At 72.5% G+C, this 113,689-nt stretch carries 95 protein-coding genes and 4 pseudogenes (1 of these 99 cut by a window edge); 50 read left to right on the top strand and 49 right to left on the bottom strand.

Going from position 1 to position 113,689, the window contains the following annotated elements:
* A protein-coding gene (locus GTY47_RS14435) for a universal stress protein (protein ID WP_010033208.1) crosses the window boundary here: on the bottom strand, positions 1-4 show its 5' portion. It extends 878 nt beyond the left edge of the window; 4 of the gene's 882 nt are visible here — the first part of the coding sequence; the start codon lies at positions 2-4; its stop codon lies off the left edge, out of view.
* Between the two features lie 175 nt (positions 5-179).
* On the opposite strand from GTY47_RS14435, the gene GTY47_RS14430 reads away from it, so the two are divergent.
* The 4 genes from GTY47_RS14430 (at position 180) to GTY47_RS41615 (ending at position 6,700) form a co-directional block, all read left to right on the top strand.
* Complete coding sequence (locus GTY47_RS14430; RefSeq protein WP_010033203.1) at positions 180-1,856, top strand: FAD-dependent oxidoreductase; 1,677 nt, start codon at positions 180-182, stop codon at positions 1,854-1,856.
* Positions 1,853-3,298: an ATP-binding protein gene (locus tag GTY47_RS14425; protein WP_029180717.1), complete on the top strand. Its 1,446-nt coding sequence runs from the start codon at positions 1,853-1,855 to the stop codon at positions 3,296-3,298. Before GTY47_RS14430 ends, GTY47_RS14425 begins: the two co-directional genes overlap by 4 nt.
* Positions 3,295-3,648: a UBP-type zinc finger domain-containing protein gene (locus GTY47_RS14420; protein WP_010033196.1), complete on the top strand. Its 354-nt coding sequence runs from the start codon at positions 3,295-3,297 to the stop codon at positions 3,646-3,648. The genes GTY47_RS14425 and GTY47_RS14420 overlap by 4 nt, the downstream gene beginning before the upstream one ends.
* A gap of 115 nt (positions 3,649-3,763) precedes the next feature.
* The gene (locus GTY47_RS41615) at positions 3,764-6,700 is read left to right on the top strand and encodes a helix-turn-helix transcriptional regulator (RefSeq protein WP_029180716.1); all 2,937 of its coding nucleotides are present in this window, start codon (positions 3,764-3,766) and stop codon (positions 6,698-6,700) included.
* 22 nt (positions 6,701-6,722) lie between these two features.
* Here the strand turns inward: GTY47_RS41615 and GTY47_RS14410 are convergent, their stop codons facing one another.
* Complete coding sequence (locus tag GTY47_RS14410; RefSeq protein WP_010033186.1) at positions 6,723-7,967, bottom strand: SGNH/GDSL hydrolase family protein; 1,245 nt, start codon at positions 7,965-7,967, stop codon at positions 6,723-6,725.
* A 270-nt stretch (positions 7,968-8,237) separates the two neighbouring features.
* Here GTY47_RS14410 and GTY47_RS14405 point away from each other — a divergent pair, with 270 nt between their 5' ends.
* From GTY47_RS14405 to GTY47_RS14385, 5 genes are all read left to right on the top strand, one after another.
* Positions 8,238-9,569 (top strand): CAP domain-containing protein, encoded by a 1,332-nt coding sequence (locus GTY47_RS14405; RefSeq protein ID WP_010033184.1) that lies wholly within the window; start codon positions 8,238-8,240, stop codon positions 9,567-9,569.
* A gap of 77 nt (positions 9,570-9,646) precedes the next feature.
* Positions 9,647-10,324 carry an AIM24 family protein gene (locus tag GTY47_RS14400; RefSeq protein WP_010033180.1) on the top strand — a complete coding sequence of 226 codons (678 nt, stop codon included), beginning with the start codon at positions 9,647-9,649 and terminating at the stop codon, positions 10,322-10,324.
* 172 nt (positions 10,325-10,496) lie between these two features.
* A complete protein-coding gene (locus GTY47_RS41610; RefSeq protein WP_010033178.1) occupies positions 10,497-11,564 on the top strand; it encodes a tetratricopeptide repeat protein in 1,068 nt (355 codons plus the stop codon).
* A gap of 56 nt (positions 11,565-11,620) precedes the next feature.
* Positions 11,621-12,652: a polyprenyl synthetase family protein gene (locus GTY47_RS14390; RefSeq protein WP_040902476.1), complete on the top strand. Its 1,032-nt coding sequence runs from the start codon at positions 11,621-11,623 to the stop codon at positions 12,650-12,652.
* Positions 12,653-12,996: 344 nt separating this feature from the next.
* The gene (locus GTY47_RS14385) at positions 12,997-14,661 is read left to right on the top strand and encodes a serine/threonine-protein kinase (RefSeq protein ID WP_029180715.1); all 1,665 of its coding nucleotides are present in this window, start codon (positions 12,997-12,999) and stop codon (positions 14,659-14,661) included.
* On the opposite strand, the gene GTY47_RS14380 is transcribed toward GTY47_RS14385, so the two are convergent.
* Positions 14,653-16,086, bottom strand: a complete 1,434-nt coding sequence (locus GTY47_RS14380; protein ID WP_010033164.1) for a serine hydrolase domain-containing protein — start codon at positions 16,084-16,086, stop codon at positions 14,653-14,655. The two genes, GTY47_RS14385 and GTY47_RS14380, sit on opposite strands and share 9 nt — an antisense overlap.
* Before the next feature lie 72 nt (positions 16,087-16,158).
* Here GTY47_RS14380 and GTY47_RS14375 point away from each other — a divergent pair, with 72 nt between their 5' ends.
* The 3 genes from GTY47_RS14375 to GTY47_RS14365 all read left to right on the top strand — a co-directional run bounded on the left by GTY47_RS14375 (position 16,159) and on the right by GTY47_RS14365 (position 18,770).
* Positions 16,159-17,130: an LLM class F420-dependent oxidoreductase gene (locus GTY47_RS14375; protein ID WP_010033163.1), complete on the top strand. Its 972-nt coding sequence runs from the start codon at positions 16,159-16,161 to the stop codon at positions 17,128-17,130.
* Positions 17,131-17,237: 107 nt separating this feature from the next.
* Positions 17,238-18,278, top strand: a complete 1,041-nt coding sequence (locus GTY47_RS14370) for a hypothetical protein (protein WP_010033162.1) — start codon at positions 17,238-17,240, stop codon at positions 18,276-18,278.
* Between the two features lie 66 nt (positions 18,279-18,344).
* Positions 18,345-18,770, top strand: a complete 426-nt coding sequence (locus GTY47_RS14365; protein WP_010033161.1) for an SsgA family sporulation/cell division regulator — start codon at positions 18,345-18,347, stop codon at positions 18,768-18,770.
* A gap of 40 nt (positions 18,771-18,810) precedes the next feature.
* Here GTY47_RS14365 and GTY47_RS14360 read toward each other — a convergent pair whose 3' ends face one another.
* Complete coding sequence (locus tag GTY47_RS14360; protein ID WP_010033160.1) at positions 18,811-19,236, bottom strand: DUF6328 family protein; 426 nt, start codon at positions 19,234-19,236, stop codon at positions 18,811-18,813.
* A gap of 219 nt (positions 19,237-19,455) precedes the next feature.
* On the opposite strand from GTY47_RS14360, the gene GTY47_RS14355 reads away from it, so the two are divergent.
* Positions 19,456-19,803 (top strand): hypothetical protein, encoded by a 348-nt coding sequence (locus tag GTY47_RS14355; RefSeq protein WP_010033159.1) that lies wholly within the window; start codon positions 19,456-19,458, stop codon positions 19,801-19,803.
* A gap of 18 nt (positions 19,804-19,821) precedes the next feature.
* Here GTY47_RS14355 and GTY47_RS14350 read toward each other — a convergent pair whose 3' ends face one another.
* Complete coding sequence (locus GTY47_RS14350; RefSeq protein ID WP_010033158.1) at positions 19,822-20,805, bottom strand: aldo/keto reductase; 984 nt, start codon at positions 20,803-20,805, stop codon at positions 19,822-19,824.
* Between the two features lie 139 nt (positions 20,806-20,944).
* On the opposite strand from GTY47_RS14350, the gene GTY47_RS14345 reads away from it, so the two are divergent.
* The 3 genes and pseudogenes from GTY47_RS14345 to GTY47_RS14335 all read left to right on the top strand — a co-directional run bounded on the left by GTY47_RS14345 (position 20,945) and on the right by GTY47_RS14335 (position 24,254).
* Positions 20,945-22,687 (top strand): cholesterol oxidase substrate-binding domain-containing protein, encoded by a 1,743-nt coding sequence (locus tag GTY47_RS14345; RefSeq protein ID WP_029180713.1) that lies wholly within the window; start codon positions 20,945-20,947, stop codon positions 22,685-22,687.
* A gap of 348 nt (positions 22,688-23,035) precedes the next feature.
* Positions 23,036-23,401 carry a tyrosinase cofactor gene (locus tag GTY47_RS14340; RefSeq protein ID WP_010033152.1) on the top strand — a complete coding sequence of 122 codons (366 nt, stop codon included), beginning with the start codon at positions 23,036-23,038 and terminating at the stop codon, positions 23,399-23,401.
* Positions 23,402-23,432: 31 nt separating this feature from the next.
* A pseudogene (locus GTY47_RS14335) lies at positions 23,433-24,254 on the top strand (tyrosinase family protein).
* 36 nt (positions 24,255-24,290) lie between these two features.
* Here GTY47_RS14335 and GTY47_RS14330 read toward each other — a convergent pair.
* Positions 24,291-25,004, bottom strand: coding sequence for a ribonuclease H (locus GTY47_RS14330; RefSeq protein ID WP_029180712.1), 714 nt, complete (start codon positions 25,002-25,004; stop codon positions 24,291-24,293).
* A 33-nt stretch (positions 25,005-25,037) separates the two neighbouring features.
* A complete protein-coding gene (locus GTY47_RS14325) occupies positions 25,038-25,835 on the bottom strand; it encodes a VOC family protein (RefSeq protein WP_029180711.1) in 798 nt (265 codons plus the stop codon).
* Positions 25,836-25,981: 146 nt separating this feature from the next.
* On the opposite strand from GTY47_RS14325, the gene GTY47_RS14320 reads away from it, so the two are divergent.
* Together GTY47_RS14320 and GTY47_RS14315 are read left to right on the top strand one after the other, a co-directional pair.
* Entirely contained in the window at positions 25,982-26,989 is a 1,008-nt protein-coding gene (locus GTY47_RS14320) for a zinc-binding alcohol dehydrogenase family protein (RefSeq protein ID WP_029180710.1), read from the top strand.
* A 73-nt stretch (positions 26,990-27,062) separates the two neighbouring features.
* Positions 27,063-27,965, top strand: a complete 903-nt coding sequence (locus tag GTY47_RS14315; RefSeq protein ID WP_029180709.1) for a hypothetical protein — start codon at positions 27,063-27,065, stop codon at positions 27,963-27,965.
* A 123-nt stretch (positions 27,966-28,088) separates the two neighbouring features.
* Here GTY47_RS14315 and GTY47_RS14310 read toward each other — a convergent pair whose 3' ends face one another.
* Positions 28,089-28,571, bottom strand: a complete 483-nt coding sequence (locus GTY47_RS14310) for a VOC family protein (protein WP_010033139.1) — start codon at positions 28,569-28,571, stop codon at positions 28,089-28,091.
* A gap of 123 nt (positions 28,572-28,694) precedes the next feature.
* Here GTY47_RS14310 and GTY47_RS14305 point away from each other — a divergent pair, with 123 nt between their 5' ends.
* From GTY47_RS14305 to GTY47_RS14295, 3 genes are all read left to right on the top strand, one after another.
* Positions 28,695-29,900, top strand: coding sequence for an epoxide hydrolase family protein (locus tag GTY47_RS14305; RefSeq protein ID WP_010033136.1), 1,206 nt, complete (start codon positions 28,695-28,697; stop codon positions 29,898-29,900).
* A 145-nt stretch (positions 29,901-30,045) separates the two neighbouring features.
* On the top strand, positions 30,046-30,687 hold the full coding sequence (locus GTY47_RS14300) for an ATP-dependent Clp protease proteolytic subunit (protein WP_010033132.1): 642 nt from the start codon (positions 30,046-30,048) through the stop codon (positions 30,685-30,687).
* Positions 30,687-31,289, top strand: coding sequence for an ATP-dependent Clp protease proteolytic subunit (locus tag GTY47_RS14295; protein ID WP_010033129.1), 603 nt, complete (start codon positions 30,687-30,689; stop codon positions 31,287-31,289). The genes GTY47_RS14300 and GTY47_RS14295 overlap by 1 nt, the downstream gene beginning before the upstream one ends.
* 22 nt (positions 31,290-31,311) lie before the next feature.
* On the opposite strand, the gene GTY47_RS14290 is transcribed toward GTY47_RS14295, so the two are convergent.
* Entirely contained in the window at positions 31,312-31,740 is a 429-nt protein-coding gene (locus tag GTY47_RS14290) for a helix-turn-helix transcriptional regulator (RefSeq protein ID WP_029180708.1), read from the bottom strand.
* Between the two features lie 250 nt (positions 31,741-31,990).
* On the opposite strand from GTY47_RS14290, the gene GTY47_RS14285 reads away from it, so the two are divergent.
* Entirely contained in the window at positions 31,991-32,878 is an 888-nt protein-coding gene (locus tag GTY47_RS14285; protein ID WP_010033125.1) for an RNA polymerase sigma factor SigF, read from the top strand.
* A gap of 114 nt (positions 32,879-32,992) precedes the next feature.
* Here GTY47_RS14285 and GTY47_RS14280 read toward each other — a convergent pair whose 3' ends face one another.
* Complete coding sequence (locus GTY47_RS14280) at positions 32,993-33,457, bottom strand: ATP-binding protein (RefSeq protein WP_010033123.1); 465 nt, start codon at positions 33,455-33,457, stop codon at positions 32,993-32,995.
* Positions 33,458-33,663: 206 nt separating this feature from the next.
* Between GTY47_RS14280 and GTY47_RS14275 the strand changes: the two genes are divergently transcribed.
* Together GTY47_RS14275 and GTY47_RS14270 are read left to right on the top strand one after the other, a co-directional pair.
* Complete coding sequence (locus GTY47_RS14275) at positions 33,664-34,248, top strand: PRC-barrel domain-containing protein (RefSeq protein WP_010033120.1); 585 nt, start codon at positions 33,664-33,666, stop codon at positions 34,246-34,248.
* The gene (locus GTY47_RS14270) at positions 34,248-34,667 is read left to right on the top strand and encodes a PRC-barrel domain-containing protein (protein WP_202458269.1); all 420 of its coding nucleotides are present in this window, start codon (positions 34,248-34,250) and stop codon (positions 34,665-34,667) included. The genes GTY47_RS14275 and GTY47_RS14270 overlap by 1 nt, the downstream gene beginning before the upstream one ends.
* Positions 34,668-34,678: 11 nt before the next feature.
* Here the strand turns inward: GTY47_RS14270 and GTY47_RS14265 are convergent, their stop codons facing one another.
* Positions 34,679-35,821 (bottom strand): DUF6777 domain-containing protein, encoded by a 1,143-nt coding sequence (locus GTY47_RS14265; RefSeq protein ID WP_078602721.1) that lies wholly within the window; start codon positions 35,819-35,821, stop codon positions 34,679-34,681.
* 178 nt (positions 35,822-35,999) lie between these two features.
* Between GTY47_RS14265 and GTY47_RS14260 the strand changes: the two genes are divergently transcribed.
* Complete coding sequence (locus tag GTY47_RS14260) at positions 36,000-37,298, top strand: streptophobe family protein (protein ID WP_010033109.1); 1,299 nt, start codon at positions 36,000-36,002, stop codon at positions 37,296-37,298.
* Positions 37,299-37,331: 33 nt separating this feature from the next.
* Here GTY47_RS14260 and GTY47_RS14255 read toward each other — a convergent pair whose 3' ends face one another.
* The 4 genes and pseudogenes from GTY47_RS14255 to GTY47_RS14240 all read right to left on the bottom strand — a co-directional run bounded on the left by GTY47_RS14255 (position 37,332) and on the right by GTY47_RS14240 (position 42,035).
* Entirely contained in the window at positions 37,332-38,318 is a 987-nt protein-coding gene (locus tag GTY47_RS14255) for a serine/threonine-protein kinase (protein WP_010033102.1), read from the bottom strand.
* A gap of 437 nt (positions 38,319-38,755) precedes the next feature.
* A pseudogene (locus GTY47_RS41845) lies at positions 38,756-39,238 on the bottom strand (hypothetical protein); the annotation flags it as partial.
* A 9-nt stretch (positions 39,239-39,247) separates the two neighbouring features.
* Positions 39,248-41,578 carry an FHA domain-containing protein gene (locus tag GTY47_RS14245; protein ID WP_010033097.1) on the bottom strand — a complete coding sequence of 777 codons (2,331 nt, stop codon included), beginning with the start codon at positions 41,576-41,578 and terminating at the stop codon, positions 39,248-39,250.
* 46 nt (positions 41,579-41,624) lie between these two features.
* Entirely contained in the window at positions 41,625-42,035 is a 411-nt protein-coding gene (locus GTY47_RS14240) for a hypothetical protein (RefSeq protein ID WP_010033094.1), read from the bottom strand.
* 336 nt (positions 42,036-42,371) lie between these two features.
* Between GTY47_RS14240 and GTY47_RS14235 the strand changes: the two genes are divergently transcribed.
* Positions 42,372-42,755 carry a nuclear transport factor 2 family protein gene (locus GTY47_RS14235; RefSeq protein ID WP_010033091.1) on the top strand — a complete coding sequence of 128 codons (384 nt, stop codon included), beginning with the start codon at positions 42,372-42,374 and terminating at the stop codon, positions 42,753-42,755.
* Positions 42,756-42,831: 76 nt separating this feature from the next.
* Positions 42,832-43,119, top strand: coding sequence for a DUF1905 domain-containing protein (locus GTY47_RS14230; protein ID WP_010033089.1), 288 nt, complete (start codon positions 42,832-42,834; stop codon positions 43,117-43,119).
* Positions 43,120-43,170: 51 nt separating this feature from the next.
* On the opposite strand, the gene mgrA is transcribed toward GTY47_RS14230, so the two are convergent.
* Positions 43,171-44,163 (bottom strand): L-glyceraldehyde 3-phosphate reductase, encoded by a 993-nt coding sequence (mgrA, locus tag GTY47_RS14225; protein WP_010033087.1) that lies wholly within the window; start codon positions 44,161-44,163, stop codon positions 43,171-43,173.
* Between the two features lie 117 nt (positions 44,164-44,280).
* Between mgrA and GTY47_RS14220 the strand changes: the two genes are divergently transcribed.
* Together GTY47_RS14220 and GTY47_RS14215 are read left to right on the top strand one after the other, a co-directional pair.
* On the top strand, positions 44,281-45,291 hold the full coding sequence (locus tag GTY47_RS14220) for a LysR substrate-binding domain-containing protein (RefSeq protein ID WP_010033085.1): 1,011 nt from the start codon (positions 44,281-44,283) through the stop codon (positions 45,289-45,291).
* Positions 45,292-45,418: 127 nt separating this feature from the next.
* Positions 45,419-45,934 (top strand): DUF664 domain-containing protein, encoded by a 516-nt coding sequence (locus tag GTY47_RS14215; protein WP_010033084.1) that lies wholly within the window; start codon positions 45,419-45,421, stop codon positions 45,932-45,934.
* On the opposite strand, the gene GTY47_RS14210 is transcribed toward GTY47_RS14215, so the two are convergent.
* On the bottom strand, positions 45,916-47,001 hold the full coding sequence (locus GTY47_RS14210) for an adenosine deaminase (RefSeq protein ID WP_010033082.1): 1,086 nt from the start codon (positions 46,999-47,001) through the stop codon (positions 45,916-45,918). The genes GTY47_RS14215 and GTY47_RS14210 overlap by 19 nt on opposite strands.
* Positions 47,002-47,047: 46 nt before the next feature.
* A complete protein-coding gene (locus GTY47_RS14205; protein ID WP_010033080.1) occupies positions 47,048-47,443 on the bottom strand; it encodes a VOC family protein in 396 nt (131 codons plus the stop codon).
* Positions 47,444-47,593: 150 nt separating this feature from the next.
* Between GTY47_RS14205 and GTY47_RS14200 the strand changes: the two genes are divergently transcribed.
* Entirely contained in the window at positions 47,594-48,052 is a 459-nt protein-coding gene (locus GTY47_RS14200; RefSeq protein WP_010033079.1) for a pyridoxamine 5'-phosphate oxidase family protein, read from the top strand.
* A gap of 4 nt (positions 48,053-48,056) precedes the next feature.
* Here GTY47_RS14200 and GTY47_RS14195 read toward each other — a convergent pair whose 3' ends face one another.
* From GTY47_RS14195 to GTY47_RS14185, 3 genes are all read right to left on the bottom strand, one after another.
* A complete protein-coding gene (locus tag GTY47_RS14195; RefSeq protein WP_010033078.1) occupies positions 48,057-48,965 on the bottom strand; it encodes an oxidoreductase in 909 nt (302 codons plus the stop codon).
* A gap of 27 nt (positions 48,966-48,992) precedes the next feature.
* A complete protein-coding gene (locus tag GTY47_RS14190) occupies positions 48,993-49,883 on the bottom strand; it encodes a glycoside hydrolase family 19 protein (protein ID WP_010033076.1) in 891 nt (296 codons plus the stop codon).
* A gap of 174 nt (positions 49,884-50,057) precedes the next feature.
* Positions 50,058-50,495 (bottom strand): MarR family transcriptional regulator, encoded by a 438-nt coding sequence (locus GTY47_RS14185; RefSeq protein WP_010033074.1) that lies wholly within the window; start codon positions 50,493-50,495, stop codon positions 50,058-50,060.
* Positions 50,496-50,576: 81 nt separating this feature from the next.
* Here GTY47_RS14185 and GTY47_RS14180 point away from each other — a divergent pair, with 81 nt between their 5' ends.
* Positions 50,577-51,689 (top strand): substrate-binding domain-containing protein, encoded by a 1,113-nt coding sequence (locus GTY47_RS14180; RefSeq protein WP_010033073.1) that lies wholly within the window; start codon positions 50,577-50,579, stop codon positions 51,687-51,689.
* A 67-nt stretch (positions 51,690-51,756) separates the two neighbouring features.
* A pseudogene (locus GTY47_RS14175) lies at positions 51,757-52,819 on the top strand (acyl-CoA dehydrogenase family protein).
* On the opposite strand, the gene GTY47_RS14170 reads toward GTY47_RS14175, so the two are convergent.
* From GTY47_RS14170 to GTY47_RS40230, 4 genes are all read right to left on the bottom strand, one after another.
* The gene (locus tag GTY47_RS14170; protein WP_010033071.1) at positions 52,816-54,018 is read right to left on the bottom strand and encodes a serine hydrolase domain-containing protein; all 1,203 of its coding nucleotides are present in this window, start codon (positions 54,016-54,018) and stop codon (positions 52,816-52,818) included. The pseudogene GTY47_RS14175 and the gene GTY47_RS14170 overlap by 4 nt on opposite strands.
* 104 nt (positions 54,019-54,122) lie before the next feature.
* Positions 54,123-55,301, bottom strand: coding sequence for an LLM class flavin-dependent oxidoreductase (locus GTY47_RS14165; protein ID WP_010033068.1), 1,179 nt, complete (start codon positions 55,299-55,301; stop codon positions 54,123-54,125).
* 50 nt (positions 55,302-55,351) lie between these two features.
* Positions 55,352-55,906, bottom strand: a complete 555-nt coding sequence (gene ssuE / locus GTY47_RS14160) for an NADPH-dependent FMN reductase (RefSeq protein WP_010033066.1) — start codon at positions 55,904-55,906, stop codon at positions 55,352-55,354.
* Positions 55,907-56,338: 432 nt separating this feature from the next.
* Positions 56,339-56,515, bottom strand: a complete 177-nt coding sequence (locus GTY47_RS40230) for a hypothetical protein (RefSeq protein WP_010033064.1) — start codon at positions 56,513-56,515, stop codon at positions 56,339-56,341.
* A gap of 226 nt (positions 56,516-56,741) precedes the next feature.
* Between GTY47_RS40230 and GTY47_RS14155 the strand changes: the two genes are divergently transcribed.
* Together GTY47_RS14155 and GTY47_RS14150 are read left to right on the top strand one after the other, a co-directional pair.
* Positions 56,742-57,182: an SPW repeat protein gene (locus tag GTY47_RS14155; RefSeq protein ID WP_010033062.1), complete on the top strand. Its 441-nt coding sequence runs from the start codon at positions 56,742-56,744 to the stop codon at positions 57,180-57,182.
* A 127-nt stretch (positions 57,183-57,309) separates the two neighbouring features.
* Positions 57,310-57,573 carry a GlsB/YeaQ/YmgE family stress response membrane protein gene (locus GTY47_RS14150; RefSeq protein ID WP_010033061.1) on the top strand — a complete coding sequence of 88 codons (264 nt, stop codon included), beginning with the start codon at positions 57,310-57,312 and terminating at the stop codon, positions 57,571-57,573.
* Positions 57,574-57,661: 88 nt separating this feature from the next.
* Here GTY47_RS14150 and GTY47_RS14145 read toward each other — a convergent pair whose 3' ends face one another.
* Both GTY47_RS14145 and GTY47_RS14140 read right to left on the bottom strand, forming a co-directional pair.
* On the bottom strand, positions 57,662-58,585 hold the full coding sequence (locus GTY47_RS14145; protein ID WP_010033060.1) for an NAD(P)-dependent oxidoreductase: 924 nt from the start codon (positions 58,583-58,585) through the stop codon (positions 57,662-57,664).
* 54 nt (positions 58,586-58,639) lie between these two features.
* Positions 58,640-59,425: a GNAT family N-acetyltransferase gene (locus GTY47_RS14140; protein ID WP_010033058.1), complete on the bottom strand. Its 786-nt coding sequence runs from the start codon at positions 59,423-59,425 to the stop codon at positions 58,640-58,642.
* Between the two features lie 116 nt (positions 59,426-59,541).
* On the opposite strand from GTY47_RS14140, the gene GTY47_RS14135 reads away from it, so the two are divergent.
* The 3 genes from GTY47_RS14135 (at position 59,542) to GTY47_RS14125 (ending at position 65,221) form a co-directional block, all read left to right on the top strand.
* Positions 59,542-60,027 (top strand): nucleoside deaminase, encoded by a 486-nt coding sequence (locus tag GTY47_RS14135; RefSeq protein ID WP_010033057.1) that lies wholly within the window; start codon positions 59,542-59,544, stop codon positions 60,025-60,027.
* A 175-nt stretch (positions 60,028-60,202) separates the two neighbouring features.
* Positions 60,203-64,480, top strand: a complete 4,278-nt coding sequence (locus GTY47_RS14130) for an aminotransferase class I/II-fold pyridoxal phosphate-dependent enzyme (RefSeq protein ID WP_010033055.1) — start codon at positions 60,203-60,205, stop codon at positions 64,478-64,480.
* Positions 64,481-64,486: 6 nt separating this feature from the next.
* On the top strand, positions 64,487-65,221 hold the full coding sequence (locus GTY47_RS14125; protein ID WP_010033053.1) for an N-methyltransferase: 735 nt from the start codon (positions 64,487-64,489) through the stop codon (positions 65,219-65,221).
* 52 nt (positions 65,222-65,273) lie between these two features.
* Here GTY47_RS14125 and GTY47_RS14120 read toward each other — a convergent pair whose 3' ends face one another.
* Positions 65,274-65,936, bottom strand: a complete 663-nt coding sequence (locus tag GTY47_RS14120) for a chaplin (protein WP_086012456.1) — start codon at positions 65,934-65,936, stop codon at positions 65,274-65,276.
* A gap of 272 nt (positions 65,937-66,208) precedes the next feature.
* Between GTY47_RS14120 and GTY47_RS14115 the strand changes: the two genes are divergently transcribed.
* A complete protein-coding gene (locus GTY47_RS14115; protein ID WP_010033050.1) occupies positions 66,209-67,780 on the top strand; it encodes an alpha/beta hydrolase in 1,572 nt (523 codons plus the stop codon).
* A gap of 24 nt (positions 67,781-67,804) precedes the next feature.
* Here GTY47_RS14115 and asnB read toward each other — a convergent pair whose 3' ends face one another.
* A complete protein-coding gene (asnB, locus tag GTY47_RS14110; RefSeq protein ID WP_010033048.1) occupies positions 67,805-69,646 on the bottom strand; it encodes an asparagine synthase (glutamine-hydrolyzing) in 1,842 nt (613 codons plus the stop codon).
* 283 nt (positions 69,647-69,929) lie between these two features.
* Here asnB and GTY47_RS14105 point away from each other — a divergent pair, with 283 nt between their 5' ends.
* Positions 69,930-71,024, top strand: a complete 1,095-nt coding sequence (locus tag GTY47_RS14105) for a hypothetical protein (RefSeq protein ID WP_010033047.1) — start codon at positions 69,930-69,932, stop codon at positions 71,022-71,024.
* 270 nt (positions 71,025-71,294) lie between these two features.
* Positions 71,295-72,698, top strand: a complete 1,404-nt coding sequence (locus tag GTY47_RS14100) for a PP2C family protein-serine/threonine phosphatase (RefSeq protein WP_010033046.1) — start codon at positions 71,295-71,297, stop codon at positions 72,696-72,698.
* A gap of 5 nt (positions 72,699-72,703) precedes the next feature.
* On the opposite strand, the gene GTY47_RS14095 is transcribed toward GTY47_RS14100, so the two are convergent.
* A complete protein-coding gene (locus tag GTY47_RS14095) occupies positions 72,704-74,197 on the bottom strand; it encodes a hypothetical protein (protein WP_010033045.1) in 1,494 nt (497 codons plus the stop codon).
* Between the two features lie 234 nt (positions 74,198-74,431).
* Here GTY47_RS14095 and GTY47_RS14090 point away from each other — a divergent pair, with 234 nt between their 5' ends.
* Complete coding sequence (locus GTY47_RS14090; RefSeq protein WP_010033044.1) at positions 74,432-75,571, top strand: aminoglycoside phosphotransferase family protein; 1,140 nt, start codon at positions 74,432-74,434, stop codon at positions 75,569-75,571.
* A gap of 77 nt (positions 75,572-75,648) precedes the next feature.
* On the opposite strand, the gene GTY47_RS14085 is transcribed toward GTY47_RS14090, so the two are convergent.
* The 8 genes from GTY47_RS14085 to GTY47_RS14050 form a co-directional block, all read right to left on the bottom strand.
* Positions 75,649-76,146, bottom strand: coding sequence for a hypothetical protein (locus tag GTY47_RS14085; protein ID WP_010033043.1), 498 nt, complete (start codon positions 76,144-76,146; stop codon positions 75,649-75,651).
* Positions 76,147-76,205: 59 nt separating this feature from the next.
* Positions 76,206-76,805, bottom strand: coding sequence for an ABATE domain-containing protein (locus tag GTY47_RS14080; RefSeq protein ID WP_010033041.1), 600 nt, complete (start codon positions 76,803-76,805; stop codon positions 76,206-76,208).
* Between the two features lie 40 nt (positions 76,806-76,845).
* Positions 76,846-77,748: a universal stress protein gene (locus tag GTY47_RS14075; RefSeq protein ID WP_010033040.1), complete on the bottom strand. Its 903-nt coding sequence runs from the start codon at positions 77,746-77,748 to the stop codon at positions 76,846-76,848.
* Positions 77,749-77,936: 188 nt separating this feature from the next.
* Positions 77,937-78,179 (bottom strand): DUF397 domain-containing protein, encoded by a 243-nt coding sequence (locus GTY47_RS14070; protein WP_010033039.1) that lies wholly within the window; start codon positions 78,177-78,179, stop codon positions 77,937-77,939.
* 83 nt (positions 78,180-78,262) lie between these two features.
* Positions 78,263-79,429 carry a thiolase domain-containing protein gene (locus GTY47_RS14065; protein WP_010033038.1) on the bottom strand — a complete coding sequence of 389 codons (1,167 nt, stop codon included), beginning with the start codon at positions 79,427-79,429 and terminating at the stop codon, positions 78,263-78,265.
* A complete protein-coding gene (locus tag GTY47_RS14060) occupies positions 79,426-80,490 on the bottom strand; it encodes a thiolase domain-containing protein (RefSeq protein WP_010033033.1) in 1,065 nt (354 codons plus the stop codon). Before GTY47_RS14060 ends, GTY47_RS14065 begins: the two co-directional genes overlap by 4 nt.
* Positions 80,487-81,437, bottom strand: a complete 951-nt coding sequence (locus GTY47_RS14055; RefSeq protein ID WP_010033030.1) for an OB-fold domain-containing protein — start codon at positions 81,435-81,437, stop codon at positions 80,487-80,489. The genes GTY47_RS14060 and GTY47_RS14055 overlap by 4 nt, the downstream gene beginning before the upstream one ends.
* Positions 81,438-81,469: 32 nt before the next feature.
* Complete coding sequence (locus GTY47_RS14050; protein WP_010033028.1) at positions 81,470-82,270, bottom strand: crotonase/enoyl-CoA hydratase family protein; 801 nt, start codon at positions 82,268-82,270, stop codon at positions 81,470-81,472.
* Between the two features lie 175 nt (positions 82,271-82,445).
* Between GTY47_RS14050 and GTY47_RS14045 the strand changes: the two genes are divergently transcribed.
* From GTY47_RS14045 to GTY47_RS14030, 5 genes and pseudogenes are all read left to right on the top strand, one after another.
* The gene (locus GTY47_RS14045) at positions 82,446-84,065 is read left to right on the top strand and encodes an acyl-CoA synthetase (protein WP_010033026.1); all 1,620 of its coding nucleotides are present in this window, start codon (positions 82,446-82,448) and stop codon (positions 84,063-84,065) included.
* Between the two features lie 8 nt (positions 84,066-84,073).
* Positions 84,074-84,315: pseudogene (locus GTY47_RS40835) on the top strand (IS5/IS1182 family transposase); the annotation flags it as partial.
* Between the two features lie 213 nt (positions 84,316-84,528).
* The gene (locus GTY47_RS14040; RefSeq protein WP_158688378.1) at positions 84,529-85,056 is read left to right on the top strand and encodes a hypothetical protein; all 528 of its coding nucleotides are present in this window, start codon (positions 84,529-84,531) and stop codon (positions 85,054-85,056) included.
* Positions 85,053-89,822, top strand: coding sequence for an NACHT and WD repeat domain-containing protein (locus GTY47_RS14035; protein WP_010033022.1), 4,770 nt, complete (start codon positions 85,053-85,055; stop codon positions 89,820-89,822). Before GTY47_RS14040 ends, GTY47_RS14035 begins: the two co-directional genes overlap by 4 nt.
* A 510-nt stretch (positions 89,823-90,332) precedes the next feature.
* On the top strand, positions 90,333-92,174 hold the full coding sequence (locus GTY47_RS14030) for a hypothetical protein (protein WP_010033020.1): 1,842 nt from the start codon (positions 90,333-90,335) through the stop codon (positions 92,172-92,174).
* Here GTY47_RS14030 and GTY47_RS14025 read toward each other — a convergent pair.
* From GTY47_RS14025 to GTY47_RS14015, 3 genes are all read right to left on the bottom strand, one after another.
* A complete protein-coding gene (locus tag GTY47_RS14025) occupies positions 92,146-92,859 on the bottom strand; it encodes an alpha/beta hydrolase (RefSeq protein ID WP_010033019.1) in 714 nt (237 codons plus the stop codon). The two genes, GTY47_RS14030 and GTY47_RS14025, sit on opposite strands and share 29 nt — an antisense overlap.
* Before the next feature lie 62 nt (positions 92,860-92,921).
* On the bottom strand, positions 92,922-93,764 hold the full coding sequence (locus tag GTY47_RS14020) for an alpha/beta hydrolase (RefSeq protein ID WP_010033018.1): 843 nt from the start codon (positions 93,762-93,764) through the stop codon (positions 92,922-92,924).
* 64 nt (positions 93,765-93,828) lie between these two features.
* The gene (locus GTY47_RS14015) at positions 93,829-95,355 is read right to left on the bottom strand and encodes a fatty acyl-CoA synthetase (RefSeq protein WP_010033017.1); all 1,527 of its coding nucleotides are present in this window, start codon (positions 95,353-95,355) and stop codon (positions 93,829-93,831) included.
* A gap of 155 nt (positions 95,356-95,510) precedes the next feature.
* Between GTY47_RS14015 and GTY47_RS14010 the strand changes: the two genes are divergently transcribed.
* A complete protein-coding gene (locus GTY47_RS14010) occupies positions 95,511-97,949 on the top strand; it encodes a penicillin acylase family protein (protein ID WP_010033016.1) in 2,439 nt (812 codons plus the stop codon).
* A gap of 51 nt (positions 97,950-98,000) precedes the next feature.
* On the opposite strand, the gene GTY47_RS14005 is transcribed toward GTY47_RS14010, so the two are convergent.
* From GTY47_RS14005 to GTY47_RS13995, 3 genes are all read right to left on the bottom strand, one after another.
* Positions 98,001-99,266 (bottom strand): DUF418 domain-containing protein, encoded by a 1,266-nt coding sequence (locus GTY47_RS14005; protein ID WP_010033014.1) that lies wholly within the window; start codon positions 99,264-99,266, stop codon positions 98,001-98,003.
* 112 nt (positions 99,267-99,378) lie between these two features.
* Complete coding sequence (locus GTY47_RS14000; RefSeq protein WP_010033013.1) at positions 99,379-100,932, bottom strand: acyl-CoA synthetase; 1,554 nt, start codon at positions 100,930-100,932, stop codon at positions 99,379-99,381.
* Positions 100,929-102,038 carry a nitronate monooxygenase family protein gene (locus GTY47_RS13995; protein ID WP_010033011.1) on the bottom strand — a complete coding sequence of 370 codons (1,110 nt, stop codon included), beginning with the start codon at positions 102,036-102,038 and terminating at the stop codon, positions 100,929-100,931. Before GTY47_RS13995 ends, GTY47_RS14000 begins: the two co-directional genes overlap by 4 nt.
* Positions 102,039-102,163: 125 nt before the next feature.
* Here GTY47_RS13995 and GTY47_RS13990 point away from each other — a divergent pair, with 125 nt between their 5' ends.
* The gene (locus GTY47_RS13990) at positions 102,164-103,933 is read left to right on the top strand and encodes a serine hydrolase domain-containing protein (RefSeq protein ID WP_010033010.1); all 1,770 of its coding nucleotides are present in this window, start codon (positions 102,164-102,166) and stop codon (positions 103,931-103,933) included.
* Positions 103,934-103,943: 10 nt separating this feature from the next.
* Here GTY47_RS13990 and GTY47_RS13985 read toward each other — a convergent pair whose 3' ends face one another.
* The 4 genes from GTY47_RS13985 to GTY47_RS13970 form a co-directional block, all read right to left on the bottom strand.
* Positions 103,944-104,135, bottom strand: coding sequence for a DUF2795 domain-containing protein (locus GTY47_RS13985; protein WP_010033009.1), 192 nt, complete (start codon positions 104,133-104,135; stop codon positions 103,944-103,946).
* 97 nt (positions 104,136-104,232) lie between these two features.
* A complete protein-coding gene (locus tag GTY47_RS13980; RefSeq protein ID WP_010033007.1) occupies positions 104,233-105,810 on the bottom strand; it encodes an NAD(P)/FAD-dependent oxidoreductase in 1,578 nt (525 codons plus the stop codon).
* 145 nt (positions 105,811-105,955) lie between these two features.
* Positions 105,956-108,184, bottom strand: coding sequence for a serine/threonine-protein kinase (locus tag GTY47_RS13975; protein WP_010033005.1), 2,229 nt, complete (start codon positions 108,182-108,184; stop codon positions 105,956-105,958).
* 65 nt (positions 108,185-108,249) lie between these two features.
* The gene (locus GTY47_RS13970) at positions 108,250-109,098 is read right to left on the bottom strand and encodes an oxygenase MpaB family protein (protein WP_010033004.1); all 849 of its coding nucleotides are present in this window, start codon (positions 109,096-109,098) and stop codon (positions 108,250-108,252) included.
* A 207-nt stretch (positions 109,099-109,305) separates the two neighbouring features.
* Between GTY47_RS13970 and GTY47_RS13965 the strand changes: the two genes are divergently transcribed.
* Together GTY47_RS13965 and GTY47_RS13960 are read left to right on the top strand one after the other, a co-directional pair.
* Positions 109,306-110,829 carry an ABC transporter substrate-binding protein gene (locus GTY47_RS13965; RefSeq protein WP_010033003.1) on the top strand — a complete coding sequence of 508 codons (1,524 nt, stop codon included), beginning with the start codon at positions 109,306-109,308 and terminating at the stop codon, positions 110,827-110,829.
* Positions 110,830-110,832: 3 nt separating this feature from the next.
* Positions 110,833-112,587 (top strand): ABC transporter permease subunit, encoded by a 1,755-nt coding sequence (locus GTY47_RS13960; RefSeq protein WP_010033002.1) that lies wholly within the window; start codon positions 110,833-110,835, stop codon positions 112,585-112,587.
* A 52-nt stretch (positions 112,588-112,639) separates the two neighbouring features.
* Here GTY47_RS13960 and GTY47_RS13955 read toward each other — a convergent pair whose 3' ends face one another.
* A complete protein-coding gene (locus GTY47_RS13955; protein ID WP_010033000.1) occupies positions 112,640-113,623 on the bottom strand; it encodes a D-2-hydroxyacid dehydrogenase in 984 nt (327 codons plus the stop codon).
* Positions 113,624-113,689 lie beyond the last annotated feature (66 nt).

Here is a 113,689-nt window from a genome sequence, read left to right as displayed (position 1 = left end):
TCATGCAGCTGCCTCCTTGTTCCAAGGTCACTGACGTGCTGCTCAGTCTTCACTACCCGGTCCGTACGGCTGATCTCCGGATCGGAGCGCGCCGCGGCGATCGAACATACGATGGGCGGAGGTCGGCGCGATGCCCCGGGGCACCGTGCCGTGAGTCGACCGCCCGGTGTGGGGGACGTATGGCACAGGCCGCCGATGCGGCGCGGACCGTCATCATGACCGTGGACGACGACCCGGGGGTCTCCAGGGCCGTGGCCCGGGACCTGAGGCGGCGGTACGGCGCGTCGTACCGGATCGTGCGCGCGGAGTCCGGCGAGTCCGCGCTCGACGCGCTGCGGGAGCTGAAGCTGCGCGGCGATCTCGTGGCCGTGATCCTGGCCGACTACCGGATGCCCCAGATGAACGGCATCGAGTTCCTCGAACAGGCCCTGGACGTCTACCCGGGTGCGCGGCGGGTGCTGCTGACGGCGTACGCGGACACGAACGCGGCGATCGACGCGATCAACGTCGTCGACCTCGACCACTACCTGCTCAAGCCGTGGGACCCGCCAGAGGAGAAGCTCTACCCGGTCCTCGACGATCTGCTCCAGGCGTGGCGCTCCAGCGACTACCGGCCCGTGCCGAGTACCAAGGTCGTCGGGCACCGCTGGTCGGCACGCTCCTCGGACGTGCGGGAGTTCCTGGCCCGCAACCAGGTGCCGTACCGCTGGTACTCCTCCGACGAGCCGGAGGGCCGCCGACTGCTGGCCGCGGCCGGCGAGGACGGCATGCGGCTGCCCGTGGTGGTCACGCCGGACGGGACGCCGCTGGTCGAGCCGGAGGCCGTCGACCTCGCCGCCCGGGTCGGGCTGGCGACGACCCCGACGGCCGACTTCTACGACCTGGTCGTGATCGGCGGCGGTCCGGCCGGGCTCGGCGCGGCGGTCTACGGCGCTTCCGAAGGGCTGCGGACCGTGCTGGTGGAGCGGTCGGCGACCGGCGGACAGGCGGGCCAGAGCTCCCGGATCGAGAACTACCTCGGCTTCCCCGACGGCGTGTCGGGGGCCCAGCTCACCGACCGGGCCCGGCGGCAGGCGGCGAAGTTCGGCGCCGAGATCCTCACCGCGCGCGAGGTGACGGCGCTGGAGGTCAACGGCGCCGCCCGGATCGTACGGTTCTCGGACGGCTCGGCGGTCGCCGCGCACAGCGTGATCCTGGCGACCGGCGTCTCCTACCGGCAGCTGTCGGCGCCCGGCTGCGAGGACCTGACCGGGTGCGGGGTGTTCTACGGGTCGGCCCTGACGGAGGCACCCTCCTGCCAGGGGCAGGACGTGTACATCGTCGGCGGCGCCAACTCCGCCGGACAGGCTGCGATGTATCTGTCGCGGGGCGCCAAGTCGGTGACCCTGCTGGTGCGCGGCCCGTCGCTGTCGGCGTCGATGTCGCACTACCTCATCCAGCAGATCGAGGAGTCCCCCAACATCCGGGTGCGCGCCCGCACGGTCGTCGAGGAGGCGCACGGTGACGGCCACCTGGAGCGGCTGACCCTGCGGGAGGTGGACACCGGCGAGACCGAAGAGGTCGACGCGCAGTGGGTGTTCGTGTTCATCGGCGCGGCCCCGCTGACCGACTGGCTGGACGGCACGGTGCTGCGGGACGAGCGCGGGTTCATCCTCGCCGGTCCCGACCTGACGGCCGACGGCCGGCCGCCGGAGGGCTGGGAGCTGGACCGGCCGCCGTACCACCTGGAGACCAATGTGCCCGGGGTGTTCGTGGCGGGCGACGCCCGCTCCGAGTCCGCCAAGCGGGTCGCGTCCGCCGTCGGAGAGGGAGCCATGGCCGTGATGCTCGTCCACCGGTATCTGGAGCAGTCATGAGCGGCCGGCCCATGCCGTGCGCCCCGCAGGAGATCGGTTCCCTGTTCCTGTTCGAGAAGCTGACCCCCGAGCAGCTCGGACGGTTGTGCGCCGAGGGACGCGTGGAGCAGTTCGAGCCCGGCCCCGTGTACACCGAGGGCGAACCCGCCACCTGCTTCTACGTGATGCTCGAGGGCACGGTCGTGCTGTACCGCCGGGTCGGCGGCGACGACGTGGAGGTGACCCGGACCTCCCAGCGCGGGGTGTACGCGGGGTCCATGCAGGCGTATCTGGGCGACCGGGTGCGGCAGGTCTACAACAACTCCATGCGCGTCACCGAGCCGACGCGGTTCTTCGTGCTGCCCGCCGACACGTTCGCGAGCATCATGCAGGAGTGGTTCCCGATGGCGGTGCATCTGCTGGAGGGGCTCTTCTTCGGTTCGAAGAACACCCAGCGGGCCATCGGGCAGCGCGAACGGCTGCTGGCGCTCGGCTCGTTGTCCGCCGGCCTCACCCACGAGCTCAACAACCCCGCGGCGGCGGCCGTACGGGCGACCGCGACGCTGCGGGAGCGGGTGGGCAAGATGCGGCACAAGCTGGCGATCATCGCGCAGGGTTCGTACTCCCCCGAGGTCATGGCGAACCTCATCGACATCCAGGAACGCACCGCCGAACGCGTCGCCAAGGCCCCCACGCTCAGTCCGCTGGAGGCCTCGGACCGGGAGGACGCGCTCACCGACTGGCTCGACGACCACGGCATCCCGGACGGCTGGCGGATCGCGCCCGTCTTCGTGCAGGCCGGTCTCGACGAGGACTGGCTGGACCAGGTCGCGGCGGCGGTGGACGAGGAGATCCTGCCGAGCGCGATCGGGTGGCTCAACTACACCGTCGAGACCGAGCTGCTGATGGACGAGATCAACGACTCGACCACGCGCATCTCGCATCTCGTCGACGCGGCCAAGCAGTACTCCCAGCTCGACCGTGCGCCCTTCCAACACGCCGATGTGCACGAACTCCTCGACAGCACGCTGCTGATGCTGTCGGGCAAGATCGGCCGGCAGATCAAGGTCGTCAAGGAGTACGACCGGACGCTGCCGAGGATCCCGGCGTACCCGGCGGAGCTCAACCAGGTGTGGACGAACCTGATCGACAACGCGGTCTCGGCGATGAACAGCGCGGGCGGGGAGGGGACCTTGACCGTGCGGACGGCCCGGGACCACGAACGGCTGCTGGTGGAGTTCCGGGACACGGGCGTCGGCATCCCGGCGGAGGACCGGGGGCGGATCTTCGATCCGTTCTTCACGACGAAGCCGGTGGGTGAGGGGACCGGGCTCGGACTCGACATCTCCTGGCGGATCGTGGTCAACAAGCACCACGGGACGATTCAGGTGGAGTCGGAGCCGGGGGACACACGGTTCCAGGTGCTGCTTCCGCTGACAGCGGTCGAGGAGGAGTCGGCATGAGTGGTGAGAACGGTATCGACCCGAGTGTCCCGCCGAGCGGCAGCGGGTGCGCGGAGTGCGAGGCGGCCGGGGGGTGGTGGTTCCACCTCCGGCGGTGTGCGCAGTGCGGGCACGTGGGGTGTTGTGACAGTTCGCCCGCGAAGCACGCGACGGCTCACTTCAGGGAGTCCGGACATCGCCTGGTGCAGAGCTTCGAGCCGGGTGAGGGCTGGTACTGGGACTACTCGACGAACGAGTTGTACGAGTCGGGGCCGGAGCTGGCTCCGCCGGTGAGTCATCCCGCGGATCAGCCGGCGCCGGGGCCTGCGGGGCGGGTGCCGGATGACTGGGCGAGGGTTTTGCGGGCCTGAGAGCTCGGGTCTCAGGGTTTCGTGGCGGCTGCGGGTTGTATGTGGTTGATCGCGCCCACGCGGCGGAGCCGCACAATGTCACAGCCCCGCGCCCCTCAAGAAGAAGGTTGGTCCTGTGCCGCACGCTTCATTTGTCACGCCGGTTGTCGGGCGGGAAGCCGAACTCGCCCGGCTCTCCGGGGTGCTGGAGCGTGCGCGTGGGGGTGAGGCACGGGCCGTGCTGGTCGCCGGGGACGCCGGGGTCGGTAAGACCCGGTTGCTGGCTGAGGTCGGGGGACGGGCCGCCGATTCGGGCATGACCGTGGCCGTCGGACACTGCGTGGATCTCGGTGACGTCGGGCTGCCCTATCTGCCGTTCACAGAGATCCTGGGTGTGCTCGCCGCCGACGCTCGGTTCGCCTCCGCCCTGGCCGCTCACCCGGTGGTCGAGCGACTGCTGGGGGCCGGGACCGGATCGGCGCGGGACGTCGACGGGCGGTTGCGGCTGTTCGAGGGGATGGCGGGGCTGCTGGCCGAGGTGGCGGACACCGCGCCTCTGCTGCTCGTGCTGGAGGATCTGCACTGGGCCGACCAGTCGTCGCGGGATCTGCTGCGGTTTCTGCTCGCCCGGGGTGTGCTGCGGCACCGGCTTGCGGTGTTCGCCTCGTACCGTGCCGACGATCTGCACCGCCGCCACCCGCTGCGGCCGCTGCTCGCGGAGCTGATACGGCTGCCCGCCGTGGAGCGGCTGGAGCTGCGGCCGCTGGGCGATTCCGATGTGGCCCGGCTGGTGCGTCACCTCGAACGGCGTCCGCTGGCGGACGCCACGGTGCGGCGGATCGTGGAACGGGCCGAGGGGAACGCGTTCTACGCCGAGGAGTTGCTCGCGGCCACGGACACGGAGTCCGGTGGGGTGCCGAGCGGGCTCGCCGAGGTGCTGCTGATCCGCTTCGAGCAGCTGTCCGACACCGCGCAGCAGGTGCTGCGGACCGCGGCCGTCGCCGGGCGCCGGGTGGAGCACGAGCTGCTGCGGCAGGCGGTCGGGCTTCCCGAGGAGGAGCTGGAGTCGGCGCTGCGGGAGGCGGTGGGGCGGCAGTTGCTCGTCGCCGGGGACGACGACACGTACTCGTTCCGGCACGCCCTCGCCCGTGAGGCCGTCTACGCCGATCTGCTCCCCGGGGAGCGGGCGCGGCTGCACGGCGCGTTCGCCCGGCTGCTAGCCGCGCAGGGCCGGACCGCCGAGAGCGCCGCCGAGCGTGCCCACCACTACCGGGAGAGCCACGATCTCGCCGAGGCGCTGGCCGCCTCCCTGGAAGCAGCCGATCACGCCCAGCGGGTCGGTGCGCCGGCCGAGGAGCACCGGCATCTGGAAGCGGCCCTCGATCTGTGGCCGGCGGTGGATGCCGAGGCGCGGCCCTCCGTCGGCGGCGTCGACCGTGTGACGCTGACGTTGCGGGCCTCGGCGGCGGCCGCGCACGCCGGGGAGCTGCACCGGGCGGTCTCCCTCACGCGCTCCGCACTGGCGGAGCTCGGCCAGGACGCCGACTCCGAACTCGCCGCCCGGGTCCGCTACACCCTCGCCGGGAACCTGCTCAGCGTGGACAGTCTGACGGCGGCGTTCGCCTACAGCAGCGAGGCCCTGGCGATGATCCCGGAGGATCCTCCGTCGCGTACGTGGGTGTGGGCGGCGTCCACGCATGCCATGGCCGCACGCCACGTCGGGGAGAACGAGACCGCGCTGCGGGTCGCCCGGCGGGCCCTGCGCGTTGCCGAGGAGCTGCGGGTGACCGACGCGCAGGCGGACCTGCTGATCTCCCTGGCCGTCTTCGACGGGGGCGGGCGGCGCGGCCCCGAGGGCCGGGAGCGGTTGCTGAAGGCCCGGGACCTGGCCCGGAGTTCGGGCAACGCGGCCGTGGAGCTGCGCGCCCTGTTCAACCTGGCCATGGGCTGCTACGAGTCGGGTGCGCTGGCGGAGTGCGTGCCCTGGCTGACGGAGGGACTGGACCGGGCCCGGCGCGCCGGGCTGCTGTCGTCCCCGTATCCGCTGGAGATGCGGTACCTGCGGCTGCTGGTGCTGCACGTGCTGGGCCGCTGGGACGAGTGTGTGCGGGCGGCGGCGGCCGATGCCGAGGTGCTGCCGGCCGCCGGCGGGTACACGGTCGGTCCCGCGCTGTACGTCGCCCTGGCACGGGGCGACCTGACGGCCGCCGACCGGGCGCGCGCCCTGCTGGAGGGGCCCTTCGACTGGATGGCCACCCTGGTCGCGGGCATCGTGCTCACCGATGCCGCGGCGCTGCGCCGTGATCCCGAGGACGCCGTGCGGTGGATGCGGTCCACGGTCGCGGCCCTCAGCAGCGAGGCGGGCGACCGCCCGGACGTCACGGTCCGGCTCGCCGCCCTGGCCCTGTCCGCGGTGGCCGACGCGGCCGCCGAGCTGCGGTCGGCCGGCGACGAGGCCGGGGCCCGGCGCTGGGCGGACACCGCCGGCGAACTGGTGGACCTGGCGCGGGCCACCGCCGCGCGCGGCGAGGGCGGCACCCCGCAGGGGCCCGAGGGACAGGCGTGGCTGGCCCGTGCCGAGGCGGAGTGGCTCCGGGCCGTCTCGGGGCCGGACGCCGCTGCCTGGTCGGCGGTGGTGACGGCGTTCGGCTACGGCGACGTCTACGAGCAGGCGCGCGGCCGGCTGCGGTACGCCGAGGCCCTGGTGGCGGCCGGGCGTCGTGACGAGGCGGCGGCCGAGGCCCGTGAGGTCCGGGAGACCGCCGGCCGCCTCGGCGCCACGCCGCTGGGGGAGCAGGTGGACGCCCTGGTCCGGCGCGGCCGCCTGGCGGACACGCCGGACCAGGGCGTCCGCGCCGGTGTGCTGACCGCACGCGAGCGGGAGGTGCTGCGGCTGCTCGCGCTCGGCCGCAGCAACCGGCAGATCGGCGAGGAGCTGTTCATCACCGGCAAGACGGCGAGTGTCCACGTCTCCAACATCCTCGCCAAGCTGGGCGCGTCGAGCCGTGGCGAGGCCGTGGCCATCGCCTACCGGGAGGGTCTGATCACGCCGGAGCCGTCGGCGTCCGGCTGACCGGCCGGTCCCCTGACCCGGGCTACCGGCTCCCGCAGTCGAGGCTCTGCAGATCGACGGCGTCGGCCATCGCCCGCATCCCCTTGTCGTTGGCGTGCAGATGGTCGCCGCCGTCGAAGGCGGGGAGGATCCGTTCGGGGTCGTCGGGGCTGCGCAGGACGCGGTCGAAGTCGGTGACCGCGTCGAACTCGCCGCTGGTGCGGATGAAGCTGTTGACCTTCCGGCGCACGGCTTCCCCGGCGGGGTCCCATTCCTGCCAGCCCTTGTAGGGGGCGATCGTGGCGGCGACGAGGCATTTCCCGGCCGCGTGCACCCGGTCGGCCAGCGTGCGGTACCCGGCGATGAGCTCGTCGGCCGTGGCGCCGGGCTCGACCTTGATGTCGTTGACGCCCTGGAAGAGGAAGACCGTGCGCAGGCCCGGCAGTGCGAGCACGTCCCGCGACAGGCGGTTCAGGGCGCTCTGTCCGGGGCCGTCGGCGAGGACCTTGTTACCGGCGATGCCCGCGTTGGCCACTCCCTTGACGCTCGTCGTGGGGGACGTGCGCAGCCGGCGGGCGAGGTAGTCCGGCCAGCGGCGGTCGAGGTCGGTCGTGGAGTGCCAGCCGTCGGTGATCGAGTCGCCGAGGGCGGCCACGGCGCCCGCCGCGGGCCGGGGCCGCACGGTGACGGCGTCGAGGTAGGACCAGGAGCCGGTCCGCTGTGCCCAGTTGGCGCCGCTCTCCTCCGCGGTGTGGTCGCCGTCGGTGGTGTACGACGTCTGCATCGCCATCCAGTGCCCGGTGAGCACGCCGCCCGCCCGGGGGACGTAGAGGCTGACGACGAGCGCGCTCGCGGCGGGGACGCGGACGGGCAGCGGGTCGCTGTAGACGATGCCGCCGGCGGGGACCGTGACGGAGCGGGCGCCGCGGAAGGTCATGCGCCGGTTGCTGCCGGGGACGAGTGCGGCCCCGTCGCGCCGGAGACCCGCGTGGACGTTGCCGAACGTCACCGGCTGGTCCCCGAAGGCGTTGGACAGCCGCACCCTGAGGCCGGTGCCGCCGACGCTGGTACGCACGACCAGCCGGTAGCCGCGGCCGTCGACCGCCGCGCCGATGCGGTCGGCGGAGGAGGCCCAGGTGACCACGTCGTGCCCGGTTCCCGTCGGCGCGCTGGACGGCGGGGCCGGCCCGTCCCCCCGGGGCGTCCCGCCGGAACCGCAACCCAGCGCGAGGCACAGGGAGAGGGCGGCCGGGGCGGTGCGGCTGCGGGGGCGTGCGGTGCGGGGCAACGTGGGCGCTCCTTCGGCCGGTGTGCACGGGCGGGGGTGTCAGGGGGCGGGTGCCCGCAGTGTCGCGGAGCCACCGGGAGCGAGCCGGGCACTCCGTGCCGTCCCGGCGTACGACACGGTAGTGGTGCGGCCTCCGCCGCCGTGGGGTGGCCTCGGTCGGGCTGCCCTGCCGCTGGGGGCTGGCGTGGGAACCCTCGTGCCGTCACGGCCGTTGTCGGGGCATCCGCGTCCCCTGCGGGGAGGCCGGTACGACGACAGCAGGGCGGCGTGATGAACGAGTTGGTCCCCGGTGGCAATCTGCCGCTTCCGGGCGGGGCGGTGACCGTCCGGGTGCCCGGCCCGTTCGACGTGTCCGCGCTCGTCACGGACGACGGCGGAAAAGTGCGGGGCGACGGCGACTTCGTCTTCTACAACCAGCCGGCCGCGCCGGGAGCGGCGCTGCGGGGCGACGCGCTCACCGTGGACCCGGCGAGGCTGCGTGCCGGGGCCACGCGGGTCACCCTCGCCGTCAGCCCCGCCGAGCCCGGAACCGCCCTCGGCCGCCTGCCCTCCCCCACGTTGCACGTCACCGACGCGGCAGGCCGCCCGCTCGCCCGGTTCACCCCGCCGCACCCCCGCCAGGAGACGGTCCTGCTCCTCGCGGAGCTCTACCGGCGCGGCGGCCTCTGGAAGCTGCGTGCCCTGGGACAGGGGTACGCCGACGGACTGGCGGGACTCGCCCGGGACTTCGGCGTCGACGTCGTGGATGTCCCGCCCGGGCCGGCTCCGGCCTCGGCGACCGCCGGTGCGCCGCGGACGCGGCCTGCCTCCGCGCCGCCCGCACCCGACCCGGACGGCTTCGCCGCCCTGGTCAACTCCGCCCGCAGCGCCGCCGGTTCACCACCGGTCTCGCTCGACCCTCGGCTCGTGTCCGCTGCGCGGGCCCACGCCGCCGCCATGGCCGCGTCCGGACGCCTCGGCGTCGAGAGCCGGGACGGCGTGTCCGTCTACCAGCGGGTCGTCGGCGCCGGGTACGCGTACCTCACCGTCGGCGAGCACCTGGTGTCCGGCCCGCGCACCACCGCCGAGTTCGTCGCGTACTGCCTGCGCACGGACGGGCCCCGCCGCACCCTGCACGACCCGGTGTTCACCCACACCGCAGTGGCCCACGTCCACGACGGTCCCACCGGCGACACCTACTGGACCGCGCTCTGGGCAAGGCCCTTCACACCGGACGGGCTGGCCGGCGCGGCGGCGGCCGTCAGGGACCTCACCAACCGGGAGCGCGCCCGGGCCGGGCTCCCGCCCCTGGCCGCCGATCCCCTGCTCACCGCCGCCGCCCAGGCGCACAGCGCGGACATGGTGGCCCGTGACTTCTACTCGCACACCGCGCCCGGCGGCAGCCAGCCCTGGGACCGGGCCGCCGCGGCGGGCTCCACCCTGCGTTCCGTCGGCGAGAACATAGCCTGCGGCCAGCGCTCCCCCGCCGAGGTGGTGGAGGGCTGGATGAACAGCCCCGGCCACCGGGCCAACATCCTCAAGCCCGGCTTCACGCACCTCGGGGTCGGCTTCGCGGGCGGCGGCCGCGCGGGCACGTACTGGACGCAACTGTTCGGCGGCTGACACCGCGCCACCGTGCGCCCTGTCCGTCACTCGCCCCGATCTTGGCGGAGGCGAGCGCTCCGGGTGAGGATGCGCGTATGAAGGGTGACCTCTTTTCCAGCAGGCACATGGCGCAGCCGGCCGTCGCACCGGGCATGACGGTCGAGAACGCCAAGTGCCTCCGCTACACGGTGAACGGCGAGATGCTCGCCCGGCAGGGCGCGATGATCGCCTACCGCGGCAATCTCCAGTTCGAGCGCAAGGGCCAGGGCGTGGGCGGCATGCTCAAGCGCGCGGTCACCGGGGAGGGACTGCCGCTGATGGCGGTGCGCGGTCAGGGCGAGGCGTGGTTCGCCCACGAAGCGCAGAACTGCTTCATCGTCGATGTGGAACCCGGCGACGAGTTCACGGTCAACGGCCGCAACGTCCTGTGCTTCGACGCCACGTTGTCCTACCGCATCGCGACCGTGAAGGGCGCCGGCATCACCGGCGGCGGCCTGTTCAACAGCGTCTTCACCGGGCACGGCGGACTGGGGCTGATCTGCGAGGGCAACCCGCTGGTCATCCCGGTCTCGCCGCAGTATCCGGTGTACGTCGACACCGACGCGATCGTGGGCTGGACGGCGGGCCTGAAGACCTCGCTGCACCGCTCCCAGTCCATCGGCTCGATGCTGCGGGGCGGCTCCGGCGAGGCCGTGCAACTGGTGCTCGAGGGCGAGGGATACGTCGTCGTGCGGCCGAGCGAGGCGACTCCGCAGAAGTCGGGGCAGCACTGAGTCCCTGTCAGGTGATCTGCGCCTCACAGGCAACCCCGTCCGTGCGGTCGACGTCTTGATCGGCAACAGGTGATGCCCTGGCCCTTGTGGCCAGGGCAGGTTTCCACCCTTCTATACACGCCATGTATACGCTCTGTGTATACATGGCGTGTATACGGACCGAAAGGCATCGATGTACGGCAAGGCATTCGCCCCGGAGTACCAGGGCGCGCTCACCACCCTGTCCGTCAACTCCGCACTGACCGACGTTCTGGCCGCCGGCACCGAGCAGTTGAGGGCGGCCGAGCGCGCCGGGAAGCCCGGGGAAGCGGCGCGTTCCGGACTCGCCGTGGCCGAGGCGCACCGCCGGCTGGGCCGGGTCGAGGACGCGGACCGGGCGTGGAAGGCGAGTTACCGGGCCGCCCGCCGGGCCGGGGACGTCGCGGCGATGGCCTGGGCGCTGTGGAGCGGCGGCACGCTGGCCCGGCAGCGCGGGGCGTTCCGGCTGGCCCGCCGGCTGCTCCAGCTCGCGGCCGATCTGGGCGAGCAGGGCGGGGACATCGTCGTGCGCGGCTACTCGCTGGCGGGCCTGGCCGAGACCGGCCGTATCCAGGGCGACTACGAGGCCGTCGGCCGGCTGCACGAGCAGCTGCTCGCCGAGGCCCGGCGGCGCGGGGAGGCGCGGCACACGGTGTGGGCGCTGGAGGGCATCGCGCAGATGCACCGCAACACCGGGGACTACGACACCGCGTACGCCCTGTTCGAGGAGTCCGCCGAGATCGCCGCGCGCGCCGACGACCGGCGCGGTCACGCCTGGGCGTTGCGCGGTCTGGCCGACGTCGTGTCCGTGCGTGACGGGGACACCGAGCGGGCCCTGGAACTGCTCAGCGAGGCCGAGGCGACGTGCCGCGAGATGCGGCTGTCCAGCGCGCTGGCCTACAACCACAAGATGCGCGGCAACGTCCTGTACCGGGCCGGGCGTTACGCGGAGGCGCGCGCCCTGTACGAGCAGGCCCTCGCGGAGTTCCGTTCGATGAGCGAGCCGCGCGGGGAGGCGCTGTCCCGGCTGGGCCTCGCCAAGTCCCTGGCCCGGCTGGGCCGCGACCGCGCCGAGACGGCGGCCGAACTGGCCGAGCTGGCCGGCACGCTGGAGCGGATCGGTCTCCGGCACGCCCGCGCGATGGTGGCGCGCGCGTACGACGAACTGGGCATACCGGATGCCGGAGTCGTCGAGGCGAGGGCGGCGGAGGTGACACGGTGACGGTCTCCCCCGCGGCGGCAGAGGCGGCACGCCGGGAAGCGGTCACGTACGACGAACTGCGGGATCACGCGGTCGGCCCCAACCCCCCGGCCGACGCCGACCGGATCCTCCACCGCTGCCGCACACTCGTACGGCCCGCCCTCACCGAAGCCGTCGGCCGACTGCATCCCTGGGTCGGTGAGATGGCCGCGTACTCCTTCGGCTGGTGCGAGGTCGGCGGCGCACCGGCCGTCGCCCCGGGCGGCAAGGGCGTACGGCAGGCGCTCGCCGTGCTCGGCGCCGAGGCGGCCGGTGCGTCCGGGCGGGACGGGGTGGCCGCGGCCGTGGCGGTGGAGCTGGTCCACGCCTTCTCCCTCCTGCACGACGACATCATGGACGGCGACGCGGACCGGCGCCGTCGCCCGGCCGTGTGGAAGGCCTACGGCACGGGCCCCGCGGTCCTCGCGGGCGACGCCCTGTTCGCGCTCGCCGTCGAGACGCTCGCCGCGCAGCCCGGCGGAGGCGCGGCCGTGCGGGCGCTGTCCGTCGCGCTGGGCGACCTGGTGCGCGGGCAGGCGGACGACCTGCTGTTCGCCGACCGCCCCTGGACGGGGCCGGAGCGGGTCCGGCCGGACGAGTACCGGGCGATGGCCGAGCGCAAGACGGGTTCCCTGCTGGGCTGCGCCGCCGCGCTGGGCGCCGTACTCGCCGGTGCCGCCCCCGAGACGGCCGCCGCGCTCGACCGGGCCGGCCGGCACCTCGGGATCGCCTTCCAGATCGTCGACGACGTGCTGGGCATCTGGGGTGACCCCCGGGTCACGGGCAAACCCGTCCACGGCGATCTGCGGGAGCGGAAGAAGACGCTCCCGGTGCTGGTCGCGCTCGGTTCCCCGCAGGGCGGCCGGCTCGCCGCGCTCCTGGAGACGGGCGACGATCCCGGTGCGGCGGCGGAGTTGATCGAGCGGGCGGACGGCCGTGCGGCGGCCATGGCGGAGGCCCGGCGGCACGTCGCCGCCGTCGAGACGGCGCTCGCCGGGGTGCCGCTGGAGGTGAGGGCCCTCGGTGAACTGCGGTCACTGCTCGGCTTCCTGCTGCGGCGTACCGGCTGAGCCGACCGCCGCCGGATAATCCGTCACCGAATTCATCGGAGGGGCGTCGAGTTCAGCCGTCGGACACCTTCGTATTTACCGTCGGTTACCAGCAGGCCGGCCGGGGATTCGGGAATCCGCGGGCCGCGGGGTTAATTCTCCGCACCCGCGGCGAGCCCTCGGCGGCCCCGGGGTGACCGAGGTGAGCCGCTCCTGAGCCCGCGAAAGACCGTTTTCTCTCGCACACTTGATCCCCCACTCTTGAATAAAAGACAAGAAGAACGCCGAGTTGCGATCCGGTTGAACGCAGCACGGCTCATCCGCCGTACTTCTGGAAAAGGTGAGAGCCAGGTTTCCAGCGAGGGATGGCCATGGGCAGGGCGCACGTCTCCACACACCAGTTGGTCGCCGGCCGGTACCGGCTGCTCGAGATCATCCAGCGCGAGACCAACCGCATCTGCTGGTACGCGGAGGACCTCGGGGCCGGCGAGGTCTCCCGTCCGTGTCTCGTCACGCAGATCGGGCTTCCGGACGACGCGTACGAGACCGAACGCCGGGCCGCCGGCCGCCTGCTGCGCACGTCGGAACGCATGGCGCTGCTGTGCCCCGGCCGGATCGCCACCGTCGTCGACGCCGTCGAGGAGGCCGGCACCCTGTGGACCGTCAACGAGTGGATCGACGGCAGCCCGCTCGGCGAACTCCTTTCGGAGCAGGGCACGTTCAACTACGTGCGGGCCGCCCGTGTCGGCCTCGAGCTGCTCGACGTGCTGGACGCCGCGCACGCCGAGGGCATCACACACGGCGAGCTCAGCCCCGGCCAGGTGTTCGTACGCGAGGACCATTCGGTGGTCGTCACCGGCTACGGCCTGGTCGGCGCGACTCTCGCGCCCCGGCTCACGGCGCCCGCGTTCGCCTCCCCGGAACAGGCCCGCGACGAGCACATCGGGCCCACGGCCGATCTGTGGGCGCTCGGCGCGATCCTCTACACGATGGTCGAGGGCCGCCCGCCCTTCCGCGACCGGGGCCGGCCGGAGAACACCCTGAAGGGCGTCGACCGGCTGCCGCTGCGTACACCGGTGCGCGCCGGGCCGCTCACCCAGGTCGTGCAGGGGCTGCTCCGCAAGGACGCGCGGGAGCGGCTGAACCGCCCGGTGGTCCGGGAGGCGCTGACCCGCGCGCTCAGCGAGAACCCGGAGGCGGCCGTGGGGTCGGTGCCCGTGCCGCGGCTGCGCGGCGCGTACGCCGCGATGCGGCCGGGGGGTCCGGCGTGGAGCAGACGGACCATGGTCGCCGGGACCACCCTGGCCGTGGTCACGGTCGCGGTCGCCGTGCTCGCCGCGACCCAGGGGCTGCCCGGCAGCGACTCCGGCAGCGACGCGGCGGAGTCCCCGGCCCGGCCACCGGCCTCCGCCGCCTCGCCGGGCGAGGGCACCGGCGGCGGCAGCCCCGAGCCGTCCGGACCGCCCAGGACCGGCTCCCCCTCCCCCACGCCCTCTCCGTCGTCCCCCGGTCCCACGCCCACGCCCACGCCTACGCCGACGCCGTCCGCACCGGCCACGGCCCTGCCGCCCGGTTTCCACACCTACCACGCGCCGGAGGGCTTCTCCGTCGCGCTCCCCGAGGGCTGGGAGCGGCTGGACACCGATCGCCAGGGCGATCTGAGGTACCGCGTGGTCTTCGGTGCCGAAGGTGACGACCGCACGCTGGCCGTCACCTACAGCGAACGCGTGGGCCCCGACCCCGTGGCCGTGTGGCGGGACGACGTGGAACCCCACCTGGAGCGGTCCGGCGGCTACCGGCGGATCGGCGAGATCCGCGCGACGACGTACCAGGGGCGCGAGGCCGCCGACATGGAGTGGACGGCGGACGTCGACGGCACCCGGGTGCACACCTTCGGCCGGGGCTTCCTGCTGGGCGGGGGCCGGAGCTTCTCGCTGCGCTGGACGACCCCGGACGCCGACTGGGAGGACGAGGCGAACCAGGAGGCGTTGCGGGCGTTCCTGAAGACGTTCCGGCCGGGCTCAGACTGAGCCGCGCGGGGCGCGCAGAGAGGTGAGCGGGCTGGGTTTGAAGGGCTGCGTGCGCCAGCTCGCGGTGAGCGTACGGTCCGCGAGGGAGCAGGCCAGCTCGAGGCGGTGCGGGGTCTCCAGGAACGCCACCTCCACGGCCAGCGTGCCGGAGTCCGTCCAGCCGCCGCTCACGGCGGTCGGGAGCGGCTCCTCCGCCACCGCCCAGCGCCCCGCTCCGATCCGCATGTCCAGCCGGTTCTCGCCCTCGGTGAGCCCGAGCGTCCAGCCGTCCGCGTCCGGTACGAGCCCGGCCGACAGGGCGGGACCGTCCTCTTCGGAGGACCTGAACTCGGCTGCCGCCCATTCCTCCGCCCGTTCCGGCGGCGCCGCCCTGCCCGGGGCGGGCGGCAGCGCGAGCCCGGCGAGGCGCTCCCGCAGGGCCTCGTCCGCGGACTCGCGGCCGGGCAGCGGCTCGGGGCCGAAGGCGGGCAGCAGGTGCTGCCAGACCAGGTTCAGGACGTCCTGCATCCGTTCCGTCGCCGCGGTCATCGCGATCACCGCGTCCTGCTCGGGCAGCACCAGGCAGAACTGGCCGTACGCACCGTCACCCCGGTAGCCGTGCCGGGACATCCAGAACTGGTAGCCGTACCCCTGGTCCCAGTCCTGCCGGTCGGCGTCTCCCATGGCTCCGGCGGTGGGTATGTGCGGACGCGTGGCCCGGGCCACCCACCCTTCGGGCAGCAGCCGCTCGCCCTCCCAGACCCCGTCGCGCAGGTACAGCTCGCCGAGCCGGGCGACGGCGTCGGTGGTGGCGTGCAGACCGCTGAAGCCGATCTCGCGGCCGGTCCGGCCCCGCTGCCAGAACACCTCGCCGATGCCCAGCGGATCCAGCAGCCGCGGGCGCAGATACGCGGTGAGCGACTGCCCGGTCACGCGCTGGACGATCGCGGCGAGGGTGTAGGTGGTGGGCTGGTTGTAGGCGAAGACGGTGCCGGGGTCGCGATCCGGCGGCAGCAGCAGGAACCCGCGCACGGGCTCCTCCCGGTCCAGAGCGAAGACCTCATCGACGGTCTCCCGCTCGTGGCCGCTCGACATGGACGCCACGTGCCGGACGAGCATGGCCCGGCTGCGCGGGTCGGTGATATCGGCTTCGAACTCCGGGAAGTACGAGATCACCGGAGCGTCGAAGTCGAGCAGCCCCTCGGCTTCGGCCAGTGCGGCGGCGGTCCCGGTGAAGCTCTTGCTGAGCGAGTACAGCAGATGGGGGCGGTCGGGGGTGTACGGTGCCCACCAGCCGGAGGCCACCAGCCGGCCGTGCCGCATGATCATCAGGCTGTGCGGCTCGATCTCCGGGGCCGCTTCGAGGGCGTCGAGGAAGGCGTGGACGCCGGAGGCGTCGACGCCCTGGGAGGCGGGGCTGCCCGCGGGCAGGGCGGAGGCACTCATGGGGGCATCCTGCCCCGTCGCCGGACCTTGATCGAGCAGTTTTCCCGCCCCCTGTCAGGGGACTCGGCGGTTATGGTGCAAATCGGATACACGATGATGACCGAGCAGGCCGGCCCCCGAGAGCTCGTCGACCATGTGGTGCGGGCCGAGGAGGCGGGCTTCGACTTCTCGGTGACCTCCGACCACTACTTCCCGTGGCTGCGCTCGCAGGGTCACTCGCCCTACGCGTGGGCGGTGCTCGGTGCGGCCGCCCAGGCCACGTCACGTATCCCGCTGATGACGTACGTGACGTGCCCGACGTTCCGCTACCACCCGGCGGTGGTGGCGCAGAAGGCGGCGACGGTCCAGTTGCTGTCCGAGGGGCGGTTCCGGCTGGGACTCGGCTCCGGCGAGAACCTCAACGAGCACGTGGTGGGCGGCGGCTGGCCGTCCGTCGACGTGCGGCACGAGATGTTCGAGGAGGCCGTGGAGATCATCCGCGCCCTCTTCAAGGGCGGCCACGTCAACCGTCGCGGCACGCACTTCGACGTGGAGTCGGCCCGGCTGTGGGACCTGCCGGACGAGGCGCCGCCCATCGGCATCGCCGTCTCCGGGGAGCAGTCGTGCGAGCTGGCGGGCCGGCTGGGCGATCTGGTGATCGCCACGGAGCCCAAGGCGGGGCTGCTGGAGGCGTTCGACCGGCACGGCGGCGAGGGCAAGCCCCGCGTGGGCCAGCTGCCGGTCTGCTACGACCCCGACCGGGACACGGCTGTCAAGCGCGCCCACTCCCAGTTCCGCTGGTTCGGCAGCGGCTGGAAGGTCAACTCGGAACTGCCGCACCCGGATTCCTTCGAGGCGGCGACCCAGTTCGTCACGCCCGACGACGTCGCCGACGCGATCCCGTGCGGTGACGACCCGGACGCCTTCGTCGAGGCCGTGCGCCCGTACGCCGAGGCCGGTTTCACCGAGGTCGCCCTGGTCCAGATCGGTGGCGAGTCGCAGCCGGCGTATCTGGACTGGTCGGAGAAGACCCTGCTGCCCGCCCTGCGCGACGCGTTCGGCTGAGCCCCCGGGCCTGCGCAGACCGTGAACGGCGAGGCCGGCGGGTGCCGATAGGCTGCCGTCCGCACAGCGTGCAGTCAGATCCGCCCCGCCTCGCCCCAAGGAGAGTCGTGACCGTCGCCCTCACCCCGCCCGAGACGTCCCCCGCGCCGTCGGCGCCCGTCTCCGAGCCGATCGCGCGGGACGCGCGGGAGTTCGGGGCGTACGCCCGGACCGGAGGGTGGGCCTTCGGGCTGAAGGTGGCGCGCAGCGTGCGGCCCGGCGGGCAGGGAGCGGACGAGACGCCGAAGGTGTCGGCGAAGGAGTTCGCGGAACTCGCCGGGTGCTCCCCGGAGCGGGTCATGCGCTACTACAAGGCGTGGGACCGGGCGGCCGACGACGGGCTGGTCCCGCACTTCGAGGCGCTGACGCCGGGTCAGGACGTGGAACTGCCGGACGCCGACGTGTGGCTGGGCTACTACGTCTCCCGCTCCGGCGCCACGTCCGAGCGCGGCACCGCCATCGCCGAGGCCGCCCAGGCGGAGGGCATCCGGCCCACGAAGGCGCTGGAGGTCGCGGAGAACCCGACCGCTCTGCGCGCCGCGATCCTCGCCGACCCGGCAACCGCCCGCGCGGCCCGCCAGGCCCTGCTGGACCGGGTCCGGGAGGACCCGGGCCTCCAGTCCGAGCTGGCCCGTGACGTCGTGCGCACCGACGAGCTGAAGAAGGCCGTCGCCGACGAGAGCAGGGCGGCCGACCGGATCGGATACGTGCGCCAGATCGCCGAGTCGGGGCAGATCAGAACGCCCGCGGGGCAGACCGTGGACGCGCCGGCCGACCTCCGCCAGGAGGCCGAGCGGCACCTGTCGCTCATCGACGAACTGGACGAGGGCGAGGACGCCGGCGAGTGGGCCGCCGAGGCGTACGACACCATGAAGTCCCTGGTCGTCGAGACCGTCGAGACCGACCCGGGCCTGCGGGTGCGGGAGCGGCGCACGAAGTTCTACAGCAGCCTCCAGAGGGCGACCAAGGTGTTCGAGGAGCTGACCTTCGACGACGCCGGGGAGTTCTACGAGGACGACATGGTCCAGCGTCTGGAGGAGCTCCAGCGGGCCGTGGCCGTGTGCATCGAGTCCCTGCGCGGTGCCCGCGGGAATCACCCGGAGAGCTGAGCATCTTGTGCGTGTGGGGGGTACTAGAGGGCTCTACGTCGGTTGGTTCCTCCCGGAGGCCCTTTCGTGAACTCCTTCGTGCACAAGACCCTGGTGGTGCAGCTCCAGGCGGGTGACACGGACCGTTTCTCCGTGCTCGCCCACCTGAGCTACGACGCCGCGGACCCGTTCGCCGTCACCGTCGTCTTCAGCCACGACGGCCGTGTCCTCGCCCGCTGGCAGCTGGACCGCGAGATGCTCGGTGAGGCGCTGCGGCGTCCGGTCGGAGTGGGGGACGTGCGGATGCGTCCCGAGTCGCACGGCATGTGGCAGGAGCTGCGCCTGGAGTTCCTCGGTGACGCCCGTCCGGACGGGGGCCGGCACCACGCGGTGGTGTTCGCCTGGGCCCCGGCGTTCGCGGCGTTCCTGCGGGAGACGCACGAGGTGGTCCCGCCGGGCCGCGAGGACGTCCGCGTCGACGACTTCCTGGCGGACGTCATCGCGGGGGGCTGACCCGGGGACGAGCCGAGCAGCCGTACTCATGCCGCGGCCGTCACTTCGACGTGTGGCGGTGCCGGGTCCACAGAGGCAGGGCGAACCAGCACAGCAGGTACCAGCCGACGACGCCGGCGACGAGGTAGGGCACGAAGCCGTCGTGCGTCGCCACGCGCAGGATCAGCAGCAGTGAGGCGGTTGTCGTGGCGAGCAGCAGCACGAGGCCGAGCAGCGTCAGCCGGGAGGCAAGCCGCACCGCCTGGGGCTTGACGCGCCGCCCGGAGACCAGGCGGTGCAGGGACACCGGCCCGATGAGCGCCCCGGTCGCGCACGCGCCGAGGACGACCGTCACGAGGTAGATCAGCTGGTCCGTGTCGGTCAGGTCGTCGTACTTGTCGGTGAACACCACGGTGAGCAGAAAGCCGAACAGGATCTGTACGCCCATCTGGGCCACCCGGACCTCCTGGATGAGCTCCTGCCACATCCGGTCCGCTCTCTCCTCCTCCGTCTCGTTGCGCCCCCGGCGCCTGGGCGCGCCGTCTGCCGTGTCCGCCACTGTTCCTCCCCGGTGTGAGACGTGGTCCTTCTCTCACGCGGGTTCCCCGTAAGCGGCCGTCGTCCCGGCCCCGTACGGCGGTTTGAGCGATCAGCGGACGGTTACACGGACGGCGACTGACGCACAGCCCGAGGAGGTCGTGGACGCATGTCCGGTACGCAGCTCACCGTCACGCTCAGCGGCGGGGGTGCCGACGACGCACGAGCGGTCGTCCGGGCCCTGGAAGGCACGTTCGGGGCACCGGACGAGCTGCCCGCCGACGAGAACGCGACGGTGCACATGGCGACCTTCGACGGCGGCGCGGACGCGGGTCCCGCCGGGAGCACCGGGGCGGGCGCCGAGCGCCTTTCCGCCCCGGTGACCGTCACGGTGCAGGGCGCCCCGGAGGCGGTGCGGCGGGCGAGCGACACGCTCACCCGGGCCTTCACGACCCGCGACGACGGTGCCGCCTCCGGCGACCAGGAGCAGGAGAGGCAGCTGCTCCTGGTGCCGTGACGGGTCGGGGGACCTCTCCTACCAGCGGGATTCCACCTGGTCCTTGATCCGCCGGTCGTAGAGGTCGCGGATGGCCGACAGCGTCCGGCCGGACAGCTCCGGCAGGCGGGCGGCGGCCGCGTTGGCACGGGCCTGCTCGGGTGAGCGGGCGCCGGGGATCACGGTCGTGACACCGGGCTGGTCGATGATCCAGCGCAGGGCCAGCTGGGCCGGGGTGTACCCCTCGGGGGCGAGCGCGGAGAACTCGGCGGCCGCCTCGACGCCGGTGACGTAGTCGACGCCGGAGAAGGTCTCGCCCACGTCGAAGGACTCCCCGTGCCGGTTGTAGGTGCGGTGGTCGTTCTCGGGGAAGACGGTGTCCCGTGTGTACTTGCCCGACAGCAGGCCGGAGGCCAGCGGCACGCGGGCGATGATGCCGACACCCGCCTCGCGGGCGGCCGGGAGCACCTCGCGCAGGGGCTTCATGCGGAACGGGTTGAGGATGATCTGCACGCTGGCCACGTTCGGCCGGGCGATCGCGGTCAGTGCCTCCGCGCAGGTCTCGACGCTGACGCCGTACGCGGCGACGCGCTCCTCCTCGACCAAGGTGTCCAGGGCGTCGAACACCTCGTCCGTGGAGTAGACGGGCGTCGGCGGGCAGTGCAGCTGCACCAGGTCGATACGGTCGACGCCGAGGTTGCGCCGGGAGCGGTCGTTCCAGGCGCGGAAGTTGTCGAGCACGTAGTTCTCGGGGATCTGGTCGACCCGGCGGCCCATCTTGGTGGCGACCAGGACGTGCAGGTCCGGCCTGCCGCTGAGGAACGCGGCGATGGTCTGCTCGCTGCGGCCGTCGCCGTACACGTCGGCGGTGTCGAAGAAGGTCACCCCGGCCTCGGCCGCCGCCTCCAGTACCGCGAGGGCTTCCTTGTCGTCGACGTCTCCCCAGTCGGCACCCAGCTGCCACGTACCGAGACCGACGACGGAAGCGTGCTGGCCCGACCTGTCGAATGTGCGCTCGTCCATGGGCGTCAGTCTGTCATCCCTCACGGCCACGCGCGGAACATCTCGCTCCGGGCCGCCGACCCCGCCCCATTCACTCACACGAGTGAATAGAGTCGTCAGGGATACGTCACGTGTCAACGCGCCCCTAGCGTGGCTTCCCGTGACAACTGGTTCAGCGAGCAACTTCCCGTCGGACGAGGCGCGTTGGTCGCGCCGGGGCTTCCTCCTCACCGCGGCCGCGCTGGCCGCCGTGCCGGGACTGCCGGCGGATCCGGCCGCCGCTGCGGCGGAGTTGCCGGACTTCCCTGCGGACGTCGCGCTGTACCGCTCGGCGTACCGGAACTGGGTCGGCGAGATCACCGCCGACGGGATGTGGGCCTGCGCGCCGGGACGCCCCGACCAGGTGGCCGACGTCGTCAACTGGGCCTGGCGGCACGGGTGGCGGGTGCGTGCCCGGGGCGCCTCGCACGGCTGGTCACCCTTGACGGTGACGGAGGGGACGCCGCCGGGCGCACCCGTCCTCCTCGTCGACACCGCGCCCCACCTCACCGGCCTCGCCCTGGACTCGCCGACCGCCGTGCGGGCCGGCACCGGCGTGACCTTGGAGGCCCTGCTCACCTTCCTGGAGGAGAACGGCCTCGGGGTCACGGCGACTCCCGCCCCCGGTGTCCTCACCCTGGGCGGCGCCCTGGCGATCGACGCGCACGGCACCGCCGTGCCCGCACGGGGCGAGCGACGCCCGCCGGGGCACACGTACGGCTCGCTGAGCAACCTGATCCTGTCCCTGACGGCCGTGGTGTGGGACTCCCGGGCCGGCGCGTACGCGCTGCGCACGTTCCACCGGGACGAGGCGGACTGTGCCGCGCTGCTGACCCATCTCGGGCGGTCCCTGGTGACCGAGGTGGTCCTGCGGGTGGGTGCCGACACCGGCCTGCGGTGCGTGAGCCGTACGGACATCCCGGCCGGCGAGCTGTTCGCCGCGCCCGGCACCGGGGACGGGCGCCGCACGTTCGCGAGCTTCCTGGAGGAGGCCGGGCGGGTCGAGGCGATCTGGTTCGCCTTCACCGAGCACCCGTGGCTGAAGGTGTGGAGCGTCTCCCCCACCCGGCCGCTGACCTCGCGGCACGTGAGGCGGCCGTACAACTACCCGTTCTCCGACAACGTCCCGGCCCCGGTGGCGGAACTGGTGGGCCGGATGACGTCGGAGGCGGCCTGGTATCTGGCGCCGGTGCTCGGCACCGCGCAGTACGACGCGGCCGCGCTCGGGCTGGTGGCGACGCTGTCCGGCGACATCTGGGGGCCGTCCAAGAACACACTGCTGTATCTGAAGCCGACCACGCTGCGGGTCCACGCGAACGGCTATGCCGTGCTCACGTCCAGGGACCGGGTGCAGCGGGTCGTGGCCGAGTTCGCCGCGTTCTACCGGGAGCGGCTGACGGCGTACGCGGCCCGGGGCAGCTTCCCCGTCAACGGGTCGGTGGAGATCAGGGTGACCGGACTGGACGACCCCCGCGACTCCGGTGTGGCCGGGGCCCGTCCGCCGCTGCTGTCCGCGCTCCGGCCACGCGCGGACCACCCCGAGTGGGACACGGCGGTGTGGCTGGACATCCTGACGCTGCCGGGCACGCCGGGCGCGGAGGCGTTCCTGCGCGAGATCGAGCGGTTCCTGCTGCGCGCGTACGACGGCGGGTCCGCCCTGACCCGGGTGGAGTGGTCAAAGGGGTGGGCGTACACGGACGACGGGGTGTGGAGCGACCAGGAGGTACTGGGCACGGTGGTGCCGGCCGCGGTCGGCACGGCCGAGTGGGCCGAGGCGGACGCGGCACTGGACCGGCTGGACCCGCACCACGTCTACGGCAACACCTTCCTGGACCGGCTGTTCGGGCAGGACGCCAAGGCGTGAGCCACGCCTGAGGTTCGCCGGCCGCGGAGACGGCGGGCCAACCGCCGACACACCCGGCCCTCACGCATCGGCCGGACCGCCGAATCGCGTCAGTTTCGCGGCGTGACGCGCACCACGGGCAGCGGACGGCACGGGGAGAAACATCCGCCACAGCACGTCTCGCGGGCGGAACTTTCCCTTCCGCAGTGGCCCGGGCACCTCTCACGGCAAGATCACCTTCGTTCAACCTTGCATGACATAAGGGGAATTGCCCGAATCGCAGCCAACCCGCTCGCGGGGATTTCTCCCGGTACGGGACGGGCCGATAGGCATGCGGGGTCATCACCCGAACGAACTCAGGAGGTCCGGATGCCGGAACTCAGCCGTCGCCGTGCGCTCACCGCCGCGGCCGTCGTCGCCACGACCGCGGGGACGGGGACATGGTCGGCAAGCGCCCCGGCCACGGCCGCCGGGCACCACGACTCCCCCGAGACCTTCGACGAGGTCTACAAGGGCCGCCGGATACAGGGCCGGCCCGCCGCCGGTCACCACCACCACGGTGCTGGATACGCGGTGTTCGTCGACGGTGTGGAACTGCACGTGATGCGCAACGCCGACGGCACCTGGATCAGCGTCGTCAGCCACTACGACCCGGTGGCCACCCCGCGCGCCGCCGCCCGCGCCGCCGTGGACGAGCTCCAGGGCGCGCCACTGCTGCCCTTCCCCGCCAACTGATCCGCCCCGGAAAGCACTGGAGCACCCGCACATGACCGTCCGCAAGAACCAGTCCGCCCTGACCCCCGACGAGAAGCGGCGTTTCGTCGCCGCCCTCCTGGAATTGAAGCGCAGCGGCCGCTACGACGAATTCGTCACGACGCACAACGCGTTCATCGTCTCCGACACCGACGACGGCGAGCGGACGGGACACCGCTCACCGTCCTTCCTGCCCTGGCACCGAAGATTCCTGCTGGAGTTCGAGCGGGCGTTGCAGTCGGTGGACCCGTCGGTGGCCCTGCCGTACTGGGACTGGAGCGTCGACCGTTCGCCGCGCGCCTCGCTGTAGGCGCCGGACTTCCTCGGCGGCACCGGGCGCGAGCGGGACGGCCGGGTGACGGACGGTCCGTTCTCCGCGTCCGCCGGGAACTGGCCGATCAACGTGCGGGTCGACGGCCGTACGTTCCTGCGGCGCTCCCTCGGCGCCGGGGGACGCGGACTGCCGACGCCGTCCGAGGTCGAGTCGGTGCTGTCGATGCCCACGTACGACATGGCGCCCTGGAACAGCGCCTCGGACGGTTTCCGCAACCACCTCGAAGGGTGGCGGGGCGTCAATCTGCACAACCGCGTCCACGTCTGGGTCGGCGGGCAGATGGCCACCGGGGTCTCCCCCAACGACCCGGTGTTCTGGCTGCACCACGCGTTCATCGACAAGCTGTGGGCCGAGTGGCAGCGGCGGCACCCCGACTCCGGCTATCTGCCGGCCTCGGGCACGCCGAACGTGATCGACCTGCGCGAGACGATGCGGCCGTGGCACGACACGAGCCCGGCGGACCTGCTGGACCACACGGCGCACTACACGTTCGACGCCTGACCCTGCGGCCTGGACCGTCCGGCCGCCACCGTCCGGTCAGACGGTCTCGGCCGCGCGGCACTCCGGGTGGCCCCAGCCGCTGTCGTTCTTGGCGATGGACTCACCGGCCGCGTAGGAGCGGCCGCACTGGCAGCGGCCGGGGAACTTGGCCTTGATGGTGCGCGAGGACCCCTTCGACGGCGAGGCCTTCGCGGTGCGGGCCGAGCCGCCGCGCGACCGGGAGCGCGGGGCCTTGGCCGGCGCGTCCGGCGCGGGCGGCGGCTCGGGGGAGCCCAGGCCGCTGCCCGCGGGCTCCTGGACGGTGGCGGCCTGGCTGGCGGCGCGGTCGGCGAAGTCGTTGAGCCGGTCGCCGTCGACCTGGTGGGCGGGCACGTAGCGGAACTCGACCGAGCGGCCGTCCAGAAGCTCGTCGATGCGCACGACGAGGTCCTGGTTGGCGATCGGCTTCCCGCCGGACGTCTTCCAGCCGTTGCGCTTCCAGCCGGGCAGCCAGGTGGTGACGGCCTTCATCGCGTACTGCGAGTCCATCCGGATCTCGAGCGGCACACCAGGGTCGGTCGCGGCCAGCAGGCGCTCCAGCGCGGTGAGTTCCGCGACGTTGTTGGTGGCCCTGCCGAGCGGACCCGCCTCCCAGCGCACCGGGCTCTCGGAAGCGTCGGCGACGACCCAGGCCCAGCCCGCGGGCCCGGGATTTCCTTTCGAAGCCCCGTCACACGCGGCCACAACACGTTCACGCATGGCCCCGATCATGCCATGGCCGCGTGGGCCGTCCGGCCGGAGGTCTCAGCTCACGTCGGTCATCTTCGGCATCTCACCCTCGGTCCTGGTGATGTCGATGACCGAGAAATTGGCGCCCTGCGGGTCGCTGAGGGCCGCGAACCGGCCGAACGGGGTGTCCATGGGCCCGAACCGCAGGACGCCGCCGAGCTTGGTGGCCTTGGCGACGGCGTCGTCGCAGTCCTCGACGGCGAAGTAGACGTTGATGTACGGCGGCACCTCGGGCGGGAAGTCGTCCGTCATCTTCATCCGCCCCAGCACGCTGCGGTCGCCGAGGTCGTAGATCCGGAAGTCCATCGCCTCGTCCCCCATCTCCTTCTGCTTGTAGGAGAAGACGGCGGGGAAGAACGCGTCGGACTTGGCGGGCTCGCGGGTGAAGACCTCCGCCCAGGTGTAGGCACCCGGTTCGGCCGTCGTGTCGAAGCCCTCGTGGGTGCCCGCCTGCCAGACGCCGAAGACGACACCGCCGGGGTCGCGGGCCAGGCACATCGTGCCGAAGTCACCGACCTGCATCGGCTCCATCAGCACCTCGCCGCCGTTGTCACGGATCCGGGCGGCCGTGGCGGCGGCGTCCCGGGCCGCGAAGTACAGGCACCACTGCGACTGGCCCTCCTGGCCGGGCATGGGCGGGACGACGGCGGCGACCGCCTTGCCGTTCGAGTAAGCCTCGGTGTAGTTGCCGAACTCCGTCGACGCCTCGGCGAAGGTCCAGCCGAGGACGTCTCCGTAGAAGCTCTTGGCCCCTTCGAGGTCGCTGAACATCGCGTCGGCCCAGCACGGGGTACCTTCAGGTTGCACGGCCATGACCACGGCCCTTCCGAATGAGCGGATAGTCCGTTTCCTCACGCTAGTCACCCGCGGACCGACCCGCGCGCCGAACGGGCGGTTCCGGCGCAGACTGGGCAGGGGCCTTCGTGAGGACCGGGAGCGGCGGGATGGCGGACGGGACGATGCGCGCGTGGTCGGTGGTGCGGCCGGGCCCGGTCGAGGAGGGGTCTCTGCGGCTGGTCGAGAAGCCGGTGCCGGTGCCCGCGCACGACGAGCTGCTGGTGCGGGTGCGCGCCTGCGGTGTGTGCCGCACCGACCTGCACGTGGCGGAGGGCGACCTGCCCGTGCACCGGATGGGTGTCACGCCCGGTCACGAGGTCGTCGGCGTGGTGGCCGGGGCGGGCGCGGCGGTGCGCGGCTTCGCGGTGGGTGACCGGGTCGGTGTGGCCTGGCTGCGCCGGACCGACGGCAGCTGCACGTACTGCGCGCGCGGCGCGGAGAACCTGTGTCCCCGCTCCGAGTACACGGGCTGGTACGCCGACGGCGGTTACGCGGAGTACACGACGGTGCCGGCGGCGTTCGCCCACCGGCTGCCGGACGGCGTGCCGGACGTGGCCCTGGCTCCCCTCCTGTGCGCGGGCATCATCGGCCACCGGGCGCTGCGCCGGGCCGGGCTGCCGCCCGGCGGACGGCTCGGGTTGTACGGCTTCGGGGGCAGCGCCCATCTGTGCGCGCAGGTGGCGCTCGCCGAGGGCGCCACCGTGCACGTCATGACGCGCGGTGCGGCCGCCCGGCGGCTGGCGCTGGAGCTGGGCGCGGCCTCCGCGCAGGACGCGTACGCCAGGCCGCCGGAGCCGCTGGACAGCGCGATCCTGTTCGCCCCCGCCGGCGAACTGGTCCCGGTCGCCCTGCGCGCCCTGGACCGCGGGGGCGTCCTGGCCGTCGCCGGCATCCACCTCACCGACACGCCTCCACTGCACTACGAGACCGAGCTCTTCTACGAGAAGGAGCTGCGCAGCGTCGCCTCCAGCACGCGCGAGGACGGCCGCGAGTTCCTGACCCTCGCGGCGAGGTACGGCGTGCGCGCGACCACGCATCCGTATCCGCTGTCGCGGGCCGTGGCGGCGCTCGCGGATCTCAAGGCCGGGCGGTTCGACGGGGCGGCGGTGCTGGTGAACGACTTGTCGTGAAGTGTCTTCCCCTCGGGGTCCGGCTGTGCTTGCCTGGTGAGCCGTTTCACCGGCCCGGGGCGGGGGTTGCCGTATGCGCAGACCGTGGATCGTGGGGGTGCTGGTGGCGGGGTTGCTGCTCGGCGCGTGCGGCGATCCGTCGTCCGGGCCCGGGACTCCCCCGCCGTCCGCCCCGGACGTGTCCGCGACCACACATCAGCGGGCCCCCGCCTCCCCCAGCGCACGGACCCCCGGGAGAGCGCCCACCGTGCTGTACCTCGGCGACTCGCTCGCCATGGAGAACCACGAGGTCCTCGGCCAGGAACTGCGCCGGGACCTGCGCGCCGAGTACACGAGCGCCCCCTACTCGGGCACCACCCTGTGCGACTACCTGGAGGGCACGGCCGAGCGGTCCCTCGTCCCGGCCCGGGACAAGGCGGCCGCCCTGGTGCGGTCGCTGCGTCCGGACTTCGTGGTGTTGCAGTTCTGGGGCAACGCCTGGGACTTCACCTGGTGCATGGACGGGATCACGTACGACGGTTCGCGGGAGCGGTACTTCGAGCGGTACGAGGCCGACGCGCGCAGGCTCGTCGAGCAGATCGCGACGGCCGGCGGCTCCCGCCGGCCGCGGATCGTGTGGGTGCTCCAGGGCCCGGATCCGATCACGCCCGACCGGGTGCGGCGGGTGAACGGACTGTACGAGCGGCTGGCCGCCACGTCGGGCGGCATCGTCGCCGACGCCGGGAGAACGGTGAGTCCGGGGTCGGACCGCTACGTCTGGACGCAGTACCTTCCGTGCACCGACTTCGAGCGTGCCCATCCCGACTACTGCACTCAGCCGTCCCGCGACCGGACGGCCCTGCACCGGGACGACGACTACCTGCACTTCTGCCTGGCGCCCACGACGTCCACGCCGAAGCCCTGCCCGGTCCGCTCCCCCGGCATCCTGCGCATCGCCCGGGAGATCACGAAAACCGTTCGCCAGTCGGCGAGTTGACCGCTCCTGGAGTCCTCCGAGACGGAGAAGCCGCCGAGGTGCGCGGCGTCTTCCACGATGCCGAGGATCCTGGCCGAGTCCCGGTAGGGGCGGAAGGGGTTTCCGCCCCTGTCCGGGGGCGCGTCACTCGCCGGCGTACGCCTTGTCCAGGGCCGCGATGTCGAACTTGCTCATGGCCATGAACGCCTGGGTCACGCGGGCCGCCTTCGCCGGGTCCGGGTCGGTGATCATGGCGTCGAGCCGGTCGGGGACGACCTGCCAGGACACGCCGTACCGGTCCTTGAGCCAGCCGCAGGGGCCGGGTTCGCCGCCGTTCTCGGTGAGCTTGGTCCAGTAGTGGTCGATCTCCTCCTGGTTCTCACAGAAGATCATGAAGGAGACCGCCTCGGTGAACTTGAACTCGGGGCCGCCGTTGAGTCCGAGGAACCTGTGGCCGTTGGCCGTGAACTCGACGGTCATCACGCTGCCCGCGGGCTGGGGCGCGCCCTCGGGGTAGCGGGCGATCTTTCCGATGCTGGAGTTCTTGAAGACCGAGACGTAGAAGTGGGCGGCCTCCTCGGCCTGGCCGTCGAACCAGAGACACGTGGTGAAACCGTCGGATGCCATGAGTACCTCCTGGGGCGTGGATCGCTGTCATCTGTGTCGACCGGTCCACGCCGGGAAACTCATCGGCCGGACGACCGGAATTCTCGGCGGGGCGGCGTCCCGGTCCCCCCTAGCATCGCGGTCATGACGACGTCCACGCACTCCGACAGCGGCATCCGGCCCTTCCGCCTCGCCGTACCGCAGAGCGACCTCGACGACCTCCACGACCGGCTCGACCGGACCCGCTGGCCGGACGAACTGCCCGGCACGGGATGGGCGTACGGCGTGCCGACGGCGTATCTGCGCGAGCTGGTCCGGTACTGGCGGCACGAGTACGACTGGCGGGCCGCCGAGGCGCGGCTGAACGAGTGGCCGCAGTTCACGACCACCGTCGACGGCGCGACCGTCCACTTCGCCCACGTCCGGTCCCCCGAGCCGGAGGCCACGCCACTGATCATCACCCACGGCTGGCCCGGCTCGATCGTGGAGTTCCTCGACGTGGTCGGCCCGCTGTCCGATCCCGTCGCGCACGGGGGTGATCCCGCCGACGCGTTCCACGTGGTGGTGCCGAGCATCCCGGGGTTCGGGCTGTCCGGGCCGACGCGGGAGACGGGCTGGGAGGGCGGCCGGGTCGCCGACGCGTGGGCCGAGCTGATGCGGCGGCTCGGCTACGAACGGTTCGGCGCGCAGGGCGGCGACTGGGGTGCGGCGATCACCCGCGAACTGGGGCGGGCCCATCCCGACCGCGTGCTCGGTGTACATCTCAACCTGCTGCCGGGCAGCCAGCAGGCCACCGAGCCGACGCCGGAGGAGCTGGACGCGCTCGGCCCCGAGGAGCGCGAGCGCGCCCTCACCTCGTGGCGGCGCTGGCGCGACCACACCAGCGAGGGCACGGGGTACGCCGTGCTCCAGTCGACCCGGCCGCAGACCCTGGCGTACGCGCTCACCGACTCACCCGTCGGCCAACTCGCCTGGATCGTCGAGAAGTTCCGGGAGTGGTCGGACTCGGACGAGCTGCCGGAGGAGGCGGTCGACCGGGATCGGCTGCTCACCAACGTGATGCTGTACTGGCTGACCGGGACGGCGGGTTCGTCCGCCCGGATCTACTACGAGCGGGCGCACGCCACGGGCCGCGCCGCCCGGCCCGCCGAGCCGTCGGTCGCGCCGACGGCACTCGCCCTCTTCCCGGCCGAACCGCAGCTCCCCCTGCGGCACAAGGCGGAGCGCACCGAGAACCTCGTGCGCTGGACGGAGTTCGACCGCGGCGGGCACTTCGCGGCGATGGAGGAACCCGACCTGCTGGTCGGCGACGTGCGGGCGTTCTTCCGGGAGTTGCGCGCGAAGGGCTGAGACGGCCGTACGGGCGCGGGCTCTGCCGGGAGCGGATCTGCCGAGGGCAGAGAATCCGTCCCCGGGCATCGTCCGAGGTCAAGAGTGGAGTCGACGGCACATCCGCGGCCCGTCCGCGGCCTTCCTGCCACGACGAGGAGAACCGATGACTCCACTCACGACACTCGCCCCGCGGGCGGAGGAGGGCGACACCCCTCCGACCCGGTTCGACGACCATCTGGCCGCCCAGCTGCTCGCACAGCGCATCGTGCTGCTGGGCACGCAGGTGGACGAGGTCTCCGCGAACCGGGTCTGCGCCCAGTTGCTGATCCTCTCCGCGGAGGACCCGCGCACCGACATCAGCCTGTACATCAACAGCCCCGGTGGGGGGGTGCACGCGGGGCTCGCCATCTACGACACGATGCGGCTCATCCCGAACGACGTCTCGACCCTGGCGATGGGCTTCGCGGCCAGCATGGGCCAGTTCCTGCTCAGCGTCGGCGCGCCGGGCAAGCGCTACGCCCTGCCGAACGCGCGGATCATGATGCACCAGCCGTCGGCGGGCATCGGCGGCACCACCGCCGACATCGAGATCCAGGCGGAGAACCTGGAGTTCACCAAGCGGACCATCGAGCGGATCACCGCCGAGCACACCGGCCAGAGCCCGGAGACGATCTCCCGGGACGGCGACCGGGACCGGTGGTTCACGGCCGAGGAGGCCAGGGAGTACGGGATGGTGGACCGGGTCGTGGAATCCCTCGCGGACGTCCGCCCGGCCACGACGCGACGCAAGATGGGGCTGCAGTGATGGGGAGCTACACGATTCCGAACGTCATCGAGCGGACCCCGCAGGGCGAGCGGTCCTTCGACGTCTTCAGCCGGCTGCTCAACGAGCGGATCATCTTCCTCGGCACCGAGATCGACGACGGCGTCGCCAACGTCGTCATCGCACAGCTCCTGCATCTGGAGTCGTCGGCGCCGGAGAGCGAGATCTCGGTCTACATCAACTCCCCCGGCGGCTCGTTCACCTCCCTGATGGCCATCTACGACACGATGTCCTACGTGAGGACGCCGATCTCGACGTGCTGCGTCGGACAGGCGGCCTCCACCGCGGCCGTGCTGCTGGCCGGCGGGGACCCCGGGCGGCGGTTCGTGCTGGAGCACGCGCGGGTGCTGCTCGGCCAGCCGGCGACGGGCGGGCAGCGCGGCATGGTCTCCGACCTGGCGCTCCAGGCCAAGGAGATGGTGCGGATCCGCTCCCAGGTGGAGGAGGTGCTGTCCCGGCACACCCACCACGACGTGGCGACCCTGCGAGCCGACATGGACCGCGACAAGGTGTTCACCGCGCAGGAGGCGGTGGGCTACGGGCTCGCCGACGAGGTGCTCAGCCGGCGTCTCGTGCGGGTCTGAGGCGCCGGCCGGCCCACCGGGCTCAGGCTGCCATGCACAGTCCGTCGTACGACGAGGTGGACGCCCCGCGGCGACTGCCGCCCGTGTACCGGGAGGTGACGCGGGTCAGTTCGCCCTGCGCCCTCGACAGCAGGTCGCCGAGGCTCAGTCCGAGGGCGTGGGCGGCGGCCGCGAGGACCTCCGAGGAGGCCTCCTTGCGGCCGCGCTCCACCTCCGACAGGTACGGCATGGAGATCCGTGCCTCGTCGGCGACGTCCTTCAAGGTGCGCTCCTGCGCGAGGCGTTCGCGCCGCAGCACGTCACCGACCAGGTCGCGCCACAGGGGCTCCTTCGGGGCGGGGGCCGGCGGTCCGTGGCGTGGCGGAGCGGTGGCCGGACGGGCGGCCTGGGGGCGCGCGCCGGACGGGCGCAGGGGGATGACGCGGGCTTCGTTCGGCACGTGGTTGCTCACTTCTCCAGCCTAGGAGCCGTGGTCGCCAGGGGAAGGGGGCGGCGTTCCGCTCTGGGTGGAATCGCCGAACGGGCCGTACGCCGGGCGGCGTTGGGCGACCGTGGCTCCGCCCGCCGCTCGCGGGAAAAGCTCCCTCTCCGCGATTTTCCGCCGCTCGGCGGATCGCCGCGCATGTGTAGCACGGAACCGGGTACCCGCAACCCGGAAGCACCTAGGCAGATGTCCACCGTGACGCTCATGGGGAGAGGTAATGGAGACCGCCGTGATCCGGTCGCAGGCACAGGTCGTCGAAGAGAACGCGGAGGCCGGCACGGGTGACGGAGCGCTGCCGGGAGTCGTGGACCCGCGCTCCGTGGCTCCGCGGGACGCCAGGGAGCTGTCCCGTCAGTTCTTCCAGCGCCTGACGGAACTCGAAGAGGGCACGCACGAGTACCAGTACGCGCGCAACACGCTGATCGAGATGAACATGTCGCTCGTGCGGTTCGCGGCCGGCCGGTTCCGGGGCCGCGGCGACGACATGGAGGACATCGTCCAGACCGGCATGATCGGTCTGATCAAGGCCATCGACCGGTTCGAACTGTCGCGCGAGGTCGAGTTCACCTCCTTCGCACTGCCGTACATCGTCGGTGAGATCAAGCGGTTCTTCCGGGACACGACGTGGGCGGTGCACGTACCGCGGCGGCTTCAGGAACTGCGCGTGGAGCTGGCCAAGGCCCGCGAGGAACTCGCCAGCCGGCTGGACCGCGAGCCCACGGTCACCGAGCTGGCCACCCTGATGAACATCTCCGAGAAGGAGGTCGTCGAGGGACAGATCGCCGCCAACGGGTACAACTCGTCGTCGCTGGACGCCGCGCTCACCGGCGACGGTCCGGAGGGCGGCGAGGCGGTGCTGGCCGACTTCATCGGCGTGGAGGAGGACGGGCTGCGGCTCGTCGAGGACTTCCACTCGCTGGCCCCGCTGATGGCGGAGCTCAGCGAGCGCGACCGGCAGATCCTCCACATGCGGTTCGTGGAGGAGGCCACCCAGGCGGAGATCGGGGAGCGGCTGGGCTGCTCGCAGATGCACGTCTCCCGCCTGATCAAGCGGATCATCACGCGACTGCGCGAGGGCATGCTGGGCGAGCTCGGCTGCGCCTGACGCGGCCGGCGGACCAGCGGGTGCCGTCCCCACATGCGGGAGTGGGACGGCACCCGCCGCTGTCCCGGCTCCGTGGATCCGCGGCTCCGGACGGCTCATCCGCCGGTGGACGGCTCAGTCATCGGTGCCGTCGGTGAGCGGCAGCACGGCGCGTACCCGCTTGCCCACCGGCACCCGCTCCACGCTGACCTGCTCCGCGAGCGCGTGGACGATCTCCAGGCCGTGCCGCCCGACGCGCTCGGGGTTGCGCGGGAAGATGCGGGGCAGTGCGGAGCTGCTGTCGTAGACCGACACCGTCACCGCGGTGTCCGTGCCGACGAGCTCCAGGATGTACGGCCCGTTGCTGTGCCGGTCGGCGTTGGTGACCAGCTCGCTCACGACGAGCTGCACCGCCCCGCAGGCCCGGTCGTCGATGCGCGCGCACCACTCGGTCCTGAGCTGGTCGAGAAAGAGCGCGGCGAAGGACCGCGCCTCGGCGATGCAGCCCTGCTCGCCGGTGTAGTGTGCCGCCCGCCTCAGCGGTTCCACGGGCACGTCGAAACCAGTCGGTATCACTGCCCCGTCCAGGTGGTCGATCATTGGTTTCTCTCTGGGAAGCCGGACTGGCCGGACGCTCTGCACAGTGCTCGTACCCCGAGCCGGGCTTCGCAGTCCTGACAGGTCTTCGGCCCGTCCGGTGCCCCGGGCATTGTCCCCTGTCCGTGGGGCACCCGGTAGGAACCGGGTCCGGCGTCCGGCGCCGGGGACGGTCATCGCGGTACGGGCCCGCCCGGGGAGGTCGTGCGATGAACGAGCTGAGGGCGGCACGGAGCCTGACGACCCTGCCGGTGGTCACCCTGGGCGGCGACGTCGTGGCCCAGGTCAAGGACACCCTCTTCGACACTGCCGCCGGGCGGGTCACCGGCTTCACGCTCAGCGGCCGGGGACTGCTGTCGGGCCCGCTGAAGCAGAGCCTGCCCTGGACGGCCGTGCACTCGCTGGGCCACGACGCGGTCATGATCGTCGACGCCGGTGCCCTGGCGGAGACGACCGTCGCGGTGGCCCGCCGGGAGGCCCAGCAGGGCCGGGTGCTGCACGCGAAGGTGCTGACCGACGAGGGCGCCGAGGTGGGCACGGTCCTCGACGTGGTCGTCGAGGGCGGCACCAGCGGCCGGGTCGTGGGCTTCCGGATCGCCGCGGGCAAGGGGCTCGCCCAGGGCTCCGGGCGGCGCCGGCACCGGGTGTACGTGCCGCGGGGCGAGACGCTCACGGTCACCGGCCGGGCACTGGTGATCCCGGCGGACGCCACCCGCTACGTGGCCGACGACCTGCCGGCCTTCGCCGCCCGGGTCGGGGCCTTCCACGCTGGCCGGAAGGGGACGCCGCCGTGATGCTGTTCTCGCAGGCCCGGGGGCTGCCGGTCCTGACGCTGACCGAGTCGGACGAGATCGGAGTCCTGAAATCCCTGACGGTCGACGCCCCGGCCGGTGTGGTCACCCACGTCCGGGTGCGCCGCAGGCACTCCCGCAAGGAGTCCGTGCTGGCCTGGGGCGCCCTGCACGCCGTCGGCCCGGACGCCGTGCTCGTCCGCTCGGCCGCCGCCCCGTCCGAGGTGCCGCCGCACCACGAGCTGCCGGGCCTGAGGATCCTCACCGAGACGGGCGACGGGCTCGGTACGGTCCAGGACGTCGTGTTCGAACCGGAGACCGGCCGTATCGAGGCGATCCGCACCGCCCACGGCGACCTGCCGGCTGATCACCTGCTCGGTCTCGGCGACTACGCTCTGGTGGTCCGTGCCAGTGCCGGGTGAGCCGGGCCGCGTCAGGAGGACGGGGCCTGGTCCGTCGTGTCACCCCCGGTGCCGTCCCCGGGCGGAGGCGGAGGCGGCGGCTGCTGCGACGTCCCGGTGTCCGAGGTGGGCGGCTCCGACGACGTCCCGGTGTCCGAGGTGGGCGGTTCCTCACTCGTGGGCGGCTCCGTCGAGGTCGTGTCGGCGGGCGACGTCGGTGTGGTGACGCTCACGGACGGGGAGGGCTTGTCGGGCTTCTCGGTCTTGCGGTCCTTCTCGCCCGTGTCGCCCTTGTGGCGCTCGAACCACTCGCCGTCGGGCTCGCACATGACGAAGACGTCGACCGGCTTGGGGGCGGGCGTGACCGCGACGACGTTCGACTGCTTGTACCCCGGCCACGCGTCGCCCGTCGTCTTCGGCGCGCTCTGCTGGGCGACCGGCGCGGACAGCGGGTTGCCGCACGCGCAGCGCACGCGGGGCATGCCGCGGTCGTCGACGAGAACGGCCGTGCCGGCCTGGAGGACGGCCTGGTAACCGGTCGCGCGGCCGTTGCTGTAGCCGTGGTTGGTCACGCGCGTGTCGATGCGCAGCACCACGGGCGTGAGCGAGCGCAGGTAGGCGGGCACGTCGGGCGGGTCGACGCGGGCGACGGAGGCGAACGCCCGCTGCTTGTCCGGAGCCCCCTCGAAGTACGTGATCTGCTTCTCCACGTCACAGCTGGCGACGTTGCGGGTGCCGCCGTACAGGCCGGGCGCTCCGCCCTGGACGCCCCGGACGGCGTTCTGCGTGGCCAGTTCAGTGGGCGAGGGCGAGACCGGTGAGGCCGAGCTCTCCTTCGCCGTGGACTCGGTGAACGGGTCCGGCCCGGTGTCGGCCGCGGGCTGCAGGAAGACCTCGCCCTCGGACGTGCCGGTACCGCCGTCGGACGCGCCGGTGCCGCCGCCGTCGGGCCGGGTGAGCACCACGGCCAGGATCACGGCGGCCACGACGGCGGTGGCGATCAGCGCCACGCGAGGTACCGACCCCCACCAGGGGCGGCGCGGCTCCGGTGCCTGTCCTCCCCCGCTCGGCGGCTCGGAGGGCGGCCCGCCTCCCGACGGTGGCTGGGAGGGGCCCGACAGCGGGCCCGAGGGAGGTCCTGTGGGGCGGCCGGACGACGGCGGTTCGACGCTCACGAACTCTTCTTCCCGCGTGGGTTCTCTGCGGCCTTCTCACACCCGGGGCGATTAGTCCCGGTGTATGCCGCTTTTTCACGACGGATTCATTGTGTGCCCCGGCCCCGTACGGCTCGCAAGCCGACGCGGACGGACCTCCCGGCGGGCGTCCGGCGCGGGTGCTGCTTAGCGTGGCAGCGTGAGTTCGCGCACCTCCTCCGGCCAGGCACGTACCTCCGGCGAGCGGACCGTGGCCCGCCACGGCTGGGCGCATGCCCTCGTCACGGTGGTCGGCGGGCTGCTCGCCATGGCGGTGGTGTCCGCGCTGGGCCTGTGGGCGGCCGGGGCGGCGGACCTCCCGGACGGCGCGTTCGCACCGGTCGTCGCGGCGACCGTGGTCACCGCCGTCGGGGGCACCGTGAAGCTCTCCGGAAGCGCAGGGGACCTCGCCGACACGCAGGCGGGCCTTACCGTCATCCCGCTGTCCGTCACGCTCACCGGGGCGCTGGTGATCGCCTGGGGCTTCCTGCGGCCCCTGCGGCACCGCGCGGTCGCCGGTACGGCGGAGCTGGCCGGCTGGGCCGCCAGGATCGCGGCGCTGTGGCTGCTCGCGCTGATCGGTCTGACCCTCGCCGCCCGCCACACCTTCGCCATCTCCCTCGGGAACGACGCGCTGGGCGAACTGGGCGAACTGTTCGGCGCCTCTCCGAAGATCGGTTTCACCACCGACGTTCCACTGTCCGTGTTCGTCGGCATGGTGTGGCTGGCCGGTGTGCTGGTGCTGGCCCTGCTGGTATCGCGCGGCGCCCCGTTGCCGGCCGGGCTGCTGCGCTTCCAGACGTCGGTGCGACCGGCCGGCTACGCGATGGTCGCGCTGCTGCTCGCCTACGTCGTCATCGGCGTCGTCGTCGCCCTGGTGGTCGCGGCGACGCGCGGGCACGCGGCGGAGACCTTCGCCGTGATCCTGCTCGGCATGCCCAACCTCGTGTGGCTCGCGCTGACGATCGGACTCGGCGCCACCTGGAACGGCCGGGTGGAGGGGCCGTTCGGGCTGCCGATGCCGCATGTGCTCGACGAGGTGCTGCGCACCCCGGACATCTCCGAGCTGAACCTGCGCACGCTCTCCGAGCACGACGGCAGGGTGTGGTGGCTGCTGGTCGTCGACGTGGTGCTGCTGCTCGCGGCCGCGTTCGTGATGGCGGCCCGGTCGCCGGCCCGGATACGGGCCTGGCAGCACGCCGTGCACATGGCGGTGGCGCTCCTGCTCACGGTGTTCATGATCTGCCTGGTCGGGCGCATCTCCGCGCACTACGGCCTGTCCGTGCTCGGCATCGGCGACCTGGGCGGCGGCCTCGCGGGCGAGCTGTTCCTCAGACCCCGGCTGTGGGGAGCCGTGGGCCTGGCGATCCCGTGGGGGCTGGTGACCGGGTTCGCCGGGGCGCTGCTGGCGCGGCACGTGCGGCGGCGGGGTGAGGTGCGCGCCGAGTCGGCGGGCTGACGCCGGGCACACCGGCCGCCCCGCGGCGCTGTTCTACGTCCGTTCCACGAAGACCGGTTCGGCCCAGCGTGGGGGCGGCTTCGGCGCCTCCTCCCCCGGCGGCCGGCCCATCCGGGCGGGGGCGGGCCCGGCGCCGGCTCCGCCACCGGCCGTGGCGGCGCGCAGCGCGGCGACGAAGGTGAGGCAGGAGGGGTAGCGGTCGTCGGGGTTCTTGGCGAGGGCCTTGGCGAACACCGGGTCCATCCGGGGTGGGAGGCCGGGGCGGGACTCGGTCAGCGGCGGCGGGTCGTCGTACTGGTGAGCCCACAGCAGGGCCATGTCGTCGTCCCGGAGGAAGGGCGGGTGGCCGGCGAGGATCTCGAAGACGACACAGGCGAAGCCGTACACGTCGCAGCGGGCGTCGACGGGCTTGCCGGAGATCTGCTCGGGGGCGACGTAGTCGAGCGTGCCGACGAACTGGCCGACCGTGGTGAAGCCGGTCAGCGACAGCGACTTCTTGGTCAGGCCGAAGTCGGTGAGGTAGACGTGCTCGGGGTGGTCGCTGTCGGTGCCGCGGGAGACCAGGATGTTGCCGGGCTTGACGTCCCGGTGCACCAGGCCGTGCTCGTGGGCGGCGTCGAGCGCGGAGGCGACCTGGGCGGCGACGCGTACGGCGGTGGCGGGCGGCAACGGGCCCTCCCGGTCCAGGAGATGACGCAGGTCACTGCCGGCGACGAACCGCATCGCGATGTACAGCACACCATCCGTCTCGCCCGCCTCGAAGACCGGCACGATGTGCGGGTGGTCGATCGCGGCGGCGGCCCGGGACTCGTGGGTGAAGCGGCGCCGGAACGTGTCGTTGCGGGCGAGCTCCGGGGCGAGCAGCTTGAGCGCGACGGTGCGCTCCAGACGCAGGTCCCTGGCCCGGTAGACCACGGCCATGCCGCCGCGCCCGATCTCCTGCTCGATCCGGTACCCGGCGATCTGCTGCCCGACCAGCTCGGAGGGCCGCCCCGAGAACAGACTCGTCTCGCGGCTCAACGGACGTCACCCTCGGGCGACACGATCCGGGTGGGCTCTGACTCCACGACCCGTGTGGGCGGCGCCTCGCCGGGCCCGGCGGCCTCCTCCGAAGCCGACTCGCGGTCCCCCTCGGGGGACACGACCCCTGTGCGCTCGGGCGCCTCAGGTGACACCACCCGTGTGGGCTCGGGAACCTCAGGAGACACGAACCGCGTCGGCTCGGTCGCCTCACGAGGTGGCTCGGTAACCTCCGGTGACACCACCCGCGTCGGCTCCGGCGCCTCACGAGGCGCGGGCCGCGGTGGTGCGGCCCGGGTGGGCGGTGTCTCGGTCGGCGGGGTCGGCCGGCCCGGCTGCTGCTCCCGGGGCGTCTCCTCGATGGCGTCCGCCGGCACGACCCGCGTCGGCGTGCGCGCCGGGGCCGGGGGCTCGGCCGGGCGGGGTTCCGGGTCGGACCGCGGCGTCTCGTCCGTCGCGTACGTGGTCGCCCGGGTGCCTTCGGCGTACACCCAGTGCCCGTGCGCGGCGTCGTAGAGCCACACGGACTCGCCGTCGACGACGACGCCGATCCGCAGCCCGCGGGTGCGGACGTGGAAGGACTCCCGGTCCGCACCGGCCGCGAGGTCCTCGACCGCGGACCGGTAGCGCGCCAGGGCCTCCTGCGCCCGGCCCAGCAGCGGACGCGGATCGGCGCTGCGGGTGAGCGGTCCGTCCGCGGCGGGCGGATCCTGCGGTACGGGGACCAGGCGGCGGCCGTCGACCCACGCCGACCAGCCGTTGAAGCACAGCACGTGCCCCCAGTCGCCCTGCCGCTCCAGCAGCTGCACCGGCAGCAGGGGGTCCAGGTCCACCGTGGGCCGGGACGGGTCGGGGGCCTCCCAGGCCGGCATCCCGTTCTGCGGGACGACGTGCGTGGGGCGGAATCCAGGAGTCGTCACAGGCGCTGCCTACTTCCGCATCACGGCCGGTTCGTGCCGGCGCAGCAGCCGGGAGACCAGGAAGCCGAAGAGCGCCGACAGCACGAGCAGCATCCCGACGTCCAGCAGCCACGTGCCCGCCGAATGCTCGAAGAGCGGGTCCTTCGTCAGGTCGTCCGGCACGATCCGGGCCAGCCCGACGGTGCCGGCCATCGCGGCCAGCGCCCAGCGCGCCGGGACCAGCCAGCCGAGTTGTTCGAGCCCGGGCACTCCGTCCAGCTTCAGCAGGGCACCGCAGAAGACGACCTGGACGATGGCGATGAGCACGAGCAGCGGCATCGTCACCTCCTCCTTGCGCACCAGCGCGGAGATGAACAGGCCGAGCATCATGGCCGTGAACGCCAGCAGGGCGACGGCGACCGCGATTTCCACCAGGGGCGGCATCAGCACGCCTTCGCCGCCGGGTGCGTTGAGGTCCACGCCGAGCAGGGCGACCAGGGTCAGCACCACCGCCTGGAGCACGGTGATGACGCCCAGGACGACGACCTTGGACATCAGGTACGCCGATCTGGACAGGCCCACCGCCCGCTCCCGCTGGTAGATCACCCGTTCCTTGACGAGTTCCCGCACGGCGTTGGCGGCCCCGGTGAGCACCGCGCCGACACACAGGATGAGCAGGGCGTTCATCGCCGTGTCGAGCGTGAGTCTGCCGCCCGCCAGGGCGCGCGCCATCACGCCCATCACGAACGGCAGGGCGATCATGATGATCAGGAAGGTGCGGTCGGCGCTGAGCGCGGCCGCGTACCGCCGCACCAGCGTGCCGAGCTGGGCGGCCCGGCTGCGCGGCCGGGGCGGCGCGGTGATGACGACGGGTCCGGACCGGGGCTGCCGGGGCTGGGCGGTGGCGTCGGCGACGTACCGGCCGTGGAAGGGCGAGGCTGTGTAGTCCCCGGCCCAGTCCCGGTCCGCGTCCCGGTCGAAGGCCTCGAAGGCCTCCGGCCACTGCTCGAAACCGAAGTACGGCAGGGCGTCCTCGGGAGGCCCGTAGTAGGCGATCCTCCCGCCGGGTGCGAGCACGAGGAGCCGGTCGCACACGTCGAGGCTGAGCACGCTGTGGGTGACCACGATGACGGTCCGGCCGTCGTCGGCGAGGCCGCGCAGCATGTGCATCACCGAGCGGTCCATGCCGGGATCGAGTCCGGAGGTGGGCTCGTCGAGGAACAGCAGCGACGGCTTCGTCAGCAGCTCCAGAGCCACGCTGACGCGCTTGCGCTGGCCCCCGGACAGGCTGTGCACGGGCTGCTCGGCGCGCTGTTCCAGGCCCAGTTCGCGGATCACCTCGTCGACCCGGGCGCGCCGTTCGGCCTTGGCGGTGTCCTGCGGGAAGCGCAGTTCGGCGGCGTAGGAGAGGGCTTTGCGGACGGTCAGCTGGGCGTGCAGGATGTCGTCCTGCGGGACGAGGCCGATGCGCTGGCGCAGCTCGGCGTAGTCGCGGTAGAGGTCGCGGCCGTCGTAGAGGACGGTGCCGTGGCCGGCGGGCCGCTGGCCGGTGAGGGCGTTGAGGAGCGTGGACTTCCCGGCGCCGCTCGGGCCGACGACGGCGAGCAGGCACTTCTCCCCCACCGGGAACGACACGTGGTCGAGCAGCGCCTTGCGGCCCCGGTCGACGGTCACCACGAGGTCCTGCACGTCGAGCGAGACCTCACCGGTGTCGACGTACTCCTGGAGCTGGTCGCCGACGAGGCAGAACGCCGAGTGGCCTATGCCGACGATGTCACCCTGCCCGACCGGGGCGCTGGTGACGCGGCTGCCGTTGAGGTACGTGCCGTTGTGGCTGCCGAGGTCGGTGATCTCGTACGTGCCGTCGGGCAGGGCGCGCAGCTCGGCGTGCCGGCGGGAGACCACCAGGTCGTCGATGACCAGGTCGTTGTCGGTCGCGCGGCCGATGCGGACGGTGCGGGCGGGCAGCGGCCGTACGGTCGTGGGCTGCCGGTAGGTGCTCGTCATGGCCGGCATGGAGACGGCGGAGGGGCGTTCCGGGGCCGGTGCGGGGTGGCCCTTCACGACCACGCGCGGTCCGTCGGCCGGGTTGCCGAAGCGGATGACACTGCCGGGGCCGACGTCCCACTCGTGGATGCGGCGGCCGTCCGCGTAGGTGCCGTTGGTGCTGTTCTCGTCCTCGATGGTCCAGTGCCCGTGGTCGGGTCTGAGTACCGCGTGGTGCCAGGAGACCCGGTCGTCGTCGATGACGATGTCGCTCGACGGGTCGCGCCCGACGTGGTAATCGCGGCCCGGAACCATCACGGTAAAGCCCGTCTCGGTCTCCAGGACGAGCTCGGGTGTCACCGACGACCGCGCCATGACCAAGATTCTACCGATTTGCCTGATGTATGACTCGGCGAGCCGCTCAAGCCACGGGTACATCCAGGGAGGGGGCCGTCCGCTGCATCCGCAGGGCGTCCACGGACTCCGCGAGCAGTTCGTACTCGGTGGTGTCGTCGCTGGTGGCGATGCGTACCAGCCGTCCGGCCGCCAACTCCTCGGCGACCCGCTCCTGCCGGTCGGGGTCGGCGCACCAGGCGCGCAGTTGGGTGGGCACGTCGGGCACGGTCTCGGCGACCGGCACGAGCGCGCCCGGCGGTAAGTGCTCGGCGTCGGGCTGGGGGTCGAGACGCTGGGCGATCCAGGAGGCGCGGTCGCGCAGCCACCACAGGGCGAGGGCGAGGGTGGGCGCCCGGTAGGTGCCCAGCGGGACCCCGATGCGGCGGCCGTCGCAGACCCCGTACGCCGTGACATGGCACAGAAACTCGTCGTGCACGTGCCCCTCCCCCGTTGCCCTGCCCGCCTGCCGGCCCGGCCTCGCCTGTCGTGCGGCTCGCGTGCTGTGCGTGAGGGCGCCGTCGCTGGATGTGAAAGCGCTCTCGCTGGTCAGTATGTTCACTACTGAAACACTGTCACCATGTCTTTCCGGCCAGTCTCTTGGCATATTCACACCCCGAGTTGGCCGAAACGCGGCGGGCGGTCGCCGGGGGGCATGACTCCGGAGGTAATCGACGGTCCCGCCGGGCGCGGGCAGGGTGGTCCGTGCCGGTTCGCCGCGAGCGGTGATCCGGGGTCTGACCAGCAGACACGACCTTTCGGAGGCCGATCGCCCATGTCCGCACCCGCCCACCGTTACGAGGACGCCGTCGCCCGCTACTTCGAGGCCTGGAACGCCGAGGACCCGGCGGCCCGGGCGAAGGCGGTCGCCGCCGCCTGGACCGAGGACGGCGGCTACACCGACCCGCTGGCCGACGTGCAGGGCCACGATCAGATCGCCGCGTTGATCGCGGCGGCCCGCGAGCAGTTCCCGGGGTTCGTGTTCCGGCTCGCCGGCGCCGTCGACGGGCACCACCACACCGCGCGCTTCTCGTGGGAGCTGGTGAGCGAGACCGACGGCTCGGCGCCGGTGGCCGGGTCGGATGTGATCACGCTGGACGGGCAGGGCCGGATCAGGACCGTGCTCGGCTTCCTCGACCGGGTGCCCGCCGGGGCGTGAGACCGGCTCCGGCGATGAGTTCTCCGGTGTCCGGCGGTCTGTGTGAGGGAGAGGCCGCCGAGCACCGGAGGACATCATGGCCACGACCGGAGAACTGGACGCGGAGTTCACCGCGGTCCTGCGCAAGAGCCCGGCCGAGGGCGGCTGGACCTACCTGGTCTGGCCGCGGTCGGCCGAGTTCTTCGGCACCCGCGGCCTGGTCAAGGTCCGCGGGACGATCGACGGGCACCCGTTCCGCAGCTCGTTCATGGCACTGGGCGACGGCACGCACAAGCTGCCCGTGAAGGCCGACGTCCGCAAGGCCATCGGCAAGAAGGAGGGCGACACGGTGACGGTGCGCCTGGAGGAGCGGATCGGCTCCTAGGACCCAGGGCCTTCCCGGGGGGCCGCCGCCCCCTCGGGAAGGCGGGGGCGGCTACTGCTTGACGACCGCGTCGATACGGGCCAGCTCGTCCGCGTCGAAGTCCAGGTTGCCAATGGCTCCGACGCTGTCCTCCAGCTGCTGCGGGCTGCTCGCGCCGACCAGCGCGGAGGTCACCCGGCCACCGCGCAGCACCCAGGCCAGTGCCATCTGGGCCAGCGTCTGGCCACGCGACTTGGCGATGTCGTTCAGGTCGCGCAGCCGGCCCACCAGCTCCTCGGTGACCGCGTCGGAGTTCAGGAAGGGGCTGTCGCTCGCGGCCCGGGAGCCCTCGGGGATGCCGTCGAGGTAGCGGGCGGAGAGCAGGCCCTGCTCCAGCGGGGAGAAGACGATGGAGCCGACCTGGAGCTCGTCGAGGGCGTCCAGCAGGCCCTCGTCCTCGGGGCGGCGGTCCAGCATCGAGTAGCGCGGCTGGTGGATCAGGAGCGGGGTGCCCAGCTCGCCCAGGATGCGGGCGGCCTCGCGGGTCTGCTCCGCGGAGTAGTTGGAGATGCCGACGTACAGCGCCTTGCCCTGCTGCACCGCCGAGTGCAGCGCGCCCATCGTCTCCTCCAGCGGAGTCTCCGGGTCGGGGCGGTGCGAGTAGAAGATGTCGACGTAGTCCAGGCCCATCCGCGTAAGGCTCTGGTCCAGGGACGACAGCACGTACTTGCGCGAGCCCCACTCGCCGTACGGGCCCGGCCACATCAGATAGCCGGCCTTGGTGGAGATGACCAGCTCGTCGCGGTAGGCCGCGAAGTCCGACTTCAGGAACTCGCCCAGCGCGGACTCGGCGGCACCGGGCGGCGGGCCGTAGTTGTTGGCGAGGTCGAAGTGGGTGACGCCGAGGTCGAAGGCGCGGCGCAGGATGGCTCGCTGCGTCTCGACCGGCCGGTCCGGGCCGAAGTTGTGCCACAGGCCGAGCGAGAGCGCGGGGAGCTTCAGGCCGCTGCGTCCGGTGCGCCGGTAGGGCATGTCCGCGTAGCGGTCGGGGTGTGCGGTGTACAACGCGACTCCAGAGGGGTTGGCACGGTCGGGAAGAAACCGGTGTCCACTCTGTCGTGACCTGCGCCCATGCGTCCAACAGAAGAATCCGATGGAATTCAGCGGTTACGCTTCTCAGTCATGGAACTGCGCCACTTGCAGCACTTCGTCGCGGTCGCCGAGGACCAGCACTTCACGCGGGCGGCGGAACGACTCCTGGTGTCCCAGTCGGGCCTGTCCGCCTCGATCCGGGCGCTGGAGCGGGAGCTCCAGACGCCGCTGTTCGTGCGCACGACCCGCCGCGTGACGCTGACCCCGGCCGGGCGGGCGCTGCTCGGCGAGGCGGAGCGGATCCTGGCGCAGGTGCGCGCCGCCCACGAGGCGGTGGCGGCGGTGCAGGGCGTACTGCGCGGCATGCTCGCGCTCGGCAGTGAGCAGTGCATCGCCGGGGTGCATGTCGCGGGGCTGCTCGCCACCTTCCGGCACCGGCATCCGGACGTGGAGATCTGCCTGCGGCAGGCCGGGTCGGGCGCGCTGGCGGAGGAGGTCGCGGCCGGGCGGCTCGACCTGGCGTTCGCCGTGCGGACGCAGGCCGACAGCGACCAGCTGCGGTCGGTGCCGCTGAGCAGCGAGCCGATGACGCTGCTGTGCCATTCCAGCCACCGGCTCGCCGCCGCCGGTGCGGCCGTCACGCCGGAGGAACTGGGCGGGGAGGTGTTCGTCGACTTCCACCCGGACTGGGGTCCGCGCCGCACCACCGACACGGTGTTCGCCGCCGCCGGCGTACGGCGGACCGTGGCCCTGGAGGTGAACGACGTGCACACCCTGCTCGACCTGGTCGACGAGAACCTCGGCGTCGCCGTCGTGCCGCGGCACTTCGCGCACAAGCGCGCCTCCCTGACCGCACTGCCGGTGAAGGGAACGGGCGAGGCGGTCTACGAGACGGTGGCCCTGCTGCCGCCCCGGCAGGCCACCAGCCCGGCCGCCCGGGCGCTGATGGCGCTGCTGGAGGCCACGGGCACGTCGACGGGGAGCACGAGCACGTCGACGGGGGCCACGGGCGGGTCGCCCGGGGCCACACGAGCGACACCGGGGGCCGCGAGGACCTCGCCCGAGGCCACAGGCGTGACACCGGAGACCATGGGCGCGTAAGGCGCACAGCACAGGCCGTCACACCGGAGATCACGAGCGCGCAAGCGCAGACCACAGCCGCGACACCGGAGACCACCGGCGTGTGAACCGGGGCGCACGGGGCGCGGCGATGCGCGATGGTGGAGACATGCATGCGAAGGACATCCTCATCGACGGCTACAACCGCATCCGGGAAGAAGTCCACGCCACCGTCGAGGGCCTCGGGCCCGACGAACTGAGCGCCCGCCCCTCCCCCGACACCAACTCCATCGCCTGGCTGGTCTGGCACCTCACCCGTGTCCAGGACGACCACGTCGCCGACGCCTTCGACCTCGACCAGGTGTGGCTGTCCCAGGACTGGGAGAAGCGCTTCGGCCTCGGTCTGCCCCGGCACGACACGGGCTACGGCCACAGTCCGGCCAAGGTCGCCAAGGTCCGGGTCGACTCCGGCGAGCTGCTGACCGGCTACTACGACGCCGTGCACGACCAGACCCTCGAAGCCCTGCGCGGTCTGGCGGCCAAGGAGCTGGAGCGCGTCGTCGACGAGCGCTGGGACCCGCCGGTCACCCTGGGCGTCCGGCTGGTCAGCGTCCTGTCCGACGATCTCCAGCACATCGGACAGGCCGCCTACCTCAGGGGACTGCTTCAGAGCGCGGCCTCGTAACCGGGCAGGACCACGTCCCGGATCAGCGCGTTCCGCTCGTCGAACGGGAGGAACGCGCTCTTCAGGGCGTTCACCGTGACCGTGCGCAGGTCCTCGACGGTCCAGCCCGCCTGCTCGACCAGCAGGGACATCTCGCGGGTCATCGTGGTGCCCGACACGAGCCGGTTGTCGGTGTTCAGGGTGACGCGGAAGCCGAGGTCCTTCAGGGCGGTGATCGGATGCTCGGCGATGGAGGTCGCGGCGCCGGTCTGGAGGTTGGAGGTCGGGCACATCTCCAGGGCGACACGCCGGTCGCGCACCCAGCCCGCGAGACGGCCGAGCTTGCCCGACGCGAGGTCGGGGATGTCGTCGGTGATGCGCACGCCGTGCCCGATGCGCTGGGCGCCGCACACCTGAAGGGCCTGGTGGATGCTGGGCAGGCCGTGCGCCTCCCCGGCGTGGATGGTGAACGGCACGTTCTCGCGGCGCAGGTGCTCGAAGGCCGCGAGGTGGTCGGCGGGCGGGAAGCCGTCCTCGGCGCCGGCGATGTCGAAGCCGACGACACCGGCGTCCCGGAACGCCACGACCAGATCCGCGATCTCCCGGCTGCGGTCGAACATCCGCATCCCGCACAGCAGCGTCCCGACCCGCACGGGCGTCCCGGCGGCCGCTGCCTTGGCCATACCGGCCGCGAGCCCCTCCTGCACCGTCTCGACGACCTCGGGCAGGGTCAGTCCGCCCCTGACCATCAGCTCCGGCGCGTAGCGCACCTCGCCGTAGACGACACCGTCCGCGGCGAGGTCGAGCACGTACTCCTCGGCGGTGCGCAACAGGCCCTCCCGGGTCTGCATGACGGCGAGGGTGTGCTCGAAGGTGGCTATGTAGCGCACCAGGTCGCCGGAGTTGGCGGCCTCGTAGTACCAGGCGGCGAGTTCGGCGGCGTCGGTGGTGGGCAGCGTGTGGCCGACCGCGTCCGCGAGCTCCACCACGGTCGAGGGGCGCAGGCCGCCGTCGAGGTGGTCGTGCAGCACGGCCTTGGGCAGCCGGCGGAGGGTGTCGGTGTCGGTGTCGATACGGGGCGCGGTCATGTGCGTGTTCCTCGGCAGTGCGTGTTGCGGTCGGCGGCGGGCGGTGTCAAAGGGCGGCGGGCTGGAGCAGGTCCCAGCGGTTGCCGTACAGGTCCTGGAAGACGGCGACGGTTCCGTACGGCTCGTGCCGCGGCTCCTCCAGGAACGTCACGCCGGCGGCGGTCATGCGGGCGTGGTCCCGGGCGAAGTCGTCGGTGTGCAAGAAGAACCCGACCCGGCCGCCGGTCTGGTCCCCGACCCGGTCGGCCTGCGCCGCCCCCTCGGCACGGGCGAGCAGCAGACCGCTGCCCGTTCCCGAGGTCCCGGGTTCGACGACGACCCAGCGCGACCCGTCGGGCCGGGGAGTGTCCTCGGCGAGCCGGAACCCGAGGGCCTCGGTGTAGAAGCGGATCGCCTCGTCGTAGTCGTCGACGACGAGGGTGACCAGGGCGATACGTCGCATCAGGACCTTCCGGAGCGTGTGGTTGACGGGAGAGGTTATACGTAACACCCATGGGATGCAAAACCCCCCTCGACGCTCGGAGGACCTAGGTCTCCGGCCTACGACGCCGGCCCGAGGTGGTCCGCTCTGCCACGCGCTAGCGTCCCGGCCATGAAGATCAGCGAGCCGCCCCGCACCCCCGCGCAGCGCAAGGCCGACCTCCTGAACCGTATGGAGCGGGAGATCGACATCTGGGTCGCCACGGCGGACACCGAGGGCGTGCCGTGCCTGGTCCCGCTCTGGTTCGTGTGGCACGACGAGGCGGTGTGGCTGTGCACACGGCTGACCAATCCCACGGGCCGCAATCTGCGGGATGGCCGGCGGGCCCGGCTGGCCCTCGGTGACACCCGGGACGTCGTGCTCGTCGACGGTGAGGTGGAGACCTTCACGATCCCCGAGGTGCCGTCGGCGGCGGCCGAGGCCTTCCGTGTGAAGACCGGCTGGGATCCGCGCGGGGACCACGCGTCCTACGCGTTCTTCCGGGTGCGGCCGCGCGCGGCGCAGGCGTGGTGCGAGCAGCACGAGCTGCCGCGCCGGCACCTCATGCGGGACGGGGCCTGGGTGGTCTGACCGGTCAACCGGCCGCCGGGCGCGGCGTGTTCAGCCGGTCCAGTTCCCCGTCGGTGAGGCGGATCGCGCCCGCCGCCACATTCTCCACGAGGTGGCCGGGGTTGCCGGTGCCGGGTATGGCGAGCACATGGGCGCCTTGGTGCAGGGTCCAGGCGATGCGGATCTGCGCGGGGCTCGCGCCATGGGCACGGGCCACGGCTCGCACCGCCTCGTCGTGGGCGGTGGTGGCGCCGTGCTCGCCGCCCTCGCCGGCGACGGCGTAGAACGGCACGAACGCGATGCCCTGTTCGCCGCAGGTCCGCAGCAGTTCGTCGGTGGCGGGGTCGGGGCGGTCGAGGGCGTACCGGTTCTGCACGCAGACCACGGGGGCGATGGCCTGCGCCTCGGCGAGGTGGCGGGGCGTGACGTTGGAGATGCCCAGGTGCCGGATCAGGCCTGCCTCGCGCAGTTCCGCGAGGGCCCCGAAGTGCTCGGCGATCGAGTCGTACTTCGGCATCCGGCGCAGATTGACCACGTCGAGGTGATCGCGGCCGAGCTGGCGCAGGTTCTCCTCCACGTGCCCGCGCAGGTCCTCGGGGCGGGCCGAGGTGCCCCACTGCCCGTCATAGGTCCGGTGGGGGCCCACCTTGGTGACGATGACCAGGTCGTCGGGGTACGGCGCCAGCGCGCTGTTGATGAGCTCGTTGGCGGAGCGCAGCGACGAGAAGTAGAAGGCGGCCGTGTCGATGTGGTTCACACCGAGGTCGATCGCCTTGCGCAGGACGGCGATCGACCGGTCGCGGTCACTCGGGGTGCCGAGATGGAAGGCGGCACTGCCCGTCAGCCGCATCGCGCCGAAGCCGAGGCGGTGGACGGGCAGGTCGCCGAGTTTCCAGGTGCCCGCGGCGTCCGCGGTGATCGTCTGTGAGCTCATCGACGGAGTCTCACACACGCCTCGCCGTCAGCAGTAGAGGTTCCCGCCGGGTGACGTGCCGAGGATCTGCGTGAACCGCTGGTAGTTGGTCACGCGGCTCTGCACCTGCGCCGGGTTCTTGCCGTCGCACTCCAGGGAGCCGTTGATGCTGCGGATCGTCTGGCCGAATCCGGCGCCGTTCACCATGGCGTTGTGCGGGGTCATGGTGCCGGGACCGGTCTGGGTGTTCCAGTACCACAGGGCCGTCTTCCAGGCGACGGCCGCGTCGTTCTGGACCAGCCAGGGGTTGTTCAGCAGATCGATGCCGAGCGCGTCGCCCGCGGCCTTGTAGTTGAAGTTCCAGCTCAGCTGGATCGGGCCGCGCCCGTAGTAGGCGGCCTGGCCGGCCGGGCAGCCGTAGGGGCGGCTCCAGTCGCAGTAGTGCGGGTAGTTGGCGGTGTTCTGCTCCACCACGTGCACCAGGCCGCCGGTCTCGTGGCTGACGTTGGCGAGGAAGGCGGCGGCCTCCTGCTTCTTCACCGTGTCGCTGCCGGTGTTGGCGAAGCCGGGGTAGGCGCTCAGGGCCGCCGTCAGCCCGCTGTAGGTGTAGAAGGGATTCCGGTTCGGGAACATCTGGTTGAACTGCGCCTCGGTCACGACGAATCGGGCGGCCGGCGTGCCCGGACCGCTGTCGCAGGCGTACGGCTCCCAGTACCAGGTGCTGATGGTCGGGTCGTAACCCGGGTTGGCGTGCTCGGCCACGTACGCCTTGCCGTCGGTGTAGCGGACGATGTCGCCGGCGGCGTAGGACCTGCCCGCCACCCAGTCGGGATAACTGGAGCACGCGGCGGCGGAGGCGCTGGCGGCCGGCAGGAGTACCGGTGCGGTGCCCGCGAGGGCGAGGGTGGCCAGGACGGCGGAGACACGACGTCTCGTCATGGGATCAACTCCTTTGCGGAGCACGGCCGCACCCGTCGAGGGCAGGGCGAAGCAGAGCCTTCACCGCACGCACCGGAGGACCGGTCACGGCGTGGGCGCGGCCGTGGTGGGGGGTTGCGGAGGCACACTCAACCGCGTTGGTCTGTACCAGTCAAGGGTGTAGACCAGTCATGCTCACACGCGTGCCGACTCCGCCAGCGTCGCGGCCAGCCGGACCAGCAGGGACCGCAGCAGTTCGTCGTCGTCCTCGCCGAGCGCGGGCCAGCCGGCGCGCACCGCGTGGTCGAGCCGCTGCCCGTACTCCCGGCCGCGGGGGGTGAGGTGGGCGAGGACGCGGCGGCGATCGAAGGGGTCGACCCTACGGTGCACGAGGTTCTGGTCGACGAGCTGGTCGACCAGCTTGGTCAGCGTCGGAGGCGGCAGAAACGCGGCCTCCGCGATCGCCGTCATATGGTGCCCCTCGCCGTCCGACAGCAGCACCAGCACCCGCCACGCGTCGAGCGAGCAGCCCTCCTTCTCCAGCACGGCCTGCAACCGCCGCGCCGCCAGCCGCTCGGCCCGCGTCAGCAGTTGCACCAGGTCGTCGGGCCGCCGCGGGACAGGGGTGGGCATCTTGCTCCTAGTTCGACAAGAGGTGCGTCCATCCTAGGAGACGCACTGGAGTTCGTCCGGCGGAGCCGGAATCATGACGCCATGGTCCGGCACGATCTCCCCGCGCCCGAGTGGTTCACGGCCGACGACTCCGTCCTCGGCGTGGCGCTCGTGTTCCCCTTGCAGGGGCCGGCCGGGATCTTCGGGCCCGCCTGTGAGCTGTGCGCGCGGCTGGCGGCCGAGGAGGTCAACCGGGACGGCGGCGTACTCGGCAGGGAGCTCCGGCTGGTGCCGGTCGACGGCTCGAAAACGCCCCGCGAGGTCGCCGGCCATGTCGAGGCGCTGGTGGACCTGGGTGTCGTGCAGGGCGTCACGGGCTGGCACATCTCCTCGGTGCGCCAGGCGCTGGCGCCGCGGATCGCGCACCGCGTCCCGTACGTGTACACCGCGCTGTACGAGGGCGGTGAGGACACGGCGGGCGTGTTCCTGACGAGCGAGACGCCGCGGGACCAACTGCGGCCCGCCATGGACCTGCTGGCGCACGAGCGCGGGGTGCGGCGGTGGTTCGTCGTCGGCAACGACTACGTGTGGCCGCGGCGTACGGCACGGGCGGCCCGCGGGTACGCGCACGCGTCCGGCGGGTCCGTCACCGGCGAGGTCTACCTCCCGCTCGGCACCGACGATTTCGAGCCGGTGCTGCGCCGCATCGAGCGCTCGGACGCCGACGGGGTGCTGATGCTGCTCGTCGGCAGCGACGCGGTGCGCTTCAACCGGGCGTTCGCGGCGCACGGCCTGCACGCGCGCTGTCTGCGGCTGAGCACGCTGATGGACGAGAACATGCTGATGGCGAGCGGCCCGGCGGCAACCGAGGACCTCTACAGCACGGCCGGGTTCTTCGCCTCGCTGGCCAACCGGGACACCCTCGACTTCCACGGGCAGTACGCGGCCCGGTACGGCGTCGAGGCGCCCGCCCTCGGCAGCCTCGGCGAGTCCTGCTACGAGGGCGTGCTGTTGCTGGCCGCGCTGCTGAAGCGCGCCGGGACGCTGAACGTGTCGGCGATCGGGGCGGCGGCGGGCGCGGTGTCGTACGAGGGCCCGCGCGGCCTGCTGCACCTGCGGGACAGTCATGTGCGCCAGCGCATCTACCTGGCCCGCGCCGACGGCCTCGACTTCGACATACTGACGGAACTGGGCCCGCGCGGGGCGCGCAGCTGACGGGGCCGGGCGAACGACACGCCCCGGGAGCGGCATCCCGCGTCGCGCGACCGGGAGAATCTGTCCCATGAGCTCCACGCCCCTCGCCTCCCCGCCCCACCCCCTCGTCACCAGCGCCCGGCGACTCGCGCGCGATCTCCTCGTCCCGCACGCCGAGCGCGTCGACCAGGAGGAGGTGCCGGCGAGCCACATCGAGGCGGTGAGGCGGTCGGGGCTGCTCGGGCTGGGCGCGCCGGAGGAGTACGGCGGGGCGGACGCGCCCGTCGCCGTGGCACGGGAGATCGCGGAGATCCTGGCCGGGGCGTGCTGCTCCACATGGTTCGTGCAGACACAGCACCACACACCGGTGAAGCTGCTCGCCACATACGACTCGCCGGTCCGGGAGAGGCTGCTGCGCCCGCTGGCGACCGGCGAGTCGCTGGCCGGCATCGCGTTCGCCCACGTCCGTGCCTTTCCCCGCGTGCCCGTGCGGGCGATGGCCGAGCGGGGCGGCTGGCGCTTCGAGGGCACGGTGCCCTGGTACACGGGCTGGGGCCTGAACGACGTGATGCTGCTGGCCGGTGTGACGGACACGGCCGAGGTGGTGTTCGTCGTCGCCGAGGCCCGCGCACAGCCGGGGATGCGTCCGTCGGCGCCGATGCGGCTCGCGGCCCTCACCGCAGCCCGTACGGTCCCTGGAGCTGGACGGCCTGTGGGTGCCGGAGGAAGCCGTGGTGCTGCGCGTCTCACAGGAGCGGTTCGCCCTGGTCGACCTGCCCAGGGCCGCCAACACCAGTCCGGCCGTGTTCGGGGTGGCGAGCGCGGCACTGGACCTGGTGGCGGACGCCCCGGACGGCCAGGAGCCGGCCCGGGTGCTGCGGGCCCGGCTCGACGAGGTCAGGCGAGAGGCCTACGCCCTGGCCGACCACCCGGTCCCGCACGAATGCGTCCCGGAACTGCTGGCGGTGAAGACAAGGGCGTACGACGTGCTGCGGGCGGCCACGACCGCGGCGATCGTGGCCGGGGGCGGCCGGTCCATGGCCCTGGGCAGCAAGGCGCAACGGCTGGCGCGCGAGGGGATGTTTCTGCTGGTGCAGGCCCAGACGGCCGAGGCACGCCGGACGCACCTCGGCGCGCTGGCGTCCGGCTAGCCGAGCCGGGGCAGCGCCGACGGCTTGTCCGTGCGGGACGGGGCCCTGCCGCAGAACTCCGCTTCGATCACGTTGATGTAGAGCGACGGGTCCGGGAGCCAGTCACCGTTGATGTTGAACGTCAGCTGGTGCTTCCCGTCCTGTGTGCCGACCATCGCGGACAGGGAGCCGTTCGTCCGGCCGCTCTTGCCCACGACCTTCACGCCGCAGGACAGCTGCGCGGACTCGACCCCGAGTCCGTACCCGAGCCCGCCCCCCGCGGGCACCTCGTCGAGCATCTTCTCCATCTGCTCCGGGGGCAGCAACTCGCCCTTGATCAGGGCCCGTTGGAAGCGGTTGAGGTCACCGCTGGTGGAGATCACGTCACCGGCCGCGCCCAGCCAGGTCATGTTCTGCTCGGTGGCATCGTGGATTCGGGCGTCGGGTGCCTCCTGGTGCAGCCGGGAGTAGCCGACGGGGTGGGGTTTCGGCATATGGGGTGAGGTGCCCGGGAACGACGTGCCGCGCAGCTTCAGCGGTCGGACGATGCGGCGGGTGATCTCCTGCGCGTAGGAGCGGCCCGTCGCCTCCTCGATGACCATCCCCGCGATGACGAAGTTGGTGTTCGAGTACACCGGCGTCGTCTCCGGGTCGGGCAGCGGCGGGTACTTCAGCGCGATCGCCACGAGTTCCCCGGGCGTGTGCGTGTCGTACCGGTGCTCCGGAAAGCCGGGCCCTGCGGCGTCGTTGGCGAATGCCGGGTCGTCGGTGTAGTTGGCGATGCCGCTGGTGTGGTTGAGGAGCTGACGCAGAGTGATCTCGTCGCCGTCGTAGCCGTTGCCCTGCACCAGGCCCGGCAGCCATCGCTCGACGGTGTCGTCGAGGCTCAGTCTGCCTTCCGCCTCAAGCTGGAGCAGGACGGTCGCGACGAAGGTCTTGGTGATGCTGGCCCCGCGGAAGTGGTCGCCGGGAGAACGCTCGCGGCCCGTCGCGGTGTCGGCGTGACCGGCCGCCGCGAACCAACTCCGCCTGCCCTCTTGGACCTTGGCGGCCACTCCGGGCAGTCCGCCCTTCTCCACGAGAGCACGCAGTGCGATCCGGGTCGCCTCGTGGTCACGCTGCGGCTGTGCCGCGTGCGCGGACGGGGCGAGTGCCGCCGTCCCGGCGGATAACGCCACGGCCAGGCCGAATGAGACGGTGCGTGAAGCCCGCTGCTTCATGATGTGTGCCTCCCGTTCACCGAGGGGCGGGGCTGCCCCTCGGTGCGGATGACGCCCGACGCGGGCTCCGGGGTTGATCGTCGGGGCGGGGAGGCCGAGGCGCCCTAGCTCGCGAAGGGCGCGAACACGGCGGGTTCGGTGGGTGCGCTGGGTGAGATCGGCTCAGCGGATGCGGCGTGCCGGCCCGAGGGGTGCCGCCACAGTCCTCGTGCGGCGAGGCGCGGCAGGACTCCCTCGCCGAACCAGTACGCCTCTTCCAGGTGGGGGTAGCCGGAGAGGACGAACTCGTCGATACCGAGGGCGTGGTACTCCTTGATCCTCTCGGCGACCTCGTCGTGGCTGCCGACCAGGGCGGTGCCCGCGCCACCTCGTACCAGGCCGATGCCGGCCCACAGGTTGGGGTGGATCTCCAGGCGGTCGCGCCGGCCGCCGTGCAGGGCGAGCATGCGCCGCTGGCCCTCGGACTCGCTGCGGGCCAGCCCCGCCTGCACCGACGCCACGGTCTCCGGGTCGAACCCGTCCAGCAGCCGGTTCGCCTCGGCCCAGGCCTGCTCGGCGGTGTCCCGGGTGATGACGTGCAGCCGGATACCGAAGCGGAGCGTGCGTCCCTCGGCGGCAGCGAGTGAGCGGATCCGGTCGAGCTTCTCGGCGACCTGGGCGGGCGGTTCGCCCCAGGTGAGATAGACATCGGCGTGCCGGGCGGCGATCTCACCGGCGATGGGCGAGGAGCCGCCGAAGTACACCTGGGGAACGGGGTCGGGCACACGAGCGAGCTTCGCGTCCTGCACCCTGAGGTGCTCACCGTGCAGGTCGACCGTACCGCCTTGCCACAACTCCCTTACGACGTGCAGGAATTCTCCGGTCCGACGGTACCGGCTGTCCTTGTCGAGGAAGTCTCCGAAGGCCCGCTGTTCCTGGTTCTCGCCGCCGGTGACGACGTTGAGCAGCAGCCGTCCGCCGGTCTGCCGCTGGAAGGTGGTGGCCATCTGCGCGGCGAGGGTGGGCGAGATCAGCCCCGGCCGGAAGGCGACGAGGAACTTCAGGCGTTCGGTGTGCTGGCTGACCATCGCGGTGGTGAGCCACGCGTCCTCGCACCAGGCGCCGGTGGGGGTGAGGGCACCGGCGAAGCCCACTTCCTCGGCGGCGCGGGCGATCTGGCTCAGGTAGGCGACCGTGGGGGGCCGGTCCCGGCCGGATGCGGTGGCCGGGGTGCCGTGGCCGCCGCCGACGACATGGCGACTGTCGCCGTTGGTGGGCAGGAACCAGTGGAAGGTGAGGGACACGGGGAGTCTCCGATCGATGGGGAACGTCCGGCGGCGGCGGTGAGTGGGTGTCAACCCGCCACGGCCAGCAGCGGGGTGCGGCCGAGCGCCGTGGAGAACTGGTCGACCACCTGGGTGAGCGCCTCGGCGGCGGCCGGTGCGACGCTCAGGGACCCGTCGTCGTGCACGGTGATGTCCTTGTCGAGGGTGAACCAGCCCTGCACGGTGTGCGCCGCACCCATGGAGGTCAGCACCGGGCGCAGGGCGTAGTCGATGGCCAGGACATGGGCGATGCTGCCGCCGGTGGCGAGCGGCAGCACGGTCTTGCCGGTGAGTGCGTACTGCGGGAGCAGGTCCAGCAGTGCCTTGAGGACACCGGAGTAGGACGCCTTGTAGACGGGCGTGCCGATGACGACGCCGTCGGCACGTGCGAACAGGTCGGTGGCCTCGACGATCGCGGGGTGCCGGAAGTCCGCGCCGAGCAGGGCGTCGGCGGGGATGGTGCGGACGTCGAGCGGGATCACGTCATGGCCCTGTGCGGTCAGCCGCTCGTCCAGGTGGCGCAGCAGTCGGCTGGTGCGGGAGGAGGCGGAGGGGCTGCCGGAGACGGACAGGACGGTGGCCATGGGGTCTCTTTCCGGGAGGGGGCGCGAATGCGCGTGGCAGGCCGAATTCGAAGGACGCCGCGTTCAACGGGCGTGACTGAGCGCCGAATTCAGGCGTGAGGGAAATGCACCGCGCATGACGTCCGGTCGGCGCGGCGGTGTTCGGCCGACGGCGAATACGGCGGTGGGGAGAAGCGGCGAGCCGGGAGACTCAGGCTGCGGCGCGACAGGAAGCGCTGGAGACGCGTGCGAGGTCGACGTGGCGTCGCCGCGTGAGGTCCAGTCGCATGGTCATGCCATGGATCGTGGCAGCGGGAGACGACGGCCGTCAAGGAAATCGCGGCTCATCTCGCATCCCGGACCATGGTTTTCGGGACTGTGGATTTCGGACGGTGATCTCGGACGGTGGTTCTCGGACTGTTTGATTTCCGGGATTTCGGCCGTCGATGCCGTTCAGTCCTCGTCCGACGGAACCACCACGAGGAAGGCGTCCGACTCCAGGTCCATCACGACGGTGGCGGGCTCGCCCTCGGCGCGGCGGCGTGCCGCGTACTCCTCCGCCGGCCATGATCCGCGCGGAGCTCCCGCCGGGAACCGCTCCAACACCTTCGCGCCGATGGCCGCAGACACGTCCGCTGCCCTCCCCTGTCCCGCGCCGCCTGCCGGCGACGTCGATCGGTCACTGTCGTACACATCCGCTTGCCCCCGATCCCCCCGGACATGTACCGCCCGGTAGAAGTCCACGCCTCTACCAACCTCTACACATAAAGGAAAAATAAGAGCAGAATGGGCTTACGCGGCACTTACCGCATACCTCACCAGCCGCGGTCGCCCTGCAAGACGAAGGAGACGAGTCATGGCCAACGTCTCGCCCACCAGAGGTGACATAACCAGCCACCCTGATGCCTCCGAGATGCGGGATCGGTACGCCCGCGTGCTCGGTGGTCGCGATGTGGCGCTCGTGGACGGACCGGTGTTCCTGCTCGGTCTGTACTGCGCGGCCTCCCCGTGGATAGTCCACTACACGACCAGCCAGCCGCCGCTCGTGACGCACAACCTGATCATGGGTATCGCGATCGGTCTGCTGGCGCTCGGGTTCACTCGCGCTCCGGAGCGCATGTACGGCCTGAGCTGGGCCATGTGCGCACTCGGGGTGTGGATGATCATCTCGCCGTGGGTCGTCGGTGACAGCCCGGACGCCGGCGTCGTGTGGAACAACATCATCATCGGTGCACTGGCCGTGATTCTGGGTCTGGCGTGCGCCGGCACTGCGGCAAAGGCCTCCACGAGGCCCTAGACCCACCGCAGGGAAAACCGAAGGCCGGTCCGCGCCCCGGACCGGCCTCTCCATGTCCGCACCGGAGTGTCCCGTCCGTCAGGGGGCACAAGCACTACAGCGGGGGACCTGAAGAAGAGGGGCGGAGATGGAGATCGACGGCGTCATCAGTGCCATCGTGATCGGCATCGTCATCGGCGTCCTGGGCCGGCTCGTGGTCCCGGGCCGTCAGCGGATCGGAATCCTGTGGACGATCCTCGTCGGCATCATCGCCGCGTTGGTCGGCTCCGCGATCGCCGCCGCGTTCGACGTCGCCGACACCAAGGGTGTCGACTGGGTCGAGTGGCTCATCCAGATCGGCCTCGCCGCGCTCGGCGTCGCCGCACTGGACCGCTCGAAGGCACGCCGCTGACGGCGCAGGACAGCGACCGCGCAGCGACAGCCACAAACGGTTCAGCCCATGCACACGTGCGACACAGAATGACACCCGGCACCCGGCATCAGGGGCTCGCCGACCGCAGCGCGGCGAGCCCCTCGCGGCTGGACGGGTACAGCGGCGTCCAGCCCAGCTCGCGTTCCGCCTTGGCGCAGGACACCACCAGCCGCGAAGACATCACGGTGTGCGCGTACGACATCGGTCTCATCAGCCACAGCGGTACGGTCATCGGCTTCGGCAGTCCGAACGCCCCGGCCACGTTCTCGACGTGGGCGCGGAAGCCGAGCGGGGTGCGGTCGGCGATGTTGTACGCCTGCCCGGGGCGGCCGCGTTCCACCGCCGCGACCACCGCGCGGGCCGCGTCGGTGAGCTCCACCCACGGCAGCACCCGACCGCGGTCGGCGGGCACTGGCAGCTGCCGCCTGCGCAGCAGGGGCAGCAGCGCCTCGGTGCCACCGGGGCCGTAGAAGAGGCCGAAGCGGAGCGCGATGCCCTCCAGCGCCTCCGTCTCGAAGGCCAGCCGCTCCTTCGTCCGCATGGCCGCGATGTGCCGCTCCAGCTGCGGGGTCGTGCCCCGTGGGCCGAAGGGGTCGTCCTCCGTGACCGGGCGGTCGCCGTGGTCCCCGTAGCCGTAGCCGAAGACCATCGACTCCACGACGAAGCGTCGGGCACCGGTGACGCGGGCCGCTTCGACGAGGTGGGCCGTGCCCTCGGTGCGCAGCGCGTCGGTCGCGAACATGTCGCGGTCACGCATGGGGGGCTTGCGCAGGGCGGTCGCGGCGTGGATCACGGTGTCGAAGTGGTGTCCGTCGACGGCGCTCAGCAGCGCGTCGCGGTCCATGAGGTCGGCGCGGACGCCGTTGTCCGGACCCCGCCCGAGTCCGGTGACCTTGTGGCCCGCCTCGGTCAGGGCGCGGGTGACGTGCCGTCCGAGGACGCCGCTCGCGCCGGCGAGGAGGATGCTCTGGTTCTTCTGGATCGTCGTCATGACCGTGCGACGGATCGGACGGGCGCGGATGTGACATCCAGGCGGGGCGGCCTGCTACGGCGTGTAGACGTACGGCGTCGTCGTGGTGAGCGGTGTGAAGCCCAGGCGTTCCAGGATGGGGCGGCTCTGGCTGGAGGCGTCGACCTGGAGGTAGCGGTAGCCGCGTGCCGCGGCGGCGTGAGCGCGGTGGGCCACCAGGGTGCGGTAGATGCCGCGGCCGCGCCAGCCCTCGACGGTGCCGCCGCCCCAGAGGCCGGCGAACCGCGTGCCGGGCACGAGTTCCATGCGGGCCGCGCTCACCGGCTCGTCGCCGGCCATCGCCACGACGGCGACGACGGTGTCCGGGTCATCCGAGAGCCGGGCGAGGAGCTGGTCGCGCAGCCAGGCGCTGTCCGCGCCGAACGCCTTCTCGTGGACGTGGGCCACGAGATCCACGCCCCGCGGATCGGTGACCGGCACGACGCGGACGCCCTCGGGAGGTTCGGCGTCCAGGGAGAGGGTCGCGACCTCGCCGATCATCAGCGTCTCCTCGGATTCGGGCCTGAACCCGGCCGCAAGCAGCCGCTGCCCGAGGTCCGCCGGCCGGTCGTGCCCGTACAGCTTCCACTCGAAGTCGAGGCCGAGCCGGGTGTAGTGGGCGATCTGCTCGGCGATCGCCGCGTCCACCGCCGCCTCGTCGAGGGCGGACCACAGGACGCCGTTCCAGCCCTGCGCGGTGGCGACCTGGCGCACCACGCCGCCGGTCCGCTCGACGCGGACGCCGGGGCCGTCCGGCCGCGCCCCCTCGCGCAGCTCACGGTCGAACAGGGTGAGCAGCGCGGTGTGATCGACATGAGTCATGGGCACACCCCAGCACGCGCCGGGCGGCCGGACAACGCGTTTTACGGGTGCGGCCGAACGCCCCGGCGGCCGTACAGTCCTGTTGATCACGTCGTCACCAGGAAGGGCCCGGCACCATGGTCGTGAAGGACGCGGAACTGCCGTACCTGCGCCGCTGCGTGGAGCTCGCGGCGGAGGCGCTCGAAGCCGGGGACGAGCCGTTCGGTTCGGTCCTGGTCGGCGGGGACGGCACGGTCCTCGGCGAGGACCACAACCGGGTGGCCTCGGGTGATCGCACGCGGCACCCCGAGTTCGAACTGGCGCGCTGGTCGGCAGCCCGTCTCACGCCCGAGGAGCGGGCGGCGGCCACGGTCTACACCTCCGGCGAGCACTGCCCGATGTGTGCGGCCGCGCACGCCTGGGTCGGTCTGGGACGCATCGTCTACGTGGCCTCGTCCGAACAACTCGCATCCTGGCTGAGCGAGTTGGGGGTCGCCGCGCCGCCGGTGCGCACACTCCCCGTCCACGAGGTCGCACCGGGTGTGGTCGTGGACGGACCGGTGCCCGAGCTGACGGAACGGGTGAGGCAGTTGCACGTGCGGTTCCACCGGGGACGCGACTGAGACACCCGGGCGGTCCCGGCCTGCCGGGGCCGCCCCCACCGGGGCTTCGTGAGGCCGGCCGCCCGAGATGCAGGGGCGCGCGGTCAAACTTACGATCGAATTCAACAGGCCAGGCGTACGCCTCGGTCTCCCCGACGGGGGGAGGCGCGTGTCCTTGCTGTCAGCACGTCGGCTGATGGCCGCCCACATCGCCCTCGTCACGGTCGCCACCGTCGTGTACATGACCGTCCCGGCGGCGGACCCCGCCCTGTGGGCCGCCATCGGGCTGGCGGGCGTCGTCGCCGTGGTGACCGGCATTCGTGTCCACCGGCCCGCCCATCAGTGGCCCTGGTGGGTCCTGGCCGGCGGACTGCTCACCTTCATCGCGGGCGACACGTACTACAACGTGGTGGAGGAGTACTTCGGCGCCGACAATCCGTTCCCCTCCCCCGCCGACGCCTGCTACCTCGCCACCTACCTGTTCTTCGCGGTCGGGCTGTCGGGGCTCGTCCGCCACCGGTGGGCCGACCGTGACCTGCCGAGCCTGCTCGACGCGCTGATCATCACCGCGGGCCTCGCACTGCCCGTGTGGGTGTACGTGGTGCAGCCGCTGACGGTGGTGGAAGGGCTGACCTGGCAGCAGCGCGCCACCAGCATCGCCTATCCCCTCGGCGATGTCCTCGTACTGGCCCTGCTGGCCCGGCTGCTGACCCCGAGTCCGCTCGACGGGCCCAACCGGGCCGTGCGGCTGCTGGTGGTGGGCACCGTGACACTGCTCGGCTTCGACATCGCGTACGGGATCCTGCAACTGAAGGACATGTGGCAGACCGGCACCCCGCTGGACCTCGGCTGGATCGCCTTCTACACCGCCTGGGGCCTGGCCGCCCTGCATCCCTCGATGGTCGCGCTGACCGCGTCCGTGCCACAGCGGATGTCCCTGCTGCCGCCGCCTCGCCGGCTGGTCCTGCTCACCGTGACCACGCTCATCGCGCCGGGGATCCTGCTGTACGAGGGGCTGAGCCGGCAGACGCGGGACGCCGCCGTGATCGCGGTCTTCTCGGGCGTGCTGTTCCTGCTGGTGATACTCCGGCTGGCGGGAATGGTCGTGGCCCATCGCCATGCGGTGACGCGGGAGCTCGCACTGCGCGAGGCCGCCGCCTCGCTGGTCTCGGCCTTCCGGCAGGAGGAGGTCGACCAGTCCTGCCGTGCGGCGGTCGACCGGCTGCTGGGGCCGGACGTACCGCACCGGACCCTGCTGCTGCCGACGGATCGCGCGGGGAACCTCGGCGCGCACGGCACCCACGTGGTGAGCCCGGCCGCCCTCGAACCCGGCGTCGCCGCCGGACTGGACGGCCTGCCCTCCGTCCTGGTCTGCCCCATGACCCGGCCCGACCGTCCGGCCGGGGGCGTCCCTGGTGTCCTGCTGGTCGCCGCCCCCGAGCGGCAGCTCAGCGAGACCTGGGGCTCGCTGGAGATCCTGGCGTCGCACGCGGGCCTGGCCATGGAGCGGGTCACGCTGCGCCAGGAGGTCGTCCGGCGGGAGAACGAGGCGTACTTCCGCACCCTGGTCCGCAACGCCTCCGACGTCATCCTGATCCTGGAGGACGACGACAGGATCCGGTACGCCAGCCCGTCCGCGCGGTCCGTCTTCGGCACCGACGACCTCGTCGGCGTCCCGCTGCCGGAGCTGGTGGATCCCGGGGACCGGGAGCGGGCCGCGCGGGAGCTGGCCGCCGTGCGGGAGAGGGGCGCGCGGGCCGGACACGACCACTGGTGGGTGCGGCGCCAGGAAGGGCGTGTCGAGGTGGAGGTGCGGTGCAGCGACTTCCGGGACGAGCAGACCGTGTCCGGCCTGGTGGTGACGCTGCGGGACGTGACCGAGCAGCGGCGGCTGGAGCAGGAGCTGACACAGCGGGCCTTCCACGACTCGCTGACCGGTCTGCCCAACCGGACGCTGTTGCTGGAGCGGATCGAACGCGCCTTGTTGCGCGGCCGCCGCGAGTCGTCCCTGACCTGTCTGCTCTACATCGACCTGGACGACTTCAAGCTGGTCAACGACACGCTGGGGCACCGGGCGGGCGACCAGCTGCTGATCGCCGTCGGCAACCGGCTGTCCCGGGCGCTGCGGCGGACCGACACCGCGGCCCGGCTGGGCGGGGACGAGTTCGCCGTGCTGATGGAGGACGCCCGGCAGCCGCTCGACGCCGAGCTGCTGGCGGCCCAGGTGATCCAGACGCTGGGGCGGCCGTTCGACCTGGCCGAAGAGTCGGTGACGGTGTCCGCCAGCGTGGGTGTGGCCACCGCGCGCGACAGCACGGACGCGGAGGAGCTGCTGGGGCACGCCGACCTCGCGCTGTACTCCGCGAAGGCGGCGGGCAAGCGGCAGTGGCGCCGCTTCAGGCCGCTGCTGCGCAGCCGCATGGTCGAGCGACACGACCTGCAGTCCCAGCTGGCGCAGGCGATCGCCGACAAGTCGTTCGCGCTGCGCTACCAGCCCGTCGTGGACATCACCGGAGGCGAGGTCGTCGGGTTCGAGGCCCTGGTCCGCTGGCCGCACGAGCACCGGCCGCCCGTCGCGCCCGACCAGTTCATCAGCCTGGCCGAGGAGACCGGGCACATCGCGCCACTGGGATCGTGGGTGCTGGAGAAGGCGGTCAACGACATCGCGGACCTGCAACGGCTGCCCGGCCCCGCCCGTCCGCCGTACGTCAGTGTGAACGTCTCCGCCCGCCAGTTCCGTGACGCCGGCTTCGTCGAGCAGGTCGAGCGGGCGCTGAGCACGCCCGGGCTGGAGCCCGGTTCCCTGCAGCTGGAGCTGACGGAGACGGTACTGCTGCACCGCGACGACCGCCTCCAGACGGTGCTGCACACGCTGAAGGAACTCGGGGTGCGCATCGCGGTCGACGACTTCGGCACCGGCTTCTCCTCACTGCGCTATCTGCGGGACTTCCCCATCGACGTGCTGAAGATCGACAAGTCGTTCATCGACGACATCGCCCACGACGCCCAGCAGGTCGCCCTGGTCGAGGGCATCGTACGGATCGCCGACACCCTGGGCCTCCAGGTCATCGCGGAGGGCATCGAGGACACCGCGCAGCGGGACCTGCTGGCCGGGATGGGCTGCCGGTTCGGGCAGGGGTACCTCTTCGCCCGGCCCCTGACGGTGGAGCAGAGCGCGCACGTGCTGCGGGAGCCGAGCGCCCGCCCCTTCGCGCCGACCCGGACGTGGCGGCCGCGTCTCGACGCCGCCCGGGGCCGCCGGGCGGCGCGCTGGCCGGATCTGGAGCATCTGCGGCGCACCAGCCCGATGAGCGACGCGGTCCTCGACGAGGTGCGCGGCCGGCACATCCGCAGCGGCGACCACTGGCTGATCGACTTCGCGTCCTGCAACTACCTGGGGTTCGACTGGGATCCGGAGATCATGGAGGCCGTCGATCCCGCGGTGCGCGAGTGGGGGACGCACCCCAGCTGGTCGCGGCTGCTGGGCAGTCCGCGGCTGTACCCCGACATCGAGGAGCGGCTCGCCGCGCTGCTGGGCGCGCCGGACACGCTGCTGTTGCCGACGCTGACGCTGGTGCACGCCTCGGTGATCCCGGCGATGGCCGAGAACGGGCACGTCTTCGTGGAGGCGACCGCGCACCGGACCGTCTACGACGGCTGTGTGGTGGCCCGCGCGCAGGGCGCCACCCTGCACCGCTTCCACGCCGAGCGGCTCGACGAGCTGCGCGCGCTGCTGGCCCGGGTGCCGCCGGGCACGCCCCGGCTCGTGTGCCTGGACGGCGTCAACAGCATGAGCGGCAACATCCCCGACCTGCCCGCGCTGGCCGCGGTGTGCCGGGCCGAAGGAGCGACGGTGTACGTCGACGACGCGCACGGCTTCGGCGTGATCGGGGAACGCGGGCCGGGCGAGACCTGCCCGTACGGCATGCGCGGCAACTGCTTGGTGCGGCACACCGGGGAGTCGTACGACGGGATCGTGCTCGTGGCGGGTTTCTCCAAGGCGTACTCGTCGCTGCTCGCGTTCCTGGCGCTGCCGTCGGAGCTCAAGAACCACCTCAAGACCGCCGCGGGCCCCTATCTCTACTCGGGGCCGTCCCCGACGGCGTCGCTGGCGACCGCGCTGGCCGGGCTCGACGTCAACGAGCGGCGGGGCGACGCCATCCGGGCCGACCTGTACCGCACGACGGTCCGGGTACTCGATCACCTGGACAAGCTGGGGGTGAGCACCCTCAACACGGACCGGCTGCCCATCGTGGAGATCCCGCTGACGGACCCCGCGGACCTGGACGCGGTCGCCGCGTACCTGTGGGAGGAGGGCATCTACGTGACGCTCGCCGCCTATCCGCTGGTGCCCCGCGACCAGGTCGGCTTCCGCATCCAGCTCACGGCGCTCCACTCGGACGACGACATCGACCGCCTCAACGGGACCCTGACCCGGCTGTCCGAGCGCTTCCCCCTGCGGCCGAAGGGCTAGAGAGCGATGACGACGCACAACGACGACGTGGACTGGGACCGCTGGCCGGTCGCCGACTATCTCCGCGAGAACTACCGCGAGGTGCATCCCGCGGACACGGCGGTCATCGCGCACCACAGCGCCTTCTACCGTCGCTTCCGTCCCGGCGCCATCGCCCGCTCGGTGGAGTTCGGGGCGGGTCCCAATCTCTACCCGCTGATCCTCGCGTCCGCCGTGAGCCGCAGGATCGACGCCGTGGAGGCGGGCGCGGGCAACGTCGCCTACCTCCAGGACCAGATCTGTCACCGCCTCGACGCGAGCTGGCTGCCCTTCCACGCGCTGTGCCGGCGGCTCAACCCGGATGTGCCGGCGACCCTGGCCGGGGCGCTGGCGCCGGTGAACGTCGTGCACGCCGACGTCCGGACCCTGCGACCCGGCTCGTACGAACTCGCCTCGATGCACTTCGTCGCCGAGGGCGCGACGGAGGACTTCGCCGAGTTCGCCGACTTCTGCCGCACCTTCGTCCGCACGGTCGAGCCGGGCGGCCACCTGGTCGCCGCGTTCATGGAGAACATGCCGACGTACCGCATCGGCCCGGCGTCCCGCTGGCCCGGCTGCCCGGTCGACCCGGCGACCGTGACCGAGGTCTTCACCCCTCTGACCAGCGACCTGGACGTCACTCACATCGACACCGACCCGACCCTGCCGGACTACGGCGACTCCGGGATGGTGCTGCTGACGGGGGTGGCGGAGGCGGTCTGAGGGCACCGCCTCCGTGACTGCTCCGGCAGGGCGCGCGCCCCAAGCCGTCCCTTCAGTCGTCCGTCCCCGGGCGGAACCGGCGGCGCAGGACGACTCCCCCCAGCACCAGTGCCGCGCTCGCCGCGACGGTCTGGAGGGCGTGGTCCGCGCCCGTGTGGGCCAGGGCGCCGGTGGCGTGGGGGGCGGTGTGCGCGGCCGGCTCGGGGGCGGGGTGCGGCCGAGGCGGGGTCGGCGGCTTCGGGACCGGCTTCGGTGGGTGGTGGGGGCGGACCGGGCGGTCGCCGGGGGTGTTCGAGGACTCGTTGCCGGTCGAGGCGTTGCCGACGCCGACCACGTTCACGCTGTTGCCGGTGACGTTGACCGGCAGGTCGACGGGCAGGTGGACGCCGTTGCCGGAGACCACGCCCGGTGAACCCTTCGCGCTGCCTTCGGCGGCCGCGCCGCCGGGCTTGCCGGTCCGGCCGGCCCGCCCGTCGTCCTTGTTCGCGCAACTGTTGCCGACGGCGGGATTGAGGAGCCCCACCACGTTCACGGTGTTCCCGCACACGTTCACCGGGACGTGCACCGGCAGCTGGACGGTGTTGCCGGAGACCACCCCCGGCGAACCGGCCGCCGAGCCCTCCGCTCCGGATCCGGCGTACGCGGGGACGGTCAAGGCCATCGCGCCCGAGGCGGCGGCGACGGCGATCACACCGTTTCGGGTAACCCGTTTCATAGGTTCCCTGCCTTCCAGACATCGTCGCGGGCACTCACCCGCACGAGATAAAACGCCGACGGCCGATCCGAGTTATGGCTTATCGGCCTTTCACCCCATCGAGCGGCCCGGTTGTCGAACGAGCGGTAAAGCCCTTCGTATGCGCGACGCGGCCGCGCAGGATAAGGCCCCCCGCCCCCGCCCGCTCGTCCGGAGGCGCGGCCTCCGGTGCCCGCTTATGGTGAGCGAGGGCGCCGGTCCCCGGTCCGCTGTGGGCGCCCCTGGAGGCATCGATGCTGGCCAAGCTGTCCATGCGCCCCTGGGTGAGGCGCTGCGCGGTCCCCTGTGCGGCCGGGCTGGCCCTGCTGGGCGCGGGGCTGCCGGCCGCGGACGACCCCGTGCCGGGCCTGGCGCGCTTCTACGACCAGAAGGTCAAGTGGTCGGCGTGCGAGGGCGAGGACATGCCGAAGGACCTCCAGTGCGGCAAGGTCACCGTCCCCCTCGACTACGCCCGCCCCGGGGAAGGGACGCTCGATCTCGCCCTGGCCCGCTACCGGGCCACAGGCAGGTCGCGGGGCTCGGTGCTGCTGAACTTCGGCGGCCCGGGCGGTCAGGGCGTGGGTCAACTCGCCGTGGCCGGCAAGGACTTCATGGGCCTGACGAACGGCTACGACGTGGTCGGCTTCGACCCCCGGGGAGTCGGCCGCTCCTCGCCGGTCAGCTGCGGCAACGCCTCGGACGACCCACTGGCCGCGACGGACGGCGTCGCGGCCGTGGCCGATCCGCAGGCCGTACTCGCAAAGCTGCGCCGCGCGGCGGCCGAGTGCGCCGAGCACTCGGGCCCCGTCCTGCCCCACATCGGCACGGTGAACGCCGCCCGCGACCTGGACGTCATGCGCGACGCACTCGGCGACGGCAAGCTCAACTACCTGGGCTTCTCCTACGGCAGCCGGCTCGGCGCGGTGTACGCGGCCCAGTTCCCCGACAAGGTCGGCAGGATGGTGCTGGACGGCGTCGACACCCTCACCGAGCCGCTGTCCGAGCAGGGTGTGGTGAGCGCACAGGGGCAGCAGACCGCGCTGGAGAACTTCCTCGCCTGGTGCACGGAGGACATCGCCTGCCCGTTCGGACAGAACCCGCGCGAGGCCAGGGAGCACGTCGTCGAGGTGGTCGAGTCGCTCGACCGGGACCCGGTGCCGACCGACTTCGGCGAGGCGTTCTCCGGCCAGGACTTCGCGGGCGCCCTCGCGCAGGGGCTGTTCAGCAGGGAGCTGTGGCCCTCGCTGCAGCGGGCCGTCGCGCAGCTGCTCGAGGACGGCGACACCAGCCGCCTGGAGGCCTTCGCGTCCGGGGGTGTCGCCCACCCGCCGTGGCGGGCGGCGCACCGCGGGCTCACCGACCCGCAGGACGTCCCCTTGGACAACCTGCCTGCGGCCCTGATGGCGGTGAACTGCGCGGACGATCCCGACCGCCCCGCCGCCGAGCAGGTCGGCAGGGACCTCGGCCGGCTGCGCGCCCGGTACGAGCGGGCATCACCGGTCTTCGGCCGGTACCGGCTCACCCAGGTGCTGATGTGCTACGGCCGCCCCAAGGGCACCGACTTCATCCGTGAGGAGGTCAAGGACCTCGACACCCCGAAGATGCTTCTCGTCGGCACCCGGGGCGACCCGGCCACGCCGTACCGCTGGACGGTGGAGACGGCCGAGCGGCTCGGGTCGTCGGCCGTGGTGCTCGACAACCGGGGCGAGGGCCACACCGGCTACGGCTCCTCCAAGTGCGTGCACCGCAAGGTCGACGCGTTCCTGCTGTACGGCACCCTCCCGCCGGACGGCAGCTCCTGCGGCTCCGACCACGACACCGAGTGAGCCGGGTGCGGTCACAGGCCCCGGTCAGGCGAGTTGGACCTCGGGTGCGTAGAGGTCCAGCCACATCGCCAGGTCGAGGGTCCGTTCCAGGCCCCTGCGTGCGGCCTGGCTGCTCACTGGCGTGTCCCGGTGCGCGACCTGCCGTAGCCGCTCGGGGTCGACGAGGTCGAAGACCGGGTGGTCCGGCCGTGCCAGGAGGTCCTTCGCCTGGTCCCGGAGGGCCACCGCGTACTTCGGGTCCTGCGTGGACGGGTAGGGACTCTTGACCCGGTCGTACACGGACCGCGGGATCAGATCCGCGGTCGCCTCCCTGAGCAGGCTCTTCTCCCGGCCGTCGAAGGACTTCAGCGCCCAGGGAGCGTTGTAGACGTACTCGACGAGCCGGTGGTCGCAGAACGGCACCCGGACCTCCAGGCCGACGGCCATGCTGGCGCGGTCCTTGCGGTCGAGCAAAACCCGTACGAACCGGGTCAGGTGCAGGTTGCTGATCCGCCGCATCCGGAACTCGAAGTCGCTCTCGCCGTCGAGGCGCTGCACACCGGCGACGGCGGAGCGGTAGCTGTCGGCGACGTAGGACTCCAGGTCCAGGGCCTTGACCAGCTCCGGGCGCAGGACGTCGGCGTCCTCGCCGAAGTGCCGGCCGAGGCGCACCAGCCAGGGGAAGGTGTCGGCCTGGCGGGCCTCCTCGTCGAAGAACTGCTGGTAGCCGCCGAAGACCTCGTCGGCGGACTCGCCCGAGAGGGCCACCGTGGACCGTTCACGGATGGCCCGGAAGAGCAGGTAGAGCGAGGCGTCCATGTCGCCGAGACCGGCCGGCAGGTCCCGGGCCCTGATCACCTTCTCCCGTACCGCGGGGTCGGCGAGGGCGTCCGCGTCCAGCACGATGTCCTGGTGATCGGTGCCGGCGTCCCGGGCCACGTCGTGCACGAAGGGGGTGTCGGGGGTGGCGCGCAGGTCGTCGGCGACGAAGTTGTCGGCTTGGCCCGCGAAGTCGACGGCGAAGCTGCGGACCCGCTCGCCGTGCGCGGCGAGCTGCCGGGCGGCGAGCGCCGTCATGGCGGAGGAGTCGAGGCCGCCGGAGAGCAGGGTGCAGCGGGGTACGTCGGCGACGAGCTGGCGGCGCACGATGTCGTCGAGGAGCGAGCGGACGGTGGCGATGGTGGTGTCGCGGTCGTCGGTGTGGGGCCGCGTGCGCAGTTCCCAGTAGACGCGACTGCGCACGCCCGTGCGGTCGACGGTGACGACGGTGCCGGGCTCGACCTCGCGCATGCCCTCCCACACGGCGTGTCCAGGGGTCTTGACCATGGTGAACAGCTCGCGCAGGCCGTCGAGGCCGACGCGCCGGCGGGCCAGCGGGTTGGCGAGGATCGCCTTGGGCTCGGACCCGAACAGGACGCCGTCGGGGGTGGGGTGGTAGTAGAGGGGCTTGATGCCCATGCGGTCGCGGATCAGCAGGAGCCGGTCGGTGCGGCCGTCCCAGACGGCGAAGGCGTACATGCCGTTCAGGCGCTCGGCGACGGCGTCGCCCCATTCGAGGTAGCCGCGCAGGACGACCTCGGTGTCGGAGCCGGTGGTGAAGCGGTGGCCGCGGGTGGTGAGCTCGCCGCGCAGTTCGGTGAAGTTGTAGGCCTCGCCCGAGTAGACGAGGGCGACGGTGCCGTTCGGGGTGGCGGCGGTCATGGGCTGGCGGCCACCGGGCAGGTCGATGATCGCGAGCCTGCGGTGTCCGAGGCCGGCGGGCCCCTCGGTCCAGACGCCGCGGTCGTCCGGGCCGCGGCAGGCCATCGTCTCGGTCATCGCGTCGAGGGTCGCCGCCTCGGCACTCAGGTCGCGGTCGTAGGAGACCCAGCCGGTGATGCCGCACATACGCGTACCTCCCGCAAATAAGTTGTACGAACCATCTATATTTCGAGCCTGTTACGCCCGCGGTCATGGGTCAACTCGTCGGCGGCGCGAGCGACCCCGGCCACCCCTGAAATCCAGCCACACTTTGCACACGCAATATCCGCGGACCCGCCGCACCACGGGGGATCCTCGTCGAAAATCGGCCAGCGGCAAAAACTTCCCCAACTCCCGGACGACGACGACTCCGCAGGGGGCACCGAATGCCCCGAATGCCCTCATGGTGAATCCGCTCTATCGTGCTGTCATGGAGCACGTTCTGAGTCCCGCGACCCTTGCCGAGCTGCGGCGCCCGCGCCCGTACCCCGCGGTCTCCGTGCTGACGCCGACCCACCGGCGCGATCCCTACAACGCCCAGGACCAGGTCCGGCTGCGCAATGCGGTCGCCGAGGCCAAGCGGCAACTGGAGGCCGATCCGGCGGTCAGCCGCGAACGACGGGCCGAGGTCGCCCGGCACCTCGACCAGGCGCTGTCCGAGGTCGATCTGACACACGCCGAGGACGGCCTGGTGATCTTCGCCGCCGCCGGTGAGCACCAGGTGTGGTCGCTCGCCCGGTCCGTGCCCGAACGCGTGGTGCTCTCGGACACCTTCCTCACCCGCAACCTCGTCTCCGCCCAGACGGCCAAGCGGCCGTTCTGGGTGCTGTCGCTCGCCGCCGACCGCGCGACCCTGTGGAACGGCGGCGTCGACCGCGTCGCCGAGCAGCGCGCCGACGGCTTCCCGCTGACCCGCCGCGTGGAGAACTTCGACCCGGAACGGCAGGAGAGGGTCGGCGACATGCCGAGCGCCTTCCGGGAGGAGCGCACCCGCCAGTTCCTGCGCGAGATCGACACCGCGATGAGCACCGTCCTGCGCGAGCACCCGCGACCGCTGTACGTCACCGGCCCGCCGGCCGCCCTCGCCCTGCTGGACGAGGTCGGCAGCGCCACCAAGGGGGCGGTGCACGTCCCGCACGGCGGCCTCGCGCACGGGACACCCGAGTCGGTGTGGCAGGCCATCCGGCCGGTGATCGAGACGGAGGCCCGCAGGGACACGGACGCCGTGGCCCGCGCCCTCGAAACGGCCCGGGGACGCCGGGAGTTCGCCGCCGGCGTCGACGAGCTCTGGCAGAGCGCCCGGGACGGCCGCGTCCGGCTGCTGGCCGTCGAGGAGAACTACCGCGTGAGGGTCAGCGACGCCGGGGATCATCTGATCCTCGCCGAGAGCGACGACCTCGGGTCCCGTGAGGACATCGTGGACGAGATCGTCGAGCAGTGCCTGGAGACCGGAGCCGACGTCCGCTTCGTACCGGACGGCACACTCGGCGAGGCGGACGGCATCGCCGGCGTCCTGCGGTACTGACACCTTCGAACACAGGGCCGTCGAACGCGCGCAGCACCCGGGGCCGCCGTCCCGACGGATCGTCAAACCCCCTGTGTAATCTACGACTTGACCCTTCGGAGGGGCCGCTCCACACCTACCTCGGAGTAACTCCGTGAGACCGTGGCATATGCCAGAAGCACCACCGTATCGTGTGTTGCCAAATCCCTTACAGGGCGTCGCGGGCTGTGCGACAGTCGTAACGGTCCCTCCGTCCGCCTTGGTCGTACCGTCCCCGCATCGGAGTGCGTCATGCCGTCCCACCTCTCCGCGGACCGCCCAGCCGCCCAGCCGCCCGGACGCGGCTCGGTCGACGCGCTGATAACGCAGACGCGGCGGCTCAAGGGCGACGTGGACGCCGTGCGGCGCGACGCCGAGGGAGCGGAGTCGGACCACCCCCGGGGACGCTGGCAGCGCGCCCTGTACGACCTGGCCCTGCACCAGCTCAACGACCTCGACGAGCACCTGGCCCAGCTGCGGGACGGCCCCCTGCCCGCGGCGGCCCCGGAACCCGCCGTGCCCGCACCCGGTTCACTGCTCAGCCGGGTCGGCAGCGCGGAGTGGAACCTGCTGACGGACGAGGCCAGTTGGTCCGGGGAGCTGTACCAGATCCTGGGCCGCGACCCCGCCGCTCCCCCGCTCACCCTCGACGAGCTGCCCTCCCTGGTGCTCGACGAGGACCGGCCGAAGCTGACGGCGATGGTCACGAACTGCCTCGTCGACGCCCGGCCCATCGACGGCGAGTTCCGTATCGCACGCCAGGGCGGCGACGTACGGACCGTGCACATGATGGGCGAACCGGTGCTCGACACGGACGGCAGCACCGCCTCGATGTGGGCCGTGCTGCGGGACGTCAGCGAACTGCGCCGCAGCCAGCGGGCGGTGAGCGAGACCCGTGACTCGCTCCCCGACGGGCAGGACGCACGGACCGGGCACCGGCTCGCGGTCGAGTTGCAGGAGGCCGTGCTGCCGCCGTGGCTCGGCTCCCTGCGGCTCCCGCACCGGGGTCCCAGGACCCTCGACCTCGCGGCCCGGCGCCTGCCGGCGGCCACGAACACGCCGATCGGCGGTGACTGGTACGACGCGCTCGAACTGACCGACGGCGAGACCCTCCTCAGCGTCGGCGACCTCACCGGACACGGCGTCGGTGTCACGTCGAACATGACGATGCTGCTCGGTGCCGTACGCGGCATGGCGATGGCCGGCGCCCCGCCCGGCCGGCTGATGGCCTGGCTGAACCAGTTACTCGACGCCACCGTGCAACCCGCCCTCGGCAGCGCCGTCTGCTGCCGCTACCGCCCCGGGACCCGCACCCTGGTGTGGGCGCAGGCCGGACACCCCGCCCCGCTGCTGTTCCGCGACGGGACGGGGCGTGTGCTGGACGCACCGGACGGCGTCCTGCTCGGCGCCACCTCGGGCGCCGTCTACGGGCAGACCGAAGAGACCCTCGAGGTGGGCGACCTGCTGCTCCTGCACACCGACGGGCTGGTACCCGGGCACACCGGAACGGCGGCCTCGAACCTCCTCCTCGACCTGGCGCCGCGGCTGACCGGGACCGCCACCGCACAGGACTGCGTACGGACGGTGGTCCAGGAGTTCGGCGAATGCGAGCGCGCGGACAACGCCTGCGTGCTCGTCGCCAAGGTCACGTCATAGGAAACTCAGGCCTGTGCGTTGTTGCCGCCCCTGCCCTTCGTCTTCGGCAGGGCGAGCTTGATCTCCTCCCGCAGCTCCTGGATCTTCGGGTAGCCGGAGTACTGGGCGGTGAGCCGGTACATCTGGCGCAGCCGGTCCCAGGTGCGATGGGAGGAGTTGGAGCCCATCGACACCAGTGCCAGTCGCGCGTACCGGTCGGCCTGTTCGGGGTCGTCCGCGATGAAGCACGCCGAGGCCATCGACAGATAGTCGAAGATCTTCGACCGCTGCCGGCCGTCGACCCGCAGGGCGAGCGCCTTCTCGGCGTAGTGCTGGGCATGCGCGGCCGCGTCCGGCTCGAACTCGGCGAGCGTGCGGTAGGCCAGGGCCTGCATGCCGTAGAGATCCTCCTCCTTGAAGGTCTGCATCCAGTCCGGTGGTGGTACGTCGGCCTTGTCGGAGACGAACAGGTCCTCGGCCTGCCCGAGCGTGCGGCGCATGGCCTGGCCCTTGCCCATCGAGGCCTGTGCCCAGGCCTCGATGGTGCAGAGCATCGCCCGGGTGCGGGGCAGCACCTCGTCACCGGAGCCGGACGTGGCCAGCTTCATCAGGTCCAGGGCCTCGTCCGGCTTGCCCAGGTGCACCATCTGGCGGGCCGCACGGGAGAGTGCCTCGCCCGCGCGGGGCCGGTCCCCGCCCTCTCTCGCCGCGTGCGCGGCGATGACGAAGTACTTCTGGGCCGTGGGCTCCAGGCCGACGTCGTGCGACATCCAGCCCGCGAGGACGGCCAGGTTGGCGGCGACGCCCCACAGGCGCCGCTGGAGATGGGGTGGGTGACGGTAGGCGAGCATGCCGCCCACCTCGTTGAGCTGGCCCACCACGGCCTTGCGCTGGAGCCCGCCGCCGCGGGCCGCGTCCCAGGCGCGGAACACCTCGACCGAGCGCTCCAGTTCCTCGATCTCCTGCGACCCGATGGGGGCGGCCTCGTAGCGGTCGAACCCAGCGGGGTCGGCGTGCAGGGGATGGTCGAGGTCGGGAGCGTCGGCGGTCAGGGCAGGGTCGGTGTGCAGCCAGTCGTACATGGCGCTGCTGAGTGCGGATCCCGCGGCGAGCGCGGCGCCCGCGCCCACCAAGCCGCGTCGGTTGAGCATGAGGTCCATTCCCGTGAATTCGGTGAGGACCGCGGCGGTCCGCTCGGGCGCCCACGGCACTCCGTCGGGAGACTCCGCGCTCCCGCCGCCCTGCCGCTTCCCCGCACGCCCGTGCCGGACCAGACCGAGGTCCTCGATGGTCACGACACGGCCGAGACGCTCGGTGAACAGAGCCGCCAGCACCCGCGGCACCGGATCGCGCGGGATCTCTCCCATGTCGATCCACCGCCGCACCCGGGAGGTGTCGGTCGCCAGCTGGGGATGGCCCATGGCCGCCGCCTGCCGGTTGACCAGCCTCGCGAGTTCGCCCTTGGACCAGCCGGCCAGGCCGAACAGGTCCGCGAGCCGGGTGTTGGGTTGTCCGCTCACGTCAAGCCCCCAGGTTCTCGGCTGAGTTGACAGTAGCCCGGGGAGACTTGCCGGGCGACTATTCGCCAGGGTTCGCCAGGGTGCGCCAGATGGTGTGCCACTGGTCATCGGGTGTCAGGTAGGAACGCGCCACCCCGACCCGGTCGCCGCAGGGACATTCCCCAGGGTGCTCCCGGGAGTCCGGGCCGGGTGGTGCGCTGTCGTCGCAGGCACACGAAGGGATCTGTCTCGCCCATGTACGCAGCATCGTCCTCCGTGTCCGCACCGCCCCGGTCGCTGCACCCCCGTCCCACGGACAGCGGCCCCTACCTCGCCCCCGCGCGGCCGGCGGCCCCCGTGCTCGGTGCGGGCAGGGCGCGGCGCGGCGCGGTCCTCGGCACCCAACCGCTCAGCGGGAGACTCGACTTGTCCGGCCCTCAGGGCGCGCAGCTGCGCACGGCGATCGCGTCGGTGCACCGCATCTGCCCGGAGTTCGCCCCGGTGCAGGTCCTGCGCCGCAACGGGCGGTCCGTGCTCCTGGTCGGCACGACCGGTCGCAGCTCGGCCGTCGCCAAGTGTTTACTGGACCACTCCCCCGCCTGGTCCGAGCGGATCCGCCACGAGATAGCGGCGTACCGCTCGTTCGTCCGGCACCGCCCTCCGGTGCGCGTGCCGAGACTGATCGCGGCGGACCCGGACAACTGCACCCTGGTGATCGAGCGGATGCCGGGGCGGGTTGCGGCGCTCCAGCGGCACCCGGCCGAAGCGCCGCCGCGGGCGGACATCAGGGCGGCACTCGGCGCGATCTGCCGGCTGAACGCCTGGCGGCCGCCGGCGGGCACGTTCGACGCCCCGCTGGACTACGCCGCCCGGATCTCCCGGTACCACGAGCTGGGCCTGCTCACCGACCGGGACCTGGGCGATCTCCAGAAACTGCTGCACGGCATCGCGCAGGCGGCCGGGCGGCAGGGCATGGGCCAGTTCTGCCACGGCGACGCACTGCTGTCGAACATCCTCCTGTCACCGGCCGGTCCAGTGCTGGTGGACTGGGAGCACGCGGGCTGGTATCTGCCGGGGTACGACCTGGCGACGCTGTGGTCGGTGCTCGGGGACGCGCCGGTCGCCCGTCGTCAGATCAGCCAGATCGCACAGTCGGCGGGACCGGCGTCCAGGGACGCCTTCCTGGTGAACCTGATGCTGGTGCTGACCCGGGAGATCCGGACGTACGAGACGGCCGTGCAGCGTTCGATGCACGACACGACCCCGGCGGCACCGGGTACGGCCCACCCTGGTGCTGCGCCGTCCGGCGAGGAGCAGCGGCTGCTGCTGCGGCGGCTGCACGACGACTGTCAGATGGCCCGGCGGGCCGTGCGCGCGGCGGTCGGCACTCGCTGACGGGGACGAAGGGGCCGCTGTGTGCCTGGACAGGCACACAGCGGCCCCTTCGTGTGTGCGGCGCGCCGCCCTTCGGTTCAGCCCTGCTGGAACAGCTCGGCGGGCAGCGGTTTGAGGAGGGCGTACAGGTCGTCCGTGATGGGCCGGTCCCAGGCGGCGATGGTCACCAGGACGTTGTCGCTGCGGTCGAACTGCACGCAGGAGATGCGGCCCTCGGAAAGCTTGACGCGGCGCACGATCAGGAGGTTGTCGCCCTGCATCACCGGCACGTCCTCGGTGCCGACGACGGTGACCTCCTCGTCGTTCTCCAGGGCCAGCAGCAGCTGCGCCACCTCGAAGGGGACCTGCCCCTCGGGGACCTCGCGGGCCGGGGAGCCCTCCGGCAGGTTGCCGATGATCATCGCGGGACCGCGGCCGCCGAACAGGTCGTAACGCAGGAAGACGCCCTGGCAGGTGCCGTCGGGCGCGGGCAGCAGTCCCGCACCGAGGTTGCCGGGCCAGTCGCCCGGGTCCATGGCCAGTACGTCGAAGTCGGGCCCGGCGGGCGTGGCGCTGCGGCGGCGGAGGAACGACATGCCGCCATGGTACGTGGCCCGGCCTGCGAAGTGTCGCGAGGGCGGCGACCCGATCGGCCCTACGCCGTCGTCCGGTGCCGTCGGTGGTGGCGGGCCACCCGGGCGCGGTTGCCGCAGGACGGATTGCACCACTCCTGGCGCGGGTGGTCCTTGAGGAAGTACCGCACGCAGCGGGGCGCGCGGCAGGCCCGCAGCCGGTCGCGGTCGGGGCTCGCGAGGAACGCGATCACGGCGTGCGCGAGGGCGGAGGTCAGGTCGTCGCCGCCGCGTACGGGCCGCTGACGGACCTCGGGTCCGGTCCCCTCGGGCCAGTTCAGGACGGGCACGGTGGGGGTGCGGGCGGCTGCCTCGTTGAGGCGCCGTACGGCCTCGGGTACGGGCAGGAGACGGGCCGCGTCGGCGGGGCTCGGCTCGCCGGGGCGCACGGCGCGGGCGAAGAGTGCGCGGACGGCGGCCCGCAGGTCGCGGACGGTGGCGAGCTGCGCGGCGTCGGCCGTGAAACGGCCGGCGTCCGGCAGGGCCTCGGAGTGTGTCCGGACCCAGGCGGTCAGGCCTGCCGGGTCGGTCAGGTCGTCGGCGACACCGCCGTTGCCGTCGTGCCGGATGGTGAGGGCCAGCTCCAGGGCGAGCCGGGCGTCCCTGCTGATCGGTTCCCGCATGGGCCTAATGATAGGCCGCCCGGCACCCATTACATCGGGGTCAGTCCTCCGGTGGTGCCGGCGGGACCACCGCGACGGGGCTCGCGGCGTGCAGCAGGACGGCGTGGGTGACCGAGCCCATCATGCGGGCGGGTGCCAGCAGGTGCCGCCGGTGACGGCCCACGACGACGAGGTCGGCGCCCGGCGAGGCCGCCACGAGGTGTCCGGCGGCGTCGCCCGCCGCCGGAACCGTCTCGACCGCGACGTCGGGGTGCCGTTCGCGGTAGGGGGCGAGGAATCCCTCGGCGAGGATCCGGGTCTCGTCCTCGATGACGTTCTGGTCGACGATCGGCGGGGGCAGCTCGCCGGGCATCATCCAGGGCTGCGCGGGCCACGGGTAGGCGGCGACCGCCTGGAGCCGGGCGCCGCGCCGGGTGGCCTCGGCGAAGGCGAACTCGAGTGTGGCCTCGTCGGGACCGTCCACCTTCAGGCCGACGACCACGCGGGAGCCGGGACCGGGCCGCGTCTCACCGTGGACGTCGCGCCCGGGCCGGGGCACCACCACGACGGGGCACTCGGCGTCGCGGGCGGCGGCCATGCCGTTGGAGCCGAGCAGCAGGCTGGCGAAACCGCCGCGGCCCCGGGAACCGAGGACCAGCAGCTGGGCGGAGGAGCCCAGTTCGGGCAGGACGGCGCCGGGGGCGCCCTCCAGGGCGAGGTACTCCGTGTCCGGCCGGGCGGAGAGGCTCTCCAGGTGGGCGCGGACCCGGTCGAGCACCGGGTCGTCGTGCGGGTCCGGCGGTCCGGCGGCCAGCACCTCGGGCTGCGCCCAGTGGGCGTACTGACGTACATGCACCACACGCAGGGGTGCCGAACGCCGGCGGGCCGCGTCGAGGGCCCACTCCAGGGCGCGCAGGCTGTCGTCCGAACCGTCGACCGCCGCGATGACCGGCAGGGTGCTCATGGGTTCCTCGCCTTCCGGGATACGACCGTGCCTCCGGGGCCAGCCTGGCTCAGGCGCGGGCCGGGGGAGGATGTCTCAGGTCGCGTGTTTCGGAAATGCGGGCGGAACACCCCCGGATCGGCCGTGGGGTCACGGCCGGTCCGGGACGGTTCCCTGGGTGCCGCGGTCGTGGTCGCGCGGCGTCGCGGTCAGGTGAGGTCGAACTCCCCTTCCCGCGCTCCCGACACGAACGCGCCCCACTCGGCGGGCGTGAAGATCAGGGAGGGGCTCTCCGGACGGGCACTGTTCCGCATGGCGATGAAGCCCTCTACGAAGGCGATCTGGACATCCCCCCGCCCCCGGCTGCTGGACTGCCACTGTGCGTTGGTGAGGTCCAGCTCCGGCTTGTCCCAGCCCGTGAGCGGGCGCTGCTGGGTGGTGGTCTCGGCCACGTCCGTGCTCCTCCCGGTTCGTCGTCCGCGGCCAGCCTAGCGATCGTGTCCCACCGCCGACAGGGCACGTGAGGGGGACCCTGTCAGGAGTCCGGCGGCTCGGCTCCCACCAGCCACATGGAGAAGAACTGCGAGCCGCCGCCGTAGGCGTGCCCGAGGACCCTGCGGGCGCCTTCCACCTGGTGTTCCCCGGCCTGTCCGCGCACCTGGAGGGCCGCCTCCGCGAAGCGGATCATGCCGGAGGCGCCGATGGGGTTGGTGGACAGCACGCCGCCCGACATGTTGACGGGCAGGTCCCCGTCCAGTTCGGTCACGCCCGCCTCGGTGAGCTTCCACCCTTCGCCCTCGCCGGCGAAGCCGAGGTTCTCCAGCCACATCGGCTCGTACCAGGAGAACGGGACGTAGATCTCGGCGCCGTCGATCTCGCGGCGCGGGTCGGTGATCCCGGCCTGCCGGTAGACGTCGGCCGCGCAGTCCTGCCCGGCCCGCGGGGAGACGAAGTCCTTGCCGGCGAAGAGGGTCGGCTCGCTGCGCATCGCGCCGCCGAGCATCCAGGCGGGCGGTCGCGGCGCCCGGGCGGCTCCGGCGCGGTCGGTGAGGACCATGGCGCAGGCGCCGTCGGAGGAGGGGCAGGTCTCCGAGTAGCGGACCGGATCCCACAGCATGGGCGAGGCCATGACCTTGTCGAGGGTGATGTCGTGCTCGTGCAGGTGGGCGTAGGGGTTCCGCAGGGCGTTGCGGCGGTCCTTGTAGGCGACCAGGGCGCCGATCGTCTCGGGGGCGCCGCTGCGCCGCATGTAGGCGCGGATGTGCGGGGCGAAGAACCCGCCGGCTCCCGCGAGCAGGGGCTGCTGGGCGGGGATGGGCAGGGACAGCCCCCACATGGCGTTCGACTCGGACTGCTTTTCGAAGGCGAGGGTGAGGACGGTGCCGTGGACGCGGGCCGCGACGAGGTTCGCGGCGACGAGGGCGGTGGAACCGCCGACCGAACCCGCGGTGTGCACCCGGAGCATGGGTTTGCCGACGGCGCCGAGCGCGTCGGCGAGGTAGAGCTCCGGCATCATGACGCCCTCGAAGAAGTCGGGCGCCTTGCCGATCACGACGGCGTCGATGTCGGCCCAGGTCAGCTCGGCGTCGTCCAGGGCCCGTCGGGCCGCCTCCCGGACGAGTCCCGCGATCGACACGTCCCGGCGTGCCGCGACGTGCTTGGTCTGGCCGATGCCGACGACGGCCACGGGCTCCTTGCTCATCGGCGTTCCCCTTCGAGTACGGCGACCAGGTTCTGCTGGAGGCAGGGGCCGGAGGTGGCGTGGGCGAGGGCGCGGTCGGAGGCGCCGCGGTGGATGCGGGCGGCGGCCTCGCCGATGCGGATGAGTCCGGCGGCCATGATCGGGTTGGCGGCGAGGGCGCCGCCGGAGGGGTTGACGACGACGCCGTCGTCGAGGCGGAGGGCCTTGCGCAGGACGATCTCCTGGGCGGTGAAGGGCGCGTGCAGCTCGGCGGTGTCGACGGGCCGTTCGAAGGCGCCGGCCCGCTCGGCGGCCAGGCGGGTGGACGGCGAGTCGGTCAGGTCGCGCACGCCGAGGCCGTGGGCCTCGACGCGGTGGTCGATGCCGCGGATCCAGGCCGGGCGTGCGCACAGGTCGCGGGCCCGCTCCCCCGCCGCGAGGATCACGGCGGCGGCCCCGTCGCCGATGGGCGGGCAGTCGCCGCTGCGCAGGGGCTGTACGAGGTAGTCGCCCTGCGGCACGGCTCCTCGCAGCTGGGCGTGCGGATTGGTGGCCGCCGACTCCCGGTTGCGGGCGGCGACGGCGGCGAGCGCCGGTTCGTCGGTGTCGCCCACGTCGATGAGCGCCTGCGCCTGGAGGGCGGCGAGGGCCACGGAATCGGGCCACAGGGGTGCCACGTAGTACGGGTCGAGCTGCCGGGTGAGGACGTCGCGGACGGGACCGGGCGAGGACTTGCCGTACGCGTAGACGAGGGCGGTGTCGGCGTCGCCGGTGAGGAGCTTGGTCCAGGCCTCGTACAGGGCCCAGGCGCCGTCCATCTCGACGTGGGACTCGGAGATCGGCGGCCAGGCGCCGACGCCGTCCAGGGCGAGGGTGAACGAGAAGGCGCGGCCGGCGAGGTAGTCGCTGGAGCCGGAGCAGGTGAAGTCGATGTCGGCGGTCTTCAGGCCGGTCCGGTCGAGGACCTCGTGCAGCACCGGCATGAGCATCTCCACCTCGGAGAGCTCCTCGCTGGTGCGCCGGTGGGCGGTCTGGGCGAAGGCCACGACGGCGATCTGGCGGTCCCCCGGTGCGCTCGTCACAGCAGCTCCTTGTAGGTGTCGTAGTCCGCGTCCGGTTCGCCCGTGGGCCGGTAGTGGTCGGGATAGCGGCCGCCCTCGGTCCACACGGGCTCGACGCGCAGCCCCATGCGGACTTCGTCGTACGGGATGCCGCCGATCCGGCCGTGCAGTGCGAGGTCGGCGCCGTCGAGGGCGATGTGGGCGTAGACGTAGGGCACCTCGATGTCGAGATTCGCCGTATGCGCAGCCTTGATGTTGACGATGCAGAAGGTGGTCACCGTGCCGCGCGGCCCGACCTCGACCTGCTCCGATGTGGCCACCCCACAGGTGGGGCACGCACCCCTCGGCGGGACGTACACCTTGCGGCAGGCCGGGCAGCGCTCGCCGACGGTCCGGCGGCCGGAGAGGGCGTTGATGTAGGCGGTCTGGGCGCGGCCGGGTGAGTAGGTGTAGTCGAGGCGGGCGGCGGCGACGATGCCGGTGACCGGGTCCTCGAACACGCCGGTGTGCCCGGCTGGTTCGCCCGGGGCGCCGTCGTACGGCTCGAAGCAGGCGATGTCCGTGATGGCTCCGGTGCGTTCCGCCGCCCAGCGGACGCGGACGCGCATGCCGGTGCGCACGGCGTCGGGGCCGGGGGTGTCGAGGGCGTGCAGCAGGGCGGTGTCGGCGCCGTCGAGACGGACCAGGGCCCAGGCGAAGGGGGTGGTGAGGGGCTGGCCGCGGCGGGGGGCGTGGTTCCAGGCCCAGGTGGTGACCGTGCCGGTGGGGGCGACCTCGACGAGGTCGCGGACCTCCTCGGCGGTGACGGGGTCGTACTCGACGGGCGGGACGGCGACGCGGCCGTCGCTCGCCCGCACCCCCAGGACGACACGCTCGCGCAGGCCGGTCAGGAAGGCGCTCTGGACGGGGCCGAGGGAGCGGGTGAAGGGGAACTCGACGACGAGAGGGGCTTTGAGGACTTCGGGCATGCCGGAGGGCTCCTTCGGTCAGGCGCACACGGTCAGGCGCGCTTGTAGACGGGCGGTCGCTTCTCCGCGAAGGCGCGGGCGCCCTCCTTGGCGTCGGCGGTGCCGAAGACCGGTTGACCGCGGGTGAGTTCGGCAGCGAGACCGTCGGACTCGCTCATGTCCGCGGTCTCGTAGACGGAGGCCTTGACGGCCTCGACGGCCAGCGGGCCGCAGGAGTTGATCTGTTCGGCGATCTCCAGTGCCCTGGCGAGCGCCGTGCCGTCGGGGACGACATGGCCCACCAGGCCGATGGCGGCGGCCTCGCGGGCGGTGTAGGGGCGGCCGGTGAGGAGCATCTCCAGGGCGTGGGTGCGCGGGATCTGGCGTGGCAGCCGGACCGTGGATCCGCCGATGGGGAACAGACCGCGCCGCACCTCGAACAGGCCGAAGGTCGCGGACTCGCCGGCGACGCGGATGTCGGTGCCCTGGAGCATCTCGGTGCCGCCCGCGACGCAGTACCCCTCGACGGCCGCGATCACCGGCTTGCGCGGGCGGTGGTGGCGCAGCATCGCCTTCCAGTGCAGGTCGGGGTCGGCCTTGAGCCGGTCGCGGTACTCCTCGCCCGCCATGCCGTTGCCGGCGAGGGCCTTGAGGTCCATGCCCGAGCAGAACGAGCCGCCCGCACCGGTGAACACGATCGAGCGGACCGAGTCGTCGGCGTCGGCCTCCAGCCAGCCGTCGTAGAGGCCGACGAGCATCGGCAGCGAGAGCGCGTTCCTGGCTTCGGGCCTGTTGAGCGTGAGCACCAGTGTGGCGCCTTCGCGCTGCACGGTGAGGTGTTCCGTCCCACCCATGGCCAACTCCCCTCTCGTGAACGTGAACAGGTTGCAGTAGGGAGGGAGGCACTTCAAGGGTTTTCTGACAGTCAGTCAGATTTCTTCGTGCGGGCCCTTCACAGTTGGACCGCCCTTTGCTCTGATGACCGGCGAACCGTCCGATGCCAGGCACGTCCCGGGGTCAGGAGGAGCGGTGGAGTACAACCTTGCCGACCTGTTCGAGTCGGTCGTCGACGTGGTTCCCGACCGTGAGGCGCTGGTGTACGTCGACCATCCGGGCACGGGCGCGGAGCGCCGCCTGACGTACGCGGAACTGGACGCGGCGGCCGATCGCGTCGGCCACCATCTGCTCGACAGCGGGATACGGCCCGGTGAGCACCTCGGGCTCCACCTCTACAACGGCGTGGAGTACCTCCAGACGGTACTGGGCTGCCTGAAGGCGCGGATCGTCCCGGTCAACGTCAACTACCGATACGTCGAGGAGGAGTTGGTGTACCTCTACCGGGACGCGGATCTGGTGGCGCTGGTCTTCGACGCGGAGTTCACGGACCGGGTGGCGGCGGCGCGGCCCCGGGCGGAGAGGCTGCGGCATCTGATCCGGGTCGGCGCGCCGGCGCCGGGAGCCGCCCACGTGCCCTGTGCGGAGTTCGCCCAGCTGGAGGCCGCGGGGTCGCCCCGGCGCGGCTTCCCGGCCCGCTCGCCCGATGACCAGTTCATCATCTACACCGGCGGTACGACCGGCATGCCCAAGGGTGTGATGTGGCGGCAGGAGGACCTGTTCTTCGCGGGGCTCGGCGGGGGTGCTCCGACCGGGGAGCCGGTGAAGAAACCGGAGGAACTCGCCGAGCGGGTCGCGGCCGGGGGCACGGGGATCACCTTCTTCCCCACGGCACCGCTGATGCACGGCACCTCCACCCTCACGGCGTTCATCGGCTTCAACTTCGGCCAGCGGGTGGTCATCCACCGCAAGTTCGTGCCCGAGGAGGTGCTGCGGACCGTGGAGAAGGAGAAGGTCAGCAGCATCTCGCTGGTGGGGGACGCGATGCTGCGGCCGCTGATCGACGCGCTGAGCGGTCCGCTGCGGCACATCGACCGCTCGTCGCTGTTCAGTGTGTCGTCGTCCGGCGCGGTCCTGTCGGACACGGTGCGACGGCAGTTCCAGGACCTGGTGCCGAACGCCATGCTGCTGAACAACTTCGGCTCGTCGGAGTCCGGTTTCAACGGCACGGCGACCGAGGACTCGGGGCCCGAGCGGGGCTTCCGGGTGCGGGTCAACGCCCGTACGCAGGTGGTGGACCCGGCCACCTACGAACCAGTGGCGGCCGGTGAGGCGGGCCGGATCGCCCAGTGCGGGCATGTGCCGCTCGGCTACTACAACGACCCGGTCAAGACGGCCGCGACGTTCTTCGAGAAGGACGGCGAGCGGTGGGTGCTGCTGGGCGACATGGCCACCGTCGACGAGGAGGGCGTGGTCACCGTCCTCGGCCGCGGCTCGCAGTGCATCAACACCGGCGGCGAGAAGGTGTACCCGGAGGAGGTCGAGCAGGCCCTCAAGTCCCACCCGGACGTCTACGACGTGCTGGTGGCCGGGGTGCCGGACCCCCAGTGGGGCCACCATGTGGCGGCGGTGGTGCAGTTGCGGGAGGGCGCGGCGCGCCCGTCGCTGGAGGACATCCGGGCGCACTGCCGCGACCGGCTGGCCGGTTACAAGCTCCCGCGCCAGCTGGTGATCACGGAGTCGGTCCAGCGGTCGCCGAGCGGCAAGGCGGACTATCGCTGGGCGCGGGAGGTGGCGGTGGCCGCGGACCGCTGAGCCATGGCGGCCAGGCCGGTGACGCGCCGGCCTGAGGGGCGGTCACGGCCGGAATCCGTCTTCCGGCGAAGGGGACTCGGCGGGCCAAGAAGCCAAGAACCCGCCCTGCGGCCGTCCCTGCCGATCGGGCCTACTCCTCCCGCGCGATCCGCGAGCACCCTTGGTCGACGCGGCGTCCGTGCCGTTGTCCCGCAGCCTGCACCCAATGGGCCACCGTCTGTTGCGAGGCAGCGCCGGGGGGCGCCCGCCCGGCTCGGGCGCCTCACGGGCCGGGTATGCCGGCTCCGGCAGGACCACAAGCCCGGGCCGGCCCGCCCGCGCCCGATTCTGGGCCTGCCCGCCCGCGATCCGGCCTGTGGTGAAGGCGGGACACTCCCAGATGACGTCTCCTCAGCTGTTCACTCACGGAAACCGTGCCGCGCTTATCATCTTGTGACACGTTGGCACTTGCTCCGGGTGGGGAATGGCTGTGGAGATCCACGTCACCGTAGAGACGTCAGGCACCGCAGACGCGCACGACCTGCGGCGGTGGCTCACCGCACAGCCTCGCCTGCGGGGCCGCGTGACACGGGCGGACGCCTCCGCGCCGCCTCCCCCGGGCACCATGGGGCTCGCCGCGGACGCCCTGCTCGCGCTCTTGGCCCCGGGCGGTGTGGCGAGCGTGCTGGCGGGCGCCGTCATCGCCTGGGTGCAGAGCCGGAAGGGCGACCAGTCGGTGACCCTGACCCGACCCGACGGCACGCAGATCAGCGTGACGTCCACCCAGGTGCGCTCGATGGACCCCACACAGGTGGAGGCGCTCGTCAGCCAACTCGCCGCCCAGCTGGATCCGGCGCAGGGTACCCCCGTCGCCGATCCCGAGCGACGGCAACCGGATGCCGGCAGCGGCGGGGACGGGACACCCGGCCCGGCGCGGTGGTCGGCCACCACCCCGACTGACGCCGCCCGACCCTCGGGCACGGGCCCGGACGGCGGGACGCCGGCCCTGTGACGGCCCCGGGACAGGCGCATCCGGGTCCGGCCGGATCGGGGCTCTCCCTCGCCGGCGCCCGCGCCGTGCTCACCGGCACCGGGCGCCACCGGAACGGCTCGCGCCTGGCCGACCTGCCCGGAGTCGACACCACCCTCGACGACCTGGCCCAACTGCTCCACGAACTCTGCGGGATGCCCCGGGAGCATGTCCTGCGGGTACCCTCCGACGCCGGCCCGGAGGCCGTCGTCGAGGCGGTCACCCAGGCATGCGAAGAGGCCGACGGCGTCGTGCTCTTCTGCCACGTCGGGCACGGGCTGCTGGGACCGGCCAACAAGCTGTATCTCGCGACCCATTGGTCCATGGACGCCCAGCGGGTCACCGCGGCAGTCCCGTACGAGACCGTCAAGGGCCTGCTGGAGGAGGCGCCCTTCGGTAGTGCCGTCATCCTGGACTGCTGCTTTTCCGGCATCTCCCAGGCGCCGCACGGCTCGGGCGCCGTCGGTCCCTACGTCCAGGTCCGCCCGTCCGGCAGCTTCCTCCTCGCTTCCGCGTCGTCCTACGCCCCGTCCTTCGCTCCGGAGGGGCAACGGCACACGCTCTTCGGCGGCAAGCTCATCAGCCTGCTGCGTGACGGCGACCCGGCCGGGCCGCCGATGCTCACCCTGGAAGGGCTCCACCGCGGCATCGAAGAGAGGTCGGACGACACCACCCGCCCCCACGTGTCCAGCGAGGGAACCCTCGGCGGACTCGTCATCGCGCCCAACCGTGCCTACCGGTTCCCCGGTCCGCCCGCCGCCGACCCGCCGGCCCCGCTGCCCTGCCCCTACTTCGGCATGAGGCCGCTCGGGCCGAAGGAGAGCACCTGGTTCTTCGGCCGGGACCGTGAACTGGACCAACTGACCGAAGCGGTCGAGGCGCCGGACGCGGAGCGCCGACCCGTCATCGTCATAGGAGCCTCCGGCTCGGGCAAGTCCTCCCTCCTCGGGGCCGGGCTGCTCGCCCGGCTGGACCATCACCACGCGACGGGACGGACGCGCACCTGGCCCGTCTTACGGATGCTGTCGCCCGGCAGGACCCCGCTGCACTCGTTGGCGAGCCAATGGGCCGCGGCGACCGGGCTGCCGCCGGACACGGTGCTGGCGGAGCTGGCCGCCGGGCGCTTCCCCGCCCCGCCGGCGGACGCCCCGGGCGACCACGAGCAGGCCCGGCGCCCCGCGGGCGCCGTACCCCGAGTGCTGGTGATCGACCAGTTCGAAGAGGTCTTCACCACTGCGGCGAAGACCGAGCGGGCGGACTTCCTCCGCCTGGTGTCCGGCAGCCCCGACTGTGATCGATCCGGGCCGGACGACGCCCGTCCCCGGATCGTGCTCGCCGTCAGAGCCGACTTCTACGGCGAATGCCTCGCCGACCCCGGACTGCGCGCCGCCCTCTCCTCCACCTCTCCGGTGCACTGTGCCCCTCTGGACGGCCAAGCGCTCAGGGACGCCATTGAGGGTCCCGCCGAGCGGAGCGGGCTGGATCTGGAGCCCGGACTGGTCGACCGCATCCTGTCGGACCTGCGACGGCCGGACGGGGAGACGCCCGTCGAGGAGCGGCCGGCCGCGGCCCTGCCGCTCCTGGCGCATGCTCTGCAGCGGACCTGGGTGAACCGTTCGGGCGCCAGGATGACTCTGGCCGGCTACCAGGCCACGGGCGGCATCTGGAATGCGGTCACGGAGTCGTGCAAGACCCTGCACGACAACCTCACCCCCGCCGAGCGCCGATCGCTGCGGACGCTGCTGCTCAGCCTGGTGCACCTCACTCCCACCGGCGAACCCGTCGCGCGCCGCGTCACCTTCGAGGACGTGCTGGCGGCCCACGGACCTGACGAGCGGGAACGTCTGCGCGTCGTCTGCGAGTTGCTCCGGGAGAAGAGCCTCATCACTCTGGACCAGGACGGCTTGCGCATCGCCCACGAGGCACTGCTGTACGCCTGGACCGACCTGCGCACCTGGATCCTGGGCGCCCGCGCCCGCCTGCTCGCCCGGCAGCAACTGACCGAGGCCGCCCACGCCTGGGACGTCGGCCACCGCCATCGGGACTATCTGTACACCGGCAACCGCCTGTCCGCGGTCCGCGCCTGGGCCGGACCGGGCAACGGGCCGGACACCGCGAAGCGTCCGCCCGCCCAGCGGACGCTGCCCGAAGTCCCCTCGAATCCGCTCGCGTCGGGGACCGTCACCACGGACGAGGAGGACACCGGCGGCGACGCACCCCCTGTACTCACCGCCCTTGAACGGGAGTTCCTGCACAGCAGCCTGCGGGCCGACCGCCGACGCAAGCTCACCAGGGCCCTGCTGACCGGCGGCGTCCTCGCTCTCGCCCTCCTCCTCACCGTCGTCGGGACGCTCGCCTACACGGAACGCGCCAAGTCCCGGGAACAGGCCGCCGTCCTGGCCTCCGAGCGGATCGCGGCCCAGGCCGACGTGCTCCGCGCCCAGGACCCGGCGGCCGCGCTCGACCTGAGCCTGACCGCGTACCGGACCTCGCCCACCGAGGAGGCGAAGGCCAGCCTGGTGCGCTCCGCTCTGGCTCCGGTCCACACCAGCATTGCCGGACACACCAAGGGCGTCTACTCCGTCGCCTACCGCCCGGACGGCGCGGTGCTGGCCAGTTCCAGCCGGGACGGCACAGTGCGGCTGTGGCACACCGGCGACCGGTACCGTCCTCGCCCCGGCCCGGTGATCCGCGTGGGTACGAACTCGTCCGTCTTCTGGGCACCCGACGGCCGCCACCTGTACGTCCAGACCGTCAAGGATCTCCAGGTCTACGACCTCCGTCAGATCGACCGCCCTCGTCGCACGGCCCGCGCGACCACCGAGGGCCTCGAACGGCCGTACCGGCCCGCTCTCAGCTCGGACGGCACGACACTGGCCGTTCCGCTGGCCCGGGGCCGCATGGTGCTGTGGGACCTGCGCGATCCGACCGCTCCGGCTGCGCACACCGTGCGGATGTCCGACGGCTCCCGCGACCTGCTGGCGGTCGCGTGGCGGCCCGACGGGAAGCTGCTCTCCGTCACGGCCGCGGCCACCAAGCCCGGGGGACGGGACAGGGTCCAGCTCTGGGACACCACCGATCCCACCAGCCCCCGGCTGCGCACGACCCTGCGGAGGTCGGCCATCGCGACGGTCTTCAGCGCCGACGGCCGGTCGCTGACCACCGCCCTGCCCGGCCGCGGAATCGTGACGCTCGACGTGTCCGACCCGGATCGGGTGAAGGAGCCTGAGGGATTCAAAGCCCGGGGCAACCCCGCTGACGGCCTCTACTGGCAGCTCGACCGTTCCCCGGACGGCCGCCACCTCGTCGGGGCGGGCTCCACGGACGGCAACGCGTGGATGTACGAGAACAGCGCCGCGACAGCTGCACCGGATGACTTCATGAAGGGCGAAGTGCTGCCCGGCAACGTGCCGCTGGTCGCCGTGGCCTACCGGCCGGACGGGCGGGGCGTGGTGACCGGTGACGAGAAGGGTGGGGTCCATCTGTGGAGTCCGCCGCCGCACAGTGTGGACGGGGCCTATACCAGCGCAGGTCGGTTCAACCCTGGTGACTCCTTCGCGCCGGAACATCGTCTTCTCGCCACCGATGACGAGGAATTGAGAACCACCATCTGGCGGCTGACCGGAACCACGTTCCGGAAGGTGGTCACGGTGCCCGAACCGTGGCGATCCGTCGCCTTCCTGCCCGGCGGGTCGCTCTTCCTGGCCCGGGACCCGGACGGCCGGCGGACCGGCCTGTGGGACCTGTCCGGCGACCGGCCGGAACTCCGGCACGTGTTCACGGGAACACACGGTCCCACCGCCATCTCGGCGGACGGTGACCGCCTGGCCCTCCAGACCGGCGAGGACGGCCCTTTGGTCATCTGGGACGTCAGCCGCCCAGACCGGCCACGCCGCACCGGGTCGGTGCCGGTGGACACCAAGGGCACCGTCACCCCGGCGTTCACCTCGCCGGACGTCCTCGCGGTCGCGTCCGCCGAAGGCACGCAGTTGTGGAGAATCGACCGGCCGGACAGCCCCCACCGAGGGCAGAAAGTGCCGGGTACCGCCTCGTTCTCCCTGTCTCAGGAGGGGAAGCAGCAGGCCTTGCTGCTGGTGAAGCCGGCCAAGGGCCCCAGTGCAGACGAACGTTTGGCGGTCTACCGGCTGTCTTCCACGGCGACGGCCCACAGGCTCAGGGACGACGTGACCGTCGACCGTCAGCGGGCCACTGTCGCCTTCACCGTCCTGGACCACCGCTTCGTGGTGACCCTGCCCGCCAAGATCGGGCAGCCCCGCGTGTGGGACCTCGACGAGCCCGCGTCCAACGGCAGCAAGGACCCGCCGGCCGGCCTGCCCGGCTCACACTTTCTCATGGAGGGCGTCATGGCGGGTGACACGCGGCAGGGCGGGGTGGTCGCCGCCTGGCAGGAGGAGACCGGGGCTCGTGATCTGGCCGTCTGGGCCTTCACGGCCGACGCGTCGTCGGACGCCCCGCGCACCGGGCACTTCGAGCTGATCTACGACGTCCCCGCCGTCACGGAGGGAATCGGCGGCTTCTCCGTCCGACAGGTCAGCCCGAACGGAGACGACCTCGTCCTCTCCACCGGCCCCGGCCCCATCGATGGGCTCGGCGGCCAACTCGTCCTGCTGCCCACGGATCCCGACCGGCTGGCGGGACTGCTCTGCGCGGTGCGGCCCGGCACCGTCCCGCGCGGTGTCTGGACGAAGGCCTTCCCCGACCTCGAGTACCACGACCCGTGCGGCTGAGCGGGCAGCTGTACGCGTACGGCCTCGGGCGGCCCCCGGCTTGCCCAGCGTGCTGGTGAGCGCGGACGACCGTGGAGTCGACGGACACCGTCCAGGTAAGTACGTACGCGCTGCTGCGGGGACAGGTTCTGAAGGAGATCGCGTCCATCCACCGAGCCCGGGGCGACCAGCAGTCGGCGTCTGCCCGGCCGAGCATGCCCTGGAGGTCCACCGGTCCACCGGCCACCGCATCGGTGAGGCAAGGGCGCTCCGCGTTCTGGCCCACAGCCGGTTCATCCTCGCAGGCACTGCACCTGTCCGAGGAGTGCGGAGCCACGGCCGACGGGGAGGAACTGCGCCGCGCCGCCGGAACGTTCTGCTGTTCTGGCTCCCGGCGTACTCTTTGCGCGCGGTTGACCTTCGTCGTTGAACAGGCGGTGACGGTCGGCCGTACGGAGCATGACGGACCCGGCCCTACGAAGCTGATCCGCCGCGCCAGGCAGCAAGGCCATGTACGGAAGGAACCTCCGCGTGTCGCACCACACGCCGTCTCGTCATCTGCCCGACACCGACAGGGAAGCCGACACCGCCGCGGCCGACCCGGCGGACGACGGCACCGAGCCCGCGGCCGTCGCGGAAGAAGCAGCGGCATCCGAGACGGAGCCCCGGGACAGCGGCGACACGGCTACGGATGTGGCCACACCGGCCACCGCCCGGGAACATGGCCGACGGCGTGGATGGCGGGCAAGGCATCCAGGCGCGGCACGCTCCCTGAGCGTCGGTACGACCGTCCTGGCCGGCGCGCTCGTGCTCTTCGCGCTGCTGCTGCCGAACCGGATCGAGCGGATCGAGTTCGCCTCGTTCGTTCGTATCCCCGCCGAGGGTGTGCTGCTCGCGGGTCTGCTGCTCGCGCTGCCGCCGAGGCCCCGGCGGATCGTGGCAGTCGTCTCGGGCCTGTTCCTCGGGCTGGTCACGGTCCTGAAGTTCGTCGACATGGGCTTCTACCAGGTGCTGGCCCGGCCCTTCGACCTGGTCCTGGACTGGATTCTGATCGAGAACGCCACGGACTTCCTGCGGGAGACGTTCGGCCGTACCGGCCAGGTGCTGGCGGTGATCGGGGTGATCGTGCTGCTCGTCGCGGTGCTGGTCCTCACGACCCTCGCCGTGGTGCGGCTGACGAACCTCATGGTCCGGCACCGTCCTGTCGCCGCCCGTACGACGCTGGTCCTCGGCACGGCGTGGATCACCTGCATGACCCTGGGCGTGCAGATCGGCACCGTGCCGATCGCCACCAAGGGCAACGCGGAGTTCCTCGGCAACCGCGTGGACCAGGTGCGTGCGGGGCTGAAGGACGCGCGGGTCTTCCGGAAGCAGGCCGCCGTGGACGCCTTCGCGAAGACGCCGCCGGACCAGTTGCTCACGGGCCTGCGCGGCAAGGACGTCCTGTTCACCTTCATCGAGAGCTACGGCCGGGTCGCGATCGACGACCCGGCGATGGCGAAGCAGACCGACGCGGTGCTGAAGGAGGGCACCGCGTCGCTCAAGGCGGCCGGGTTCGAGTCGCGCAGCGGCTGGTTGCAGTCGCCGGTGACGGGCGCGGGCAGCTGGCTCGCCCACTCGACGTTCCTGTCCGGCCTGTGGATCAAGAACCAGCAGCGGTACCGCAGCCTGACCACCAGCGACCGCATGACGCTGACCAAGTACTTCGGAAAGACCGGCGCCTGGCGGACCGTCGGCATCGTCCCGGGTGTGCGCCGGGCCTGGCCGGAGGGCAAGTACTTCGGCCTGGACCACATCTACGACTCCGAGCACCTCGGTTACCACGGCCCGTACTTCAGCTGGACGCCCGTGCCCGACCAGTTCAGCATGGAGGCCTTCCAGCGCCTGGAGCACGGCAGGAAGGACCGCGAGCCGATCATGGCGGAGATCATCCTGGCCTCCAGCCACAACCCCTGGTCCCCCATCGCCCACATGATCGACTGGGAGGACCTCGGTGACGGTTCGGTGTTCCACCGCATCAAGAAGGAGGGCACCAACCCCACGGAGGTCTGGAAGGACCCGGAGAAGGTGCGCACCGAGTACCGGCGTGCCATCGAGTACTCGATCCGCAGCCTGACCGAGTGGGTCGAGCGCTACGGCGACGAGAACACGGTGCTCGTCTTCCTCGGCGACCACCAGCCGGTGCCGACGGTCACCGCGGGGGACACCGGCAAGGACGTGCCGGTCACCATCGTCGCGCACGACAAGAAGGTCCTGGACCGGGTCGCCGACTGGGGCTGGACCGACGGCCTCAAGCCGGCCCCGGACGCGCCCCGGTGGGGCATGGACAAGTTCCGCGACCGTTTCATGACGGCGTACGGTCCGCAGGGCTGAGGAACTCCCCCACCGCCGCGAGGAACTCCCGGGGCCGTGCCTCGTGCACGAGGTGCCCGGCGTCGATGGTGACGCGCCGGGCATCGGGCAGCAGCTCGGCGAGGGCGTCGATCTGCTCCTGGGGGATCAGGCTGGTCGGCCCGCCACCGATCAGCAGCGTCGGCATGGTGATCCGCCCCATGTCGTCCCACCACACGGGGTCCGGGGCGTTGCGCTGTTCGTCGGTGGCGAGGATCATCGCCCAGTCGTACGGCAGGTCCCCGCCCGGATGTTCGGCGGGCGGGCGCGGCGGGTCCAGCGGGAAGGGCGCGGGGACGTCCTCCAGGACGAGCCGCCGTACGAGCCGCGGGCTGTGCTGGGCGAGCAGGCAGGCGACGGCGCCGCCGAGCGAGTGGCCCACGACGTCGGCGCGGGCGATGCCGAGCGCGCCGAGGAAGGCGTGCACGTCGTCGCGCATGGCCGCGTAGGCGTATCCGCCGGGCCAGTCGCTGCGGCCGTGTCCGCGCAGGTCGGGGGCGTACACCCGGCGGGGCCCGGCGGCCAGCGCGGGGGCGATCTCCGCCCAGTCGGCGCCGTCGGTCCCGCGGGCGTGCAGGAGGACGACGGGCGGCGCGTCCGCCGGCCCCCAGACGCGGTAGGCCTGGGTGATGCCGTTCGCCCGTACGGTGCGTGGTTCGGTGTCCATGCCGGGCACGGTAGCGGGGTGCGGACCGCGGGCCGGGCCCGCTCTGCGGACAGCAGAGGATCTCAGTCCCGGGCGCGGAAGAAGCGTGCGACGCGTCGCACGAACCACTCCGGGTCGTCCAGCCACGGGTAGTGTCCGGCCCCCGGCTGCACCGCGACCTCGACCGCCGGGAATGCCTCGGCGGCACGCCGGGCCAGGCCGGGGCGGGGGCCGCCGTCGACCTCACCGGCGAGGACGAGCACCGGGGCGGTGACGCGGGCCAGGGCGGTCCGGGTCGCGTCCGGGTCGTAGGCGCCGTCCGCGCCGTAGCGGTCCGCGGCGAGGTCGTTGGTCTCGTCCTCCTCGCGGTCGGCGTGGGCCCGTGCGGTGTCGTCCCAACGGCCGTAGAAGAACGGCAGGAACACGGGGTCGAAGTCACCGGTACCGGACAGCCAGGCCTCGAACGCCGGGAACGCGTCGGCGAACCAGGGTTCCGCCGCGCGCAGCCGGGCCGCCGCGAGCCGGTCCTCGGCCGTCGCCGGCAGGCCCAGCGCCCACGGGATGGCGGTGATGAGCGCCAGCCGTCCCGTCCTGTGCGGATACCGAGCCGCGTACAGCAGGGCGAGACTGCCGCCCGCCGAGTGTGCGAGCACGTCCATCCGCTCCAGGCCCAGGTGGCGGCGCAGCGCCTCGACGTCGTCCACGAGCCGGTCGCAACGGTAGGTCGCCGGATCCTCGGGCACCGCGGACTGTCCGGTGCCGCGCAGATCGAGGAACACCAGCTGGCGGTGGGCGTCCAGTCCGCCCAGGTTCCCGAGGTACGCGGAGGCGCGCATGGGCCCGCCGGGCAGCACGACCAGCGTCTCACCCGCTCCGCGCAGGTGACAGGCGAGCCGGGTGCCGTCCGGGGCGGTGAAGATCGGCATGGCCCCGATCCTCACGCTCTCGGAGTCTTCGGCGCAACGCGTTTCGTCGGGGGACGGCGCGGCGTCATCCGTCCGAGGCCGCGAGACCCGGCCCGCCCCCGAGGCCTTTCCGGAGCTCCCGCTTGAGGATCTTCCCGCTGGCGTTGCGCGGGAGGCTCTCCACGAACACCACCCGCTTCGGAGCCTTGAAGGGGGCGAGCTTCTCGCGGGTGTGGGCGATGAGTTCCGCCTCGGTGACCTCGCCGCGTGGGACGACGACGGCTGTGACGGCCTCGATCCAGCGTTCGTCGGGCAGGCCCACGACCGCGGCCTCGGCGACCTGGGGATGGGTGTACAGGGCGTCCTCGACCTGGCGTGAAGCGACCAGTACACCACCGGAGTTGATGACGTCCTTCACCCGGTCGACGATCGTGTAGTAGCCGTGCGCGTCCCGTACCGCGAGGTCGCCGGAGCGGAACCAGCCGTCGCGGAAGGCCTCGGCGGTCTCCTCGGGCTTGTCCCAGTAGCCCTCGCACAGTTGCGGAGAGCGGTAGACGATCTCGCCGGGGGTGCCGTCCGGTACGTCCTTGCCGTCCTCGTCGACGACCCGCGCGTCGACGAACAGCACCGGACGGCCGCAGGAGTCCATGCGCCCCTTGTGTTCCTCGGGGGCGAGGACCGTGGCCAGGGGGCCGATCTCGCTCTGCCCGAAGCAGTTGTAGAACGCCAGTTCCGGCAGGCGTTCCTTCAGCCGTTCCAGTACGGGGACCGGCATGATCGACGCCCCGTAGTACGCCTTGCGCAGGCCGCCCAGGTCGCGGGTGGCGAAGTCGGGGCGGTTGGACAGGGCGATCCAGACGGTGGGCGGGGCGAACAGGCTGTCCACGCGGCCCGCTTCGACCAGGTCGAAGAGCCGGTCGCCGTCGGGTGCGTCGAGGATGATGTTCGTCGCGCCGACCGCGAGGTAGGGCAGCAGGAAGACGTGCATCTGCGCCGAGTGGTAGAGGGGCAGCGAGTGCACGGGACGGTCGCCCGCACTGAGGTCGAGGGCGGTGATCGCGCTCAGGTACTCGTGCACCAGGGCACGGTGCGTCATCATCGCGCCCTTGGGCAGGGCGGTCGTCCCGGACGTGTACAGCAGTTGCACGAGGTCCTCGGTGCGCGGCTCGGGGCCGTCGTACGGGGGCGCCTCGGTGAGCCGGGCGAGGAGTGAGCCGTGGGCGTCGCGCAGGGGCACCGTGCGTACGCCGTCGGGGAGTCGTGCGGCGAGGTCCGGGTCGGTGAGGACCAGGGAGCTGCCGGACTGGCCGACGATGTAGGCGAGGTCGTCGCCGGTCAGGTTCTGGTTGACGGGTACGTGCACCAGGCCCGCGCGGGCGCAGGCCAGGAAGGCGATCAGGTAGGCGTCGGAGTTGTGGCCGTACGCGCCCACCCGGTCGCCCGGGGACAGCCCCAGGGCGAGGAGGACGCTCGCCGCGCGGGAGACGGCGGTGTCCAGCTCGTCGTACGTCCAGGTGCGGTCGCCGTACTCGACCGCGACGCGCGCCGGGGTGCGCCGGGCGCTGCGTCGCAGGACTCCGTCGACCGTGCTGCCGTGTCCGGGCGTCGTCATGACACCTGATCCTCGGTTCACCTCCGGTCGAGGTCAAGGACCGACCGGCTCAACCCTGCCGCCGCCCGAGGCGTCCGAGGTCATGGTACCGATGTGCGAACGCGGCACGTCCGTACCCTCAAGTCCCCTTTCCCTCACTGATATTGGAGGGCACGATGCGCAGCCGCCTGAGACGACTCGTTCTCGGGGCCACGGCCCTGTTCACGGCCGCGTCCGCGTTACCCGCGGCCGCCGCCCCTGGCCCGGGACGGGCGGAGCAGCACCCGTCCCGCGACGGCCTGTCCGCCGTCATCCGCTACACGGAGTACGGCATCCCGCACATCCTCGCGAAGAACTACGCCGATTTGGGCTTCGGCACGGGCTGGGCGCAGGCGTCCGACGAGGTCTGCACGCTCGCCGACGGGTTCGTGACCCTGCGGGGCGAGCGCTCCCGGTACTTCGGCGCCGGCACGGCCGCCGACGGCGCCCTCTCCGGGGCCAGGACGAATCTCGCCAGTGACCTGTACTTCCGCGGGGTCCGTGAGACCCGCACGGTGGAGAAGCTGCTCGCCGAGCCCGCGCCCGCGGGGCCGAGCCGTGAGGTCCGGGACCTGATGCGCGGCTGGGCGGCCGGTTACAACGCCTGGCTGAAGCAGAAGAAGATCACGGATCCCGCCTGCGCGGGTGCCTCCTGGGTCCGTCCGGTCACCGAGCTGGATGTGGCCGCCCGCGGCCTCGCCATCGCCTCGCTCTCCGGCGAGGGTCGCTTCGTGGATACCATCACGGCCGCCCAGCCACCGACCGGGAACGGCACCACCGCCGACAATCCGGCCTCCCCGCTCGCCGCCCGCGCGCCGGACGCGAAGTCCGTGGCGAAGGCGGCCGACGAGCTGTGGGGCGACCCCGGCATGGGCTCCAACGCGGTCGCCTTCCGCGGCGACACCACGGCGAACGGCAGCGGTCTGCTGCTGGGCAACCCGCACTACCCGTGGCAGGGCGGACGCCGGTTCTGGCAGTCGCAGCAGACGATCCCCGGCGAGCTGAACGTCTCCGGTGGCTCTCTGCTCGGTACCCCGGCGATCTCCATCGGGTTCAACGCACATGTGGCGTGGAGCCACACCGTCTCGACCGGCATTCCGGCCAACTTCCACCAGCTGAAGCTGGATCCGGCCGATCCCACGACGTACCTCGTGGACGGCGAGCCGGAGCGTATGAGGAAGCGGACCGTGACGGTCGCGGTGAAGGACGGCGCGCCGGTGACCCGCACCCAGTGGTGGACCCGCTACGGCCCCGTCGTCACCTCTCTGAACGCACAGGTCGCGCTGGAGTGGACCGGTACGACGGCCTACGCCCTGCACGACCCGAACGCCGCGAACCTCCGCTTCGCCGACACCTCGCTCGGCTTCGGCAAGGCGCGCAGCACGGACGACGTCCTCGCGTCCCTCGCCCGGCACCAGGGCATCCCCTGGGTGAACACCATCGCCGCCGACCGCGCGGGACATTCCCTCTACACCCAGTCCCAGGTACTTCCGCGCATCACCGACGAGCTGGCGGAACGCTGCTCGACGGCGCTGGGCAGGACCACGTATCCGGCGTCCGGTGTCGCGATCCTCGACGGCTCGCGCGGCGACTGCGCCCTCGGCAGCGATTCCGACGCGGTGGCGCCGGGCATCTTCGGGCCTGCTCGGATGCCGACGCTCCGGGACGCGCCGTACGTGGAGAACTCCAACGGCACCGCGTGGATGACCAACGCCGACCGGCCGATCACCGGATACGAGCGGGTCTTCGGCACGGTGGGCACGCAGCTCGGCCTGCGCACGCGCGGCGCGATCGAGGACGTGGCGGCGATGGCGGACCGGGGCCGGCTGACCGTACGGGACCTGCAGCGGCAGCAGTTCGCCAACCGGGTGCCGGCGGGTGATCTCGCCGCGACGGACGTGGCACGGGCGTGCGCCGCGCTGCCCGGCGGCACGGCGACGGGCAGCGACGGCAAGGCCGTCGACGTGTCGGAGGCCTGTGCCGTGCTGACCGGGTGGGACCGCACCATGGACACCGGGAGCCGGGGGGCGCTGCTGTTCGACCGGTTCTGGCGGAAGCTGGAACGGACGGTGCCGGAGGTTGAGTTGTGGAAGGTGCCGTTCTCGGTGGCGGACCCGGTGCGTACGCCGAACACGCTGAACACCAACGCTCCCGGCCTCGCCGTCGCGCTCGCCGACGCGGTGGCGGAGCTGCGCGCCGCGGGCGTCGCGCTCGACGCGCCGCTCGGCGCACACCAGTTCGTCGTCCGTGGTGATGAGCGCCTTCCGATGCCTGGTGGCTCGGGGAGGCTCGGCGTGTGGAACGTGCTCGAACCGACGTGGAACGCGGCCCAGGGCGGCTACACGGAGGTGCCGTTCGGCAGCAGTCACCTCCAGGCGGTGGGCTGGGACGGCGGCCGCTGTCCGGTGGCCCGCACGCTGCTGACGTACTCCCAGTCGTCGAACCCCGAGTCGTCGCACTTCGCCGACCAGACCCGGCTCTTCTCCGGGGAGAAGTGGGTGACGTCGCGCTTCTGCGAGAAGGACATCCTGTCCTCGCCGAAGCTGAAGGTCGTGCGGGTGCACGAGCGCCGCTGACCGGGGCTGAGGGGGTGCCGCTCCCGGTGGGGCGGCACTCCCGTTCATTCGTCAACCCCGGCCGGCCCGGGGCCCGTACATCAGCCGGCGCAACACCGCTTCGGCCGGGCCCCGGCGACCGGCCCGCTCCAGGGCGTACGCTCCGGCCACGGTGACCAGCCAGACGGCGATCGCGAAGAGCGCCATGGTCGTGCTGCCCAGGTGCGCGCCGAGGCCGAGTCCCCAGGCGGCCAGCACCGGGGCGAACAGCAGCGAGTGGGCGAGGTAGCAGGACAGGGACCGTTTGCCGACGGAGGCCACCGCCGTCACCGCCGTCGCGCCGCGGCGGGGCCCGCGGGTGGTCCACCAGTGCGCGAAGAGGGCGACGGCCGCGACATAGCCGAGGCCCGCGGCGTTGCCCGTGATGTCGCGCAGGGCCGTGAGCGCTCCGGACTCGCTCTGCGTGTCGTCGGGCACGTGCAGGACGCCGGTGTGGGCGAGGGCGGCGGGCAGCGCGCCGAGCCAGCCGGCCGCGATGCCGATGACCGCCGTCCGGCGCAGCAGCCCGCGGTGGCGGGCCGGTTCCTCCAGGATGCGGCGGCGCGCGGCCCAGAAGCCGAGCAGGAAGAGGATGTACCCGCCGCCGACGAGGGTCAGCGGGGCGGCGGCGAAGGTGACGAACAGGCCTGTCTGGAGCCGGGTGCCCGCCGCGGTGAGCCAGCTCTCCTCGTGCGGCGCGTACGCCTTGAAGCCCGCGTCGCCGTCGGCGTCGCCGAAGGTGCCCAGCTCGCCCTGGAGCAGCGCGGAGATGACGGGTCCGGCCGTGACGAGGAGCAGCAGGGCGACTCCGATCCAGATCCACCACGTCAGGGCGCGTTCGCCGCGCCGCAGGAAGGCCAGGCCCAGGATGAGGCTCAGGACGCCGTAGAAGCCGATGATGTCCCCGGACATCAGCAGGGTGGCGTGCGTCAGGCCGATGACGATCAGCCAGAGGCTGCGCCTGCGCAGGACCTTCGCCGCGTCGCGCCCGTCGGTGCCGGCGGCGGTCTGCCGAAGGTAGACCTGCATCATGCCGTAGCCGAAGAGGAAGGCGAAGAGCGGGTAGATCCGCAGGTCGAGCACCACGATCATGGTGAACTGCACTGCGTGGTCCAGCCACGAGCCGTCCACGGGCTGCCATCCGGAGGGCCCGCGCCGGGCCGCCCACAGGTGGAAGGCGGTGTTGGACAGCACGATGGCCAGCAGCATGATGCCGCGGGCGAGATCGGGGGCGAGTGCCCGTTCGCCCGGCCGTACGCCCCCACGCCGCAGTGGTCCCTCTTCGGTCGCGATCGTCATGGCTTCACGCTAGGAAGGCGGGGCCCGGCCGGACATCGGCCCGAGGGCGGCCGGGCGCCGACCAAAGGATGACGCCCGGGCCCACCGTCGCGACCAAAGCCGCACCGCCGCCTCACACCGGCCGGGTCCGGCCCTCCCAGTACGGCTCCCGCAGCCGTCGCTTGTACAGCTTGCCGTTGGGGTCGCGGGGCATCTCGGTGATGAAGTCGACACTCCTGGGCCGCTTGTAGCCGGCGAGCCGGTGCGCGCAGTGGTCGAGGAGGTCGGCCGCGAGGGCGGGCCCGGGCCGGTGTCCGGGGGCTGGTTCGACGACGGCCTTGACCTCCTCGCCCCAGTCGTCGTGCGGGATGCCGAAGACGGCGGCGTCCGCGACGGCGGGGTGGGCGAGCAGGGCCGACTCGATCTCGGCCGGGTAGATGTTGACCCCGCCGGAGATGATCAGGTCGATCTTGCGGTCGCGCAGGAAGAGGTAGCCGTCCTCGTCGAGGTGGCCGAGGTCGCCGACGGTGAAGAAGTCGCCGATGCGGTTCTTGCGGGTCTTGGCCTCGTCCTTGTGGTAGGAGAAGCCGCCGGTGTTCATCTTCATGTAGACGGTGCCGAGTTCACCGGGCGGCAGCCGGTTGCCGTCGTCGTCGAAGATCGCGAGTTCGCTGATGGGCCAGGCCTTGCCGACGGTGCCCGGCTTCTTCAGCCAGTCCTCGGCGGTGGCGAAGGCGCCGCCGCCCTCGCTGGCCGCGTAGTACTCCTCCACACAGGGGCCCCACCAGTCGAGCATGGCCCGTTTCACGTGGTCGGGGCAGGGCGCGGCGCCGTGGATGGCGTGCCGCATGGAGGAGACGTCGTAGCGGTCCTTCACCTCGTCGGGCAGGGCCAGCAGGCGGTGGAACTGGGTGGGGACCATATGGGTGTGGGTGCAGCGGTGGCGGTCGATGAGACGGAGCATCTCCTCGGGTGTCCACTTGTCCATCAGGACCAGCCGGTGGCCGATGTGCAGGGACGCGCCCGCGAACTGCAGGACGGCCGTGTGGTAGAGCGGCGAGCACACCAAGTGCACGTTGTCGTCGAACGGCCGGATGCCGAAGATGCCGAGGAAGCCGCCGAGATACGCCTCCTCGGGGGGTTTGCCGGGCAGCGGGCGGCGGATGCCGCGGGGGCGGCCGGTGGTGCCGGAGGTGTAGTTCATGACCCAGCCGAGCGTGCGGCCGTCGGGCGCCGACTCGGGCTGCCCGTGGAGGAGTTCGGCGTACGGGCGGAAGCCCTCGACCGGGCCGACGGCGTACCGGTGGGTGGCCGGGAGGCCTGCCTCGTCGGCGGCGTGGCGTGCCGCGTCGGCATAGCGTTCGTGGACGAGGAGGACCTTGGCGCCGGAGTCGGAGACGATCCAGGCGATCTCCGGTCCGACCAGGTGGTGGTTGACGGGGACGAGGTAGAAACCGGCCTGGCCGGCGGCCAGGTACGCGGTGAGGAACTCGACGCCGTTGGGCAGGACCACCGCGAAGGTGTCACCGCGTTCCAGCCCGGCCGCGCGCAGACCGTGGACGAGCCGGTTGGCGTCAGCGTGCAGGCGGCCGGCGGTCCACTCCTCGCCGTCGGGGGCGACCAGGACCGCGCGGTCGGGTTCGGCGGTGGCCTGGGCGTAGAAGCCCGCGGGAACGCTGTTGTTCACTGGCCGCTCCTTCCGGCGATGCGGTTGATGCGGTCCACGGCCTGTTCGAAGCCGCGGGTGAGGTCGTCGAAGACGGCTTGGACGCTGCGTTCGCTGTTCATCCGGCCGACGATCTGCCCGACCGGGGTGCCGAGCAGCGGGTCGACCTCGTACTTCTGGATGCGCGAGACGGCCTCGGCGACCAGCAGGCCCTGCAGCGGCATGGGCAGCGGGCCGGGCCCGGCCGGGTCGTCCCAGGCGTCGGTCCACTCGGTGCGCAGTTGGCGTGCGGGCTTGCCGGTCAGCGCGCGGGAGCGGACGGTGTCGCCGGAGCCGGCCGCGAGCAGCTTGCGGGTGAGGGCGGGTGAGTGGAGGTCAGCTTCCGTGGTGGTGAGCCACAGGGAGCCCAGCCACACGCCTTGAGCGCCGAGCGTGAGTGCGGCAGCCACCTGCTGTCCGCTGCCGATGCCGCCGGCGGCCAGCACGGGCAGCGGGGCGACGGCGTCGACGACCTCGGGGGTGAGCACCATGGAGGCGATCTCGCCGGTGTGGCCGCCGGCCTCGTAACCCTGCGCCACGACGATGTCGATCCCGGCGTCCTGGTGCTTGCGGGCGTGCCGGGCGCTGCCCGCGAGGGCGGCGACGAGGACGTCCTGGTCGTGGGCGCGGGCGATGACGTCGGCGGGCGGGGAGCCGAGGGCGTTGGCGAGGAGCCGGATCGGGTAGTCGAAGGCGACGTCTAGCTGGGTGCGGGCGACCTGCTCCATCCAGCCGGTGATGCGCCAGCCGGACGCCTCGCCCTCGGCGAGTTCGGGCACGCCGTGCTTGGCGAGGGTCTCCCGGACGAACTGCCGGTGGCCCTCGGGGATCATCGCCTCGACGTCGGCCTCAGTGACGCCCTCGACCTTCTTCGCCGGCATCACGACGTCCAGGCCGTAGGGCCGGCCGTCCACGTGCGCCTCGATCCAGTCGAGGTCGCGTTTGAGCTCGTCGGGGGAGGTGTAGCGGACCGCGCCGAGCACGCCGAAGCCGCCGGCCCGGCTGATGGCCGCGGCGACGGCGGGGAACGGCGTGAAGCCGAAGACGGCGTGCTCGACTCCCAGTTTCTGGCTCAGCTCCGTCTGCATGGGCGCAGGATGCCGGAGTCCTCCGGAGGACGGAAGGGGTTTTCTGATACACCGTCAGATTTATGGGCGGGGCACGGGGACATACTGTCCGGGACGTCCAGGGCGGATCGGCGGAAGGATGCACGGTGACCGAAGGCACGGCTGAAAGAACGACGACGACCGGCGGGCTGACCCGCAGGCGCGCCCTGGTCCTGGGTGGCGCCCTGGCCCTCGCCCCCTTACCCGCCGAGGCCGCCCCGGTCACGGGGCGCCCCACGCTGCGGCACGGCTCGGCCGCACGCGCCGGGCTGCTCCCCACCCATCTGCGTCGACTCGTCACCGACGCCGAGGCGTTCCTCGGCCCCTCCCCCGCGCACCCCTGGTACGCGGGCGCCGTCCTGCTCGCCGGACGGGGCGGCACCGTCGCCCTGCACCGGCCCATCGGCATGGCGGTGCGCTACCGGGCCTACGACGAGAAGACCGACACCGGCGTCGAGTTCCCGGCCGGCGAGCAGATCCCCATGGCCGAGGACACCGTCTTCGACCTGGCTTCGGTGTCGAAGCTGTTCACCTCGATCCTGGCCGTGCAGCAGGTGGAGCGGGGCGGGCTGGAGCTGGAGGCGAAGGTCGCCTCGTACCTGCCGGACTTCGGTCGTGCGGGCAAGCAGGACATCACGATCCGTCAGCTCCTCACGCACACGTCGGGCTTCCGCGCGTGGATCCCGCTGTACAGCGCGCCGACGTACGAGGAGAAGCTCCAGCTCATCTGGGACGAGGCGCCGGTCAGCGCGCCGGGCACGGCGTATCTGTACTCGGACCTGAACCTCATCTCGCTCCAGCTCGTGCTGGAGCGGATCACGGGCCGCTCCCTGGACGTCCTCCTCCGCGACGAGATCACGGCGCCGCTCGGCCTGCGCCGCACCCGTTACAACCCGCCCGCCTCCTGGCGGCCGAAGATCGCGGCCACGGAGGACGCACGTGCTCCGTGGTCCGGGCTCGACCGCGGCCTGGTGTGGGGGGAGGTGCACGACGAGAACGCCTTCAGCCTCGGCGGGGTCGCGGGCCACGCGGGCGTGTTCTCCGACGCGTGGGACCTCGCGGTCCTCGGCCGTACGCTGCTCAACGGCGGCGTGTACGGGCGGGCGCGGATCCTGACGCCCGAGTCGGTGGAGCTGATGTTCACCGACTTCAACACCGCGTTCCCCGGGGACGAGCACGGCCTCGGCTTCGAGCTCTACCAGCACTGGTACATGGGCGCGATGGCCACACCGCGCAGTGCCGGGCACACCGGCTTCACGGGCACCTCGCTGGTGCTCGACCCGACGACCGACTCGTTCCTCGTCGTCCTGGGCAACTCGGTGCATCCGGTGCGGAGCTGGCGCTCCGGGTCGGCTCCCCGGGTGGCCGCCGCGAACCACCTGGCGCGGGCCGTCCCGGTCCGGCCGGTGCGAGGGCGCAGGGCCTGGTTCTCCGGCATGGCGGTCTCCGCCACGGCGACGCTCACCCTCCCCACGCTCGACACGTCGTCCGGCCGGGCGAGAATGCGCTGCGCGCTGTGGTGGGACACCGAGCCCAAGGCCGACGTCCTGGTCCTGGAGGCCACGACCGACGGCGGCACGAGCTGGCGGCCGGTGCCCTTCACGACGTCCCGCCGGGACGAGGGCACCCGGCCGCACCCGTCGGGCTCGGTCACGGGCTGGTCCGGCCGCGTCTGGCACGGGCTGACCGCCGACCTTCCCGCCGCGCGCCGACTCGCCCTGCGGTGGCGGTACGCGACGGACCGGCTGTACGTCGGCCGCGGGGCCTATGTGGACGGGCTGCGGGTGGACGCGGCCGACGGCGTCCTCTTCGACGAGGCACGCCCCGCGGACGCGTCGCGCATCGAAGCGGTGGGGTGGACGCCGTCGGCCGACTGAGACGGTCGGGTCACTGGTTGAAGACGGCCTTCTGTACCTCGTTGGGGCCGTCGAAGCGGTCCTCCTTCAGGCCGTCGAGAGTCCTGACGACCTTCTCGTCCGCGTGATTGCTGCGGGCACGCTCCACCAGGTGCTGCTTGTCCGTGGGGTAGTCCATGCCCTTGAGGGCCTTCTGGAGGTCGGTCGGGCTGAGCTCGGCCATGGGAGCCTCCCGTGGGGGTGGTGCGACCGTCCGCGCGGGGCGGCCGGCTGTACGGATGTCTTCGTCCTGTCGGAGTGCCCCTCGATGGAGCAGCGATTCAGTCGTTGCGGGTTTCCAGCACCGCCATCGCCGCATTGTGGCCGGGCACCCCGCTGACCCCGCCCCCGCGCACCGCGCCGGCCCCGCACAGCAGCACGTTCGTGTGCCGGGTCTCCACGCCCCAGCGGCCGGTGCCGTCCTGGGCGTGGGGCCAGCTCAGTTCCCGGTGGAAGATGTTGCCGCCGGGCAGCCCGAGGTCCCGCTCCAGGTCGAGCGGGGTCCGGGCCTCGATGCAGGGCCGTCCGTCCGCGTCGGTGGCCAGGCAGTCGGCGAGGGGCTCGGCCAGGTGGGCGTCGAGCTGGGCGAGTGTCGACTTCAGCAGCTCCTCGCGTACGGCGTCGTTGTCCCGCTCGAACAGGCGGGCCGGGGTGTGCAGGCCGAAGAGGGTGAGCGTCTGGTAGCCCTGGTCGGCCAGGTCCGGGCCGAGGATGGTCGGGTCGGTGAGCGAGTGGCAGTAGATCTCGGAGGGCGGCGCGGCCGGGAGGTCACCGGCGGCGGCCTGGGCGTGGGCGGTGGCCAGCTGCTCGTAGCCCTCGGCGATGTGGAAGGTGCCGGCGAACGCCTCGCGCGGGTCAACGGCGCTGTCGCGCAGCCGCGGCAGCCGCTCGAGCAGCATGTTCACCTTGAGCTGGGCGCCCTCGGCGGGAGCCGGGGGTGTGTCGCCGGTGAGCTCCGCGAGGGCCTGTGGGGAGGCGTTCACCAGGACGTGCCGGGCGGCGACGGTGCCCTCGGCGTCGGCCGTGCGGTAGGTGACCTCGGCCGTGCGGCCGTCCGTGGCGATGCGCAGCGCCTCGTGGCCGGTGGCGAGGACCGCGCCCGCGGCGCGTGCCGCGTCGGCCAGGGCGTCGGTGAGTGCGCCCATGCCGCCGACCGGCACGTCCCAGGCGCCGGTGCCGCCGCCGATCACGTGGTAGAGGAAACAGCGGTTCTGCTTCAGCGACGGGTCGTGGGCGTCGGCGAAGGTGCCGATGAGCGCGTCGGTGAGGACCACGCCGCGCACCAGGTCGTCCGTGAAGTGCTCCTCGACGGCGACGCCGATCGGCTCCTCGAACAGGGTCCGCCAGGCCTGGTCGTCGTCGAGGCGGCGGCGCAGTTCCTCGCGGGTGGGCAGCGGCTCGGTCAGGGTCGGGAAGACCCGCTGGGCGACGCGGCCGGTCATGCCGTAGAACTCCTGCCAGGCCCGGTACTCGCGGTCGGAGCCGGTGAGCCGGGCGAACGCCTCCCTGGTCCGCCGTTCCCCGCCGCCGACGAGGAGCCCGGTGGGGCGGCCGTCGCGTTCGGCGGGCGTGTAGGAGGAGACGGTCCGGGTGCGTACCCGGAAGTCCAGGCCGAGGTCCCGCACGATCTTTTTCGGCAGCAGGCTGACCAGGTACGAGTAGCGCGACAGCCGGGCGTCCACCCCGGCGAAGGGCCGGGTGGACACCGCCGCGCCTCCGGTGTGGTCCAGCCGCTCCAGCACCAGCACGGAACGGCCGGCCCGGGCCAGGTAGGCGGCGGCGACCAGGCCGTTGTGGCCGCCGCCGACGATGACGGCGTCGTAGGTCCGGTGTGCGCGGGGTCCCTCGGGTGCGGTCATGGTTCTTCGTAACACGGGGTGATCCGGGTCGGCCAGACGAACGGCTGCCGGGCACGCCGACGTGGCAGCACGGCCCCGCGAACGCCTGCCGGCCGCGCACGGTCACCCCCGGCACACCGGGCGTGCCTGCGGTGGCCGACGCCCGTCACCGCCCGACCGCCGCCCCCTGCCCGCGCAGGGCCGCCACCCTGCGGTACAGCGCCACTGCCTCCTCGCTACGGCCCAGTTGCTGGAGGCAGTGTGCTTCGTCGTTGCGGCTGGCGAGGGTGTCGGGGTGGTCCGCGCCGAGGACGCGTTCACGGGCGGCGGCCACCCGGCGGTACTCGGTGAGGGCGTCGGCCCAGCGGCCCAGCCAGCCCAGGCCGACGGCGACCTCGCGGCGGCTGACCAGGGTGTCCGGGTGGTCCGGGCCGAGGACCCGCTCGCGGACGGCGCTCACGTCACGGGACTCGGCGAGGGCCTCCTCCCAGCGGCCGAGCCGGCCGAGGTTGACGCAGCGGCCGTGGCGGGCGCGCAGGGTCTCGGGATGGGTGGGGCCCTGGACCCGTGTGCGGTCGCCGGTCAGGGCGCTGTAGAGGTCCAGGGCCTCCGCGCTGCGGCCGAGGCGGCCCAGGCTGATGCCGATCTCGTGCCGGGCGGCGAGCGTGTCGGGGTGGTCGGGGCCGAGGGCGCGGCCGCGGGCCTGGGCGACCTCGCGGTACGTCTCCAGGGCCTCGGCCCAGCGGCCGAGCTGGCCGAGCGCGTAGGCGACTTCGTAGCGGGTGACCAGGGTGTCGGGGTGGTCCGGTCCCAGCACCCGGGCGCGGGCGGCGGCCACCTCTCGGGCCATGCGGTAGGAGTCCTCCAGGCGGCCGAGGCGGCTGAGGTTGAAGGCGAGGTTGTGCCGGCAGCGCAGGGTGTCCGGGTGGTCGGGACCCATCGTGCGCTCCCGGGCGGTGAGCACGGACGTGTACACCCGGTGCGCGTCGAAGGGGCGGCCGAGCTGGCCGAGCACGTAGGCCATCTCCTGGCGGGCGGCGAGCGTGTCGGGGTGGTCGGCGCCGAGGGTGCGGATCCTGGCCTCGGTGACGTGCTTGTACTCGCGCAGGGCGTCCGGGGCGCGGCCGGTGCGGCTGAGGGTGAAGGCGACCTCGTAGCGGCTGGCGAGGGTGTCCGGGTGGTCGGGGCCGAGGAGGTGCTCGCGTTCGGCTGCGACCGCCCGGTGCACCTCCCCCGCCTCCGCCCAGCGGCCGAGCCGGCCGAGGCTCAGGCCCGCGTTGTGCCGGCCGGCCAGGGCGGTCAGGACCTCCGGGGGCGGGGCGGGCCGCTCCTCGGGGGCGGGTTCCTCGACGGGGCCGGCGGCGGGCCGCGCGATCCACTCGCCGGACAGTCCGGCCGCCGGGTCCGGCGGCGTGCTGCGCAGTCCGGTGCCGGCCGCCTTGTGGCCGGTGGTCATGCCGCGGGTCCAGGACGGCAGCCGGCCGGTGTGCGCCGGCTCGTCCGGGGCGGGCCGGGCCGCCACCACGCTCGGCACGTAGGCGGGCGCGGCCCGGTGCGCGCTGATCCGGCGGGCCAGCTCACGGGCGTCGCCGGGTCGTTCGTCGGGTTCCTTGGCGAGCAGGTCCAGGATGACCCGCTCGAGGTACGCGGGCAGTTCGGGGCGGTGCTCGCGCGGCGGGCGGGGCGGGGTGTCGCGGTGGCCGACGAGGATCGCCCAGGCGTCGTCGAGGTCGAACGGCGGTACCCCGGTGGCGATCTCGTACAGCACGCAGCCGAACGAGTAGAGGTCGCTGCGCTGGTCGACCTCGGTGCCGCCGATCTGCTCCGGGGACATGTAGTGCGGGGTGCCCATGGCGATGCCGGTGCCGGTCAGCCGGGACGTGAAGCCGATGTCGTGGCCGAGCCGGGCGATGCCGAAGTCGCAGATCTTCACCGTGCCGTCGCCGATCCGCACGATGTTGGCGGGCTTCAGATCGCGGTGGACGATGCCCTGTTCGTGGCAGTAGGCGAGGGCGGCGGCGACCTGCTCGGCGATCTCCACGACGTCCGCGACCGGCAGCGGGTGCTGCTTGTTGTCCTCCAGGAGCTGGCTGAGGTTGCGGCCGTCCAGCAGCTCCATGACGAGGTAGAGGACGCCGTCGGACTCGCCGAAGTCGTGCACCACGGTGATGCCCCGGTGCTGGAGCGCGGCGGCCACCCGGGCCTCGCGGCGGAACCGCTCCCGCAGCACCCGGGTGAAGGCGTGGTCGTGGTTCGGGCCCAGCGGTTTGAGGCACTTGACGGCGACGTGCCGGCCCAGCGACTCGTCCCGTGCCCGCCACACCTCGCCCATGCCGCCGCGCCCGATTCGGTCGAGCAGCCGGTACCGGCCGTGGATGAGCCTGGTCTCCCCCATCTCGCGCGACGCTCCCCCCGGTAGCTGTTCGCCCGCCCCTCCCCTGCCCCACCCAGTATGGCGGCCTATCGTCCGAGTTTGTACGGCGCAGGGCGCGCGTGCGGGCCGAGCCTCGCCATGGCGCGCAGGATGTGTTTGGGCGGGAGTTGCCACCGCACACGTGCGGGAACGCGGCGCAACAGGAGGCCGGTGAGACGCAGTTGCCGGGTGACGGTGGCGGGTGTGGGGGCCGGTCTGCCGTACAGCTCGTGGGCGTACGGAGGCAGGGAGGCGTACGCCAGTTGTGCCACGCGCCGCCACAGCACCTCGCGCAACGGTACGAGAAGGGGATGCGTCGGCGGGCGGAGCAGGAAGTCGTCCACCTCGCGCGCTTCGGGACCGGCGGCCAGTTCGGGGCGCACCTTCTCGAAGTACGCCGCCAGTTCGGCCCTGTCGGCGGGTACGGTGCCGGGGTCGAGGCCCACCAGGCGTGCGCTCTGCCGGTGTTCGGCGACGTAGCGGTCGGCCTCGGCGTCGGTGAGCCGGAATCCGGACCTGCGCAGGACGTCCAGGTAGGAGTCGATCTCGGCGCAGTGCACCCAGCGGAGCAGACCGGGTTCGTCGACGCCGTAGTGCTCGCCGGTGTCCGGGTCGGTCGCCGTCAGCATGCTGTGGATCTTCCGGACGCGGGCGCCCACCCGCTCGGCGGCGTCGGTGGTGCCGTAGGTCGCCGTGCCGACGAAGTTCGCGGTGCGCATCAGGCGGCCCCAGGCGTCACGCCGGAAGTCTGAGTTCTGCATGACGCCGCGTACCGCGCGGGGGTGCAGGGCCTGGAGGTAGAGGGCCCGGATGCCGGCGATCCACATCATGGGGTCGCCGTGCATCTGCCAGGTCACCGAACGGGGACCGAACAGCCCGGGGTCCGCGCCGGTCATGCGCCTCACCTCCACCCGGCGCCCACGATGGCACAGTTCGCACAGCCGGTCGACACCGTCGGTCACGCGCCCCCTGCCGTCCGGTTGTTGAGATTTCACCCACCCGATGCGGAGTTTGGTAAGGCTCTCCTTATATGCTGACGCCGCCGATCAAGCCCTCCCACCGGGCCGCTGCGGCATGCCCGACCTCCGCACGACAGGACTGACATGCGCATCACCTCCCGCGGCCTCATAGCGGCGCTCGCTCTCACCCCTCTGCTGGCCGGCTGCTTCGCACCCGGCGACAGCGGCGGCGGCACGGGGGCCGCAGCGGGATCCGGCGGGCGGCTGCGGGTCGCGCTGGCCGTGCCGCCGGTGCAGGCGCTGTCCCCGTACAGCAACGACGCCACCGTGCTGAGCAAGCTGTCCGTCGCCGAGGGCCTCACCGCCCTCGACCGCAACGGCACGGCCAAGCCCGCGCTGGCGAAGTCCTGGAAGCAGGACGACGACACCACCTGGACCTTCGAGCTGCGCAAGGCCGAGTTCCAGGACGGCACCGAGCTCACCGCCCAGTCCGTCGTCAACGCGCTCGACCACGCGAGTGCGGCCAAGCCCAAGCCCCGCGTGCTGAGCGACGTGGCCCTGACGGCGAAGGCCGACGACGCCGACACCGTCACCCTCACCACCAAGTCACCCGACCCCGTGCTGCCGCTGCGGCTGGCCAGCCCCGCACTGGCGATCCTCTCGGCGAAGGCGTACGCGAAGGACGGCGCCGTCAGCCCGGTCGGCACCGGCACCGGCCCGTTCGAGATCACCCGGCTCAGCGGCAAGACCAAGGCGACGCTCGACCGCTTCGACGGCTACTGGGGCGGCAAGGCGAAGGCGCCCGGCATCGACGTGAGCTGGATCGCGGACGGCACCGCCCGCGCCAACGCGCTGCGCAGCGGCGAGGCCGACATCGCCGAGTGGATCCCCACCGCCCAGGCGAAGTTGCTCGACAAGGACACGCGGCACGAGGTGCCCTCGGTGCGCACCGACAGCCTGATCCTCAACACCGGCAGCGGCATGTTCACCGACGCCGGGCTGCGCGCGGCCGCCCGGGAGGCCGTCGACGGTTCCGCCCTGGTCGATTCCGTCTTCGGCGGGTACGCCGACCCCGCGCAGGGCCTCTTCGGGCCCGCCGTGCCGTGGGCCGCCGGCCGGCGGGTGGACGTGACCGGCCGCGCCGAGGCCGACACCGCAGCCGAGGTGAAGGCCGCGACCAAGGGCAGGACGCTGCGGCTGGCCACCTACACCAACCGGGCCGAGCTTCCCGAGGCCGCGACCGTGCTCCAGCAGCAGCTGGAGAAGGCCGGGTTCACCGTGAAGCAGGACGTGCGCGAGTACACGCAGATGGAGGCCGACCTCCTCGCCGGGAAGTACGACGCCCTCGTCTTCTCCCGGGTGACGCTCCTCGACACCGGTGACGCGGTCGACTACCTCGCGAGTGACTTCACCAGCGACGGTGTCTACAACATCGCCGGGCTGAAGGACGGGGCGGTGGACAAGGCCATCCGGGCCGCCGCCGCGGAGCGCGACACGCAGCGCCGCCACGAGAAGATCATGCGGGCGGAGGCGGAGATCCTGCGCACCGATGCCGTGGTGCCGCTGGTCCACGAGCAGGCGGTGCAGGGCATCGCCACCGGTGTCGAGGGCGTGATCCTCGACCCGCGCGAGCGCTCCCTCATCGACGTCGACACGCACGTCGGGTAACGCATGAGCGTCGCCCACGCCCCGGCCGCCCGCCCGTCCCTCTGGCCGGCGGCGGCCGGCCGGGTGCTCGCCGGAGCCGTACTGCTCGGTGCGGTGGCCCTGCTGCCGTGGCTGACCGGCGCGGACCCGGCACGCACGGTGCTGCGCGCCCGGTCCGCCGACCAGAATTCGACAGCCGCGGAACTCGCCGCCGTACGCGAGCAGTTGGGGCTGGACGAGGGGCCGCTCGCGCATCTCGCGCACTGGCTGGGCGGCCTGCCGCGTGGGGACGCGGGCGTCTCGTGGGTCTCCGGCGAACCGGTCATGCCGCAGGTGGAGACCGCCCTGTCGGTCTCCCTGACGCTGATGCTGGGCGCGCTCGTGGTGACCGCGCTGGTGGCCGCGCTGGTGTGCGCCCGCACCGTGTTCCTCGGCTCCCGGCGCCGGCTGCGGCGGGACCGGGCGGGCGCCACGGCCGCCGTGCTGGCCGCGCTGCCGAAGTTCCTGCTCGCGTCGGTGCTGGCCACCGTGTGCGGCGTCTGGTGGGGGTGGTTCCCGTCCAGCGGCTGGGACGGGCCGCAGTCGATGGTGCTGCCCTCGCTCGCCCTCGGCATCCCGTCGGGCGCGATGCTCGGCGGGCTGCTCGACCAGGCGCTGCCCGCCGCCTTCCACGAACCGTGGGCGCGCACGGCGTACGCCGTCGGACTCCCGCCCGGCCACATCGCGCGCAACGCGCTGCGCCGCACCCTGCCCGGCATGCTGCCTCAGCTGCTGCCGACCGTCGTGGCCCTGGTCGGCGGTGCGGTCGCGGTGGAGAAGATCTTCAACATCCCCGGGCTCGGCCGGCTAGCCCTGGAGGCCGCCGTCGCGCAGGACCTCCCGGTGCTGCAGACCGCGACCCTGGCGCTGGTCCTGCTCGGCGTGAGCGCCGGCATCCTGATCCGGGCCCTGCGTCAGGCGCTCCTCGGCCGGCCTCTGCGCGACGGGGCCCTGCCCGCCCTGCACCGCCCCCCGCTCACCGTGCCGCGGTCCCTGCGCTGGATCACGGTGGCCTGCGCCCTCGTCCTGCTCACCCTGGTCACGGCGGGCCTCCTGCGCGACCCGCTCCAGGTCGACACGGCGGCACGGTTGCTGTCCCCGTCCCTCGAACACCCCCTGGGCACGGACGCGCTGGGCCGTGACCTGCTGGCCCGGCTGGGCCACGGGGCGCTGCGCACGGCCGGTGTCGCCCTCGTCGTGACGGCGGTCAGCGCCGTCATCGGACTGTTGCTGGGCATGGCACCGCGGGCGAGCGCAGGCCCGACGGAGGTCGTGTCGACGCTGCCCGCCGTCCTAGCGGGCCTGCTGATCGCGGGCGTGACCGGGCCGTCGGTGTGGGGTGCGGCGTGCGCGGTGTGCGCGGTCGGCTGGAGCCCGTACGCCGCCCAGACCGCGGCGCTGCTCGAACAGGAACGGGCGAGCGGGCACATCGCCGCGTCCGTCGCACTGGGCGCCGGGCGGCTGCACCTGTTGCGCCGTCACCTGCTCCCCGCCGTCCTGCCGGCCGTCCTGCGCAACGCGCTGTTGCGGCTGCCCACCACCGTCCTCGTCCTGGCCTCGCTCGGCTTCCTCGGCCTGGGCGAACAGCCGCCCACGCCCGAGTGGGGCCGGCTCCTGTCGGAGAACCAGCCGTACGCCGAACTCGCCCCCTGGACGGTGCTCGGCCCGGCCGCCGCGCTGGTGGTGCTGTCCGTGCTGGCGGTGACGGGCAGCGCGCTGGGACGCCAGAAAGGCGAGTAGCAGGCACCCCGGCCGGTGGAGTCCACGGACCGGGGTGCCTGCTGCTCGCCCTTCAGACGGGGGGCGTCTCGTCGACCACGTAACCCCGCCGCTTGTCCACGACGTTACGCAGAGGGCGACCCTCGATGTGCCGGGTGAGGTTGTCGAGGAACACCTCGACGAGCGCCTCCCGCTCGCTGGTGGTCTCGCCCGCCGTGTGCGGGGAGATCATCACACCGGGCATGTCCCACAGGGGTGATTCAACCGGCAGCGGCTCCTGGCCGAAGACGTCCAGGGCGGCGCCGGCGAGCCGGCCGGCGGCGAGGTGGTCGATGAGCGCCTCCTCGTCGACGAGTCCGCCCCGGCCGACGTTGATCAGCCGTGCCCCCGGCTTCATGGCCGCCAGCACGGAGGCGTCGACCATGCCCCGGGTGCCCTTGGTGAGGGGCGCGGCCAGGACGACGTAATCCGCCTTCCCCAGGGCCGCAGTCAGGGTCGTCGAGCCGTGGACCGTGCCGAAGTCGGGATCGTCCGTGCGGGCCTTGCGGCCGGCGCCGCAGACCCGCATCCCGACGGCGCCCAGCAGCCGGGCGATGGCCCGGCCGATCGGCCCCGTCCCCCAGACCAGCACCGTGCGTCCGGTGATGCCGTCGCTGAGGCGCGGACGCCACTCGCGACGCCGCTGGTGCTCCCAGGTGCCGGGGAAGTCCTTCGCGAGGGCGAGGATCAGACCGAGGACGTACTCGGCGGTCGGCTCGTCGTACACCCCGCGGGCATTGGTGAGGACGACGCCCGGATCGTCCACCAGGGCGGGGAAGAGGAAGGAGTCCACGCCCGCGGAGGACGCGTGGACCCAGCGGGGTGCCTTCTCGGGGTTGTCGGGCCAGGCCTCGCGGACGGCCGGGGTGATGGTGACCCAGGCCAGGAGGGCGTCGGCGCCGGGGAGGAGGTAGGGCAGCTCCTCCTCGGTGGCGTAGACGGTGTCCGCGAGGCGTTCGATGAGCCCGGTAGCGGGTGGACGGTTGCCCCGGTAGAGGACGACGAGTCGGTCAGGCATGTCATGCTCCGACGGGCACGGCGATGTACTTGTACTCGAGGAACTCGGCGATGCCGACGCGTCCGC

It is taken from the genome of Streptomyces sp. SID5464, assembly GCF_009862985.1.
Classification (GTDB): Bacteria; Actinomycetota; Actinomycetes; order Streptomycetales; family Streptomycetaceae; genus Streptomyces; species Streptomyces chartreusis_D.
Note: the sequence above shows the minus strand (reverse complement) of the source record. Positions and strands in the feature narration are given on the sequence as shown.

Bases quoted from the DNA above. Each gene is read 5' to 3' on its own strand.
- GTY47_RS14430 (WP_010033203.1), top strand. From the start codon at position 180: ATGGCACAGGCCGCCGATGCGGCGCGGACCGTCATCATGACCGTGGAC.
- GTY47_RS14425 (WP_029180717.1), top strand. From the start codon at position 1,853: ATGAGCGGCCGGCCCATGCCGTGCGCCCCGCAGGAGATCGGTTCCCTG.
- GTY47_RS14420 (WP_010033196.1), top strand. From the start codon at position 3,295: ATGAGTGGTGAGAACGGTATCGACCCGAGTGTCCCGCCGAGCGGCAGC.
- GTY47_RS14405 (WP_010033184.1), top strand. From the start codon at position 8,238: ATGAACGAGTTGGTCCCCGGTGGCAATCTGCCGCTTCCGGGCGGGGCG.
- GTY47_RS14400 (WP_010033180.1), top strand. From the start codon at position 9,647: ATGAAGGGTGACCTCTTTTCCAGCAGGCACATGGCGCAGCCGGCCGTC.
- GTY47_RS41610 (WP_010033178.1), top strand. From the start codon at position 10,497: ATGTACGGCAAGGCATTCGCCCCGGAGTACCAGGGCGCGCTCACCACC.
- GTY47_RS14385 (WP_029180715.1), top strand. From the start codon at position 12,997: ATGGCCATGGGCAGGGCGCACGTCTCCACACACCAGTTGGTCGCCGGC.
- GTY47_RS14380 (WP_010033164.1), bottom strand. From the start codon at position 16,086: ATGAGTGCCTCCGCCCTGCCCGCGGGCAGCCCCGCCTCCCAGGGCGTC.
- GTY47_RS14375 (WP_010033163.1), top strand. From the start codon at position 16,159: ATGGTGCAAATCGGATACACGATGATGACCGAGCAGGCCGGCCCCCGA.
- GTY47_RS14360 (WP_010033160.1), bottom strand. From the start codon at position 19,236: ATGTGGCAGGAGCTCATCCAGGAGGTCCGGGTGGCCCAGATGGGCGTA.
- GTY47_RS14355 (WP_010033159.1), top strand. From the start codon at position 19,456: ATGTCCGGTACGCAGCTCACCGTCACGCTCAGCGGCGGGGGTGCCGAC.
- GTY47_RS14350 (WP_010033158.1), bottom strand. From the start codon at position 20,805: ATGGACGAGCGCACATTCGACAGGTCGGGCCAGCACGCTTCCGTCGTC.
- GTY47_RS14340 (WP_010033152.1), top strand. From the start codon at position 23,036: ATGCCGGAACTCAGCCGTCGCCGTGCGCTCACCGCCGCGGCCGTCGTC.
- GTY47_RS14330 (WP_029180712.1), bottom strand. From the start codon at position 25,004: ATGATCGGGGCCATGCGTGAACGTGTTGTGGCCGCGTGTGACGGGGCT.
- GTY47_RS14325 (WP_029180711.1), bottom strand. From the start codon at position 25,835: ATGGCCGTGCAACCTGAAGGTACCCCGTGCTGGGCCGACGCGATGTTC.
- GTY47_RS14320 (WP_029180710.1), top strand. From the start codon at position 25,982: ATGCGCGCGTGGTCGGTGGTGCGGCCGGGCCCGGTCGAGGAGGGGTCT.
- GTY47_RS14315 (WP_029180709.1), top strand. From the start codon at position 27,063: ATGCGCAGACCGTGGATCGTGGGGGTGCTGGTGGCGGGGTTGCTGCTC.
- GTY47_RS14310 (WP_010033139.1), bottom strand. From the start codon at position 28,571: ATGGCATCCGACGGTTTCACCACGTGTCTCTGGTTCGACGGCCAGGCC.
- GTY47_RS14305 (WP_010033136.1), top strand. From the start codon at position 28,695: ATGACGACGTCCACGCACTCCGACAGCGGCATCCGGCCCTTCCGCCTC.
- GTY47_RS14300 (WP_010033132.1), top strand. From the start codon at position 30,046: ATGACTCCACTCACGACACTCGCCCCGCGGGCGGAGGAGGGCGACACC.
- GTY47_RS14295 (WP_010033129.1), top strand. From the start codon at position 30,687: ATGGGGAGCTACACGATTCCGAACGTCATCGAGCGGACCCCGCAGGGC.
- GTY47_RS14285 (WP_010033125.1), top strand. From the start codon at position 31,991: ATGGAGACCGCCGTGATCCGGTCGCAGGCACAGGTCGTCGAAGAGAAC.
- GTY47_RS14280 (WP_010033123.1), bottom strand. From the start codon at position 33,457: ATGATCGACCACCTGGACGGGGCAGTGATACCGACTGGTTTCGACGTG.
- GTY47_RS14275 (WP_010033120.1), top strand. From the start codon at position 33,664: ATGAACGAGCTGAGGGCGGCACGGAGCCTGACGACCCTGCCGGTGGTC.
- GTY47_RS14270 (WP_202458269.1), top strand. From the start codon at position 34,248: ATGCTGTTCTCGCAGGCCCGGGGGCTGCCGGTCCTGACGCTGACCGAG.
- GTY47_RS14245 (WP_010033097.1), bottom strand. From the start codon at position 41,578: ATGGCGCGGTCGTCGGTGACACCCGAGCTCGTCCTGGAGACCGAGACG.
- GTY47_RS14235 (WP_010033091.1), top strand. From the start codon at position 42,372: ATGTCCGCACCCGCCCACCGTTACGAGGACGCCGTCGCCCGCTACTTC.
- GTY47_RS14230 (WP_010033089.1), top strand. From the start codon at position 42,832: ATGGCCACGACCGGAGAACTGGACGCGGAGTTCACCGCGGTCCTGCGC.
- GTY47_RS14220 (WP_010033085.1), top strand. From the start codon at position 44,281: ATGGAACTGCGCCACTTGCAGCACTTCGTCGCGGTCGCCGAGGACCAG.
- GTY47_RS14215 (WP_010033084.1), top strand. From the start codon at position 45,419: ATGCATGCGAAGGACATCCTCATCGACGGCTACAACCGCATCCGGGAA.
- GTY47_RS14210 (WP_010033082.1), bottom strand. From the start codon at position 47,001: ATGACCGCGCCCCGTATCGACACCGACACCGACACCCTCCGCCGGCTG.
- GTY47_RS14205 (WP_010033080.1), bottom strand. From the start codon at position 47,443: ATGCGACGTATCGCCCTGGTCACCCTCGTCGTCGACGACTACGACGAG.
- GTY47_RS14200 (WP_010033079.1), top strand. From the start codon at position 47,594: ATGAAGATCAGCGAGCCGCCCCGCACCCCCGCGCAGCGCAAGGCCGAC.
- GTY47_RS14195 (WP_010033078.1), bottom strand. From the start codon at position 48,965: ATGAGCTCACAGACGATCACCGCGGACGCCGCGGGCACCTGGAAACTC.
- GTY47_RS14190 (WP_010033076.1), bottom strand. From the start codon at position 49,883: ATGACGAGACGTCGTGTCTCCGCCGTCCTGGCCACCCTCGCCCTCGCG.
- GTY47_RS14185 (WP_010033074.1), bottom strand. From the start codon at position 50,495: ATGCCCACCCCTGTCCCGCGGCGGCCCGACGACCTGGTGCAACTGCTG.
- GTY47_RS14180 (WP_010033073.1), top strand. From the start codon at position 50,577: ATGGTCCGGCACGATCTCCCCGCGCCCGAGTGGTTCACGGCCGACGAC.
- GTY47_RS14170 (WP_010033071.1), bottom strand. From the start codon at position 54,018: ATGAAGCAGCGGGCTTCACGCACCGTCTCATTCGGCCTGGCCGTGGCG.
- ssuE (WP_010033066.1), bottom strand. From the start codon at position 55,906: ATGGCCACCGTCCTGTCCGTCTCCGGCAGCCCCTCCGCCTCCTCCCGC.
- GTY47_RS14155 (WP_010033062.1), top strand. From the start codon at position 56,742: ATGGCCAACGTCTCGCCCACCAGAGGTGACATAACCAGCCACCCTGAT.
- GTY47_RS14150 (WP_010033061.1), top strand. From the start codon at position 57,310: ATGGAGATCGACGGCGTCATCAGTGCCATCGTGATCGGCATCGTCATC.
- GTY47_RS14145 (WP_010033060.1), bottom strand. From the start codon at position 58,585: ATGACGACGATCCAGAAGAACCAGAGCATCCTCCTCGCCGGCGCGAGC.
- GTY47_RS14140 (WP_010033058.1), bottom strand. From the start codon at position 59,425: ATGACTCATGTCGATCACACCGCGCTGCTCACCCTGTTCGACCGTGAG.
- GTY47_RS14135 (WP_010033057.1), top strand. From the start codon at position 59,542: ATGGTCGTGAAGGACGCGGAACTGCCGTACCTGCGCCGCTGCGTGGAG.
- GTY47_RS14130 (WP_010033055.1), top strand. From the start codon at position 60,203: ATGGCCGCCCACATCGCCCTCGTCACGGTCGCCACCGTCGTGTACATG.
- GTY47_RS14125 (WP_010033053.1), top strand. From the start codon at position 64,487: ATGACGACGCACAACGACGACGTGGACTGGGACCGCTGGCCGGTCGCC.
- GTY47_RS14120 (WP_086012456.1), bottom strand. From the start codon at position 65,936: ATGAAACGGGTTACCCGAAACGGTGTGATCGCCGTCGCCGCCGCCTCG.
- GTY47_RS14115 (WP_010033050.1), top strand. From the start codon at position 66,209: ATGCTGGCCAAGCTGTCCATGCGCCCCTGGGTGAGGCGCTGCGCGGTC.
- asnB (WP_010033048.1), bottom strand. From the start codon at position 69,646: ATGTGCGGCATCACCGGCTGGGTCTCCTACGACCGCGACCTGAGTGCC.
- GTY47_RS14105 (WP_010033047.1), top strand. From the start codon at position 69,930: ATGGAGCACGTTCTGAGTCCCGCGACCCTTGCCGAGCTGCGGCGCCCG.
- GTY47_RS14100 (WP_010033046.1), top strand. From the start codon at position 71,295: ATGCCGTCCCACCTCTCCGCGGACCGCCCAGCCGCCCAGCCGCCCGGA.
- GTY47_RS14090 (WP_010033044.1), top strand. From the start codon at position 74,432: ATGTACGCAGCATCGTCCTCCGTGTCCGCACCGCCCCGGTCGCTGCAC.
- GTY47_RS14085 (WP_010033043.1), bottom strand. From the start codon at position 76,146: ATGTCGTTCCTCCGCCGCCGCAGCGCCACGCCCGCCGGGCCCGACTTC.
- GTY47_RS14080 (WP_010033041.1), bottom strand. From the start codon at position 76,805: ATGCGGGAACCGATCAGCAGGGACGCCCGGCTCGCCCTGGAGCTGGCC.
- GTY47_RS14075 (WP_010033040.1), bottom strand. From the start codon at position 77,748: ATGAGCACCCTGCCGGTCATCGCGGCGGTCGACGGTTCGGACGACAGC.
- GTY47_RS14065 (WP_010033038.1), bottom strand. From the start codon at position 79,429: ATGAGCAAGGAGCCCGTGGCCGTCGTCGGCATCGGCCAGACCAAGCAC.
- GTY47_RS14055 (WP_010033030.1), bottom strand. From the start codon at position 81,437: ATGCCCGAAGTCCTCAAAGCCCCTCTCGTCGTCGAGTTCCCCTTCACC.
- GTY47_RS14050 (WP_010033028.1), bottom strand. From the start codon at position 82,270: ATGGGTGGGACGGAACACCTCACCGTGCAGCGCGAAGGCGCCACACTG.
- GTY47_RS14040 (WP_158688378.1), top strand. From the start codon at position 84,529: ATGGCTGTGGAGATCCACGTCACCGTAGAGACGTCAGGCACCGCAGAC.
- GTY47_RS14025 (WP_010033019.1), bottom strand. From the start codon at position 92,859: ATGGACACCGAACCACGCACCGTACGGGCGAACGGCATCACCCAGGCC.
- GTY47_RS14020 (WP_010033018.1), bottom strand. From the start codon at position 93,764: ATGCCGATCTTCACCGCCCCGGACGGCACCCGGCTCGCCTGTCACCTG.
- GTY47_RS14015 (WP_010033017.1), bottom strand. From the start codon at position 95,355: ATGACGACGCCCGGACACGGCAGCACGGTCGACGGAGTCCTGCGACGC.
- GTY47_RS14010 (WP_010033016.1), top strand. From the start codon at position 95,511: ATGCGCAGCCGCCTGAGACGACTCGTTCTCGGGGCCACGGCCCTGTTC.
- GTY47_RS14005 (WP_010033014.1), bottom strand. From the start codon at position 99,266: ATGACGATCGCGACCGAAGAGGGACCACTGCGGCGTGGGGGCGTACGG.
- GTY47_RS13995 (WP_010033011.1), bottom strand. From the start codon at position 102,038: ATGCAGACGGAGCTGAGCCAGAAACTGGGAGTCGAGCACGCCGTCTTC.
- GTY47_RS13985 (WP_010033009.1), bottom strand. From the start codon at position 104,135: ATGGCCGAGCTCAGCCCGACCGACCTCCAGAAGGCCCTCAAGGGCATG.
- GTY47_RS13980 (WP_010033007.1), bottom strand. From the start codon at position 105,810: ATGACCGCACCCGAGGGACCCCGCGCACACCGGACCTACGACGCCGTC.
- GTY47_RS13975 (WP_010033005.1), bottom strand. From the start codon at position 108,184: ATGGGGGAGACCAGGCTCATCCACGGCCGGTACCGGCTGCTCGACCGA.
- GTY47_RS13970 (WP_010033004.1), bottom strand. From the start codon at position 109,098: ATGACCGGCGCGGACCCCGGGCTGTTCGGTCCCCGTTCGGTGACCTGG.
- GTY47_RS13965 (WP_010033003.1), top strand. From the start codon at position 109,306: ATGCGCATCACCTCCCGCGGCCTCATAGCGGCGCTCGCTCTCACCCCT.
- GTY47_RS13960 (WP_010033002.1), top strand. From the start codon at position 110,833: ATGAGCGTCGCCCACGCCCCGGCCGCCCGCCCGTCCCTCTGGCCGGCG.
- GTY47_RS13955 (WP_010033000.1), bottom strand. From the start codon at position 113,623: ATGCCTGACCGACTCGTCGTCCTCTACCGGGGCAACCGTCCACCCGCT.